Raw genomic sequence first — 97,893 nt, 5'->3', positions numbered from 1 at the left:
GCTCGTCGGGCTCATAACCCGAAGGTCACAGGTTCAAATCCTGTCCCCGCAACCATTTCGAAGCCGTTGATTTCTCGCAAGAGGGTCAGCGGTTTTTTCGTTCTACGGGGCGATTTCTTCTTCCACCCGGCGCGCATACACGACCAGCCGCAGATGGCGGTCCGCATCGATGGTGAGCGAGGTGTGTTCATAGGCGACCTGCTCGCCGTCGATTGTCAGGCGGCGCACGCCGGCACATGGCGCATGCACGTCATGGCGGCGCCACCATAGCTTGAATTCGGGCGAGACTTTTTCCAGTTCCTCCACCAGCGCGTGGATATCGGCTTCCTGCGTGGCGCGCGCGTAGTCGCGGCGAAAGCTCGACAGCATCAGTGGCGCCTGCTCTTCCCACGCCGTGAAGCGTGACCGCAGCAGCGGGTCGGTAAACAAGAGCCACAGCAGATTGCGGCGCGAGGCGGCATGCATGCCAAAGCTGAACAGGGCGTCCGCGCCCGCATTGAACGCCAGCACGTCCCAGCGCAAGTTGAGCACATACGCCGGATGCGCCAGTTCGTGCATCAGGCGGCGCACCGGCGGCGGCACCACGCAAAACGTCTTGCCCTCTTCGGCGGGAGGGCGCGCGTGCGCCAGCAGGAACAGGTGGCGGCGCTCGCCCGCGTCCAGCTTCAGCACTTCGGCCAGCTTGTCGAGAAAGGCGCTCGAGACGCCGATCTCGCGTCCCTGTTCCAGCCAGGTGTACCAGGTCAGTCCCACGCCGGCCAGCGCCGCCACTTCCTCGCGGCGCAAGCCCGGCGTCCTGCGCCGCCCGCCGCCGGGCAAGCCAACGTCTTCCGGCGACAGCCGCGCGCGCCGCGCCTGCAGGTAGGCGGCCAGTTCGTGGCGGGTGCGGGCCAAGGTGCGCATGGTGCTGCCTTTTCTGTGAACCTGTTGCTATGAGTAATAGCATAAACAGTTAAATTGTAATTGTTTATATTGTATTCCAGAATGCCGGCTTTCTTCCCGAAAGCTTGCCCATGTCTGACTATTCTTCTTCCAGTGCCGCAGTGCCTGCCACCACCGCGTTGCCGGCCACCGTCTACCTGATCGCCGTGGGCGCGTTCGCGCTGGGCATGGCGTCGTATGTGACGGCGGGCTTGATGCCGATGATCGCCGGCGCGTTTTCTGTCTCCCTGGCGATGGCCGCGCAACTGGTGACGGCGTTTACGCTGGCCTATGGCCTCGGTTCGCCGCTGGCCGTGGCCTTGCTGCCGGCGCGCGCGCAGCGCTCCGGCCTCTTGAGCGCCCTGGGCGTGTTCGTGCTGGCGAACGGGGCCAGCGCGCTGGCGCCCGGATTTGCCAGTCTGCTCGTATGGCGCGCCATTGCCGGCATCGGGGCCGGCGTGTATCTGGCGCTGGGCATCGCGGCGGCGGCGGGCGTGTCCGCGCCCCAGCAGCGGGGCAAGGCCATCGGCGTGATCATGGGCGGCATGGCGGGCGGCACGGTGCTGGGCGTGCCATTGAGTTTGCTGCTGGCGCAGCAGCTGGACTGGACGGCGGCCCTGTGGCTGGTCGCCATCCTCGGTGCGCTGGCGCTGGCGGGCTTGCTGTGGAAGCTGCCCCCGTTGCCAGCGGTGCCGGCCACGTCGCTTCGCCGCAAGCTGGCCTTGCTGGCCGATGGGCAGGTGCTGGCCATCCTGCTGGTTTCCTTGCTGGCGGCCATCGCCAGTCTGGGCATGTACACCTTCATCGCGCCGCTGCTGGCATGGTCCGCGCAGGGGGCGGCGATTTCCGCCACGCCCTTCCTGTGGGCGTGGGGCGTGGGAGGGATCGTTGGCAGCGTGCTGGTCGGGCCTTGGGCGGACAAGATGGCGGCGCCCGGGCTGACCATGTTCATCTTGCTGCTGCTGGCGCTGGCTTTGTGCGCGCTGCCGCTGGCGGCCGGATGGTCGGCCTGGCTGCTGCTGGCGCCGATCGTGCTGTGGGGGGCGGCTGGCTGGGCCCTGCAAGTGCCGCAAAACCAGCAGCTGCTGGCCGTGCGCGCGCGGCAGGGCGATGGCAACCTGGCCATCGCCCTCAATGAATCGGCGCTGTACCTGGGCAGCGCCGTCGGCGCCGCCGCTGGCGGCTTGCTGCTCTTGCTGCAGTGGCCAGCCTGGAGCCTGGCCCTGGGGGCGGCGGCGGCGGCCGCCATGGCGGCCTTGCTGCAGCTGATGCAGTGGCGCAAGCCCGGCAAGTGAGCCGCGGCGCCCCTGCCAAGCGTCAGCGTGACTCAGTGGGACGTTTCCAGTTGCGCGTACACGGCGTCGGCGATCTTGCCCAGTTCCTGTTTGGGCAGGCTCGCCGAGAGGGCATAACCGAGCCGGCCGTCGATCCAGTAAAACACGCTCAAATCCTTTTCCTGCGCATAGCGGAAAGCCGTTTCCTGCCTGCCGGCCCGTTCCTTGGCCACGTACAGGGTCAGACGCTTGCCACCGCCATCTTCATACATGAATTGCGCCACGGGGCCGTCGCCATCGCCGGGCAGCAGGCGCCCGCCGATCAACTGGTAGCCGAGCGGCGACAGCGCGGGCGGCTGCAATTTCGTGCCCAGGCGTTTCGACAGCCATTGCACCAGGTGCGCTTCCTGTTCTGCGCCTACCTCGACGGGGTGGCGCACTTCGGGCGTGTAGACGGCATGCGCGATGGCGGCGCTGCGCGCCAGGGAGACCGGGCTGGCGCTGGCGGTCCGCATGTCGCCGCTGTCGCCGCCAGCGCCGCGCAGCAGCCAGCCGCCCGCGCCGCCCGCGATGAGCAGCACGATGGCCGCTGCCGCCTGCATGGCGTGGCGCTGCCAGGCGCCGTTCGCCGCCGCTGGCGATGCCGCCTGCAGCAGGTCCGGCGGCACGGTTTCGTCCAGCACGGGGTCGAACAGGGCGCGCAGTTGCCGGTTCTGCTCGCGCCACGCATCCACCCGGGCGGCATCGTCCGGATGCGCGCGCAGGTGGGTCTCGATGACGGCGCGCTGCTCCTCTGGCAGGACGCCGTCGGCCAGGGCGTGCAGTTGCGCTTCGCTGATGGCTTGCGTTGTCATTTCACGACTTTCAGGGTGGGGGCGCCATGGCTGCCGGCAGGGCGGCCGTCGAGCAGTTCGCGCAGCCGGTCGCGCCCGCGCGACAAACGCGACATGACGGTGCCGACGGGGATGCCCAGGGTGGCCGCCACCTGTTCATACGGCATTTGCTCGAGCGCGACGAGCAGGATCACTTCGCGCTGCGCCAAAGGCAAACGGGCCAGTGCCGCATCCATTTCGCCGATGGCGATGGCTTGCCCGGGCGCGTGCTCCGGCGCGGGCAGCACGGCGTCGTCGTCGAGCTCCTGCAGCGCCAGGCCGGGGCGGCGCAATTGATCCACGTGCAGGTTGTGCATGATGGAAAACAGCCAGGGCCGCATCTCGCCGCCCCGTTGCCACTGGTCGAACTTGCGCCAGGCCCGCTCCACGGTGTCCTGCACCAGGTCGTCCGCGTGCACGGCGCCCACCAGCGCGCGCGCGTAGCGGCGCAGGCCGGGCAGGCACGCTTGCAGCTGGCGGCTGTCCTCTGGCGTGGTCATCGTGGCGGCGGGAAGGGGCTTACGGCTTGACGACGTGCCACACGTTCTTGACATTGTCGCCGGCCATGTCGCCCGGTTTCTTGTCTTCCTTGTACAGGTACAGGGGCTTGCCCTTGTAGGTCAGCTGCATGGCGCCGTTGTCTTCGCGCTTGATGCTGCCATACGGGGCGGCGGGCGCCGCTTCGGTGGCGATGACGGCGGGCCAGGCCACCAGGCAGCCGCCGCTGCAGGCGCTCTTGCCGCTGTCGGCGACATCCTTGTCGAACACATACACGGTCATGCCGCTGGCGTTGACCAGCATGCCGTTGGCGGGCATGACGTCGGCGGCGAAGGCCAGCGGGGCGGATAGCAGGGTGGCGAGGGCGGTGGCGGCAAAAGTGGTGAAGCGCATGATGGTCTCCTTGAGGTTTGTGGGGCTTGCAAGGGATAGACGCATGCCGCCCGCCGTTTATTCCCCTGCAGGTAAAATATTCTTTTCCGGCGCGTGCAGGCTGGCCCACAGGTGTGCGGCCGCCATGGTGCGGTGCGGCGCGTACTGGCGCAGCCATTGCTCCGTGCGCGCCATGTCCGGCTTGACCTCTTCGCCGAGCAGCTTTTGCAGGGCGGCGCGGATGGCCACGTCGCCGTGCAGCGAGCAGTCGGCATAGCCGTAGCCGCGCAGCAGCGCGTAGTTGACGGTCCACGGGCCGATGCCTTTCACGGCCAGCAGCACCTGCGAGATGGCCTCCACGTCGCCGGAGGGCGGCAGTTCCAGCGACAGTTCCCCATCATTGACGAGATGCGCCAGGCGCAGCACGGTTTCCGCCTTGGCGCGCGAGAATTTGCGGCTCGTCAAATCCTCGACGGATAGCCGCGCCACGTCGCGCGCCTCCGGGTAGCACCACAGGCCGCTGCCGTGCCGGCGTCCCGCCTGCAAGATGAAGGTGCGGCGCAGGGCGATGGCGAACGGCAGGTTGATCTGCTGGCCGATGATGGCCCACGTCAGCGCCTCGAACGGGCTGGCCGATTGCACGATGCGCAGGCCCGGGTTGGCGCGGACCAAAGGCGCCAGCAGCGGGTCGGCGGCGGCCAGCTGCGCGAATGGCTGCGGGTCGATGCGCAGGCCGAGGATGTTCAGGAGGGCGCCGTGCAGCGGTGTTTCAAGGTCGCCATCGCCATCGATGTCTGCCTGGCAGATGGCGGCATCCGGCGTGAAGGCGACGTCCAGCACGACCGGCACGCCGGCCAGCAGGATGCCCTTGCGCAGGCCTGTCGGCGTGACTTGTTCCGCCACGGCCTCTGTATCGCGGCCGTGGAAGGCGATGACATCGTCGCGGCGGTAGCCGGCGGGCAGGGGCAGGGTCCAGTGCAGCAGGGTCATGGTGGCCAAAAATCAGGGAAGGTAGCAGGGGCGCGCCGCTGGCGCATCTTGTTTCTTGCTTTCAGGCTTCAGCGCACGCAGAGGTCCGGATTGGGCGGCGTCAAGGCCGCCGCGTGCTGGATCTGCAGCGCATCGGGCACGCCATTTTTGACGGCCGTCAGTTCGGCCAGGATGGAAATGGCGATTTCGGCCGGCGTCTTGCTGCCGATGTACAGGCCGATGGGGCCGTGCAGGCGCGCCAGCTGTTCGGCGCTGACGTCGAACTGCAGCAGCCGCTCGCGGCGCCTGGCATTGTTGGCGCGCGAGCCGATGGCGCCCACGTAGAACGCCGGAGATTTCAGCGCTTCCATCAGGGCCAGGTCGTCGAGCTTGGGATCGTGCGTGAGGGCGACGACGGCGCTACGGCTGTCGAGCTTTAATTCCAGCACGAGGTCGTCGGGCATGGCGTGCAGCAGCGGCACGCCCGGCACGTTCCAGCCGCCCCGGTATTCCTCGCGCGGGTCGCAGACGATGACGTGGTAATCCATGGCCGTGGCGATTTGCGCCACGAAGCGCGACAGCTGGCTGGCGCCGATGATCAGCAAGCGCCAGCGCGGGCCATGCTGCGTGGTGAGCGCTCCATTTTCCAGGGCCAGCACGGCGCCCGGCGCGGCGCGCTGCAGGGTGACGGTGCCGCTGCGCAGGTCGAGGCGGCGCTCGACCAGTTCATGGGCTTCCAGGCGCGCCAGCAGTTCGGCCACGCGGCTGCCCGCATGCAGCGGTTCGATGGCCAGTTCGATGGTGCCGCCGCAGGGCAGGCCGAAGCGGTGCGCCTCGTCGGCGCTGATGCCGTAGCTGACGATTTCGGGCAGCGTGCGCACGATGCCGTGCACGCGCACGGTGTCGATCAAATCATCTTCGATGCAGCCGCCGGAGACGGAACCGACCACCGTGCCATCGTCGCAGATGGCCAGGGTGGCGCCCACGGGGCGGGGGCTGGAACCCCAGGTCTTGATGACGGTGACGAGTTCGCAGCGGCGACCGGCGGCAAGCCAGCTAGCGCTGGTTTTCAGAACTTCAAGGTCGATGCTGTCCATGGCGCGCGCGGGTTACATGCCGCATGTTTGCGGCAAAGTATGGAAAAGTATTCAAGATTGTGGATATACTACCTGTTCCACCACCCTGCGGAGAATTTTCATGTCAAATGAAGTCAAGACGCAAGAAGAGGGTATTCCTAAGTTCGGCAAGCTGCTCATTGTCCTGTTTCTGGCCGTGGTGTTCTGCGGCGCCCTGACCTGGGTTATGGGCACCTACTTCCCGAATTTTCCCGGCGCCTGAGCAAACCTGCTGCATCAGGCGCCTTTGGCATCAAGGTTTCAGCGGTTTCTTTGCCGCCTGCTTGGCACGCACGTCCGTCACGGCGCGGTTGATGGCCGCCATGCGCGAGTTGGTGCCCGGATGCAGGGCCGTGTAGCCATTGGCGACCGTTGCCGGCACTTGCGTGGCCAGGCGCTGCCAGAAGCGGGCGGCGTTGTCGACGTTGTAGCCGGCGCGCGCCAGCAGGTAGATGGCCAGGGTGTCGGCTTGCACGTCAAGTTCCTGCGGCATGGCCTTGATGCCGGCGGCGCCCGTCAGCATAGCCATGTCGGGCTGCACGGCGCCCAGGCTGTCGATGATGCTGCCAGCCGTCCCTGCCGTGCGCTGGCTGCGCGCGTGGCCGAGGATGTTGTGCGCCATTTCGCGGGCGATGACGAAGGCGATGCCTTCGTCGTTTTGCGCCGCATCGAGCATGCCGCGCGTGAGCATGATGCGCGCGCCGTCCGAATACGCGTTGATATTGTCCGCATTGCCCAGGGCGACGCGGAAGGCGCAGGCGCGCGTGACGGGAATTTTGAGGTCCTGCTGCTGGCCGTCGCGGGCGATGGTCATGTTCAGGCTCGCGCTTTTCGAGGCCAGCGGGCCGACGATGGCGCCGAACGGGCCTTCCGCTTTCGGGCCGGCCGGCAGCGGCTTGCCTTCGGCGGCCAGCAAGCCGTCGCCCTTGCGCAAGCCGGCGCGCGCGGCGCCGCTGCCCGGCAAGACGCCGGAGACCTGCATCTGCTCGCCGTAGCCGAGCGCCGCCTGGGCCGCATCGGCATAGATGCCGGGGTAGGAATACTTGTTCTGCGCCGTAAAGCCCAGCAGGTTGCGCGCATACGTCTTGCACAGGTCCGCATTGTTGATCAGCAGGGGCGCCGAGACTTTCGACAGGCGGTCCTGCAGCGCCACCATCTTCACCAGCTCTTCCTGTGCCGCCTTTTGCTGCGCCGTCGGGGCGGGCGCATCGGGCGCCGGCACGACGTTGAACGGGCCGCTGACAGTCGTCGCCGGCGTGGTGCAGCCGGCCAGCATGGCCGCGCCGGCCAAGAGAAGCGGAGTGGCCAGATGGCGCAGCGAAGTCGGGGCTGGGATCAGATGGCGGAAACCTGGCATGAGAAAATCCTTCTTGTAACTCCTGACAAAACCTACTGCGCGGCGCGGGTCGCGGCCTCCGATGCTCACTGTGCATTCGCACAGCTCCGCTTCTCAGCCACAACTCACATCCGCTCGCTACGGTTTGTCAGTCGCTGTTAATGTTTGCCGGTGCTGCCGAAACCGCCAACACCGCGTTCGCTGTCGCCGAATTCCTCGACGACGTTAAAGCCCACTTGCAGCACCGGCACGATAATCAGTTGCGCCAGGCGTTCCATGGGGTTGAGCGTGAAAGCGCTCTGGCCCCGGTTCCAGGTCGATACCATCAGCTGGCCCTGGTAATCGGAGTCGATCAAGCCTACCAGATTCCCCAGGACGATGCCGTTTTTGTGGCCCATGCCGCTGCGCGGCAAAATCATGGCCGCATACGACGGGTCGCCGATGTGGATGGCCAGGCCGGTGGGAATGAGCACGGTCTGGCCGGCTTCGATGGTGATCGCTTCGGCTATGCAGGCGCGCAGGTCCAGGCCGGCGCTGCCGGGTGTGGCGTAGGCGGGCAGCAGTTCTTTCATGCGGACGTCGAGAATCTTGATGTCGATATTTTTCATTAATCTAAAACGTAAAGGGTTATTTGAGCAGCGAATTTTTGGCCAGCCGCTTCGAGATTTCCGAAATCAGCTGGCGCGCCAGGTTCAGTTTCGAGGCGCGCGGCAGCACGGTATGGCCTTCCTCGTCGAACAGGATGATGGTGTTGTCGTCCTGGCCAAACGTGTTCTGGCCGATATTGCCGACCAGCAGAGGGATGCCCTTCTTTTCGCGCTTGGTCGAGCCGAATTCCACCAGGTTTTCCGATTCGGCGGCAAAGCCCACGCAGTACGGATAGCCGGCCAGGTTGGTGCGCGCCGCCACAGTGGCCAGGATGTCGGGGTTTTGCGCGAACTGCAGTTCGGGCACAGAGCCGTCGGCCTGTTTTTTCAGCTTCTGCTCGCTGGCGTTGGCCACGCGCCAGTCGGCCACGGCGGCCACGGCGACAAAGACATGCTGGCCGTCGACGTGGGCCAGCACCGCATCATGCATTTGCTGCGCGCTCTGCACGTCGATGCGGCGCACGCCGAAGGGCGCGTCCAGGGCCGTGGGACCGGAAATGAGCAGCACCTCGGCGCCCGCTTCGCGCGCCGCGCGCGCCACCGCATAGCCCATCTTGCCCGAGGACAGATTGGTGATGCCGCGCACGGGGTCGATGGCCTCAAAAGTGGGGCCGGCCGTGACCAGCACGCGCTTGCCCGCCAATACCTTCGGCTGAAAGGCGGCGATCAGTTCCGTCAAGAGCTGTTCCGGCTCCAGCATGCGGCCCAGGCCCACTTCGCCGCACGCCTGTTCGCCGGCAGCCGGGCCAAACAGCTTGATGCCGTCTTCGCGCAGCTGCTGCACATTGCGCTGCGTGGCGGGGTTCTGCCACATTTCCACGTTCATGGCCGGCGCCACCAGCAAAGGCAGCTGGGCCGGGCGGGCCAGGCACAGGGTCGACAGCAGGTCGTCGCACACGCCGTGCGCCAGCTTGCGCAGAAAATCGGCCGAACACGGCGCGATCAGGATGGCGTCGGCATGGCGCGTCAAATCGATATGCGCCATGTTGTTGTCGATGCGGGCATCCCACTGGCTCGTGTGCACGGGTTGGCCGGACAGGGCCTGCATCGTGACGGCCGTGATGAAGTGGCTGGCCGCATCCGTCATCACCACTTGCACCGAGGCGCCGGCGCGGGTCAAGCTGCGGCACAGTTCCGCCGCCTTGTAGCACGCGACGCCGCCCGAAAGTCCCAGGACGATTTTTTTGCCGGACAATTCCATGCCGTTCTCCTGCGTGTTTATTTGTTTACCCGGCGCAGTTCATCGATGATGAACAGGGCCGCGCCGATGCAGATGGCGCTGTCGGCGATATTGAAAGCGGGGAAGTGGCCCCAGCTTTTCCAGTGGAAGTCGAGGAAGTCGACCACGTGGCCGTACATCAGGCGGTCGATGGCGTTGCCCAGCGCGCCGCCAAGGATCAGCGCCAGGGCCCAGCAGAACATGCGCTGGCCGGCGTGCTTTTTCAGCAGATAGATGATGTAGACGGCGGCCGCCAGGGCGATGCCGGTGAAGAAATAGCGCTGCCAGCCGCCCTGGTCGGACAGGAAGCTGAACGCGGCGCCCTTGTTATACGCGAGCACCAGATTGAAATACGAGGTGATGACCATCTCTTGCGCATAGCGGAAGGTCTTCAGGATCGTGATCTTGGTGATCTGGTCGAACAGGATGACGATGGCGGCAATCCCCAGCCAGGGCACGAGCGACGCCGAGGATGACGATTTCGATGAAAAACGGTTTTTAGTGGCCATATTTTTCCAGGGAAGATAAAGCCGCCGCCTGGTGCCAGGCGGCGGTTGGAAGCGGGACGCAGGCAGCGTTCCGGGGTGACAGTCTATGCGAAGCGGCGCGCTTCGCCTTTTCCATACAGGTTGCTGACGCAGCGGCCGCACAGGGTAGCATGCGCGGCGTCCGTGCCCACGTCGCTACGGTAGTGCCAGCAGCGTTCGCACTTTTGCGCCGTCGACGCGGTTACGATCACTTCCTCGGCCGCTTCCTCAGGCACTTCGACAACGCTGGCCTGCGAGGTGATGAAGACGAACTTCAAGTCCTCGCCCAGGGTGGTCAACAGCTTGTACTTCATCGGCGCGGCCTTGATCGTCAGTTCCGCCTGCAGCGACGAACCGATGGCGCCCGAGGTGCGCAAGTCTTCCAGCTGTTTGGTCACGTCCGTGCGCACGGCGCGCAGTGCCGTGTACTTCTCCAGCAGGTCGGCGGCGTCAAGCACTTCCGGCAGCTGCCACCAGGTTTGCGTGAAGATGGTTTCATCGCTGGCGGCATACGCTTCGCTGCCTGCGAAGACGGCCCACGCTTCCTCGGCCGTGAACGACAGGGCAGGGGCCATCAGGCGCAGCAGGCTTTGCGTGATGTGCCACAGGGCCGTCTGCGCCGAACGGCGCGCTTGCGACGTCAGGCCCGAGGTGTACAGGCGGTCCTTCAGGATGTCCAGATAGAAGCCGCCCAGGTCTTCCGAGCAGTACGTCTGCAGCTTCGACACCACCGGGTGGAATTCGTAGCGCGCGTAGTTGTTCTCGATCTGCGTTTGCAGCGAGGCCATGTTGGCCAGCGCATAGCGGTCGATTTCGAACATCTCCGCCACCGGCACGGCGTCCGTGGCCGGATTGAAGTCCGAGGTATTGGCCAGCAGGAAGCGCAGGGTGTTGCGGATGCGGCGATACGATTCCGTCACGCGTTTCAGGATCTCGTCGGAGATCGACAGCTCGCCCGTGTAGTCGGTCGAGGCGATCCACAGGCGCAGGATGTCCGCGCCCAGGGTGTCCGAGATCTTTTGCGGCGCCAAGGTGTTGCCCAGCGACTTAGACATCTTCTTGCCTTCGCCGTCTACCGTGAAACCGTGCGTCAGCAGGGCTTTATACGGCGGACGGCCGTTCAGCATCGACGACACCAGCAGCGACGAGTGGAACCAGCCGCGATGCTGGTCCGAGCCTTCCAGGTACAGGTCGGCCGGGAATTGCAGCTGCGTCGAGTGCGAACCGTGCGCTTGCGGGCCGCCCAGCACCGTCTGGTGCGTGGCGCCGGAATCGAACCACACGTCCAGCGTGTCCTTGTTCTTGGCGTAGATGGCCGCTTCGTCGCCGATCAGGTCAGCCAGGTCCAGCGCCTGCCATGCCTCGATGCCGTCCTTTTCGATCAGCTTGGCCACTTGCTCCAGCAGTTCCGGCGTGCGCGGATGCAGGTCGCCCGTTTCCTTGTGCACGATGAAGGCCATCGGCACGCCCCACTGGCGCTGGCGCGACAAGGTCCAGTCGGGACGGTTGGCGATCATGCCGTGCAGACGCGCCTGGCCCCAGTCCGGGAAGAACTCGGTGTCGGCGATGCCTTGCAAGGCCGTCTCGCGCAGGGTCGCGCCGCCGTCTTTCGGCGTCACGTCCATGCCCGCGAACCACTGCGATGTGGCGCGGTAGATGATCGGCGTCTTGTGGCGCCAGCAATGCATGTAGCTGTGGTCGAACATCTTGACTTCGAACAGCGCACCGGCTTCGCGCAAGGCGTTGCAGATTGGCTTCGACGCTTCCCAGATGGTCATGCCGCCGAACAGGGGCAGGGTGGAGGCGAACTTGCCGTCGCCCATGACGGGCTTGATGATGTCGTCGTCCTTCATGCCGTGCGCCTTGCAGGAGATGAAGTCGTCCAGGCCGTAGGCGGGCGCCGAGTGCACCACGCCCGTGCCGCTTTCCGTGGTCACGTATTCGGCCAGGTACAGGGGCGACAAGCGGTCATAGAACGCGTCGGCCGCATGCAGCGGATGGCGGAAGCAGATGCCGGCCAGGGCCGCGCCGTCGCAGGTGGCAATCGTCGTGCCATCGAGCTTGAAGCGCGCCAGGCTGGCCACGACCAGGTCTTGCGCCAGGATCAGCAGCAATGGCTGGCCATCGCGCTCGGCTTTCACCAGCGCATATTTCACTTCCGGGTGCACGTTCAGCGCCTGGTTCGACGGGATGGTCCACGGCGTGGTGGTCCAGATGACGATGAAACCGTTATCGGTCGGCAGCGATGGCAGGCCGAAGGCGGCCGCCAGTTTTTCCGGCTCGGCGAACTTGAACCCGACGTCGATGGCGGGATCGCGTTTTTCCGCGTATTCCACTTCCGCTTCGGCCAGTGCCGACTGGCAATCAAAACACCAGTTGACGGGCTTCAGGCCGCGGTACACATAGCCTTTTTCCAGCAGCTTGCCCAGCGCGCGCAATTCGTCCGCTTCATTGCCGTGCGCCATGGTCAGGTACGGGTTGTCCCACTCGCCCAGCACGCCCAGGCGGATGAAATCCTTCTTCTGGCGCTCGACCTGCACATTGGCGTAGGCGCGGGCCTTTTCCAGTACTTCAGCCGTCGGCAGGTTCTTGCCGTGCAGTTTTTCGATCTGGATCTCGATCGGCATGCCGTGGCAGTCCCAGCCCGGTACATACGGCGCGTCGAAGCCGGCCAGCGAACGCGACTTGACGACCATGTCCTTCAGGATCTTGTTGACGGCGTGGCCCAGGTGGATGTCGCCATTCGCGTACGGCGGGCCGTCATGCAGGATGAATTTCGGGCGGCCGGCGGCGGCCTTGCGCACGCGCTCGTAGATTTTCTTGTCTTGCCATTGCTGTACCCATTGCGGCTCGCGCTTGGCCATGTCGCCGCGCATCGGGAACGGGGTTTCCGTCATGTTGACCGGGTATTTGCTTTCAGGCTTCTTGTTCTGCTTGGGCGTGGCTGGCTTGTTTTGATCGGACATAATCTTCTTTAATGATATTGAATGGTTTGCGGCGGCAGGGGCCGCCAGGCGGCGGAGTTGGCCGGCGTCAAATTCGGTCGGTGGCGGTAATGGCGCCGCTGCGCTGCTCGAAGTAGGCGCGCGCCTGGTTCGAGTCGCGCTCGATGGCGGCCGTCAGGGTGGGCAAGTCGTCGTACTTTTCTTCGTCGCGCAGCTTTTGCAGGAATTCCACGCGCACCAGCTTGCCGTAGCAGGATTGATTGAAATCAAACAGATGCACTTCCAGCAAGACGCGGCCGCTGTCGTCGACGGTGGGGCGCACGCCCAGGCTGGCCACTGCTGGCAGCGGCACTGGTCCCAGGCCGTGCACTTGCACGATGAAGATGCCGGACAGGGCGGGGCGGTGCGCCACGCGCAGGTTCAGGGTGGGGAAGCCGAGGGTGCGGCCCAGTTTCTGGCCATGGATGACATGGCCGGAAATGGCATACGGATGGCCCAGCAACTGCGTGGCCAGCGGGAAATCACCGGCAGCCAGGGCCAGACGCACGGCCGACGAGGAGATGCGCGTGCTGCCGTTCATCACGGTAGGCAAAGTTTCTACATGGAAACCATATTTGCGGCCCGCTTCCTGCAGCATGGCGACGTCGCCGGCGCGCCGGGCGCCATAGCAGAAGTCGTCGCCGACCATCAGCCATTTCACGTGCAAGCCGTCGACGAGGACTTTTTCCGTGAATTCCTGCGGCGTCAAGGCGGCGAACTGGGCGCTGAAGTGCTCGACGACGACACGGTCGATGCCGGCGTCGTCCAGCGATTGCAGCTTGTCGCGCAAGTTGGCAATGCGCTGCGGCGCTTTGGACAGGTCGCCCGCGCGCTGCGCGAAGAATTCGCGCGGGTGCGGTTCGAACGTCATCACGGCCGCTTCAATGCCGAGTTCGGTCGCCGCGCCGCGCACGCGCGCCAGCAACGCCTGATGGCCGATGTGGACACCGTCAAAATTGCCGATGGTCAGAGCGCAAGGCGCTCGTGCCTGGGCATTGGGAAGTCCGCGGAATACCTTCATAGGAATCTGATGAAAAACTGTGCCAAAAGGGGGATTATACGGACTGTTTCAGGGATGCACACCCGGCAGGGCGGGCGCAGGGCGAATTTCACTGCTGAAATAACAAAAAGCGTTGCCGGCGGGTGTGCTGGCAACGCTTTTGGGTGGCACTCGACTAGCTGCCTGCAACTCCCGGAGGATGTTGTCTTATTTATTCATTAACGTCCAGTAACGGGCCAGGTCAGCCGCGCCATCCGTGCCCTTGACGGCTTTGAGTGCCGTCGCGGCGTTGGACTTCTTGCCGGCGTGAATGTAAGCGATGCCCAGATGCAGCTTGGCTTCTTCCGCATACTTGGCGGTGCCCATTTTCACGGCGTCGTTCATCAAGCCCAGGCCCTTGTCGGCCTGGCCATCGTAGACCAGGGCGAAGCCCAGCTTGCTCAAGCTGTCGGCGTCCTTGTTCTTGACGTATTCCGCTTCCGACTTGGCGGCGTTGGCTTTCAGCTCGGCCTGGGTTTTCAGGGCCAGGTCTTTCAGGCGCTGGTGACGCGGCGCATCGGCACCGGTGCCCAGCACGCCTTTTTTGTAGCCTTGCTCGATGATGGCCAAAGCTTCGCCAGGATTGCCTGCTTGCAGGGCCAGCTGGCTGATTTCCATGTATTCGGACGGCTTGGTGAACAGGCCGTTGGCCAGGCGCAGGCGCTGGACGTCCAGGCCCAGGCGCTGCGAGAAGCCAGGCTTGCCCGAGACGCGGTTCAGCAGGTCAGCCCAGTAGCTGGTCTTCGGATAGCTGCCCGCCAGTTTTTCCAGGGTGGCGACGTAGCCGGCCTTGTCGTTCTGCTTCAACTGGATGTTGGCCAGCATTTGCAGGCTCGCTTCCGAGTTGCCGCCGCGCGCTTGCAGCTCTTTCGCCGCTTCGGCGTAGTTGCCGCTGACGTAGTAGGTCTGGATCAGCAGTTCGCGCATCTGTGGATCTTCGCGGTCTTTCAGCGAGCGTTTGATCCAGGTGATGGTATTTGGCCAGTCCTTGGCGCGGTAGTACATGCCGGCCAGGGCTTGCGTGAATTTGGGGGCTTCGGCGGCGCTCAGGCGGCCGGAATTGATGACAGCTTCAAAAGCCTTGATGGCGGCGCCGTTATCGCCGGCGGCGGCAGCGGCCGAAGCGCGCACGCGCTCGATCTGGTAGCTTTCAAAGGCGGTCTTGCCGCCGACGCTGTCAGCTTCGCGCAGCTTGGCCAGCGCTTCCTTGTTCTTGCCGCTGCCAGCGAGTTTTTGCGCTTCTTGCAATGGCTTGCCCACTTCGGCACGCACGGTGTCCGCGGCGTATGCCAGCGAGCCCAGGCCGATTACGGGAGTTGCTGCGGTAAAACCGATAGCGGCCATGACGAGGCCGAGATGAGCGAGACGAAACTTGGACATGAGAAAGTCTTTCAGTAAAAAGCGAATAGGCAGGAAGTCCTGCCTATTCGGATGTAAAGAGAACCTGATTGCTGCAGCTTACTGGAATTGCTCGTTGCCGACCAGACCGATTTTGGTCACGCCCAGACGCTGCGCCGACGCCATCACACCGGCGACGACTTTGTATTCCACCAGCTTGTTCGGACGCAAATGCACTTCCGGTTGGTCTGCTTGCGCAGCAACGTTGCTCAGCTTGGCTTCCAGCGAAGCGCGGTCAGGAATGACCTGATTGTCCCACAGGATCGTACCGTCAAAATCGACATCGATCGTGACGACCACTGGTTCGGTTGTCGGTGGCGGCGGAGTGCCGACCGGCATGTTCAAGTTCACCGAGTGGTTTTGCTTAGGAATCGTGATGATCAACATGATAATCAGCACCAGCATCACGTCGATGAGGGGCGTCATGTTCAGTTCCATCATTGGTTCCGGATCGGCGCCTGGAGCGCTTCCCGAACCGACATTCATACTCATAGTGTTTCCTTTAAGAAGTCCAACGAAGCACCGGGCGAAACTGCCGCCCGGTCAGCTTCCGGCAGTGGCATCCCCGTGTTGCCGGGACGCCGCTGCCAGTCGCTATCAGCCCTTGTCAGGTGGTTCGGTGATGAAGCCGACCTTCTGGATCCCGGCACGTTGGGTCGTGTAAATAACCCGGCCGATCGATTCGTAGCGTGTTTCTTGGTCGCCACGAACGTGTACTTCCGGCTGCGGTACTTTCACTGCTTCAACTTTAAGATAATCGAACAATTCGTTCGTGTCTCTCAGTCTGGTCTGGCCCAGGTAAATCTCGCCGTCCTTGTTAACAACGATGTTAACGTTTTGCGGCTTGGTTTGAAGGGCTTGGTTGGCCTCGATCGGCAGATCGATTTTCTGCAGCTTGAGGACAACCGGACTGGTGATCAAGAAAATGATCAGCAAAACCAACATGATGTCGACAAGCGGCGTCGTGTTGATTTCTGACATTACCTGATCTTGTTCTCCGCTGTCGGAGCCGACGGACATCGACATGACTTATCCGATCTTTTTAGCGCCGGCAGCACGGCCAGCTTCGCTGGTGGACATTACGCCGGAAACCAGAACCGAGTGCACGTCGGCGCTGAACGAACGGATGTCTTCCATTGCGGTTTTGTTACGACGCACCAACCAGTTGTAACCCAGAACGGCAGGAACGGCGACCAGCAGACCGAAAGCGGTCATGATCAGTGCTTCACCAACTGGACCTGCCACTTTATCGATCGATGCGTTACCGGTCATGCCGATGTTGGTCAGCGCGCCATAAATACCCCACACGGTACCGAACAGACCGATAAACGGTGCGGTCGAACCAACGGTTGCCAGGAACGACAGGCCATCTTGCAGACGCGATTGGACTTTGTCCGAAGCGCGCTGGATCGACATCGTCACCCAGGTCGACAGATCGATTTGTTCCAGCAGGGCGCCGTCATGGTGAGCCGTTGCCTTGGTGCCCGATTCAGCGATGAAGCGGAATGGCGAACCTTCTTCCAGGGTTGCCGAACCAGCAGCGATCGAAGGCGCTTTCCAGAATTTGGCAGCGGCTTCTTTAGCTTGCTTGAAGATCTTCATTTGATCGATCAGCTTGGTGATGATGATGTACCAGGTACCGATCGACATGATGACCATGATGATCAGGGTGGCGCGTGGCACGAAGCCGCCGTCCCACACGGCTTGCAGGCCGAACGGGTTGTGCACTTCTTCGGTTTTTGGAGCGGCTGCGTCAGCGGCTGGAGCTGCTGCGTCTGCTGCTGGAGCGGCTGCATCTGCGGCAACTGGTGCTGGTGCAGCGTCTGCCGCAGGAGCCGTAGCGGCAGCCGGTGCTGGCGCGTCAGCGAATGCCGGAGCTGCTACCAGAGCGGTAGTAGCGGTAACGGACAACAGAACCGCGGCAAAAAATGCGGACAAACGGGTATTCTTAAACATGCTTCCTCCAAAATTAAAAATAACAGATCGCTGAACGTAATGACAACGAAATCATGGTGTGAGACAGGGGATAACTGTCTCGGGTTTTAATCCAGCGACCAAACGTATTGCATTTGCTGCCAGCCTTGTTCCGGCTTGCCGTCAACTGTTGCCGGCTTAAATGTACAGCGGCTGATACCTTGCACCGCGGCTTTGTCCAGGTCTCTGAAGCCGCTGGACTTCACGATCTTCGAATCAGCGACCTTGCCGTCTACACCGATCAGGAACGACAGTGTCACCACACCGGTTTCCTCATTGCGCTGCGACGACTTTGGATAAGCCGGTTTTTCGCAGACACTGAAGTCAACCACGGCCGGCGTACGCACCGATTTGGCTGGTCCAGGAGTTGGCGCAGGCTGTGCAGGCGGTGCTGGCGGTGCCAATACATTCGTGGCTGGCTTCACAGCAGTCGTATTTGCAATCACGTTCTGTTGTGGTGGCGGCTGCTGCACGTTCACCTCGACTGGCGGAATGAATGGCGGCGGTGGCGCTTTCATTTCTGGCGGCGGTGGTGGCGGTGGAAGATCCTTCGGTGGAGGCGGTTTGACTTCCTCGATAATCTTGGTTTCAACCGGTTCCATCATTTTGGTGACCAACCGCTTGCCCAAGCCCGTCACGATCCCGTAAGCCGCGAGAACGTGCAGCAGGACAACGATAGTGATGCCTGTGTAGTTCTTGGGACTTTTCTCGTTCGAAAAATTCATGCCTGCTTTCTCCAAATACCATCTCTTGTCTTGCAACTGAACCCCAAAATGACGACACAAAGCTCCAGCCGTATCCGGGACGTCGCCGAATTATACATACGAATTCTTTATTTTACACAGATTTTTAACGCCTAAAACCGGTTAAATTTTTGGCGCTTTTGCGCCCTGAAAACGTACTTGCTTATGTCATCTTTGCACGCTTTCGGACAGAAAAAAAGGCGGTCTTATCGGTTTTTTACAGCCGTTTTGGGCGACCGCTGCTAAGTTCTCCGATGTGCCTATCTGGCGGAATTATATTTCGTGATATTGAATATGGAAACTGCTAAATTTGGATAAAAATCTTTCCCGTGGGAAATATTTTGACGCGGAACCAGACCACTTAAGCTTCCGCGCGCACCAAACGGGTGCGGAAGACACTTTACCCAGGTCAAAAAAGGCGCTCCCGGAGGCCGTTTCGACGTCGCCAGGCCATACTGAATTCCTATACAGGCATAGGAAACGCTTATATTCTTGCCATTGATTATTATCAACAAATCATTTCATGGCCGGACAGCAGGGTCATCGCGCCGGTTGCGCTTCTCGCGCCGGCAATTCAAGGTGCCCAGAACCACGCCTGCCGGATCGACCGTATCGAGGTGCACATCGAAGCCCCATAGCCGCGCCACATGCTTGAGCACCTCGGCCGCCTGCTGGTTCAGCGGGCGGCGCTGGAATTGCGTGTGGCGCAGGGTCAAGGCGCGGTCGTCGCGCGTATTCACGGACCAGACCTGGATGTTCGGCTCGCGGTTGCCCAGGTTGTACTGCTCTGCCAGCTGCTGGCGCACGTAGCGGTAGCCGGCATCGTCGTGGATGGCGGAAATGGCCAGTTTTTCATTCTTGTCGTCGTCGAGCACGGCAAAAAAGTGGAATTCGCGGATCAGCCGCGGCGACAGGTACTGGGCGATGAAGCTTTCATCCTTGAAATTGCGCATGGCAAAGTCCAGGCTCTTGCGCCAGTCGCTGCCGGCCATGTCGGGAAACCAGGCGCGGTCTTCGTCCGTCGGATGCTCGCAGATGCGGCGGATGTCGCTCATCATGGCGAAACCCAGCGCATACGGGTTGATGCCGCTGTAATACGGGCTGTCGATGGGCGGCTGGTAGACCACGTTGGTATGGCTTTTCAGAAATTCCATCATGAAGCCGTCGCCCACCACGCCTTCGTCATACAGCTGGTTCAATATCGTGTAGTGCCAGAAGGTGGCCCAGCCCTCGTTCATGACCTGGGTTTGCCGCTGCGGGTAGAAATACTGGGAAATCTTGCGCACGATGCGCACCATCTCGCGCTGCCACGGTTCCAGCAGCGGCGCATACTTTTCGATGAAGTACAGCAGGTTTTCCTCGGGTTCGGGCGGAAAGCGGGGGGCGGCCTTGCGCTGGTCTTCCTCGTCTTCGTCTTCGTCGCGCCGGGGCAGGGTACGCCACAGCTGGTTGATCTGCGACTGCACATAGGCTTCGCGTTCTTTCTGGCGCGCATATTCCTTCGCCATCGACAGTTTCGCCGGGCGCTTGTAGCGGTCCACGCCGTAGTTCTGGATGGCGTGGCACGAGTCGAGCAGCAATTCCACCGCATCGACGCCATGGCGCTGTTCGCATTCGGCGATGTAATTCTTGGCAAACACCATATAGTCGATGATGGCGTCCGCATCCGTCCAGGCGCGGAACAGGTAATTGCCCTTGAAGAAGGAGTTATGGCCATATGCCGCATGCGCGATCACCAGCGACTGCATGGTCAGGCTGTTTTCCTCCATTAAATAGGCGATGCACGGGTTCGAGTTGATGACGATCTCGTAGGCCAGGCCCATCTGGCCGCGCTTGTAGCTTTTCTCGGTGGACAGAAAGTGCTTGCCGAACGACCAGTGGTTGTACGAGACCGGCATGCCCACCGAGGTGTAGGCATCCATCATCTGCTCGGCCGTGATGATTTCCAGCTGGTTCGGATAGGTGTCGAGGCCAAACTGTTTCGCCACACGGCGGATTTCCTCGTGGATTTGCTCGATCAGCTCGAACGTCCATTCCGACTGCTCGGGCAGGGCGTTCGGGTGGCGCAGGCGCACGAACGGTTCGCCCGGGGTGTTGCTGGCACGGTCAAAGGCTGCACTCATCATTTCACCTGTTTCTTGAACAGTTCGCGGAAGACCGGGTAGATATCGGCCGGCGTGACGATCTTTTGCATGGCGAAATGGGCGTGATGGTCGAGCACGCCCGCGTATTGCTCCCACAGGTTTTGCTGCGGGCCGTCGGTGATCTCGACATAGGTGTAGTACTGCACCTTGGGCATGATGGTATTAATAAGCAACTGGCGGCACAGCACGGAATCGTTGTCCCAGTTGTCGCCGTCGGACGCCTGCGCCACATAGCTGTTCCATTGCCCGGCGCCATAGCGCTCGTCGATGATGGTGTTGAGCAAGTGCAAGGCGGAGGAGACGACGGTGCCGCCGGACTCGCGCGAATTGAAGAATTCATGCTCGTCCACTTCGGCCGCCGCCGTATGGTGGCGGATGAAGACGACTTCGATCTTGTCGTAGACGCGCTTGAGGAACAGATACAGGAGGATGAAGAAGCGCTTGGCCGTGTCCTTGCGCGACTCGTCCATGGAGCCGGAGACGTCCATGATGCAGAACATGACGGCCTGCGTCATCGGCTTGGGCACCTTGATGCGGTTGCTGTAGCGCAAGTCGAACGGGTCGATGAAGGGAATCGCCAGCAGGCGCGTGTGCAGGTGATGGATCAGGCGGCGCAGCTCCGTGACCAGCGGGTCGCTGTCGGACACGCCTTCGTGCAGCAGTGCCGCCAGTTCTTCCTCGGCCTGCGCCAGCTGCTTGCGGGCGCCGCCGCCAACGGCGATGCGCCGGCCCAGTGCGCCACGCAGGGAACGCAGCACGTGGATGTTCGAGGGCGTGCCCGACATATTGTAGCCGGCGCGCTGGTTCTTGAATTCCGTGGTGGCCGTCAGCTGGGTTTTCACCATGTGCGGCAATTCCAGGTCCTCGAAGAAATAATTCATGAATTCTTCGCGCGACAATTCGAAGATGAAGTCGTCTTCCGTCGTCTCGTCGCTATTGCCTGCCTTGCCCCGCCCGCCGCCACCGCCGCCTTTCGGCCGGGCGATCTGGTCGCCTTTCAGGTATTCCTTGTTGCCGGGATTGACCACTTCCCACACGCCGCCATGCGCGTGGCCGAACGACGGTTCGCCCACGTCCTTGACGGGGATGCTGACCTTCTCGCCATTTTCGACGTCCGTGATCGAGCGCCCCTTGATGGCGCGCCCCACGGCATCCTTGATCTGGCCCTTGTAACGCCGCAGGAAACGCTCGCGGTTGACGGCGGATTTATTCTTGCTTTGCAAGCGCCTGTCGATAAGGTATGTCAAAGGGTGCCTCCTTGCCTCTCGTCTTGCACGCCCCGCCAGCCCTCGGGCGGGAGCGCGCCTTCGCTGTCCGCGCTATGACGACTTGCGTACGCGCAAGTACCATTCGCATAACAGGCGTACCTGCTTGGCCGTATAGCCTTTTTCCACCATGCGGGCCACGAAGTCGGCGTGCTTGTTGGCATCGTCGGCGCTGGCCTTGGCATTGAAGGAAATTACGGGCAGCAATTCCTCCGTATTCGAAAACATTTTCTTTTCAATCACGGTGCGGAACTTTTCATAACTGGTCCAGGCGGGATTCTTGCCGCCGTTGGAGGCCCGCGCGCGCAAGCCGAAGTTCACGATTTCATTGCGGAAATCCTTCGGATTGGAAATGCCCGCCGGCTTCTCGATCTTTTCCAGTTCATTGTTCAGCGATTCGCGGTCGAAACTTTCGCCCGTGTCCGGATCGCGGTATTCCTGGTCCTGTATCCAGAAATCGGCAAACGTCACATAGCGGTCGAAAATGTTCTGGCCGTATTCCGAATAGCTTTCCAGGTAAGCCGTCTGGATCTCCTTGCCGATGAATTCCACATAGCGCTGCGCCAGGTGCTCTTTGATATACGAGAAGTAGCGCTGCTCGAGTTCCGGCGCGAACTGCTCGCGCTCGACCTGCTGTTCCAGTACATATAATAGATGCACGGGATTGGCGGCCACTTCGGAATTGTCAAAGTTGAACACTTTCGACAGGATCTTGAAGGCAAAGCGCGTCGACAGGCCGTTCATGCCTTCGTCCACGCCCGCGTAATCGACGTATTCGTGCATGGACTTGGCTTTCGGGTCCGTATCCTTGAGGTTTTCGCCATCGTAGACGAGCATCTTCGAGAAAATGCTGGAGTTTTCCGGGTCTTTCAGGCGCGACAGGATGGCGAACTGCGCCATCATGCGCAGGGTGCCGGGCGCGCACGGGGCCTTCACCAGCGAGGAATTGGCCACCAGTTTGTCGTAGATCTTGATTTCATCGGACACGCGCAGGCAGTACGGCACCTTGACTATATAGATACGGTCAAGAAACGCCTCGTTGTTGCGGTTGTTTTTAAAGGTCTTCCATTCCGACTCGTTCGAGTGGGCCAGGATGATGCCGTCGAACGGAATTGCGCCGAAGCCTTCCGTGCCCTTGTAGTTGCCTTCCTGTGTGGCCGTCAGCAGCGGGTGCAAGACCTTGATCGGGGCCTTGAACATTTCCACGAATTCCATCAAGCCCTGGTTGGCCAGGCACAGGCCGCCCGAATAGCTGTAGGCGTCCGGATCGTCCTGCGCATAGTCTTCCAGCTTGCGGATGTCGACCTTGCCCACCAGCGAGGAAATGTCCTGGTTGTTTTCGTCGCCCGGTTCCGTTTTCGAGATGGCAATCTGTTTCAGCACGGAAGGATAGCGCTTGACGACGCGGAACTGGTTGATATCGCCATTGTATTCATGCAGGCGTTTCACGGCCCAGGGGCTGGGGATGTTGCGCAGGTAGCGGCGCGGGATACCGTAGTCCTCTTCCAGGATGGTGCCGTCCTCTTGTTCATTGAACAGGCCCAGCGGCGATTCGTTGACGGGCGAGCCTTTCAGGCAATAGAAGGGCACGTGTTCCATCAGCGACTTGAGTTTTTCCGCGATCGACGACTTGCCGCCGCCGACAGGCCCCAGCAAATACAGGATCTGCTTGCGTTCTTCCAGGCCTTGCGCCGCGTGGCGGAAGTACGAGACGACTTGCTCGATGACTTCCTCGGTGCCGTAGAACTCGCGGAAGGCGGGATAGATCTTGATGATCTTGTTGGCGAAGATGCGCGACAAGCGCGTGTCGTTGCGCGTGTCGACCAGCTGCGGCTCGCCGATGGCGGCCAGCATGCGTTCGGGCGCGCTGGCATACGTCAGCTTGTCCTTCTTGCACAGGGCCAGGTATTCGGTGAGCGACATTTCCTCTTCGCGGGTGCGCTCGTAGCGTGCTGCATAGTTATCAAAAATGGTCATGTCAATGTCCTTTAATGTAAACCCGTACTGCCAGTCACCATGGCCGCCCGCCTGGCACTCGCCTGGGCTTGCCGTCTGAACTTTTCCTGTACCCCGTATCGATTTTTATTGTTGTTTCAAGCCCGGCTGTCTTTGCGAGTCCGGATTGCCCGGACCAAAAAACTGGCGCTTGATGCCGTGCGCTGACGTGGCCAGCCGGCTTTTTTTTCACTGTTGATAGCGCTTGTTGCACCTACCTTTACCCCATGAAATTTATTATTGCTCTAAAGGATCAGGAAGTCAAAAGATATGTCGGCATATCCTTAATACTTGTTTGTAAATTGTTGATTTAATTGGATAAATCATCAGATTTTTCATCGATTTCAATGAACCTTTTTGTACCTTTTAAATCATCATACGACAATTCGCCAGCGCGTGCCGGTGCCGGCCATGCCGCTGCTGTCGCCACCGCCATGGCGGCCGTCCGCCGGTGAGGCAGGCCATCTTGCGCTAAGATGCCTGCATGTCTGATGGCCCTGCGCGCCACGCGTGCGCGTGCCAGCATTTTTATCGTCACCCTATAAGGAACACCCATGATGAACCCACAATTGCGCGCGATCGTCCGCGGCATGCCGAAGGCCGAACTGCATATCCATATAGAAGGTTCGCTGGAGCCAGAACTGATTTTCGCACTGGCAGAGCGCAATGGCGTGCCGTTGGGCTATGAATCGGTAGAACACTTGCGCAGCGCCTATGCTTTTACGGATTTACAGTCTTTTCTCGACATTTATTACGCTGGCGCAAGCGTGCTCTTGAAAGAGCAGGATTTCTATGACATGACGCAAGCCTACCTGCGCCGCGCCGAAGCCGATAACGTCTTGCACACGGAAATCTTCTTCGACCCGCAAACCCACACGGCGCGCGGCGTGCCCATTGCCGACGTGATCAATGGCATCTACCGCGCCTGCCAGGACAGCCCCGTCAGCGCGGCCCTGATCCTGTGCTTCCTGCGCCACCTGAGCGAGAAAGAGGCGTTCGAGACCCTGGAAGACGCCTTGCCGCACCGCGACAAATTCATCGGCATCGGCCTCGACTCCTCGGAAGTGGGCAACCCGCCCGAGAAATTCTCGCGCGTGTTTGCCCGTTGCCGCGAGCTGGGCCTGCACCTGGTGGCCCACGCGGGCGAGGAAGGTCCGCCCGCCTACATCCGCACGGCGCTCGACGACTTGCAGGTCGAACGCATCGACCATGGCGTGCGCTGCCTGGAAGACGCGGACCTGACGGCCCGCCTGGCGCGTGAGCAAATCGCCCTGACGGTCTGCCCGCTGTCGAACACCAAGCTGCGCGTGTTTGACCAGATGCATGACCATAATCTGGTGCAATTGCTCGACGCGGGCCTGCTGGTAACGGTGAACTCGGACGACCCTGCGTATTTCGGCGGCTACATGAACGACAATTTCGACGCCATCTTCGACGCCTTGCCGCTGGGCCTGTCCCATGCGCAACGCCTGGCGCGCAACGGTTTCATTGCCGCCTTCCTGCCGCAGGCGCAAAAAGACGCCTTCCTCGCTACCGTCGATGCGTATTTTGCACAGCACGCGGCCGCCCACGGCATAGCTCAATAAATCTTCATAAAGACCCGCCGCCCATGTTCCGCCTCTCCCTGAAAATGACCGGCCGCGACTGGCGCGCCGGGCAACTGCGTTTCCTGCTCGTCGCCCTGATCGTCGCCGTGGCGGCCCTGTCGGCCGTCGGTTTCTTTGTCGACCGCCTGCGCGCGGGCCTGAACCGCGACGCGCACCAGCTGCTGGGGGCCGACCTGGTCATCAGCGCCGACCAGCCCGTCAATGCGGCCTGGCGCGCCGAAGCGCAGCAGCGCGGTTTTATCCTGGCCGACACGGTGACGTTCCCCAGCATGGCGCAGGCGGGCGAGGGCGAGCAGTCGAGCTCGCAGCTGGCGTCCATCAAGGCCGTCTCGCCCGGCTACCCGCAGCGCGGCAAGCTGAAGATCACCACCCAACTGAACGAAGCGCAGGATGCCGTCGGCCAGCCGACCAGCCAGGTGCCGGCGCCCGGCACCGTGTGGGTCGATGCGGCCATCCTGGCCAGCCTGAACGCGAAGCTGGGCGACACCTTGACCCTCGGTGACAAGGCATTTACCGTCACGCAACTGATCGCCAGCGAGCCGGACCGCGGCGCCTCCTTCCTCAACTTCGCGCCGCGCGTGATGCTGCCCTTGAGCGACCTGGCCGCCACGGCGCTGGTGCAGAACGGTTCGCGCGTGTCGTACCGGCTGCTGCTGTCGGCGCCGCCCGCCAAGGCGGCCGAGCTTGCGCAGTATCAAGCCTGGCTGGAAAGCCAGATCAAGACGCAGGCAATCAAAGGCGTGCACATCGAGTCGCTGGAATCGGGCAGCCCGCAGATGCAATCGACCCTGGACCGCGCCGACCGTTTTCTGTCCCTCGTCGGCTTGCTGTCGGCCATGCTGGCGGCCGTCGCCGTGGCCATGGCGGCGCGCCGCTTCATGCTCCGGCACCTCGATGCCTGCGCCATGTTGCGCTGCCTGGGCTTGACGCAAAACCAGGTCACGGCCATGTACGTGATCGAATTTCTCCTGGTCGGCCTGGCCGGCAGCGTCGTTGGCGTAGCCGTCGGCTTCGGCGGCCATTTGGTGCTGCTGGAGCTGTTGGGCAAGCTGGTGCAGAGCGATTTGCCGCCCGTCTCCATGCTGCCCGCCCTGCAGGGCGTGGCCACCGGTATGCTGCTCTTGCTGGGCTTTGCCCTGCCGCCGATTTTGCAGTTGCGCAATGTTCCCCATAACCGCGTGATCCGCCGCGAGCAGGAGCCGCCGCAGGCGCTGGCCGTGGCCACGTACGGCCTGGGCATCGCCGCCTTTGTCGTGCTGCTCTTGTGGCAGGCGGGCGACGTGAAACTGGCGCTGCTGACGGCGGCCGGCTTCCTCGGCGGCTTCGCCCTGTTCGGCCTGGCCGGCTGGCTGGGCATCCGCTCGCTGAAAACCCTGCGCGGCGCCTTCAATCACCAGGGCTGGCGCTTCGCCGTCACGTCATTGCAGCGCCGCCCGGGCGCCACCGTCATCCAGGTGGTGTCGCTGGCGCTGGGGCTGATGGCCTTGCTGCTGCTGACGGTGGTGCGCGGCGACTTGATGGTGGCCTGGCGCAATGCCACGCCGCCGGACGCGCCGAACCGTTTCATGATCAATATCCTGCCGGAACAAAAAGAGCCGATTGCCGCGCGCCTGGCGCAGGCCGGCGTGGCCAACGCGCCTTTGTATCCGATGATACGCGGGCGTCTGGTGGCCGTGAATGGCAACGCCATCACGGAAACCACCTACGAGGACGACCGCGCCAAGGGCCTGGCCGACCGCGAATTCAACCTGTCGACGATGGCCACCATGCAGCAAGAAAACAAGCTGGTCGCCGGCAAATGGTTCGGCAATGCGCCCGGTGCGCCGGCTGAGGCGTCGGTGGAGGAAGGCATCGCCAAGACATTGAAACTGAAACTGGGCGACAAGCTGCGTTTCGACATCGCCGGCCAGCCCGTGGAGGCGGCCATCACGAGTTTGCGCAAGCTGGAATGGGGTTCGATGCGCGTCAATTTCTTTGTCATCATCAATCCGGCCGCCATGGCGGACACGCCGCAGACGTGGATCACGGCGTTTCACTTGCCGCCGGCGCAGGCGGACCTGGGCAATGCCTTGCTGCGCGACTATCCGAACCTGACGGTGGTCGACGTGGGCGGCGTGCTCAAGCAAATCCAGGGCGTGCTGGACCAGGTGGTCACGGCCGTCGAATTCCTCTTCGCCTTCACCCTGGCGTCGGGCTTGCTGGTGCTGTATGCGGCGCTGATGGGCTCGCAGGACGAGCGCACGCGCGAAGCGGGCCTGCTGCGCGCGCTGGGCGCCACGCGGCGCCAGCTGGCGCAGGCGCAGCTGATCGAGTTTTCGCTCGTCGGCGCCCTGGCCGGCTTGCTGGCGGCATCGGGCGCGGCCGCCATGGGCTGGGCATTGGCCACCTACCAGTTCAAGTTCGCCTGGAGCTTCGCGCCCGGCGTGTGGGCCTTTGGTTTACTGGCCGGCGCCCTGTGCGCGATTGCCGGCGGCTGGCTGGGGCTGCGCAACGTACTCAAGCATCCGCCGCTGCAAACCTTGCGCGAAGGCTAGTCCTAAGCGCTGACGCTGTCGCCCGCGCCCGCGCGTAAAAATTGCGCATACGACATGACCGGCTGCCCCAGTTGGTGCACCGGCACGTCGAACAGGGCCCAGAGATACGTCACGCGGCCCAGGCAGATGGTGGGCGCGGCGCAGTAGCGGAACCAGTTTTCGCCGATGTGCGCCGCGTACATGCCGTCGCTGTCGGCATCGGAAAAGTAGGGAATCACGCGCATTTCCAGCAGGGCCTGCAGCAATGACTCGGGCGCATCGCTGTCGCGCGCCATTTCGTATTGCGTGTGCAGGCCGCGTTCCGTCTCGATGATCATCAGCTTGGCGTGGCCGTCGCGCGTGAAGAACAGGATGCCGCTGGGATTGGGGAAAATATAGTATTCGACAAAACCATGGCGCTGGCACAGCTCGTGCACGACGGCGGCCAGCGCTTCGTCTTGCAGGAAACTGTAGTCGTGCAGCAATAGCAAGTCGCGCACGGTGTCCGATTGCTGCAGGAAGAACTCGCGCTGCAGGGCATGGATTTCCTGTTCCAGGATGTCGAGCGCGTCGTCGTCGCTCTTTTTGATGTAGCGGTCGATCAAGCCCCGGTTGAAGGCCGTCACGGCCACTTTTTCATCGGCCGCGCCCGTAAATAGAATCTTCTTGCACGGCAAGTCGCGCACGGCTTGGCAAAATTCCAGGCCATTCATCTGCGGCATCGAATAATCGACCACCAGCACGGAGGGCACGGCAAAGCGCTGCGGCTGGCCGCTGATGCGCCAGATGCGTTCGAGGTCGAGCGCCACGTTGCACTGGTCGGACGGCAGGTTTTGCGTGTCGAAATTGACGTGCAGCGGCGTTTCGCCTGGTTGCGCGCTGTGACGCAGCCAGTGCAGGGCGCTGCTGGTGTCGTGGAAAGTCTTGCGCGCCAGGCCGGGATCGAGCTGGAACGCCAGGCTTTTCAGGAAGGAATCGCTGTCGTCGATCAGTACGGTCAGGGTCGGATGGGTGTAGACGGGCAGTTGCATGCGTCACCTTGGGGGGGAGAGGGTTGGAAGCGGGCAGGCAGGGGGTGTGGAAATTCCAGGATGAAAATCGCATACGCATGCTCGCGCGACACGCAGCGGATGCGCGCCTGCCAGGCATTGATGATCTGCCGGCACAGGGCCAGGCCGATGCCGCTGCCGTTGTGCGCGGGATAGGAATAGAATCGGTCGAAGATCAGCGGCAATCGGCTGGTGGCGATGCCGCAGCCCGTGTCGATGAACAGCAGGCGCGGCACGGGATGGGCGCCATCGACGATGATGCGCACGCGGCCCTTGCCGGCGCGGTGGATGCTTTTCAAGGCATTGCGCAGCAGGTTCAGCAGGATCACCACGCACAGCTCCGACTGGCCGGGAAATGTGAAATCGGCGCGCACGTCCACCTTGACGATGTCGCGCTGCGCCGTGCTGGTAAATGGATAGCGGCGCAGCACGGCCATCACGCTGTCGTGCATGGCCACCGCTTCGTTGGCTTCGAGCTTGCGGTTGACGGCGCTGGCGCTGAGCAGGAACAAATCGATCATGTGGTGCATGTGGCGCACCTCGAACTGGATGCGCGCCAGCGCTTCCCGGCTGGCCGCGTCCGGCGGATCGCCTTGCGCATTGTGTTGCAGCCCGCGCTGCAGCCCGCGCACATTCGCCTCGACGCTGACCAAGGGCGTGCGCAATTCGTGCGCCACGCTGCCCAGCCCGGCCGCCAGCCCGGCCAGTTTCTCTTGCGCGCCCACGTGGCGCCCCACCTTGACCACCGACAGCACGGCAATCGTGAACCAGTGCACGGGCAATTGCTGCAAGACGTCGCGGCTGAGGAAAAATGCGGGATCACCAAACACGGCAAACGCCAGGCAGGCCAGCAGGGTGCCGCTCAGGTAGGCCAGCATGGCGATGCGCGTGTCGAAGTGGAACAGCACGACCAGCGCCACGAGCAGTGAATGCATCCACAGCGGCGAGGCGTGGTTCATCAGGAACATGTACGTGAAGAAAAACGGCAGCTCGAAGGTCAGTCCCAGGAACAGGTACACGCTGAACCAGGTATTGCTGAATCGGTCTGGCCATAGCGCGGGCAGGAACAGCAGTGCCGCCACGGCGCGCAGCAGCGGTGATTCATATTCTTGCGGAAAAAAATAATGCCACAGCGCGTAGTACAGGGGCATGCCCAGCGCACCGATGAGCGCCAGGGTGCGCACTTGGGCGCGCCGTACGGGCGTGTGTTCGATGGCGTCGTGGAAATGCAGGAAAGGCTGGAGCAGCTTGCCTTGCCACTGTTTTCCGGAAGGGAACTGCGCAGGCATCATGGTCAGGGGAGGTGTTCGTTGAGGCGTGTCAATACAATATGATCGGCGGGTTCCCTCTCTATCAGCACGATATCAGCATAACTGTTGAGCTGTATCAAACGCTTGCCGGATGGCTCGCGCATGTTGGACGCGGTAGTTCCCCCCGCAACCAATCAGGAGTTCCTATGTCACACGCCCTTTTTCCCCTGTCATCCCGCGCTGTTCACGCCGAGCAACACATGCCTGCCTTCGTGCGCGCGCGCATGGATGAGCATTACGTCGAGCGTATCGAGAAATTGCTCGGCGGCGAGCACTTGCATGAATGGCAAGCCATGCCGGTCAGTGCCGTCATGCTGGCAGGTAATGATTACCTGAACATCGCCGGCGAGGCGGCGCTGCTGGCAGCCCAGGCGCGCGTCTTGCAGGGCGGCGGCGCCGTGCTGATGTCGTCCGTGTTCCTGCAGGAAGGCAGCCGCCAGCACCGGCTCGAACAAGAATTCGCGGACTATCTCGGCAGCGAAGCCTGCGTGCTGGCGCAGTCGGGCTGGGCCGCCAACGTGGGCTTGCTGCAAAGCCTGGCCGGGCCCGGCGTTTCTGTGTACCTCGACATGCAGGCGCACGCCTCGCTGTGGGAGGGCGTGCAATCGGCCCAAGCCGTGCCCGTCGCTTTCCTGCACAATGATGGCGCGCACCTGCAGCGCCAGCTCGACAAGCATGGCCCCGGCATCATCGTCGTCGATGCGCTGTACAGTACCAACGGCAGCGTGGCGCCACTGCTGGAAATGGTGGAAATTGCCGAGCGCAGCGGCAGCATGCTGATCGTCGACGAGTCGCATTCGCTGGGCACGCACGGCCCGCACGGCGCCGGCCTGGTGGCGGAGCTGGGCCTGGCCGGGCGCGTGCATTTCCGCACGGCGTCACTGGCCAAGGCATTTGCGGGCCGGGCCGGGCTGATTACCTGTTCGGCCCGCTTCAAGGGCTATTTTTTGTCTGCCTCGCGGCCTGCCATCTTCAGCTCCTGCCTGCTGGAACACGAGCTGGCGTGGTTCGATGCGGCGCTCGATTTCATCCGCGCCGCCGATGCCCGCCGCGCCGCCCTGCGCCACCACAGCGTGCAGCTGCGCCAGGGGCTGGCTGAGCTTGGCTACAACGTCAGCGACGGCAGCGAACAGATCATCGCGCTGGAAGCGGGCAGCGAACCTGATACCTTGATATTGCGCAAGGCGCTGCAACGGCATGGCATCTACGGCGCCGTCTTCTGCGCGCCGGCCACACCGAAAAACCGTTCGCTGGTGCGCCTGACCCTGAACGCGGGCTTGCGCGAGGATGAGTGCGCAAGCGTGCTGGCCGCCTGCGCCGCCATCCGCGATGAAACGGGCATGGCGCGCTGGCCATCGACGCGGCGTTTGCGCAAGCTGGCGCTGGTGTAAGGATGATGCGTCAGCCGTTTGCGGGCTAGCTGCCGGCGATGCCAGCCAGCAGCCTGGACAGCGGTGCCAGCTGTTCCGCGCTGGCGCTGCCCAGCAATTCCTGGCCCAGCGCCTGCGCCGTCGCATCGGCGTGGACCAGCAGGGCTTGTCCCGCCTCCGTGATGACGGCATAGCCGACGCGCGCATCGCGGGCATCGGCCTGGCGCGCCACCAGGCCAATCTTTTCCAGCGGCATCAGCGAGCGCGTGATGCCCGAGGCCGTCAGCGCCAGGCGCTCGGCCAGGTCGATGCGGCGCAGGCGGCCACCGGGCGCGCGCTGCAAGTGGTACAGCAATTGATAGTCGCCAAAGCTCAAACCATGCAGATTGCCGAGGATGCTGTCGAAGCGGCGCACGATGAGCGCCTGGGCGCGCGCCAGGCGCAGGCAAAAATTCAGCGCGCCATCGCTGTCCTGCGAGAGGGGAGTGTGATCGTTCATGCCATCCTTTGTATTGACTGCGAAGTGCTTGAGTACGCAAGTGTAATGCACTGCCGCTCAATACAGTGGCTGACCCTGTTCCAGCCAGTGCGCGCGGTGCAGGGCCAGCAGGGCGCCCAGTTCGGCGTCCGCATCGAAGGCGGGGTCATCTAGCAGCTTGACGCTGTCGATGATCTCGCAGGAAAAGGCCGCCGCGCCATCGCGCCGCCAGTCCGCCTGCAGCAGGGCATTGCGGTGCTTGCCCAGGTTCAGTTCGAAGCGGTGCCGGTTCAGCATGCCTGGGGCGTTACGGCTGCATTCGAGCAAGGTCCGTCCGCTGGGCAGGTGCCGCAGGGCGATGATGCCCAGCGGCGGCGGCTGTTGCCGGTAGGCCGCTTTCAGGGCCGCTTGTCGTGTTTTATCCATGCTGTGACTGCCTTAAGGTTAAATGACGTAATCGCTCGTTCCGATGCGGGGAATGTCCGTCCACAGGACGGCGGCCAAGGCGGCGGCCAGCAGCAGGGCGCCGCCGCCGCAGAACAGCTCGCTCACGCTCAGGTGGCGCAGCAGTGCGCCCGTGGCCGCCGCCGACAGGGGCGCCAATCCCAGGAAGATGCCCATGAACAGGGCCATCGCCCGGCCCAGCATGGCGGGCGCCACGCGCCGCTGTATCCACGTAAAGATGGCCACCTGCACATAGCCGCCCAGCATGCCCGTGACGGCCAGCAGGGCCGCGCCTTGCCAGGCCGTGCTGACCTGGCCCAGCGCCATCAGCAGGATGGCGACGATGGCGTCGGCGGCCAGCAAGGTGGCGCCGAAATGGCGGCGCAGCCAGGCGCCGCCCAGGCTGGACGCCAGCATGCCGGCCAGGGTGCCCGCGCCGTGCGCGCCCATCAGCAAACCCAGCGCCGCGGCGCCGTGCAGGCGTTCGCTGGCCAGTACGGGCAAGGCCACCTGCAGCGGCCCCATGACGAAGAACGCCACCACCGCCCAGTACACATAGCAACTGCGCAAGGGCATGTCGCGCCACACCATGGCCAGGCCTGCCGCCATGTCGCGCCACATGCCCTGTGCCGCCGCCACGGCCAGTTGCCGCAAGGTGATTTGCCGCAAGGTCCAGGCGGAGAACAGAAACGTCAGCGCATCGATGGCAAAGGCGGCGGCCAGCGCCGCCATGCTGGTGTGACGGGCACCATCGTGGGCGCCGAGCACGAGCGCCGCCAGCAGGGGGCCGGCCAGCAAGGACAACTGGCGCGCACCCATCTGCAGGCTGTTGGCCGTTTGCAGCGACTGCGGCGGCACGGCTTGCGGCAGGATGGCCGTGCCTGCGGGAATGCCGAAGGCGGAAGCGATGCCGAGCGCCAGCGCGGCCGCATACGCCAGCGCCAGGCTGGCCTGGTCCAGCATCAGCAGCCCGGCCAGCGCCAGCAGGATGGCGGCATTGGCCAATTTGCTCAGCAGCAGCACGCGCCGGGGAGAGTAGCGGTCGGCGACCGTGCCGCCCAGCAAGATGAGCACGGCGCGCGGCGCGCCCATCAGGGCCACGGCGATGCCCAGGCTGAGGCTATCGCCCGTCAGGCTCAGCACCAGCCACGGCAGGGCCAGCATGCTGAACTGGTCGCCCAGCATGGACACCAGGCCGCCGCCCAGCAGCCAGCGGAAGTTGCTATTGCGCATCAAGTGGGATTCTGCGGTGGTCGACATGGTTTAGCCGTTTGTGTGTAAAAGTTGAATAGTAGTTGATATAAGCTTGATCAGTCAAGTATATTGCTCTTTATTCCGGCAGTAGCAGCGGGCGCCGCATGGGCCGCTGGCGCTTGCGCTATCATGGCGGCCATGACTGATACCACTGCCCCCACCCTGTACGAGACCATCGGCGGCGCCCCCGTGCTGCGCGAAATGGTCGACCGTTTTTATGACTTGATGGAACTCGAGCCCGAGTTCGCCGGCATCCGCGTCATGCATCCGCCCTCGACGGACGGTTCGCGCGACAAGCTGTATTTCTTCCTGACGGGCTGGATGGGCGGACCGGATTTGTATATCGAGAAATTCGGCCACCCGCGCCTGCGCGCCCGTCACTTGCCCTACGCCATCGGCACGAGCGAGCGCGACCAGTGGCTGCGCGCCATGGCCTGGGCCATGGAAGACACGGGCATCGAAGAGTCCTTGCGCGTGCGCCTGATGGAATCGTTCTATCAGACGGCCGACTGGATGCGCAACAAACCTGACTGAGACCCATGAGCCCAATCGAGTTTTACAGCCTGCTGGGCGCCGCCATCGTCGCCATCGTCTTGTTGCTATTGATCTTGCTGCGCCCGCGTGGCGCGGCCGGCGATGGCGCCACCACCCTGGCCCTGGTGCAGCAGCACCAGCAGCAAAGCCTGGACCGCATCGACCGGGTCGAGCGCGAAGTGCGGCTGCAATTGCAGGCGTCGGCGCAAGCGGCGCGCCAGGATATGGCCACCGGCCTGGCGCAATTCCAGGCGGCGACCCTGCAACAGCTCGACGGCCTGCGCACGCAGATGCAGGCGCAGGGGAAAGTCGGACGCGAAGAACAGGCGCAAAGCCTGGCGCGCTTTGCCGAGAGTACCAATCAAACCCTGGCGCAGCTGACGGAATCGAATGCGCAGCGCATGCTGGAAGTGCGCGCCACCTTGGAAAACAAGATTCGCGACTTGCAGGCCGACAACGGCGCGCGCCTGGAAGAGATGCGCAAGACGGTCGACGAGAAACTGCACGCCACCCTGGAAACGCGCCTCAGTGCATCGTTCCAGCAAGTGTCGGAGCGGCTGGAAAAAGTTCACCAGGGTCTCGGTGAAATGCAGCAGCTGGCGCTGGGCGTGGGTGACCTGAAGCGGGTGCTCACCAACGTCAAGACGCGCGGCACCTGGGGCGAAGTGCAGCTGGAAATGCTGCTGGAGCAGGTACTCACTGTCGACCAGTACGCGAAGAACGTGGAAACGCTGCCCGGCAGCGGCGCGCGCGTGGAATTCGCGCTGAAGCTGCCGGGCATGCTCGATGGCGGGCCGCCCGTGTGGATGCCGATCGATGCGAAGTTTCCCAAGGAACAGTACGAGCGCCTGGTCGACGCGGCCGAGCGGGCCGATGCCGACGGCGTGGCCCAGGCCGGCCGCGAACTGGAACGGGCCGTGCGGGGCGAGGCGAAAACCATCGCCGAGAAATACCTGGCGCCGCCGCAGACCACCGACTTTGCCATCCTGTTCCTGCCCACGGAAGGCTTGTATGCGGAAGTGCTGCGCCGTCCGGGACTGGCCGACGAATTGCAGCGCGTGCACCGGGTCAGCATCGCCGGACCTTCCACCTTGACGGCCTTGCTCAACAGCCTGCAGATGGGTTTCCGCACCCTGGCGCTGGAAAAGCGCTCGTCGGAAGTGTGGCAGGTGCTGGGCGCCGTCAAGACGGAGTTCGGCAAGTTCGGCGACGTGCTGTCGCAAACCCGGCTGACCCTGGAAAAGGCGGCGAAGAATATCGAAAGCGCGGAAGTGCGCAGCCGGCAGATGGCGCGCAAATTGAAATCCGTGGAAGCCTTGCCGGGCGAGGCGGCCGCCTTGCTGCTGGGAGCGACGGATGCCAGCTTGCCAGGCGACGGCGAGTAGGATTGTCGTTCAGGCCGCTGGCGCTTGCCTGCGGCGCAGCGCGGCATAGGCGACCAGCGCCAGTCCTGCCAGCAGCATGCCCCAGGTTTGCGGTTCCGGTACGGCCGGCAGGACTGTCGGGCCGGTAGGCGGCAGCGTCGGCAGGATCACGGTGGGCGGCACGATGATGCTGCTGCCCTGGTCTGGCGGCAGGCCACCGCCGCCACCACCTCCTCCTCCGCCGCCGCCCATGCCGGCAGGCGGCGCGATGCCGCCAGCGGTACGCACATAATCGAAGGGCAGGAAAGGAATGCTGGCCACCTCGGGCGGCACGGCGCCGCCCGTGAAGGAACCGCCGCGCAAGGCGTCGGGATTGTCGATCAGGGGCACGCCTGCCGCTTCCGGGGCGGCGGGCGCGGCGGCAACGGGCGCGCCGCCGCCGGGAGCGGCACCGCCTGCCGCCGGTGGCGCCGATGCGGGTGCCTGCGTGATGCGGCTGACGTTGCGGCAGATCGTCGGCACGAGGATGCATTGTCCCTGCACGCAATACACGAGTCCCCGTTCCTGCATCTGTTCGCTCCACCCCGCGCGCGTGACATTGCGGCAGACGCGGCCCGGGCCGAAATGCATGTCGCTGATGCGCGCGTTGTAATTGCCCTTGCCGCGGATGGCGTCGCGGCTGATCACGACGATTTCATCATACTGGCGCGCGCGCATGCGCGCCTTCAACTCTTCGCGGACTTGCGGCGCGATGTCCGGATACCGGTCCACGGCCGCCACCACGTCGCCCATGAACGGGTCGACGCCGGGCCGGTTCCAGCTGCAGTGTTCCAGCACGTCGGCCCGTGGTGCCCCTTTGGCATAGGCGGGCAGCGGCGCCAGGGACAGCATGCCAAGCAGGCAAGCCGCTCCCAGCATGCTGGCGCCCGCGATCCATGAACGGTGTCTCATTATTAGTTTCCCCATGAAAACAATATCAAAATTGAACTTTTTGTACGAGTTCGAATGTTATCACCGAAGAAACTTCAATATCAACTAATAAATAAAATTATTACAATTAATGTTGTGTTTATTGATTTATTTTAATGAGAAAAGATTAATATTTTTATCTTGGTTCTGGGAGCGGCTGCCGTACAGGGAATTTGATTGCGAAGGGGCAATGTAAACGGCCCGCGCAGGGCGGGCCGTTGAGGGGGAGGAGGGGGGGGGCTTACATCAATCCATGGAACAGCACGATGTCGACCAGGTCGCCGGCCGCCACGTGGCCTTGCGCCTCGTGCAGCACGATCATGCAATTGGCTTGCGTCATCGAGCGCAGGATGCCCGAGCCTTGCGCACCCGTCACGCGCACGTGCTGGCGTCCGTCCGCGCCGCGCTCGACGATGCCGCGCTGGTATTCCGTGCGGCCCCGTTTCTTGCGCATCGGCGCTTGCGCCGCCACCTGCAGCAGCGGCAGGGGGGACGTGTCCGCATCGGCGCCCATCAGGCGCAGCAGGGTCGGGCGGGCGAGGAAATAGAACGCCGCCATCACGGCCACCGGGTTGCCGGGCAGGCCCAGCAGCAATGCCGTCTCGCCCTCGCTGGCAATCCGGCCAAAGGCCATGGGGCGGCCCGGGCGCATGTTGATTTGCCAGAAGGCCACTTCACCGAGGCGCGCGAGGATGTCGCGCGTAAAATCGGCCGCGCCGCTGGACACGCCGCCCGAGGTGATGATGATGTCAGCCTGCGCGCAGGCGCCGCGCAGGGCCGCTTCCAGCGCTTGCGGATTGTCCTTGACGATGCCCATGTCGAGCACCTCGCAGCCGAGGCGGGTCAGCATGCCCAGCAGGGTGTAGCGGTTGCTGTCGTAGATGCAGCCCGCGTCCAGCGGCTCGCCGATCGAGCGCAATTCGTCGCCGGTGGAAAAGAAGGCCACGCGCAGCCGGCGGCGCAAGGGCACCGTGGCGATGCCCAGCGATGCCAGCAGACCCAGTTCGGCCGGGCCGAGTATCTTGCCCTGCAGCAGCGCAGGTTGGCCTTGCATCAAGTCCTCGCCCTTGAAGCGGCGGTTGTCGCCGGCGCGGATGCAGTCCGGCGCCACGGTGATGCTGTGCTCGCTGGCTTGCCGCACCAGTTCCTGCGGCACCACGCTGTCGCAGCCATCCGGCATGACGGCGCCCGTCATGATGCGCGCGCATTGCCCGCGCCCCACGTTGACCGTGCCGGGGCGGCCGGCCAGGATGGTGTCGACCACAGCCAGGGTCACGGGCGCGTCGCCACCGAGGTCCGCGCCATGCAGCGCGTAACCATCCATGGCGGAATTGTCGTGCGCGGGCACGCTGATGGGCGAGACGATGTCGGCCGCCAGGATGCGCTCGAGCGCTTGCGGCAACGGCAGCTCGTCGATGTCGGCGACGGGGGCGACGGCGTCGGCCAGGATGGCTTGCGCCATCGGCACGCTCAAGCCCTGCGCCTGCAGGGCGGCCAGTTCGTCCGGGGTATTGATGTTGCCGAACGCGCTATTGTTCTCGAACAGCACTTCGGCCAGTTTCAAGGGGCCGTGCCAGGTGCGCATGCGGCGCTCTCCGCTGCGCAGATACGCATCGAGCTGGGGCAGGGCCGATGTTTTCACCAGGCAAAAGACGGGATGTGGGCGGCGCACCGTCTGACCCGTCGCCGCATCGATCTCTTCGGTGACGGCGATGGCCAGGTCGGCATCGCTGTCGCTCAAACCGGCCGCCAGGCGCGTGGCCAGGTCGGGCGGCAGCAGGGGCGAGTCGCACGGTACGGTCAGCAGGTAGGGCGTGCCGGCGTGCTGCATGCCGCTGTGTAAACCTGCCAGCGGACCGAGCTGGCCCGGCAGTGCGTCCGGCCACACGGACAGGCCGAAGCGCGCGTACTCGCCGGCATCCGCGTGGACGCTGATGGCCAGTTGGCCCACTTGCGGCGCCAGGCGCTGCAGCACGTGGCGGGCCAGGGGCTGGCCATGCAGGGGCAGCATGCCCTTGTCGCGCTGGCCCATGCGCGTGCCGAGGCCGCCGGCCAGGATCAGGCCGGTAATGTCGTGTGTGTTGATCATGTCAGGTAGGAAGTGGGTGCATGCGCCATGGTAGCAGCGGCGGGCGTGCGCCGCGCCTGATTCAGCCGCCGATGTACGACATTTCCACTTTCTTTTTACCGTGCTCAAGCGCGCCGCCCGTCAAATCCGTCTGGCTGGTGCGCAATTGCGAATAGCGGTCGCCACGGCCACGCCACAGCTGCGCCACGGCCGATGAAATTTCCGCGTCGCTGTGGCCGCCGCGCAGCAGGCTGCGCAAGTCGTGGCCGCTGCTGGCGAACAGGCACGTGTACAGCTTGCCCTCGGTCGAGAGGCGGGCGCGGCTGCAGTCGGCGCAGAACGCTTGCGTGACGCTGGAAATGAGGCCGATCTCGCCGCCGCCATCCGCATAGCGCCAGCGCGCCGCCGTCTCGCCCGTGTAGTTGGGGTTGATGGGCAGCAAGGGCATGTGTGCACCGATGCGGCGCACCACTTCCGCGGACGGGATGACTTCCTGCAAGTTCCAGCCGTTCGACGCGCCCACGTCCATGTATTCGATGAAGCGCAAGATGTAGGGCGTGCCCTTGAAGTGGCGCGCCATGGGCACGATTTCCTGCTCGTTCATGCCGGCCTTGACGACCATGTTGATCTTGATGGGGCCGAGTCCTGCCTGGTGCGCCGCATCGATGCCCTGCAGCACGTCGGCCACGGCGAAGTCGACGTCGTTCATGCGCTTGAAGGTGGCGTCGTCGAGCGAATCGAGCGACACGGTGACACGGTTCAGGCCCGCATCCTTCAAGGCTTGCGCCTTTCTGGCCAGTAAGGAACCATTGGTCGTCAGGGTCAGGTCCAGCGGCTGGCCCGAGGGCGTGCGCAGCTCGGCCAGCATGGCGATGAGCTTTTCGATATTCTTGCGCAGCAGCGGCTCGCCGCCCGTCAGGCGGATCTTTTCCACGCCGTGCGCGACGAACAGGCGCGCCACGCGCGTGATTTCCTCGAACGACAGCAAGTCCGTGTGCGGCAGATACACGTGGTTCTTGTCGAACACGTCCTTCGGCATGCAATACACGCAACGAAAATTGCAGCGGTCGGTAATCGAGATGCGCAAGTCGTGCAGGGGCCGGCCCAGGCTGTCGGCCACGTTGCCGCTGGGACTTTCCAGCCGCGCGGGGATCGCCAAGGCCCCGTTGCGGGCCTCGGCGAGGTAGATAATCTTGTCAGCCATGAAAGGTGATACCACTTACGTTAAATCGGTCAAGGCAGATACGATAGCACGAGGCCGAAGATGGCACAGGCGAGCAGCAATTTGATGGTGCTCACTTGAAACCTGAGCAGCGCCACGCCGGCCGCCAGCGCGATGAGCATCGCCAGCCAGTCCCAGTGCGGCAGCGGGTTTGCTTGCCAGAAGACATGGCGGCCAAAGAACAGGGCCAGGCTGGCGATGACGCCCACCACGGCCGCCGAGATGGCCGTCAACGGCGCGCTCAGGCGCAAATTGCCGCGCGACGCTTCCACCAGCGGCGCGCCGGCGAGGATGAAGATGAACGAGGGCAGGAAGGTGAACCAGCTGGCGACCAGGGCGCCGCACACGCCTGCCAGCCACAGGTGTTCACCAGCGATGCCTGCGGCATGGCTCCAGCCGCCGACAAAACCGATGAAGGCGACGATCATGATCAGGGGGCCGGGCGTCGTTTCGCCCAGGGCCAGGCCATCCATCATTTGCGCGCTGCTGATCCAGTGGTAGTGGTCGACGGCGCCCTGCACCAGGTAGGGCAGCACGGCATACGCGCCGCCAAACGTGAGCAGGGCGGCCTTGCTGAAAAACACGCCCATCTGCGCCAGCGGCTGGTCCGCGCCACCCGCCAGCGCCAGACCCAGCCAGGCGAGGAAGGCCAGCGCCAGGCCCACGGCGGCCGTGCCGAGCAGGCGCGGCCAGCTGAAGCGCGCATGGTGTGGCGTTGGCGTGTCGTCATCGATCAGGGCGGCGCCGTAGCGGGCCGCGCCGCCGTGTTGCGTGCTGCTGGCATGAAAGTGGGCCGGCAGCCAGCGCCCGCCCGCCATGCCGAGCAGGGCGGCGGCGAGCACGATCAGTGGAAATGGCAGCTGTAGCGCGGCGATGGCGACAAATGCGCCCGCCGCGATGGCGATCAGGCCGGGACTGCGCAAGGTGCGCCGGCCCAGGCGCCAGGCGGCCGCCAGCACGATGGCGACGACGGCCGGTTTGATGCCGTACAGAATGCCGGCGACGGCGCCCACGTGGCCATACGCCATGTAGAGCCAGGACAGGACGATCAGCACCAGCAGCGAGGGCAGCAGGAATAGCAGGCCGGCCACCAGGGCGCCACGCGTGCGGTGCATCAGCCAGCCGATGTAGATGGCCAGCTGGGTCGCTTCCGGTCCCGGCAGCAGCATGCAGTAATTGAGGGCGTGCAGGAAGCGCTGTTCGGAAATCCAGCGCCGCTTTTCCACCAGTTCCGCATGCATCATGGCGATTTGCCCGGCCGGGCCGCCAAAGCTGACGCAGCCCAGCTTGAGCCAGTACCAGAAGGCGCTGCGCAGGCTGACGGGGGCGGGACGGGGAAGGTTGGCGTTGTCGTGCATGGCGGCTGGCTGGCAAGGAAGTGGACGTAAAAAAGGGGAAGCCTGAGCTCCCCCTTTCATCATTGGCGGCTGGGCGAACCCGGCGCGCTTATGGACGTTGCGTGTTGACCTGGATCAACGGCTCATCCGATTGCGGCGGCAATGGCTTGCGTTCGCGCGGCTTGCGCACGGGAGCGACGGCCTTGGCAGCGGCTTCCTGCGCCAGGCGCAGCTTTTCCGGATCGGTGGCAGCCAGGGTCAGGCCGGCCGAACCGAGCACTGCGCTCAAGTCCAGCGGCGCGGCAGGAGCCGGTGCCGGAGCAACGACAGGAGCAGGAGCAGGAACAGGAGCAACCACCTCCGGAGCAGCTTCCACCACGGCAGGCGCCGCTTCAGCCACTGGCGCTGGTGCTTCCTCGATCACGGCGATGGCTTCCACCAGCGGCGCAGCTTCCACGACCGGCACGGCTTCGACGATGATTTCAGCGGGTGCTGGTGCCGCTTTCTCGGCAAAGCTGTACTCGGCAGCTGGTGCAGGTTCGGCAGCGGCTGGTTCAGCTTGCGCTACAGCAACGACGGCCTCCACCGGGGCTGCCGGTACGATCACTTCAGCGGCAGGAGGGGCTTCTTCAACCTTGGCTACGTCGACCACTTCCACTACTTCGAGCACTTCTGCCACGACGGCAGGAGCGGTTTCGACAGCCGCTTCCACTGGCGCAGCGACGGCGACGACAGCGGCGGCAGCCACGACGGCGACCGGGGTAGCCTCAGCGGCAGCTTCCGGCGCCGGAGCGACCGTAAAGCTGATGACTGGCGCTTCCTGGCCTTCGTTCTCGCCATTTGCCGATTCGATCAGCTCGCCCGTTTCGCGGTCGCGGCGGTTGCGGTTGCGGCCACCACGACGACGGCGGCGGCGCGGTTCTTCGCCTTCCACGTCGTTTTCCGTCTCTTCGCCTTCAGGGCCGGCATTCGCCGGCGCTTTCAGCAAGCTCATTGGTGCTGCATCAGCGTCCGGACCGCTTGACGGCACGACGACGTTGACGGCACTGGCGGTAGCGCCAACCAGGGCCAGCTCTTCAGCTTTCACTTCAGCAACAATAGCCTTGTCGGCGCGTGGTTCGCGGCCTTCGCGTGGCTGGCGTGGCGGACGTTCGGCGCGTTCCGGGCGCTCTGCGCGCTCAGGGCGTTCCGCGCGTTCAGGACGCTCGCCGCGTTCGCGTGGTGCTGCCATTGCCTCGCCCGCTTCACGCGGTTCGCGTGGCGGACGCGGTGGGCGTGGCGGACGGGCCGCCTTTTCCAGTGCTTCGGCTTCCTTGGCAGCATCGTCCTGGGCAGGACGGGCCTGGCCTGGTTCGCGTTCTTCGCGGCCAGGCTTGCCGTTGCGGCCACGGCCACGCGGGCCACGGCTGTTGCGGTCGCCGCGGTCGGCGCCGGCCGGTTTGGCTGGAGCAACAGGTGCAGGTGCCGGTGCCACCGGTGCCGGTGCGCCGGTGAAGAAGCTGATGATCTTGGCGATCAGGCCCTGAGGTGCGGCAGGCGCGGCCACCGGAGCCGGTTTCGCTTCGACAGGCTTGCGCTCGACCAGCGGTGCCGGCTGGTCAGGCGTGATCGTCTTGACGACGGCTTCCTGGCGCGGCTTGGCTTCTTCCTTCTGGCGCTTGCTGTAAGCCATGTCGGTTTCAGCGCTTTCGGCCAGGTTGTAGCTGGCCTGGCTGTCTTCCAGACGCGGATCGTCGTGCTTGATGCGTTCCAGCTTGTAGTGCGGCGTTTCCAGATGCTTGTTCGGAATCAGGATCACGGCGATGCGGTGGCGGTTCTCGATCTTCAGCACTTCGCCGCGCTTTTCGTTGAGCAGGAAGGCGCCCACATCGACGGGCACTTGCACGTGGATGGTGGCCGAGTTTTCCTTCATCGCCTCTTCCTGGATGATGCGCAGCACCTGCAGGGCGGACGATTCCGTATCGCGGATGTGGCCGGTGCCGGAGCAGCGCGGGCACGTCACGTGCGAGCCTTCGGACAGCGAAGGGCGCAGGCGCTGGCGCGACAGTTCCATCAGGCCGAAACGCGAAATCTTGCCCATTTGTACACGGGCACGGTCATGGTGCAGCGCATCTTTCAGGCGCTGTTCCACTTCGCGCTGATTTTTTGCCACTTCCATGTCGATGAAGTCGATGACGATCAAGCCACCCAGGTCGCGCAGGCGCAGCTGGCGGGCCACTTCTTCGGCCGCTTCGCAGTTGGTGTTGAAGGCGGTCGTTTCGATGTCCGAGCCGCGCGTGGCGCGGGCCGAGTTGACGTCGACGGACACCAGCGCTTCCGTATGGTCGATCACGATGGCGCCGCCCGATGGCAGCGGCACGGTGCGGCTGTACGCCGTCTCGATCTGGTGTTCGATCTGGAAGCGCGAGAACAGCGGCACGTCGTCGCTGTAGCGTTTTACGCGGTGCACCATGTCGGGCATCACGTGGCTCATGAACTGGTGCGCCTGGTCGTAGATCTCGTCGGTGTCGATCAGGATCTCGCCGATGTCGGGCTGGAAGTAGTCGCGGATGGCGCGGATGACGAGCGACGATTCCTGGTAGATCAGGAAAGCGCCGTTGGCCGATTTGCCTGCGCCTTCGATGGCGCGCCACAGTTGCATCAGGTAATTCAAGTCCCACTGCAGTTCATCGACGTTGCGGCCGATGCCGGCGGTGCGGGCAATAACGGACATGCCAGCGGGCAAGTCCAGTTTATCCATGGTTTCGCGCAATTCCTGGCGCTCTTCGCCTTCCACGCGGCGCGATACGCCACCGCCACGCGGGTTGTTCGGCATCAGGACCAGGTAACGGCCGGCCAGCGAGACGAACGAGGTCAGGGCGGCGCCCTTGTTGCCGCGCTCTTCCTTTTCCACTTGCACCATGATTTCCTGGCCTTCGCGCAGCGCTTCCTTGACGGAAGCGTTACGCACGTCGACGCCTTCGCGGAAATACGTGCGGGCAACTTCCTTGAAAGGCAGGAAGCCGTGGCGGTCTTCGCCATAGCTGACGAAGCACGCTTCGAGCGATGGCTCGATGCGCGTGATCACGCCCTTGTAGATGTTGGATTTGCGCTGTTCGCGCCCGGCTGTCTCGATATCGATGTCGATCAGTTTTTGTCCGTCGACAATCGCTACGCGCAGTTCTTCTTGCTGCGTGGCATTAAACAACATGCGTTTCATTTTTATAACTCCGCGACCCGTAGGCCATCTCAAAGCCGCTTCCGGGGAAGCGGCGAAGTACAGGGATATATGCGAGAACGGGAGTGCTGGCGGGGGAAATGCCCAGGCGTGCGGAGCAACAACGCGTACGAGGTATACGTTACGGCCGCAACAGGCGCGGTGAGGTCGATCGTCATGCCGAGTGCACAGGACACTTGCAACTCATCTGAAACAGCCCGGATGAGAATGAACTGCATCGGGGGCAGAGAATGCAAGTGGTCAGCAAATTCAGAGCCAAAATCGTTAGCCGGCTCATTACAGGGATCGCGATGGCGAGGCTTGGCCTCAGCCTATTCATCGACAACCCTCAGTATTTGGCCACATACGGGGTTTGGCGAAAACGGCAAGCGTTATCAACTTCATCAACCCGCGAGCCCGACTCGATAAGTCGCGCTAACGGGTACTTATCCTTATAATCCCACACTCACTTCAGCATCTCCACGCGTTATCCGATTACAACTACGGTGCAACCTTGATTCGCGCAGCGATGGTGCATATACATTTTTTTCCACCGAATTTGCAATTTGGCGAGGCCGGTGGAGACGCCCCTGTGTAAAATGTGCTTTTATTCTTACACTCGCAGCAGCCAGGGCCGCAGCAAAAACAATTATATATTCAAAATGAAGGACTTAGAGAGATTTCTGGGAAGACATAGTAAATGAAGAGTCAAAATGATGTTGTTCCCCCTTCAACACCCCCGGTTCAGCCGCAAGCCCAATTCGTAACGATCGCCGAGGAAGAAGCAGGCCAGCGCATCGACAACTACTTATTAAGAGTGTGCAAGGGAGTGCCTAAAAGCCACATCTACCGGATCTTGCGATCGGGAGAAGTGCGGGTGAATAAAGGCCGTATCGATCAGCTGTACCGTCTCGCCGCTGGCGACGTGGTGCGCATTCCACCCGTGCGCGTGGCCGAAAAGGCCGCCACGGGCGCGCCGGCCGCCGAGTTCAAGATTATCTTCGAAGATGCGCAGCTGCTCGTCATCGACAAGCCGGCCGGCGTGGCCGTGCATGGCGGCTCGGGCGTCTCGTTCGGCGTGATCGAGCAATTGCGCGCCTCGCGCCCCGACGCCAAGTTCCTCGAACTGGTGCACCGCCTGGACCGCGACACGTCCGGCTTGCTGTTGCTGGCAAAGAAACGCACGGCATTGACGAATTTGCACGAGCAGATGCGCGACGGCGTCACGGACAAGCGCTATCTGGTGCTGGTGGCCGGCGACTGGAAGAATGCGCGCCAGCATATCAAGTTGCCGTTGCATAAATATACGACGGCCGAAGGCGAGCGCCGGGTGGCCGTGCAAGCCGATGGCCTGGCGTCGCACACGGTGTTTTCACTGTTGCATAAATATCACAACTTCGCCTTGCTGGAAGCGGAATTGAAGACGGGACGCACGCACCAGATCCGCGTGCACCTGTCCTCGTCCGGTTTCCCCATCGCCGGCGACGATAAATATGGCGACTTTGCCCTCAACCGTGCCCTGTTGAAAGCCGACAGCACGCGCGGGGCCCTGAAACGCATGTTCCTGCACGCGCACCAGATCACGTTTACACACCCTGAAACGGGCAAGACGATGACACTGAACGCGCCGCTGGCTGCCGAATGCGAGCGTTTCTTGGTAAGCTTGGGCAAACCATTGGCCGTTGCTGCACGATAAGTGTGGCCGGGACTATCCACAAGATAGTGAGGCCATTATTCATTCTCAAGGAGCCGGCGGCTATGCCGTCGGGAAACATGGCAAGAAAGCAATTTGATCTGATCGTCTTCGATTGGGACGGTACGCTGATAGACAGTACCTCGACCATCGTCAAGTGCATCCAGGCATCGGCCAAAGACCTGGGCTTGCCAATTCCCACCGAGTTGCTCGCTTCGCACGTGATCGGCCTGGGCTTGCAGGAAGCCATGCAGCTGGTGATGCCCGACGTGGAGCCGAAATACCATGCGCGCATGGCGGAACGCTACCGCTATCACTATCTGTCGCGCGACCACGAACTGGCGCTGTTTCCAGGCGTCTACGAAATGCTGCAGGAACTCTCGCAGCAAGCGTATTTCCTGGCGGTGGCCACGGGCAAGAGCCGCGTCGGCCTGAACCGTTCGCTGAATGCCGTCAAGCTGCTGTCGCTGTTCGATGCGACGCGCTGCGCCGATGAAACCTTTTCCAAGCCCCATCCGGCCATGCTGCAGGAGCTGACGCGGGAACTGGGGCAGGATATGCGCCGCACCGTGATGATCGGCGACACCAGTCATGATTTGTTGATGGCAAGCAATGCAGGCGCGGCCAGTATTGCCGTAGAGTATGGAGCGCATCCGGTGGAGCAGTTGCAAGCTTGCAATCCCCTGTATTCGGCTGCCACGGTGGCCGAGCTGCACCAATGGCTGAGCGAGCACGCATGATGAACGAGGTTGTCGATGTATTCATTTGCGCCGCCGACGCTGTCGCCGATGGCGGCAAGGGCGTGCGCTTTCCCGTCTCGGCCGGTGGCGAAGCGACCACCGGCTTTGTCGTGCGCCATGGCGGCAAGGCGTATGGCTACCTGAACCGCTGCGCCCACGTGCCGATCGAACTGGACTGGGCAGAGGGCGAGTTCTTCGAGTCCAGCGGCTTGTACCTGATGTGTTCGACGCATGGCGCCATCTATGTGCCGGAAAGCGGCTTGTGCGCGGGCGGTCCCTGCAAGGGCGGGCGCTTGCGTCCGATTGCCGTGGCCGAACGCGATGGCCAGCTGTACTGGCAACCCGACGAGTATGTCCAGCCGCTGCCGGCCTGAAGCCGGGGCAGGCCTTATGTAATTTAAGCAAAGTGAACCATGAGCGATAACACGAATGACAAGCTGGACAGCAGCGCGCCAGCCGCCGGCCACGGCGCCCCTGCGGGACACTGGGAGCGCGACGTGCTGGAAAAGCTGGTATTTGCCACTTTGCAAGAGCAACGCGCGCACCGCCGCTGGAGCATCTTTTTCAAGCTCTTCGGCCTGCTGATCGTGCTGTTCGCCCTGTGGGTGTTTTATGAGTACAACACGGCCGACGACAGCGAGACCCTGGGCCGTCACACGGCCCTGATCGACATCAGCGGTGCCATCGAGTCCGAAGGCAGCGGCTCGGCCGCCGTCGTCATCCCCGCGCTGGACAAGGCATTTTCCGATGCCGGTTCCGTGGCCGTGGTGCTGCATATTAATAGTCCGGGCGGCAGTCCCGTGCAGGCCGGCATGATCGTCGACGAGATGCAGCGCCTGCGCAAGGGCTATCCCGACAAGCCTTTATATGTGGTGGTCGATGAAATGTGCGCCTCGGGCGGCTATTACATCGCCGCCGCCGCCGACCGCATCTACGTCAACAAGGCCAGCGTGGTCGGTTCCATCGGCGTGCTGATGGATGGCTTCGGTTTTACGGGCGTGATGGAAAAGGTCGGCGTCGAGCGCCGGCTGCTGACGGCGGGCGAGAACAAGGGCTTCATGGACCCGTTCAGTCCCCTGACGGAAAAGCACAAGGCGTATGCGCAAGGCATGCTCAATGAAATCCACCAGCAGTTCATCGACGTCGTGCGCACGGGACGGGGCAAGCGCCTGAAGGAAACACCGGATACCTTCTCCGGCCTGTACTGGACGGGCGCGAAAGCCGTGGAAATGGGCCTGGCCGACGATTTCGGCACGGTCGACAGCGTGGCGCGCGACGTCGTCAAAGCGGAAGACATCGTCGACTACACGCAGCATGAAGGCTTGCCGGAACGGGTGCTGAAGAAGTTTGGCGCCGCCATGGGTGCCGGCGCCATGAAGGCGGCCGTGCAGCAGTCACAACCGGCGTTGCGCTGAGGACATCACTCTTGGCTGGCAGGCAAGCCAGTCGAGAATGATTTTCAATAAGGTGGTAAATTGACTTGAAAACAGGGCTGCTTGGGCTATAGTGAAAGCGTAGTTCTTTTCAAGGAGGGGCGATATATCAACTATGTTGTCAGTACTAACTTGATTGGCAGGTCTTGGAACTACTCGCCGCATCGCAGATGTGGTTTTGAGTGAATTTACATTCCTCACTAAAGTCCCGATGGGGCTTGGGAACGGCGGCGCAATGCCGCCGTTCCCTTTTGTGCGTGCTCGATGGGCTGGTGCGAGTCGATATTGTTGCGTTGTCTGGGCGAGCTGGCAAGGCAGGCATGCGAGGGCAGGGCATGGCTGGTTCGATGGCGGCGCGTTCAGGCGGCGCAGCCGTTACAGTGGGCAGGCTGCGGCGGGGTGGCTGCTTGCCGGGCTGGCGCCGTTGCTGTGCTGCCGGTATCGGGCGGCGTGTCCGTCATGGCGGTTGCGCTCACGTTATCGGCTGCCGCATCCGCATCCGCGTGCATGAAACCGCCCTGTTCCAGCCAGCACATGAAATGGCATTGCGCCTCGGCATGCCAGTGCGTCTGGCGGGCTGGCGCTGGCGGCGCATCCGCCTCCCGCGGCGCGGCGGCGTTGCTCCAGCGCGCCACGCCGAGTCTGACCTTGTGCATGGCCGCCTGTTCTGCGGCGATGCGCTGGCGCATGTCGGCGATGCTGCCTTGTAAGGCGATGGTATCGGTATGCTTCATACGATGTCCTTATGAGGGGTGGCGTCTGCCACAATTCCTAAAGTACATTAGGCGGATTCCTAACGAAGTTTCAGTCTATCAAGGCGATATTTCGGGCGCTTGATATTTCTCAAAGGAATCAATCATTTCTCGCCAAATCTCACCTTGTTCTTTTTGGTATTTCTGCATGCGCCATAGTTTGATGCCGCTGGCGCCGCCGCTTCACGCTGCCAGCCGCTTCTGGTAAAGTCACGCCCATGAGTAAATTATCCCTAGACCGCATCCTGCAATCGCAGGGTTTTGGCACCCGTAAATATTGCCGTTCCCTCATCGAGGATGGCGATGTCGTCATCGATGGCGTCACCCAGACCAATTACCGCACCACCGTCGAGACCGAAGGCCTGGTGCTGCACGTGTTCGAAGAAGAGTGGGTGTATCGCGCACATCTGTACCTGGCGCTGAACAAACCCGCCAACTTCGAATGCTCGCGCAAGCCCAGCCATCACCCTGGCGTGCTGACCCTGCTGCCGGAACAGTTCACCTGGCGCGAAGTCCAGCCCGTCGGCCGGCTCGACCATGATACGACCGGTATGCTGCTGATGTCCGACGATGGCCCCTTTATCCATGCACAATCGTCGCCGAAGCGTCACGTTCCCAAGATTTACCAGGCTACCACGCAAGCGCCCGTGACCGATGAACTGGTGGCGCAGCTATTGGCTGGCGTGCAATTGCACGACGAGCCTGCCCCGCTGGCGGCCCTCGTTTGCGTCCAGCGCGGAGAATTCCAGCTCGAAATCGTGCTCGAACAAGGCAAATACCACCAGGTCAAGCGCATGCTGGCCGCCGCCGGCAACCATTGCAGCGCGCTGCACCGTTCCGCCATCGGCAGCCTGACGCTGGAATCGCTGGGCATCGCGGAAGGCGAGTGGTGCTATCTGACGCCAGAGCAGATCGCGCTGCTGGCCTAAATCCTGCCTGACCGCCAAAGCCGGGAATGTCCCGGCTTTTTGGCGTCTCTCGTCCCCACTGCCTGCATTTGACGAAGTTTCCTCCACATGAAATTAGCAACTTTGAAAGACGGCACGCGCGACGGCCAGCTGGCTGTCGTCTCGCGCGACCTGAAAACGGCCCATCTGGCCGATGGCATCGCCCCGACCCTGCAAAAGGCGCTCGACGACTGGAGTTTCATCGCGCCCCAGCTCGATTTGCTGTACCAGACCATCAATAGCGGCCGCGGCCATCGCGCCTTCGAGTTTGATCCCGCCAATTGCATGGCGCCCTTGCCGCGCAGCAGCTTGCGCGTGGCGGGCGCGTCCTATCTGCAGCAGATCGAGCGGGCCTGCAAGGCCGCAGGCGTGGAGGTGCCCGCCAATCTGCGCGAGGCGCCGCGCCTGTACCAGGGCGCCAGCGACGATTTCCTCGGTGCCCACGACGACATCACCCTGGCGCACGAGCAGTGGGGCATCGACTACGAAGCGGGCATCGCCGCCATCACGGATGACGTGGCCATGGGCTCGACGCCCGATCAGGCCCACCTGAACATCAAGCTGTTGATGCTGGTCAACGACATCACCCTGCGCAACCTGGCGCCCGATGAGCAAGCCAGTGGCTACGGCTTCCTGCAAGCGAAACCGGCCATGGCCTGCTCGCCGGTGGCCATCACGCCCGACGAGCTGGGCGACGCCTGGCGCGGCGGCAAGGTGCATTACGCCCTGCGCTGCAGCCTGAACGGCAAGTTGACGGGTCAGCCCCACGCGGGCGCCGACATGGCCTTCAATTACCCGCAATTGCTCGCCCATCTGTGCCAGACGCGCAATGCGCGCGCCGGCAGCGTGGTCAGTGCGGGCGGGATCGCCAACAAGGAAGTCAAGAAGGGATTTTCCAGTATCGTTGAGCGACGTAACCAGGAGATGATCGCCGATGGCGTCGTCGGCACGCCCTATTTGCTGTTCGGCGATGTCGTCCGCCTGGAGATGCTGGGCGATGATGGCAAGTCCCTGTTTGGCGCGATAGAACAAACGGTGAAACAGGCCGAGGCGCGCAAATCGCGTTAAGTTTCTTATAGGCAAAGGGAAATACAGGGGAATTGTGCCCCTGTTCCGCCGATGGCGTCCGCACACTTGAACCGATAATGAGTCATGCCCAGTCCGTATTGCGCCTAGCCAGGCTGCAGGACTTCACCGGAGTTGATTGATGTCGGAAGACAGCGACGCAGAAAAGACCGAAGCCGCGTCACCGAAGCGCCTCGAGCAGGCGCGTGAGGAAGGCGACGTTCCGCGATCGCGTGAAGTGGCGACGTTCACGGTGCTGATGGCGTCCGGCTGCTGCCTGTGGTTTGCCGGCGACACCATCGTGCGGCGGCTGACGGCCGTCATGGTCTCCGGGCTGACTCTGGACCGCGAGCAGATACTCAATCCCGACGCGATGATGCTGCGCATCGGCTACGACGTGGGCTCGGTCTTGCTCACTTGCCTGCCGTACGCGCTGGCCATCATGCTCGTCGCCCTGGCGTCGCCCGTGCTGGTGGGCGGCTGGCTGTTCAGCTCCAAGGCATTTACCCCCAATTTTGGCAAGCTCAACCCGATTCGCGGCCTGGGCAATATGTTTTCGAAGAATGCGCTGGTGGAGCTGCTCAAGGCGATCGCCAAGACCCTCGTCGTCGGCGTCGTCGCCTGGATGGTGATGCAGCATCAAAAGGACGCCGTGCTGGGCCTGTCGGTCGAATCCTTGCGCGCCGGCTCGGCCCATCTGATCAGTCTCTTGATCTCGGCCTTCCTGCTGATCGTCGGCGCGCTGGGCCTGATCGCCGCCATCGACGGTCCGTACCAGATGTGGCACTACGCCAACAAGATGAAAATGTCCTTGCAGGAAGTCAAGCAAGAGTCGAAGGAATCGGACGGCAATCCGCAGATCAAGGCGAAGATACGCCAGATGCAGCATGAAATGTCGCGCCGCCGCATGATGGCCGACGTGCCGACGGCCGACGTGGTGGTGACCAATCCTACCCATTACGCGGTGGCCTTGAAATATGGCGAGAATTCGCGCGGCGCGCCGCAGGTGGTGGCGAAGGGCATCGACGAGGTGGCGGCGAAGATCCGCGAACTGGCCGGCGAACACAAGGTTGCCATCCTGGAAGCGCCAGCCCTGGCGCGCGCGCTGTACAAGCATACGGATATCGGCGACGAGATTCCCGAGGCGCTGTATGGCGCCGTGGCCGAAGTGCTGGCGTATGTGTTCCAGCTGCGCAGCTACGGCAAGGGCCAGGGCGAGCGACCCGACAAGCCGAAGAAACTCGACGTGCCGCCCGAGCTTGACCCGCAGAATCCCGCATCGCAGACCCCGCCCGCAGCCGGCGCGGCAGACAAGAATAGAGGAAGCACATCATGAACGGCCTGAGAATGCCAGCCTGGCTCAGTGGAATGGGTGGCAACGCCAGCAAGGGCATCGCCGCGCCTATCATCATCATCATGCTGCTGGCGATGATGGTGCTGCCGCTGCCCGCCTTCATCCTCGATATTTTCTTCAGTTTCAATATCGCGCTGTCCATCATCGTGCTGCTGACGGCGCTGTACACGGTCAAGCCGCTCGACTTCATGGCATTCCCGACCATCCTGCTCGTGTCGACCATGCTGCGCCTGTCGCTGAACGTGGCGTCCACGCGCGTGGTGCTGACGGAGGGCCATACGGGTGCCGACGCGGCCGGTAAAGTGATTGAAGCGTTCGGTCACTTCCTGATCGGCGGCAACTACACGGTCGGTATCGTGGTCTTCATCATTTTGACGATCATTAACTTTACCGTGGTGACCAAGGGTGCGGGCCGTATCGCCGAGGTGGGCGCCCGCTTCGCGCTGGACGCCATGCCTGGCAAACAGATGGCCATCGATGCCGACCTGAACGCCGGCCTGATCGGCGAAGACGAGGCGCGCCGCCGCCGCACGGAAGTGGCGCAGGAGGCGGAATTCTACGGCGCCATGGACGGTGCCAGCAAATACGTGCGCGGTGACGCCATCGCCGGCATCATGGTCACTGTCATCAACATCGTCGGCGGTTTGCTGGTGGGCTTGCTGCAGCACGACATGGGCTTTGCCGATGCGCTCAAGAACTACACCCTGCTGGCCATCGGTGACGGCCTGGTGGCGCAGATTCCATCGCTGATCATTTCCACGGCCGCCGGTATCGTCGTCTCGCGCGTGGCCAGCGACCAGGATATCGGCACCCAGCTGGTGGGGCAGCTGTTTGCGAAACCGCAAGTACTGTATATTACCGCCGGCATCATCGGCGGCATGGGGCTGATTCCCGGCATGCCGAACATGGTCTTCCTCTTGCTGGCCTCGCTGCTGGCCGGCTCCGCCTATCTGATCACCAAGAAGCGCACGCAGGAAAAAGAAGCGGCCGAAAAGCCGGCCGAAGTGCCGCAAGCGACCGTGGCGCCCGAGCAGGAAGAAGCCAGCTGGCAAGACATCATGCCCGTCGATACCCTGGGCCTGGAAGTGGGCTACCGTTTGATCCCCCTGGTCGACAAGACGCAAGGTGGCGAATTGCTCAAGCGCATCAAGGGCATCCGCAAGAAATTTGCCCAGGAAGTGGGCTTCCTGGCGCCGCCCGTGCATATCCGCGACAACCTGGAACTCAAGCCGTCCGCCTACCGCATCACCCTCAAGGGCGTGGAAGTGGGCGTGGGCGAAGCGTTCAATGGCCAGTTCCTGGCCATCAATCCCGGCATGGCCAGCGGCACCTTGCCGGGCCTGGCCACCAACGACCCCGCCTTCGGCTTGCCCGCCACCTGGATCGACGCCAGTTTGCGCGACCAGGCGCAATCGATGGGCTACACGGTCGTCGATGCCGGTACCGTGGTCGCCACGCACTTGAACCACCTGATCACCTCGCATGCGTCCGAGCTGCTGGGCCGCGCGGAAGTGCAGTCGCTGCTCGACCACCTGGGCAAGGATGCGCCGCGTCTGGTGGAAGACCTGGTGCCGAAGATGCTGTCGCTGTCGACCCTGCAAAAAGTGCTGCAGAACTTGCTGGCCGAGGGCGTGCACATCCGTGACATGCGCAGCATCATCGAAACCCTGGCCGAGCATACGGTCAGCACGCAAGACCCGAACGACCTGACGGCGCTGGTGCGCGTGGCCCTGGGCCGCGCCATCGTGCAGCAACTGTTCCCTGGCGCGGCCGAACTGTCCGTGATGACCCTCGACAGCCGCCTGGAGCGTTTGCTGATGCAAGCGATGGGCAACGGCGGCGATGGCGCCGGCATCGAGCCGGGCCTGGCCGATACCATCGCGCACCAGGCAGGCCTGGCCGCGCAGCAACAGGAAGCGCTGGGCCTGACGCCGGTGCTGCTGGTGCCGGCGCCGCTGCGCGCCTTGCTGTCGCGCTTCCTGCGCCGCGCCTTGCCGCAGCTCAAAGTGCTGTCGCATGCGGAAGTGCCGGAAACCAAGACCATCCGCGTTACCAGCCTGGTGGGCGCGCAATAGTTGACATGGTTAATGCCGGGGTCAGACCCTCAACACCACCAACACGAAGGTCATCGCCAACGTGCGAGGGGGTCTGACCCCAGCCTTCGTTTTTGCTTATTTTTTCATCAATTTCCTGCTGGCAAACTGAATAACGGGTACTTTCCCGTCCTGTTCCTTCGATCATTTCCTGCAAGCATCGCTAATAATGGAAACTGTCCGGGTGATCTGTGTCCATGTGGAAGACAGCACCCAAGCAACAGGAGTCGACGATGGTCACACAGTTCAGCCAATATTGCGCCACCCCCGCCTTGGGAGGCCGGTCATGAATGTGAAGAAATTTACGGGCGCCTCGTCGCGCGATGTGCTGCGCAAGGTGCGCGAAGCGCTGGGCCCCGACGCCGTGATCCTGTCGAACCGCCAGGCCGATGGCGTGGTGGAAATCCTCGCGCTGGCCAATGACGATGCCGCTTCGCTGGCGTCGCCGCCGGCCGCCTCCGAAATGGCCCAGCCCCGTCCCCAGTTGCAGACCCAGTTCGCCACGCCGCAGCGTCAGGCCGCCCCGGCCCAGCGCCCGGCTGCGCCGCGTCCTGCCGCACCGCGCCAGGCTGCCTCCGAGCCAGTGGACATGGCCCGCATGCAGCAGATGATGGCCAGCGCGCTGGCGCACGTCAAAGAGAATGCCGCCGCCGAGATGAGCGGCATGATGAATGAAATCCGCGCCATGCGCGGCATGATGGAAACCCAGCTGGCGGAAATCTCGTGGGGTTCGACGCAGCAGCGCGAGCCGCAAAAAGCCGTCGTGCTGCGCGAAATGCTGGCCGCCGGCTTCTCGGCCAGCCTGGCGCGCTACCTGATCGACAAGCTGCCGGCCGGCCTCGATGGCGCGCAAAGCATGCGCTGGATCAAGACCGTCCTGAGCCGCAACCTGAACACGGTGGCCAATGAAGACGCCATGCTGGAGCAGGGCGGCGTGTTTGCCCTGGTCGGCCCGACGGGTGTCGGCAAGACCACCAGCACGGCCAAGCTGGCGGCCCGCTGCGTGATGCGCCATGGCCCGGAAAAGCTGGCCCTGATCACCACGGATGCCTACCGTATCGGCGCGCATGAACAGCTGCGCATCTACGGCAAGATCCTCGGCGTGATGGTGCATTCGGTGAAGGACGAAGCGGACTTGCGCATCGCCCTGAAGGAGCTCAAGAACAAGCACACGGTGCTGATCGATACGGTGGGCGTGAGCCAGCGCGACCAGATGGTGACGGAACAGGTGGCCATGCTGTCGGGCGCCGGCGCCGACGTGAAACGCCTGCTGTGCCTGAACTCCACGGCGACGCAGGAAACGCTTAACGAAGTGGTGCGCGCCTATCAGGGCAGCGGCCTGGCCGGCTGCATCATGACCAAGCTCGATGAAGCGGCCTCGATCGGCAATGTGCTCGACGTGGTGATCCGCCAGAAACTGAACCTGTTTTATGTGTCGAACGGCCAGCGCGTGCCGGAAGACCTGTACCTGGCAGACCGCGGCTACCTGATCGACCGCGCCTTCAAGCTCAAGCGCGACTCGGCGGCGACGCAGTTTTCCGATGCCGAACTGCCGCTCTTGATGGCGCAGGCTGCCGCCCGCAACAATGAAGCGCGCGGGGTGCGCCTTGGCTAATTTCGATTTCGACCAGGCCGAAGGCCTGCGCCGCATGCTGGCCGGCCCGCAGCCGCGCGTGATGACATTTTTATCGGCCACGCCGCAGGACGACAAGGGCGCCATGCTGGTCAACCTGGGCGCCTCGCTCGTCTACGGCGGCAATGACGTGCTGCTGCTCGACGCCAGCGGCGGCAGCGATGGCGTGGCGGCGCGCCTGGGCCTCGCGCACGGCGCCAGCCTGCGCGACGTGGCGCGCCAGCAGTGCGGCCTGAACCAGGTCATCCACCAGGTGCCGCAAGGCTTCGGCGTGGCCAGCCTGGGCGCGCGCAACCATTTGATGGATAGCATGGACTATGCGGGCGAGGACGAACTGCGCCGCCTGGGCAAGACTTTCGACGTGCTGGCACGCCAGAGCGGCATCGTGCTGGTCGACGGCGTCATGGCGGACGAGGGCGATTGCTTCCCCGTGCCGCTGATGGCTTCTTCCGACATCGTCGTGCAGGTCTCGACCAGCGCCACGTCGATCAAGGCGGCGTATTGCCTGATCAAGCGCCTGAGCCAGCAACTGGGACGCCGTCCGTTCGGCATCCTCGTCACCGGCGCTTCCGAATCCGAAGCAAAAGTGGTATACGATAATATGGCGCAGGCGGCGAGCCGCTACCTGGCCGTGAAGCTGACCTCGATGGGTTCGGTGCCTGCCGACGAGTATCTGCACCGCGCGGCGCGGCTGGGCCGCAGCGTGGTCGATGCGTTTCCGCTGGCGGGAGCTTCGGTGGCGTTTCGCGGACTGGCCGAGCGGCTGGCCCGTTCGGCGGCGCCGGTGCTCGGCGGCACCTTGTACCAGACGGGGAGCCCGCACCAGTTCAGCGCCTGAATCGAACCGTAGCACCAGATAAGATGAGAAAACAATAAGCAGCCTATGTACACGGTCAAAGGGAAATCGAACAAGGACTATTTGCTGACGGAGCACATTCCGCTGGTGAAGCGTCTGGCGCACCATATGAAGGCGAAATTGCCGCCTTCGGTCGAGGTCGATGACCTGATCCAGGCCGGCATGATCGGCCTGCTCGATGCCATCAGCCGCTATGAAGAAACGCATGGTGCGCAATTCGAGACATATGCCGTGCTGCGCATCCGCGGCGCCATGCTCGATGAATTGCGCACCAGCGACTGGCTGCCGCGCAGCATGCGCCAGAACATGCGCAAGATCGAAGAGGCGATGAGCACCTTGCAGCAGCGCCTGGGCCACCCGCCGACGGAATCGGAAGTGGCGAAACTGCTGAAGATGTCGCTGTCCGACTACCAGGAAATGCTGGGCGATGGCGGCGGCCACCAACTGCTGTACTACGAAGACTTTCATGACCCGGACGGCAATGACAGCTTCCTCGACCGCCACTGCGTGGACGAGGACAGCGACCCCTTGCGTTCCCTGCTCGATACCGATTTCCGGCAATCCGTGATCGATGCCATCGACGCGCTGCCGCCACGCGAGAAAATACTCATGGGCCTGTATTACGAAGAAGAGCTGAACCTGAAGGAGATCGGCGCGGTGATGGGCGTGTCCGAATCGCGCGTCTCGCAGCTGCATACCCAGGCCGTCGCGCGCCTGCGCGCAACCTTGAGGGAGCTGGCGTGGACTGGTCCAGCGTAATCGGGCTGGCGCTGGCGCTGGCGGGCCTCTTGGTCGGCCAGGCACTGGAAGGCGGCAAGATGGCCTCCCTGCTGCAGCCGGCCGCCTTTGCCATCGTGGTCATCGGCACCTTCGGCGCCGTGCTGCTGCAAACGCGGCTGCGCACCTTCGTGCGCGGCCTGGAAATGCTGCGCTGGGTCTTCCTGCCGCCGCTTGATACGCGCGCCGCGCTGGCGCGCGACATCGGGCAATGGAGCTTGACGGCGCGCCGCGACGGCACGCTGGCGCTCGAGCGCCTGATGGAAAACACGGCCGACCGCTTCAACGCCAAGGGGCTGAGGATGATCGTCGACGGCATCGCGCCCGACAAACTGCGCCAGCTGCTCGACGTGGAAATCTCCGCCTACGAGCTGGCCGAGCGCCAGGCCGTCAAGGTGTGGGAATCGGCGGCCGGCTATTCGCCCACCATCGGCATTTTGGGCGCCGTGCTGGGCCTGATCCACGTGATGGAAAACCTCACCGATCCGAGTAAATTAGGCAGCGGCATCGCCGTGGCGTTTGTCTCGACCATCTATGGCGTGGGCCTGGCCAATCTGCTGTTCCTGCCGGTGGCCAATAAACTCAAGGCCATCGTCTCGCGCCGCGTGCTGCAATACGAAATCACGGCCGCCGTGCTGTACGACATCGCCACGGGCGACCACACGCGCATCATCGAAGAGCGCGTGGCCAGCCTGCTGCACGAGCATTGACCATGATGCGGCGCGCGCGCAGGAAGTATGACGAGGAACCAGACAACCAGGACCGCTGGCTGATCTCGTATGCCGACTTCATCACCCTGCTGTTCGCCTTCTTCGTCGTGATGTATGCGATTTCGCAAGTCAACGAGGGTAAGTACCGCGTCTTCCAGAATGCCATCGGCCAGGCCTTCAGCCTGGAAAAGGGCGCGCCGCCCATCATCATGGAAGCGCCGCAGGCGATCCCGTTGCCAAACCCCGCCCTGAAACGCCGCGCGGAAGCCATCCGCCGCGAGCGCGAACACATGACGCGCCTGGCGCAGGATCTGACCTCCACCCTGGCGCCGCTGGTGAAGGAAGGCAAAGTGCGGGTCACGCAGACGAGCCGCGGCGTGAGCGTGGAAATCAATGCCAGCGTGCTGTTCGACCCGGGCGCGGCGCGCCTGACGATGGAGTCGGACCAGGCCCTGCGCGCCGTCGCCGTGCTGCTCAAGGACGATACGCACGACGTGCAGGTGGAAGGGCATACGGACGTGCAGCCGATCAGCAACTCGACCTTTGCCTCGAACTGGGAATTGTCCGCCGCGCGCGCCAGCGCCGTGGTGCGCCTGTTCATCGCCAGCGGCGTGCAAGCGTCGCGCCTGACGGCCGTGGGCCACGCCGACAATATCCCCGTGGCGCCCAATGAAACTGCGGAAGGGCGCGCGCGCAACCGCCGCGTCGCCGTGACGATCTTGTCGGGCATCCCTGAAACGGTGACGGAAGTGCCGACGCCGCCTGTCGCGCCTGCGCCTGCGCCGGCCAACTGACGCGCGTCAATTGCGGGCTGCCGCTTGGTACAATCGCGCTTTCTTCCTCTTTATCTCTTCATCATGAAAAGCAGTTCCCTGGGCGGTCTCGTCTACTCCACCGAAACGGGCCGCATGTGTCCTGCCTGCCGCCAGCCGCTGGCGCAATGCGCGTGCAAGACGCAAGCGAAGGCGGCGCCCGCGGGCGACGGCGTGGTGCGCGTGTCGCGCCAGACCAAGGGCCGTGGCGGCAAGAGCGTTACGGTGGTCAAGGGTTTGCCGCTGGACGCCATCGCGCTGGCCCTGCTGGGCAAGCAGTTGCGCACGCAGTGCGGCTCGGGCGGCACCGTCAAGGATGGCGTGATCGAAGTGCAGGGCGACCATGTCGACACCATCCTTGCTGCGCTGACCAGGCTGGGCCATCAGCCGAAAAAGGCGGGCGGCTAGCCGGGTCGCGTGCGTGCGGCGCTGTGCCGCGCGCCTGTGGTAACGTGCATTTCCTTTGATGCGCCACCTCATGATGAATAGCAAACTGACCGCCATCGCCATCGCCATCGCCGCCGCCGCCAGCGCGGCAGTGCTGGCGCTGGTGTACTGGCCCGCACCCGATGGCGGCGCGCCCGCAGCCGTGGCCGCCGCCGGCGCACCGCCGGGACGCAGCCTGGAATCGTACTTGCCTATCGATGCCAGCCCGCTCGCCGCTGCCGCACCCGTTGCCGCGACCCTGGCGCAGCAGCTTGCGCGCCTGGCCGACAGCGGCAAGCCGGAAGACGCGTATGCGGCCTATCACCTGCTCGACGACTGCATCGTCTTCCAGCGCGAAAGCCGCTTGCCGGAGATGGAATTCGAGCTGGGACGCGAGATGACGGCGGAAGAAAAAGCCGCCCAGCAGCAGCTGTGTGCGGGCCTGACGCAGCGCCAGCGCGACGACCGCCTCGGCTACCTGGCCACTGCCGCCAAGGCGGGCGTGCCGGGTGCGGCCACCCTGTTCCTGTCGGAAGGGCCGTTCGGCGACCGCAGCGCGCTGCGCAACCGTCCCGACGATCCGCTGGTGCAGGCGTGGAAGCGGCAAGCCATCGCCCAGCTGACGGCGCAGGCGGACGCGGCGGAACTCTCCAGCGTGTCGACGCTGATGATGGCGTATCTGCGCGATGGCGAGGTGGTGCAGAAAGACGCGCCGCAAGCGTATGGCTACCTGCTGGCGCTGCGCCAGGTCTACGACGAAATCCTGGCGCCCGGCGTGACGAATCCGTATCAGGATGAATACTGGCACTGGCTGCAGGCGGAACTGACGCCGGAGCAGCAAGCGGCCGCCAGCGCCAGGGCGCAGGCCATCGTGGCGAAGTATCGCCAGCACGCGGGGCGTCCCGCGCACGGTTGAACGGGCAAATAAGGGAAATTAGCCGATGACGACGCGCCGGCTGGCCGTGTTCGTCGTCGCCTGGCCGCTGGGGCCGTAGAAATTGCCGCTCTGGGCCGGGGGGCGCATGGCGTTCAGGGCGCCTTGCGTATGTACCATGTGCTTGTTGACGAGCAGGCTGTTCAGCCGGTTCTGTTCCTTCGCTTCGCGCGTCGTCTCGAGCAGGGCTTTCCACAGGGACGCCGCTTCGGCCTCATGGGCGCCGACCAGCCAGTCTTCCATGCCCGCCTCCGCAGCCGTGAAACCGGCTGCCGCCAGCGCCTGGTGGCGTTGCGCCGCCAGCTGGCTCAATTGTCCTACGAGTGCCGTCTTGCGCGCCGTGAGCTCCGTGATTGCATCGATGTCAGCGGCAACCAGATGCCGCTGTTCTTCTTTCATCAATGCCAGCAATGTGGTCATGAGCTGTTGCTCGTCGCGCAGGCTGGAAAACGGAGTCACTGATTGCATGAGGGAACCTATCTATTTCGTGAGTGCAGCAAGTCCTTGACCGTGTCGAGGAGACCGTCCGCCACTTTTTCTGAGTTGACCTGGAACTGGCCGTCGGCGATCGCCAGCTTGATGCGTTCGACTTTTTTTGTGTCGAACACGGCGCCGCTGCCGGCAGTTGCACTGGCCGCTAATGCCTGTCCTTGCGGCGACAGGCGTACATTGTCCGACGTCGTCGGTGTTGCCTGGGCTTTCTCGGCATGCCGGGCGCCGGAGGTGCTGGCGGGCGCCACCGGCAGGCCGGGATTGCTTTTAATGGTGTTGTCGGTAATTTTCACAGCGTGATCCTCGTCTGGTCGAAGTCAAAAAACTCCGGGATATGTGTCATTATCGGCACCTTCTGCCGAAACTTTAGTGCGCCAGACCACAATATCGCTGTCCATCCGTGTTTAAAACGCCACCTCCACCAAGCCGCCTGCGCGCGCCACGCCGCTGATCTGCTGGCCGCTCTGCGTGCGTACCTGCACCGTCTGGCCATCGCCGGCGCTGCCGATGGCGCGTCCTTCTGATGCCACCTGGAAACCATTGCCACTCGAAACGACGCGCACCAGCTGGCCCTGCATCACCACCGGCTTGCGGCGCAGGGTGTCGAGGCGCATCGGCGTGCCGGGTGGCAAGGAAATATTCGTGCTGGCGCCCACCACCTGGGCCATGTCGGTGGCGATGCCTGCCGGCAATGCGGCCAGGTCGCCCTGCATCGTCACGAGCTGGCTGGCGTCGATGGCTTGCCCTTGCGCCAGCGGCACGGCGCTGGCCACGTAGTCGCCGACGACGGCCACGTTCGCTTGCAGATAGATGGTCCAGTTGGAGGGCGCCGTGCAGCGCACGCCGACGGTGGTCTTGCCCCAGGCGCGCGCGCCCGGCGCCATGAACGCTTGCGGCGCGGGGCAGGCAGCCAGGTTCAGGCGCGGATCGACGGCGCCGACGGTGACCGTCACCTTGCCCGGCAAGCCGTTGCTTTGCACTTGCAGGAATTGTTCGACGCTGTTGCGCAGCGCTTCCGGCGTCTGCCTGCCGGCGTTTTGCGCCTGGGCCAGCAGTGGCAGGACGGCAAGAGCGAAGAAGAAAGCAAGCGGTGTTTTCATGGTGATAGGCCTCTGGAATACTGCCATGATAGTGCGCGCGGCCCCGTTCGAAGCGCCGATTAGGGGGTAAAAGTATGGTCTGATCCGGCGATGGTCATGCCGGTGGGCGCCGTACTATGTTTCCTGTCATCACTATACCGCCATCCTTCCGCCATCTCGGGCGCCAGTGGCAGATCTTTCCGGAGCCTGACATGATAGGGAAACTCGACGATTACATGCGCTTCAACGAGACGGCGCTGAGCCTGCGCTCGACGCGCCAGGAATTGCTCGCCTCGAATATCGCCAATGCCGACACGCCCAACTACAAGGCGCGCGACGTCGATTTCGCCGCCGCCCTGAAGGGCGCGATGGCGCGCAAGGATGGCGTGCCGCCGGCCCTGAAGGGCACGGCGCCGCAGCATATGCCGGGCAAGGGCGTGGCCGCAGCTGCGGGCGCAACCGGTGGCGGCAAGGTCGAGACCCTGGCCGACGGCACGCCGCTGCTGTACCGCGCGCCGGCCCAGGGCGCCGTCGATGGCAATACGGTCGATATGGACCTCGAGCGCAACGCGTTTGCCGACAATGCCATCCGCTACGAGGCGGCCGTGACGTTTCTCAACTCGCAGATCAAGGGCATGCTGACGGCCATCCAGGGAGGACAATAATCATGTCGCTATTTAATATCTTCAATGTTTCCGGTTCGGCCATGAGCGCCCAGGCGCAGCGCCTGAACACGGTGGCCAGCAACCTGGCCAATGCCGACAGTGCCACCAGCGCCACGGGCGAAGCCTATCGCGCCAAGCAGGTGGTGTTCGAAGCCGTGCCCATGGCCAATGGCGCCACTGCCGTCAAGGTGCAGAAGGTGATCGAAGACCCGTCGCCGATGAAGCTGGTCTACGACCCGAAGAACCCGCTGGCCGACGAGAAGGGCTACGTCACCATGCCCAACGTGAATACGGTCGACGAGATGGTCAACATGCTGTCGGCCTCGCGCTCGTACCAGACCAACGTGGAAACCATGAACGCGGCCAAGTCGCTGCTCCTGAAAACCCTCACCATCGGCCAATAAGGCTGACTGATCATTATGGCAACCATCGATACCAGCACCTCCAAAGTCACCGACCTGATGGCGACGATGAATCCGAAGAAGACGACGGCCGCTGCAGGCAGTGTCGAGGCGGAAACAAACAAATTCCTCACCCTGCTGGTCACCCAGCTGAAAAACCAGGATCCGATGAATCCGCTGGACAATGCACAGCTGACCAGCCAGCTGGCGCAGCTGTCCACGGTGACGGGGGTCAACAAGCTCAATACCACCGTGGAAAGCTTGAAAGCCAGCTACCAGCAGGCCGAATCCATGCAGGCGGCCAACATCATCGGCCACGGTGTGTTGACGGCGGGCAAGGATATCAACCTGAGCAAGAGCGCCGCGCTGCTGGGCGTGGACCTGGCCACGCCAGCCGACAAGGTCAAGGTCGTCATCTACAAGGATGGCAAGGAAGTCCATTCCATCGACCTGGGCGCACAGGCGGCGGGCACCTTGCCGCTGGGCTGGAACGGTTCCACCGCCGATCTCGACAAGGACGGCAAGCCGGTCGTGCTGGCCGATGGCGCCTATACCTTCACGGTGGAAGCGACGCGCGGAGGTACCAAGCTCAAGGATGCAACGGCGCTGATGTTCGGTTCGGTCGCCAGCGTGTCGACGGGGGCAAATGGCGTGAAATTGAATGTCCCGGGCGTGGGCAGCATCACCATGGCCGACGTGAAACAGATTCTGTAAGCCGCTTCCCCTTAGCGTGACCCTCTACCCCTAATTCCTACCAGGAGAACACAATGTCTTTCCAACAAGGCCTGAGCGGCTTGAATGGCGCCGCCAAATCGCTGGACGTCATCGGCAACAACATCGCCAACTCGTCGACCGTGGGTTTCAAGCAGTCGCAGGCCCAGTTCGCCGACATTTATGCCAACTCGCTGTATGGCGTGGGCGGCAACCAGGCGGGGATCGGCGTGTCGGTCTCGCAAATCGCCCAGCAATTCAATCAGGGTAACCTGGAATCGTCGTCGAATCCCCTCGACATCGCCATCAATGGCGGCGGCTTCTTCCGTACCAGCGTCAACGGCGCCATCCAGTACTCGCGCAATGGCCAGTTCCAGGTCGACAAGAGCGGCTTCATCGTCAACGCCCAGTTGGCGCAATTGACCGGCTATCCCGCCGACGTCAACGGCAAGATCGTGGCTGGCGCCATCGTGCCCCTGCAGATCGACCAGTCGGACATGAAGCCCCAGGCAACGACCAAAGTCAACACGGAAGTCAACCTCAATTCGAATACGGCCATGCCGACCACGGTGCCGTTCAAGACAGGGGAAGACACCTCGTACAGCAAGCAGTTTCCTGTCGAAGTCTTCGATTCGCTGGGCAATTCCCATATCATGTCGAATTTCTACGTCAAGACGGGCACCAACACCTGGGATGTCTATTCGGCCGTTGACGGCACGGAAGTGACCAGCATGAAGGCCGCGGCCGCCCTGCAGACGGACCCTGCTTCGCTGGCCGCGCGCGCCGCTTACCAGGCCGCCGCCACGGCCGTGCCGCTGGTGCCGGCCAATGTGACGACCGCCGCCGTTGCCTATGGCAACGCGGTCGGCGCCGCCGTCTCGGCCGCCGCCGCCGCCGCAGGCGCCACGCCGGCGCAACTGGCCGCCATCGCCGCCACCTACGGCAGCGCCGTGCCGAATGGCGTCAACTCGAGCCGCACGCCCGACCAGATCGACGCGGCCATCCGCGCCGTCACCAATGTGCCAGCCGTCAAGACCGGTTCGCTGGTCTTCAACACGGTCGGCAGCCTGGACCGGGCCGCCATGCTGGCCCTGACGCCGCCGCAGACCTTGCCCGTCACCGTCAACCTGCCGATCTTCCCGGCCACAGGCGCGAATGCGACTCTGTCGGTGCAGGTCGACTTCACCAAGTCGACCCAGCTGGGCAGCCCCACGGCGGAAAAGAAAACGGAAGCGGATGGCTACAAGGCGGGCCAGCTGAGTCAATTCATCGTAGGCGACGACGGCGTCATCCAGGGCCAGTACAACAATGGCAAGACGCGCAGCCTGGGGCAGGTGGTGTTGAGCAACTTTGTCAACCCGAACGGCCTGGAGCCGCTGGGCAACAACGCCTGGGTGGAAAGCTCGGCTTCGGGCAAACCCGTCACGGGTGAACCCAAGACGGGCAACCTGGGCAATTTGCGCGCCTCGTCTGTGGAAGTGTCGAACGTCGACCTGACGGCAGAACTGGTCAACATGATCACGGCCCAGCGCGCCTACCAGGCAAATGCGCAGACCATCAAGACGCAGGATTCCGTTTTACAGACTCTGGTGAACTTGCGCTAATCGTTTGAACCCCTGACGGCGAAAGGCTGGGGTCGGACCTTAAGGACTTGGCGTCCCCGTCCGACCCCGGTTTTTGCCTTGGTTTGAAGGCAACAGGAGAAATAAAAAATGGACCGTCTCATCTACACCGCCGGCTCGGGCGCCAAGCATATCCTCGACAAGCAGGCGACCACCGCGAACAACCTGGCGAACGCGACCAGCACGGGTTTCCGCGCCCAGCTCGACTCGTTCCGCGCCGTGCCCGTGGTGGCCGACGGCATGATGCCGACGCGCGCCTTCGTCGTCGATTCGACGGTCGGATCCGATTTCACGCAAGGTCCCATGCAGCACACGGGCCGCGCGCTCGACGTGGCCGTGGAAAACGGCGGCTGGATCGCGGTGCAGTCGGCCGACGGTTCCGAAGCCTACACGCGCAACGGCGCCTTCAAGCTCAATGAAAACGGCATGCTGCAGACGCAGGGCGGACTGATGGTGCAGGGCGATACGGGGCCCATGGCCATCCCGCCCGGCGTGACGGTGGCCATCGCCAGCGACGGCACGGTGGGCACGATTTCCACCGACGTGCCGCCAGGCCCATCGACGGTGCTGGGGCGCATCAAGCTGGTCAACCCGCCCGAGCAGCAACTGGTGCGCGGCGACGATGGCCTGTTCCGCCTGAAGGATGGCACGGTGGCGCAGGCCGACCAGGCCGTCAAGCTGACCACGGGGGCATTGGAGGGCAGCAATGTCAGCCCCGTCGACTCGATGGTCAGCATGATCGCCCTGGCGCGCCAGTTCGAAACGCAAATGAGCCTGTTGAAGAATGCCGAGAATAACGCGGCGAAAGCCACCCAGATCCTCGCTTTGAATTGATGGGGGCCACCGCATAATGGTCACATAGAAATAGTCTACAGGGCTGGTTAGCGCTGTTATTGGAGAAAAATCATGATTCGTTCCCTTTGGATTGCCAAGACCGGCCTGGAAGCGCAGCAAACGCAGATGGACGTGATCGCCAATAACCTGGCCAACGTCAGCACCACCGGCTTCAAGAAGTCGCGCGCCGTGTTTGAAGACTTGCTCTACCAAAATGTGCGCCAGCCGGGCGCGCAATCGTCGCAGCAGACCCAGCTGCCATCGGGTTTGCAGATCGGCACGGGCGTGCGCACCGTGGCCACCGAACGCATCCATACGCAGGGCAATCCCCAGGCATCGGGCAATTCGCGCGACGTGATGGTCAACGGCACCGGTTTCTTCCAGGTGCTGATGCCGGACGGCGCCACCGCCTACACGCGCGACGGCTCGTTCCAGACGGATGCCAATGGCCAGCTGGTGACGTCCGAAGGTTTTGTGATCCAGCCCGCCATCACCGTGCCGACCAATGCGCTGAGCCTGACCGTGGCGCGCGACGGCACCGTTTCCGTTACCTTGCCCGACACCGTTGCGCCATCGCAAATCGGCTCCCTGCAGCTGACCACCTTCGTCAATCCGGCCGGCCTGGAATCGAAGGGGGAAAACCTGTACATGGAAACGGGTGCCTCCGGCGTGGCGCAGACCAACACCCCGGGCACGAATGGCGCCGGGGTGCTGATGCAGGGCTATATCGAGACGTCGAACGTCAACGTGGCCGAAGAGATGGTCAACATGATCCAGACGCAGCGCGCCTACGAGATCAACAGCAAGGCCATCACCACATCCGATCAAATGCTGCAGAAATTGTCGCAACTTTAATTTTCATAGTCGTCATGCCATCCGCCGCCGGATGGCAGCGGAGGTTCGCCATGCAATACCCCATCATCGCCCTGTTGTCCGCAGTCCTGCTGTCCGGCTGCGCCATCACGCCCACGTCCATCGTGCAATATCCCACCAGCACGCGCGCGCCGATGCCGGAACCGGTGGTCGTCAGCAACGGTTCCATCTACCAGCCGTCGACTTACCGTCCCGCCTTCGAAGACCGCCGCGCGCGCCATGTGGGCGATACGATGACGATCGCCATTACCGAGCGCACGAATGCCGTCAAGGCGGGCGCCAGTTCCGGCAACAAGTCGGGCAGCGTGGGTTTCAGCACGCCGGGCATGCTGCAGGGCCGCCTGGGCGGCAGCGTGGCGGCGAATGGCGCAACGAAATTTGCCGATGGCGACAACCAGTCCGCCAGCAACACCTTTAACGGTACGATCGGCGTGACGGTGATCGAGGTATTGCCAAATGGGAATCTCATCGTCGCCGGTGAAAAACAGATCGCCATGAACAAGGGCACGGAATTCATCCGCTTCTCGGGCATGGTCAATCCGGACACCATCGGCACGGGCAACGTCGTGCCATCGACGCAGGTGGCCGAAGCGCGCGTCGAATATCGCACCAACAGCCAGATCGACCGCGCCGAAATGGCCTCGATGGCGTCGCGCTTCTTCCTCAGCCTGCTGCCATTCTGATCATGGCAACGTTGACCTTTCCCCGCTTTGTCGCCATTTTCGGCCTGGCCATCACTCTGCTGGCGCCCATGGCGCAGGCCGAGCGCATCAAGGACCTGGCCAGCATCGCCGGCGTGCGCCAGAATCAGCTGATGGGCTATGGCCTCGTCGTCGGCCTCGACGGCAGCGGCGACCAGACCACGCAAACCCCATTCACTATCCAGAGCGTGGCGGCGATGTTGCAGCAGCAAGGCATCAACTTGCCGCAAGGCACGAGTTTGCAGCTGAAAAACGTGGCTGCCGTGATGGTGACGACGGCCTTGCCCGCGTTTGCCCAGCCGGGCCAGTTGCTCGACGTGACGGTATCGTCGATGGGCAATGCGAAAAGCTTGCGCGGCGGCACCTTGCTGATGACCCCATTGAAGGGCGCCGATGGCCAGGTGTACGGCATGGCGCAAGGCAACGTGCTGGTGGGCGGCGTGGGCGCGCAGGCGGCCGGCAGCTCCGTCGTCATCAATCACCTGAGCGTGGGACGCATCTCGGGCGGCGCGACCGTCGAGCGCAGCGTGCCTTCGGTGCTGGGCGCCAACAACACCATCCGTCTGGAATTGAATGCCACCGATTTCGCCACCGCCAGCCGCGTGGTCGACGCCATCAACAGCCGCTATGGCGCGGGCACGGCCGCCGCGCTCGATGGCCGCGTGATCGAGGTGCAGTCGCCCAGCGGCAGCGACCAGCGCGTATCCTTCCTGGGCCAGCTGGAAAGCATCGAAGTCAATCCGGCCCGCCTGGCGGCCAAGGTCATCATGAATGCGCGTACCGGTTCCGTCGTGATGAACCAGTCCGTGACGCTGGAAACGTGCGCCATTTCGCACGGCAACCTGTCCGTCACCATCAATGTCGAGCCGCAAGTAAGCCAGCCGGCCCCCCTGTCGGGCGGGCGCACGGTGGTCACGCAGACGGCGCAGATCGATATCAAGAAGGAACCGGGCAAGGTCATGCTGGTCAAGGGCGGCGCCTCGCTGTCCGACGTGGTGAAAGCCTTGAACGCCATCGGCGCCTCGCCGCAAGACTTGCTTGCCATCCTGCAGGCGATGAAAGCGGCCGGTTCGCTGCGCGCCGAACTCGAAATCATTTGATAGGCATGCCATGATCAGCCAAACCGACCTCAGCAATACCGCCGCCTATGACGTCAAGGGCATGGATGGCTTGCGCCAGTCCGCCAGGGCGAAGGACCCCGCCGCCCTGAAAGAGGCGGCCACGCAATTCGAAGCCATGTTCATCAACATGATGATGAAAAGCATGCGCGAAGCCACGCCGCAGGACGGCATCATGGATAGCCAGCAAAGCAAGATGTACACCTCGATGCTGGACCAGCAGACGAGCCAGAACCTGGCCAAGCGGGGCACGGGCCTGGCCGACGTACTGATCCGCCAGCTGTCGTCGTCGAACCAGGCGCTGGCGGCCGATGGGGCCGAAGCGCCGTCGCCCCGGTCTTCCAGCATGGCACAGGCGCTGGCCGCGTTCCGCCAGCAGCAGGGCGCCCTCACCGAGGGTGCCGGCAGCGCCACCGCCAGCGGCAAGACCCTGAGCGAGAAGGCCAATGCCACGCAGGCGCCGCACGTGCGCGCCTTCCAGGAAAAGCTGGGCGTGCATGCGGAAGAAGCCAGCCGCGCCACCGGCATCCCGGCCAAGTTCATGCTGGGCCAGGCGGCGCTGGAAACGGGCTGGGGCAAGCGCGAAATCATCAGCCGAGACGGCAGCAGCAGCCACAATCTGTTCGGCATCAAGGCCACCGGCGACTGGAAGGGCAAGGTCACGGAGGCCGTCACCACGGAATATGTGAATGGCAAGGCGCAGCGCAAGGTGGAAAAATTCCGCGCCTATGACAGCTACGCGGACAGTTTCAAGGATTATGCGCAGTTGATTACCAATAACAAGCGCTATGAAAAAGTGCTGGCCAGCGCGGGCGACGCCAGCACGTTCGCCCAGGGCTTGCAAAAGGCCGGCTACGCGACGGACCCGAATTACGCTGCTAAATTGACAAAAATTATCAAGCATTCGCTGGTCGGTTAAGGCGCGTCCATCCCCTTGTGCAGGCCGCGCGCTTCAAGTTTTCGTCGCGGCTGCCGTAAATACATTTGACGGTAACCAATAAGACACCATGACTTCGAATCTACTCAGCATCGGTAAAAGCGGTTTGCTTGCAGCGCAGGTGGGCCTGTCGACGACCGGGCATAACATCACCAATGCCAACGTGGACGGTTACAACCGCCAGGTGGTGCTGCAGCAGACGGCGCAGTTCAACAATGCCGGCTATGGCTTTGTTGGCAATGGTACCGAGGTATCGCAAGTCAAGCGCCAGTACGACGGTTTCATGGCGGCCCAGGTGAATGGCGCGCAGTCGGCCACCAGTTCGCTCGACGCGTACTACACGCAGATCAGCCAGATCGACAATATGCTGGCCGACCCCACGGCCGGGCTGTCGCCGGCGATGGCCGACTTCTTCAAGGGCGTGCAGGATTTCAGTTCGAATCCCTCGTCCGTCTCGTCGCGCCAGGCACTGTTGTCGAGCGCAAACTCGCTGACCGCGCGCTTCCAGGGCCTCAGCGCGCGCCTGACGGAAATCGGCGACGGCGTCAATTCGCAGATCACCTCGAACGTGAAGGTGATCAATTCCTACGCCAAGCAGATCGCGGAACTCAATACCGCGATTACCAATCTGACCGTGAATGAAAGCAATCAGCCCAACGATTTGCTGGACCAGCGCGACCAGCTGATCACGGAGCTGAACAAATACGTCAAGGCAACGGTTCAGCCTGGCGCCGGCAACTCGATTTCCGTCTCGATCGGCTCGGGCCAGCCGCTGGTGGTGGGCAACAAGAACTTTGAACTGGCCACCACGCCGTCGCCGACGGATCCGAACCGCCTGGATGTGGGCTATGTGACGGGCACGAGCGTCACCAAGCTGTCGGAAAGTTCCCTCAGCGGCGGCGCGCTGGGCGGCTTGCTGGAATTCCGCAGCGGCAGCCTGGACCGCATCCAGAATTCGCTGGGCAAGGTCGCCATCGCGCTCGCTTCCACCTTCAATGAACAGCACAAGCTGGGCCAGGACTTGAATGGCGACATGGGGGGCGACTTCTTCAAGCTGCCCGATCCCGTCATCGGCGCCGACTACCGCAACAATGCGACCAGCACGACCGTGATATCGGCCAAGGTCAGCGATCCGACCAAGCTGACGGCCAGCGATTATGCCGTCAAGTATGACGGCGCCAATTATGTGGTGACGCGCCAGAGCGACGGCGCGAAAACGACCATCAACCCGTTTCCGCAAACCGTGCCGCAAACCATCGACGGCGTGGATTTCTCGATCACGGGCGCGGCTGCCGAAGGCGACAACTTCATGGTCAGGCCGACCGCCCACGGCGCTTCCGACCTGGCCGTGGCGATTACCGACCGTAACAAGCTGGCCGCTGGCGCGCCGATCGCCACGGGCGCGCCCGTCAGCAACACGGGCAGCGGCAAGCTCGGCGCAGGTAGCGTGGACAAGGCCTATTTAACGCCGGGCAATGCCTTGACCGGTAGCGTCACCTTGACGTACGACAAGGCGACCACTTCGCTGTCGGGTTTCCCCGCGGGCCAGGCCGTGACGGTGAAAGGCTTGAACGGCGCGACCACCACGTATCCGGCCGGCACGGCGAACATCCCGTACACGGAAGGCGACAGCTTCAGCTTTGGCGGCATCAATTTCAATATGACGGGGGCGCCCGCGCAGGGCGATAAATTCACCATCGCGCCGAACTCGGGCGGCGTGGGCGACAACCGCAATGCCGCCTTGCTGGCGGGCTTGCAGACGAAAAACATTCTCGATGGCGGCAAGGCCACGTTTCAGGGTTCGTACGCGGAAACCGTCAGCTATGTCGGCAACAAGACGCGCGAAGTACAGGTCAGCGGCCTGGCCAGTCTTGCGTTGTTGCAACAGACCAGCACGCAGCAGCAGGCCGTTTCCGGCGTCAACCTCGATGAAGAGGCGGCCAACCTGCTGCGCTACCAGCAAGCCTACCAGGCTTGCGGCAAGGTCATGCAGATCGCCAGTACCCTGTTCGACGTGGTCATCGGCCTCGGACGTTAATTATTCAAGCGGCGGCGCATAGCGCCCCGCCGCCATCAGGAAGGGCAGCATCATGCGCATCAGTACCAAAATGATCTATGACGCGGGCAGCACGCAGCTGAACAATCTGCAGGGCGCGTTGAACCGCACCCAGATGCAACTGTCGGCGAATCGCCGCAACCTGACGCCGGCCGACGACCCGATCGCTTCGGCGCGCGCGCTGGAAGTGACGCAGTCGCAAACGATCAACACGCAATTCGTGACGAACCGCTCGAACGCCAAGAATTTCCTTTCACAGGAAGAGCTGGCGCTGGCCAGCACCACCTCGCTGATCGCCGACGTGCAAGACCTGGTGCGCAAGGCCGGTAATCCGGCCTTGAAGGATATCGACCGCCAGAGCCTGGCCACGGAGCTGAAGGGCCGCTTGACCGACCTGATGGGTATCGCCAATACTTCCGACAACGCGGGCGGCTATCTGTTTTCCGGCTATAAATCGACGACGCAACCGTTCAGCCAGACGCCGGGCGGCGCCACCTACGTGGGCGACCAGGGCCAGCGCGAGCTGCAAGTGGGCTCGGCGCGCTACCTGGCCACCAGCGATTCGGGTGCGGCCGTGTTCGAGAACAATTTGACGGGCAACGGCAAGTTCACCACGGCGGCCGATCCGGGCAACTTCACGCGCGGCGGCGCCGGCATCATTTCCGGCGGCACCGTCACCGATCCCACCAAGTTGACGGGGCACAAGTACACGATCGACTTCCAGGTGACGGGCACGGGCACGGATGCCAAGACGACCTATACCGTGACGGACGTGACCCTGGGCCAGACCATCCCGAATCCCGCCGTGCCGGTGGCCTACAAATCGGGCGACGCCATCAACTTTGACGGCCAGCAAGTCAATGTCGCGGGCAAGCCGGCCGACCTGGACAAGTTCACCCTGGAGCCGAGCAGCAAGGAATCGATCTTTACCACGATTACCAACCTGATCGGCGCACTGGGTCAGCCGGCTTCGGGCGACGCGGGGCAGGCGCGCCTGACGGCCAGCCTGAACACGGCGCATGACCTGCTCGACACGGCCTACGATAACGTGCTGTCGGTGCGCGCGGAAGTTGGTTCGCGCCTGAAGGAACTCGATACCCTCGACAGCGCCGGCGACGACCTCGACCTGCAATATGCGAGCACCTTGTCGGGCTTGCAGGACCTGGACATGGTGAAAGCGATTTCCCTGTTCAGCCAGCAACAGATCACCCTGCAGGCGGCGCAAAAGTCCTTTACTTCCATCTCGGGCCTGTCGCTGTTCAACTATATCAGCTAAGCGGCCCGCATCGCAGGAAGACCGGCAAGCCGGGGCAGGGAGGACACCTCCCACCCCGGCTTTTTTGCATGCGCATAATGGCCGCCTGACAAGATACGCAGGCAAACTGTGCAGTTTACCTGTGCATATGTTATAGTGGAGTCCGTTGAACCACTGTCGCTCCCAATGCACACACCACAAGAAGACCACGAACAAGTCCTGCAACTGGCCAGCGAGTTGCGCATCCTGGTCGGCAAGTTGCGCCGCCGCCTGCGCGAAGAAGCGCACCTGGGCGATGTCAGCATGTCGCAGGCGTCCGTGCTGAGCCGCCTCGAGCGCGACGGCCCGGCCACGGCCAGCAGCCTGGCGCGCGCCGAAGGCATGCGGCCCCAGTCGATGGCCGCCACCGTGCAAGCCTTGACCGAGGCGCGGATGGTGACGGGGTCGCCCGATCCGGCGGACGGACGGCAAACGATCCTGACCCTGACGGACAGCTGCCGCGCCTGGATCGCGGCCAGCCGCGCCGCGCGCGAGGACTGGCTGGCGCGCACCATTGAAACCCGGCTCACGCCGGACGAAGTCACCGAGCTGAACCATGCGGTGGCCCTACTCAAACGCTTGGCGCAGTGATGCGCTGATTTTTTCACCACGACCCCGGCAAGGAGCCCGCACGCCCAGATGAACAACACATTCCGCTCGCTACGCATTCCCAATTACCGTATCTGGGCCGGTGGCGCCCTCGTGTCGAATGTCGGCACGTGGATGCAGCGCACGGCGCAGGATTGGCTGGTGCTGAGCGAATTGACGCAGCATAATGCCAGCGCCGTCGGCATCGTCATGGCCTTGCAATTCGGCCCGCAACTGCTGTTGCTGCCCCTGACGGGCATGGCGGCCGATTTGCTGGACCGCAGGAAATTGTTGTTGTGTACACAGGCGGCCATGGGCTTGCTGGCGCTGGGCCTGGGCTTGCTGTGCATCAGCGGCCTGGTACAACTGTGGCATGTGTATGTGTTTGCTTTCCTGCTGGGCTGCGTGACGGCCTTCGATGCGCCCGTGCGCCAGACCTTTGTTGCCGAAATCGTCGGCGAGGAAGACTTGACGAACGCCGTGGCGCTCAATTCCACCTCATTCAATGCGGCGCGCATGCTGGGCCCGGCCGTGGCGGGCTTGCTGATCAGCAGCGTCGGCAGCGGCTGGGTCTTCATCATCAACGCCGTCTCGTTTGCCGCCGTGATCGGTTCGCTGTTGCTGCTGCGCGTGGAATTGCTGCGCCGCGCGCCGCGCCTGAAAGCCACGCGCGCCAGCCTGGGCGAGGGTTTCCGCTACGTGCGTCAGCGGCCCGACCTGATGGCTATTTTGCTGATGCTGTTCCTGATCGGCACCTTCGGCCTGAACTTCCCCATCTTCCTGTCGACCATGTCCGTGACGGCTTTCCATGCGGGCGCCAGCCAGTATGGCGTGCTCAGTTCCATCATGGCTTGCGGTTCCGTGGCCGGCGCCTTGCTGGCGGCCGGGCGCGGCCAGCCCACCCTGGCCTTGTTGCTGGGCGCGGCCGCGCTGTTCGGCCTGGCTTGCGCGCTGGCCGCCGTGATGCCCAATTACTGGCTGTTCGGCATGATGCTGGTGGTCATCGGCATCGCCGCGCAAACGTTTACCACCAGCGTCAACAGCAGCGTGCAACTGTCGACGGCGCCCGCCATGCGGGGCCGCGTGATGGCGATACTGCTGGCCATTTCGGCCGGTGGCACACCGCTGGGCGCGCCCATCGTGGGCTGGGTGGCCGACACCTTCGGCCCGCGCTGGGCGCTCGGCATAGCCGCCCTGTCGGGCCTGGCGGCGGCCCTCGTCGGCGTGCGCTACCTGGTCAAGCATCACCAGTTGCGCCTGAACGTCGACGTGCGGCGCCGGCGCCTGGCGCTCAGCAGCGACCAGCCCTGATGCCGGTGGTCAGGGGGCCGGTGCTGGCGCTGCCGGCACTGCCGGGCGCAAGGGATTCGGCGGCGCGGGCGGCGGCGGCCGGTCGCGCGTGGCAAAACCGCGCGGCAGCAAACGCGCCGTTTCTATGCCGCGCAGGAACATGTTCTGGAAGGGCGTGGCCAGGTAGGGCAAGACCATGCCGATCACCAGCAAGCCCACGCCCAGCGTGACGGGAAAACCGATACCGAAGATGTTCAGCTGCGGCGCGGCCCGCGTCAAGATGCCCAGCGCCACGTTGGTCAGCAGCAAGGCGGCGATGATGGGCAGCGAAATCTGCAGGCCGGAACGGAAGATTTCCCCGCCCCAGGCTGCCAATTGCTGGAAGCCGCCGCCGCTGATGGGACTCGACGAAATCGGCAGGCTGACAAAGCTTTCCGCCAGCGCCGCCAGCAAGACCAGGTGGCCGTTGACCGTCAAAAACATCAAGGTGGCCAGCATGACGAGGAACTGGCTGATGGCGGACGACCTGCCCTTGGTTTGCGGGTCGAAGAACGAGGCGAAACCGAGGCCCATCGTCAGACTGCTGAGTTCGCCGGCCATTTCGATGGCGGAAAACACGATGCGGATGGAAAAGCCCATGGCCAGGCCCACCAGCATCTCCTGCGTGAGGATCAATAAACCGGGCAAGGACATCGGGTTGACGGCAGGCAAGGCCGGCACGGTGGGGGCGATGATCATGGCCAGCAGCGCGCCTAAAGTCACCTTGACGGTGGCCGGTACGGACGCGTTGCCGAACAGGGGCGCGGCCGCGATCAGGCCGAGGATGCGGCTAAGCGGCCACAGCAATGCTGCGATCCAGGTATTGAGTTCGATGCTCGACAGGGTCAGCATGGCAATGGCCGCGGCACTAACCCACCAGGTTCGGGATGCCGGTAAATACCTGGCGCATGTAGTCGAGCATGACGGACAGCATCCACGGGCCCGCCACGACGATGGCGACGAAGATGCCGACCAGCTTGGGGATGAAGGACAGGGTCGCCTCGTTGATCTGCGTGGCCGCCTGGAAGATACTGACGATCAAGCCGATGATGAGGGCGACGAGCAGCATGGGCGCGGCCACCATCAGGGTGATTTCCATCGCATGGCGGCCCAGGGTCATGACGCTTTCGGGTGTCATCGTAGTTCCCCTAGTAAAAACTCTGAGACAAGGAGCCCAGCAGCAACTGCCAGCCATCGACCAGCACGAACAGCATCAGCTTGAACGGCAGCGAGATCGTCGCCGGCGACATCATCATCATCCCCATCGACATCAGCACGCTGGCGACCACCATGTCGATGATCAAGAACGGGATGAAGATGGCAAAGCCGATCTGGAACGCCGTCTTCAGTTCGCTGGTGACGAAGGCGGGCACGAGGATGCGTAGCGGCACGTCTTCCGGACCTTGCAGGGCCGGCGAGCGCGACATCTTGGCAAACAGGGCCAGGTCGGCCTGGCGCGTCTGCTTGAGCATGAAGGTTTTCAGGGGATCGACGCCCTTGTCCATCGCCTGCTGCATGGTGATCTTGTTTTCCTGGTAAGGCTGGTAGGCATCCGTATAAATCTTGTCGAACACGGGGCCCATGACGAACAGGGTCAAAAACAGGGCCAGCCCCACCAGCACCTGGTTCGGCGGCGCCGATTGCGTGCCGATGGCCTGGCGCAGCAGGGACAGCACGATGATGATGCGCGTAAAGCAGGTCATCATCAAGAGGGCCGCCGGCAGGAAGGTGAGCGACGTCATCAGGATGAGCGTCTGCACCGGCAACGAGTAATTTTGCCCCCCGCCCGGCGCCGGCGTGCTGTTGAAGGCCGGGATGCCCGGCTGGGCCATGGCCCACAGCGGCAAGGCCAGGGCGGCCGCCGCCAGCAGCCAGGTCAGGGGAGTCTTCAAGGTGGACCACGCCATCTGCTGCTTATTTCCCATTGCGTTTTTCGATGGTCTGTTTCAGCCACTCGGAAAAATTGGCGGCTGCGGGGCCGTTTTGCGCCGTGGCCAGTTGCGGCAACTCGCCTTCCTGGCGCGGCATGGTGGCCAGCGCGTTGATCCTGCCGGGCGAGGCGCCGACGACGATCCACTGGTCGGCCACCTCGACGAGGACGATGCGTTCGCGTCCGCCCAGGTTGAGCGAACTGACGACGCGCATCTTGTTGTTGCCGCCCATGACCTTGGGACCATAGCGCTTCATGAACCAGGCCAGGCCGATCAAGAGGGCCAGCACGAACACGAGCGCGAAGATGGTTTGCAGCAAGCTGCCTGCCGAGCTGGTCGGCGCCATCGTCATCGGTGCGCCGGGTGGCATGGCGGGCAGGGCGGCGGCGGGCGAGGTTGCGGATGCGGCGGCCGGTACCGCTGGGGCGGCTGGTGTCTCGCTTGCCACAGCGACGGAAGCGCTGGCGGCGCTGGCCGCCGGCGCCGATGCGGCTGCCTGTTCGGCGTGCGCAATGCTGCATGCCGCCAGGAGCTGCAGCACGGTGGAAATCAACAGGCCAGGCTTCATTTATTCAATTTTCGGATGCGTTCGGAAGGCGTGATGATGTCGGTCAGGCGGATGCCGAACTTGTCATTCACCACCACCACTTCGCCCTGGGCGATCAGGCAGCCGTTCACCAGCACGTCCATCGGTTCGCCGGCCAGTCCGTCAAGCTCGACCACGGAACCCTGTGCCAGTTGCAGCAGGTTCTTGATGGCGATCTTGGTGCGGCCCAGTTCGACTGTCAGCTGCACGGGGATATCGAGGATGAAATCGATATCGTTGTGCGTTTCCGACTTCGATGCCTGCTTGGAAAAGTCCTTGAACACGGCGGCGCTGGCCGCGCTGGCCGTATTGGCGGCCTGGTTCTGCAGCGCTTCGGCTTCCGCCTTGGCCTGCTCGGCAATGGCCGCGCCCCAATCGTCTTCCGCGCTTTGGTCGTCTTGGTTGTCAGACATGTGTTTCTCCTGTTGTGCAGATGCGGGCCGCAGCGGCCCGGGTATGTATTTAGTGATTGTTCATGTTGTCGGTGTTCGCCAGCAACTTTTCGACTTTGAGCGCATATTGTCCGTTCAACACGCCGTAGGTGCAATCCATCACGGGCACGCCGTCGACGGTGGCGGCGATCAGTTCGGGAATATTCAGCGGGATGATGTCACCCACCTTCATGTTCAGGATTTCGTCGAACGACACGCGCGCCGTGCCCAGCGAGGCCACCAGCTCGACTTCGGCGATCTGGATCTGCTGCGTCATCAGGCGGATCCAGCGCTTGTCCACTTCCAGCGCCTCGCCCTGCAGGCTCGAGGTCAGCGAATCGCGGATCGGCTCGATCATCGAATACGGCATGCAGAAGTGGATTTGTCCGGAAACGGAGCCCAATTCCACCGTGAACGTGGACGCCACCACCACCTCGTTCGGCGTGGCGATGTTGGCGAACTGCGTGTTCATTTCTGAACGGATGTATTCGAACTCGACGGGGAAGACCGGCTCCCACGACTTGGTGTAGGCTTCGAAGACGATGTCGAGGATGCGCAGGATGATGCGCTGCTCCGTCTGCGTAAAGTCGCGTCCTTCGACGCGCGTATGAAAACGTCCGTCGCCGCCGAACAGATTGTCGACCAGCAGGAACACCAGGCCCGGATCGAAGACCATCAGGGCCGTGCCGCGCAGCGGCTTCATGTGCACCAGGTTCAGGTTGGTCGGCACCACCAGGTTACGGATGAATTCGCTGTATTTCGACACGCGCACGGAACCGACGGACACTTCGGCGCTGCGGCGCAGGAAGTTGAACAGGCCCACGCGCAGCAGCCGGGCGAAACGCTCGTTGATAATTTCCAGCGTTGGCATCCGGCCGCGCACGATGCGCTCCTGGGTTGCCAGGTTGTAGGTACGAACTCCCGTGACATCTTCCGGCGCCTGCGCGTCGTCCTGGTCTCCGTTGACGCCCTTCAGAAGGGCATCGACTTCTTCCTGGGAGAGGAAATTATCGGCCATGGCTGCTTATTGAATGATGAATGCGGTAAATAATACGTCCGTCACGTCCTGCTCCGGCCCTTTGTCCTCGAACGGCTGGTTCACCTGATTGATGATTTCGGCCGCCAGTTGCTGCTTGCCTTCCACGGTATTGAGTTCGGATGCCTTCTTGCCGGACAGCAGCAGCAGCAAGCGGCTGCGCACCTTCGGCATGTTCAGCTTGATGCTATCCATTTCTTCCGGGCTGCTGGCTTGCAAGGTAAACGCGATTTGCAGGTATTGCTCGCCATTTTCCGGCTGCAAGTTGACGGTGAAGGAATCGATGGGCACGAAGACGGGGGGGCCTGCCTTGGACGCGGCATGTTTTTTCTTGCTGGGCGCCGCTTCTTCTTTATCGGCCTTGCCATGCAGGAAGTACCAGGCGGCACCGCCACCGATGCCGCCAGCCACCAGCACCGAGGCCAGCACGATGATCAGAAGCTTCTTTTTCGAGGCGCCGGCGGGAGCCAGGCCTGCATCTGCTTTCGGATCTGCTTTCATTTTTGGATTTGCTTTCAACGGTACTCGGGTGCATGGAAGTGGATCACGACGCCATTATGTCATTATCGGCAAATTCTGCGCAGAAGGATGCAGTGAAAAGAGGGCGGAAGCGCCCTCAACTCGCTGTTTTTAGACGAAAAGTTACGCTGTGGGGCGCGCCAGTGGCGTGTGGACGACGAATCGGCCTCAGGCAAAGGTATCCACGGCACTCAGGCTTGGCCGGCTGCGTCCGCCTGCCGCCGGCGCGATGGCGATCTCGCCAGCGGATACGCCGCCACCCTGGCCGTTGCCACGGCGGTCGCCCGGGGTGGCACGTTCGCCATTGTTTTGCTGTTCCGGCGTGCCTGCCGAGACGGTGGCGCTGCCAAAGGCGATGCCCGCTTCGCTCATCATCTCGCGCAGGCGCGGCATGGCCGCTTCCAGCGCCTGGCGCACTTCCGGCTGGGCCGACATGAAGGCGGCATCGGCCTGGTCATTGGTGACCGTCAGTACCACTTGCACGGGGCCCAGGTCGGGCGGGTTCAGGGTCAGGGTGGCGCTCTGGTCGCCGCCGGCCGCCATCCACACGACTTTCTGTCCCAGTTGCTGGTCCCAGGCCGGCGTGCCGACCCGGCCCGCCAGCTTGTCGCTCGGCACGGCCACAGCGGCTGCGGCCTGCTGCAGCGCGCCCGGCTGCAACTGGGCCGCCAGGCGGCTCAGGTCGGCAGGCGTTTCCTTGAGGATCGGTTCGGCCACGGCGGCGCCTGCCTTGGCGGTGGCTGCCAGCTGCGCGTCGATGGCCAGCTTGCCAGATTCGGCTTTGCCGGTTGGCACGCTGGCGCCTGGTGTGGCGGCTGTCTTGCCCTGTGCCTGGCCCAGACTGTCGGCAAAGTCGCCGCTGTCGGCTTGCGCGATGGCGGTGGCGGCGGCCTTGCCGCTGCCCTGGCCGGCTGCCAGCAAGGGGCCCGTTGCCAGGTTCTTTCCCTCGGCCTTGACGCTGGCGCGCGCTGGCAGTTCCGGTAAGGCCTTGGCCGCTGGCGGCTGGATGGCCAGCTGGATGCTGCCCACGAGGGCTAGCATCTCGGCGGCCGGATCGGCTGGCGGCGTGACTGGTTCGGCGGGGACGGCGGGCACGCTGGCCTCGGCCGTGGCGTTGTCGGCGCTGGCGGGTGCAGCTGCCTCGGCAGCTGGCGCCGGCGGCTGTTCGCTGCTGGCCGCCTGTTCGGTGCCCGCTTGCGCCGGCTTCGCCTCGCTCGCTGGCGTGGCGGCCGGGCTGGGGGGACGGGCCGCCGGCGCTGGCGCTGGCGCTTGCGCCATATTGCGGCTGGCCTGGCGTTGTTCGATCTGGCGGTTCAAGGTGCGCTGGAAGTCGCCTTGCGTGCCGCTGGTCGATGGCTGGCTGCGGTTGGCGGCACCTGGCGTGGCGTTCGGCGAGACGATCTGGGAAATCGGAGTTGGCTGGGTTTGCATGATGCTGCCTCAGTGTTGCTTAGCGTTTGTAATAGGCTTGTCGCGCCGCGTGCTCATCCATTGCTTTCTGGTCGCGCTTGTTTTCCAGCTTCAGCGCCTGTTCCTGCGCCCGGTTGTTCAGGGTGGTGTACGACATGCGCTTGCGTTCGGCCAGCTGCCAGCGCATCTTTTCATTGTCGCTGCGCGCTTGCGCATGCTCGACCACTTGCTGCTGGCCCAGGATGGCGCTGTCGAGCTTGACCATGAAGGCCTGGAAGTTGCGGTAAGCCATGGGCGTAATGCCGCTGCTCATGCTCGCCTCGAAGCGCTTGGCATAGTCGTCGCGGTAGCCGGACAGCATGTCGAGCTTCTGGCGGCAATCGTCGAGTGCCTTCAGGGCCGCGCCCAGGCGCTTGGCGCAGTCGTCCGTTTCGCGCTGGGCGAGGTCGATCAGGGTTGCAAGTTGGGAAGGAGAGGCCATGGCTGATTATATTCCCGCTGTGCAAGCCCTCATCACTCGAATAGAGTGGTAAGTTGCCCCAAGCTCTCGTCCATGCTGACCCGCTCCGTGATTTGCTGTTGTAAAAACGCCTCGATCTTTTCATGCAGGGCGATGGCCTGGTCCAGCACGGGGTCGGTGCCGGCGCTGTAGGCGCCCACGCTGATCAGGTCGCGGCTGCGCTCATAGCGCGAATACAGCTGTTTCAGCTTGCGCGCCTGCTGCTGGTGTTCGTGCGTGGTGATCGAGTGGGCGGCGCGCGAAATCGATTGCTCGATGTCGATGGCCGGGTAGTGTCCCGCCTCGGCCAGGCGGCGGTTCAGCACGATGTGGCCATCGAGAATGGCGCGCGCCGAATCGGCGATCGGGTCCTGCTGGTCGTCGCCCTCGGTCAGCACGGTGTAGAAGGCCGTGATCGAACCGCCGCCTTCCTCGCCATTGCCGGCCCGCTCCACCAGCACGGGCAGCTTGGCGAAGACGGACGGCGGATAGCCCTTGGTGGCGGGCGGCTCGCCGATGGCCAGGGCGATTTCGCGCTGCGCCATGGCGTAGCGGGTCAGCGAATCCATGATCAGCAGCACGTTTTGCCCCTGGTCGCGGAAATACTCGGCAATGGCCGTCGCATACGCGGCCCCTTGCAGGCGCATCAGCGGCGGCGTGTCGGCCGGCGCGGCCACGACGACGGAGCGGGCCAGGCCTTCGGCGCCGAGGATCTGTTCGATGAATTCCTTGACTTCGCGTCCCCGTTCGCCGATCAGGCCGACGACGATCACGTCCGCTTCCGTGTAGCGGGCCATCATGCCCAGCAGCACGCTCTTGCCCACGCCGGAACCGGCGAACAGGCCCATGCGCTGGCCACGGCCCACGGTCAGCATGGCATTGATCGAGCGCACGCCCACGTCGAGCGTGTCGACGATGGGGGCGCGGCCCAGGGGATTGGCGGGGCGCACGTTGATGGGGGCGCTGTCGGTCGTGTGCAGCGGACCGAGCTGGTCGAGCGGGCGGCCCGCGCCGTCGAGCACGCGGCCCAGCAGTTGCGGACCGACGGGCAGATGGCGCGCGCGGTCGCTGGGGCGGCGGCGCGGGTGAGCCACGCTGCCGGGGCGGGGGATGGCCGGCTCGACGGAAAACACGCGCGTGCCGGGCACGATGCCTTCGACGTCGCTTTGCGGCATCAAGAACAGGCGTTCGCCTTCAAAACCCACGACTTCCGCCTCGACCCGGCCACCATTCGGCAACGGCACGGTGCAGGCGGCGCCGACGGCCAGGCGCAGGCCCACGGCTTCCATCACCAGACCGGCCACGCGCGTGACCCGTCCTGAAATTTGCATCGGTTCGACAAAGCCGACCACGGCCGAACAGTCGCTCAGGTAGGCGCGCCAGCGCGCCGCATGGGCAGTCGGGCCTTTGACGGGCTCGTTCACGGCGCCAGCCAGTCCAGGTCTTTGCCCAACGCATGCGTCAGGCGGTGCCAGCGGGTGGAAGTTTGCGCGTCGATCTGGTTGCTGGCCGTATCGATCTTGCATCCACCGCGTTCCACGGTCGGGTCTTCTATGACTCTCCAGCCACCCTTGTCGAGCTCATCGCCGATACCGTCGCGTACCACTTGCGCGTCTTCCGGGTTGAGCATCAGCAAGGCCGGTTGTTGCAGCACAGGCAAGTATTCGATGGCTTCGCGCACCATCGGCAGCATCAGTTCGGGGCGCACGGGCAAGGCCGTCTTCAGCATGCCCTTGGCCAGTTGCAGGGCCAGCTCCATCACGTCATGGGCGATCAGTTCGTCGGCCTGCTGCACGGCCGTGCCGAAGTCGACGGCGATGGTTTGCAGATGCGCCAGTTCCACGGCGGACGCCGCCTTGCCTTCCGCATACGATTGGGCGTGGCCATCGGCATGCCCGGCCGCATGGCCTTCCGCATAGCCGGCCGCGCGGCCCTCATCGAAGGCCGTGGCGCGCGCTTCCTCGCGGATGGCGTCGAGTTCTTCCTGCGTCGGGTATTCGAGCGGCGGGGCCGGCTCTTCCTCGTGCAGCTCGGCAAATGGGTCGAACTCGGGTTCGGGCTCCGGTTCGAGCAGCTTGCGCGCCGCCACCACGCTGGGACGCTCGTCGCCAAACGAGGTCATTTCCCAGCGCTGGTAGGCCGTTTGCTGCTCTTTGGGAATCAAATTAGACAAACGAATCCTCGCCTTTTCCGCCTAATACAATCTGCCCCTCGTCCGCCAGGCGGCGCACGATCTGCAGGATCTGTTTCTGCTGCGACTCCACTTCCGACAGGCGCACGGGGCCTTTCGATTCCAGGTCTTCGCGCATCATCTCGCCGGCGCGCTGCGACATGTTCTTGAAGATCTTGTCGCGCAGCTCTTGCGAGGCGCCTTTCAGGGCGATGATCAGCATTTCCGACTGCACTTCGCGCAGCAGCAGCTGGATGCCGCGGTCGTCGATATCGATCACGTTGTCGAACACGAACATTTCGTCCATGATCTTTTGCGCCATGTCGTTGTCGTAGTTCTTGATATTGTCCATGACGGAGCCTTCCTGCTCGCCGCTCATGAAGTTCAGGATCTCGGCCGCCGCGCGCACGCCGCCCAGCGACGATTTCTTGATATTCTCATTGCCCGAAAGTAACTTTGTCAGCACGTCGTTGAGCTCGCGCAAGGCGGCCGGCTGCACGCCGTCCAGGGTGGCGATGCGCAAGACCACGTCGTTGCGCAGGCGGTCCGTGAAATGGCCGAGGATTTCGCACGCCTGGTCGCGTTCCAGGTGGACCAGGATGGTGGCGATGATCTGCGGGTGTTCGTTGCGGATCAGCTCGGACACGGATTGCGAATCCATCCATTTCAGCGATTCGATGCCGGACGCATCCTTGCCGCCCAGGATGCGCGACAGCAGCACGGACGCCTTGTCGTCGCCCAGCGCCTTGGTCAGCACCTGGCGGATGTATTCGTCCGAATCGAGGCCGACGGTGGAGTTGAGTTCCGTCTGCGCGCGGAAGTCGTCGAGCACTTCGACCACCTGCTCGTGCGCGATGCCCTTCATGGTGGCCATGGCGGCGCCCAGTTTCAGCACTTCGCGCGGGCCGAGGAATTTCATGACCTCGGCCGCTTCGCTCTCGCCCAGTGCCAGCATCAGTATCGATGCTTTTTGCAGTCCCGTTGTCTCAGTCATTATTGCCTATCCATGCTTTGATCACGTTGGCCACCACGCGCGGGTCTTCCTGCGCCAGTTTTCTGGCCATCGCCAGGTTTTCGCGATAACCGCGGGCAGTGTCTTCTTCCAGTTCTTCCAGTTCCGCTTCGCTGAGCAGGACTTCGTTTGCTTCGCCGTCCTTGGCCAGTTCCGGCTCGATGACGGGCGGCGGCGCGCCGAAATCGTCGATCTTGCGCATCACGGGGCGCAGCATCGGACGCACGATCTTGATGAAGATATACAGCAGGATCAGGGCCGTGATGAGGAATTTCGCCAGTTCCTTGGCCAGCGGCAAGTTGGCCGGGTCGCGCCACCACTCCAGCTTGCCTTCCGGCGCGCGGTCGATGCCGTCGAAGGGCGAATTGGCCACGCTGAAGCTGTCGCCGCGCTCCTTGTTGTAGCCCATCGCTTCCTTCACCAGATTATTGATCTGGACCATTTCGGCAGGGGAAATCGGCTTGACCGTGACCTTGCCATCCTTGTCGAAGCTGCGGCGGTAGTTGACGACGACGGCTACCGACAGGCGGCGCAAGCCGCCCATGGATTTCTGTTCGTAGCGCACGGTCTTGTCAACTTCATAATTCGTCGTCGACTCCTTCTGGGTCGGTGCCGTCGGCGCGCCGCCCGGTGCGCCAGGCGCCTCGGCCGTCAATGGCGCCGTCGCCACGCCTGGCGGCTGGTTCGACAGCGCACCCGGCACGCCGGACGGGTTGGCATTGCCGGCGCCCGTCGATTCGCTCGTTTGCTGGCTGCGGATGGTGGACGCTTCCGGCGGCGAATTCGGCTTGTAGGTTTCCGCCGCCTGCTCGCTTTGCGAGAAATCCACGTCGGCCGTCGCTTCGGCGCGCACATTGCCTTCGCCGACGATGGGCAGCAGGATCGATTCGACCTGCTTGATCACGCTTTGCTGCAACTGCTGCACGTACTTTAACTGGTTCGGGTCCAGGCTCTTGATGCCGTTGGCGCGGTCCTTGTCCTTTTCCTGGTTCGACAGCAGCGTGCCGGCCTGGTCGACCACGGTGACATTGATCGGCAGCAATTCCGGCACGCTGGACGCCACCAGGTGCACGATGGCGCTCACCTGCAACTGGTCCAGGCCGCGGCCCGGATGCAGGTTCAGCAGCACGGACGCTGTCGGTTTCTGCTGTTCGCGCACGAAGACGGACGGTTTGGGCAGGGCCAGATGGACGCGCGCCGTGTCGACGGCGGACACCGATTCGATCGATTTCGCCAGTTCGCCTTCCAGCGCGCGCTGGAAATTGACCTGTTCCAGGAATTGCGACACGCCCAGCTTCTGGTTTTCCATCAGCTCGAAACCCACGTTGCCGCCCTTCGGCAAGCCTTGCGCCGCCAGTTTCAGGCGCGCGTCGTGGACTTGCTCGGACGGCACGAGAATGGCGCCGCCGCCTTCGGAAAACTTGTGCTTGATGCCCAGCTGGTCCAGCGATGCGGTGATGGCGCCGCCGTCGCGGTCCGTGTAGTTGGAGAACAGGACTTTGTATTCGGGCGGCTGGTTCCACATGTACAGGGCCACGCCGATGGCGATCAGTGCCGCCACGCCCAGGCCGCGCAGGAAATTCTTGCCCATCGGCGTCTTGGCGAAGGCTTGCACGGACTCCACGGGCGAGCGGGCAGGCGCCGGTTCAGGCGGTATGCGGTTTACATCGATTTCTTCGGCTACAGCCATGATTGCCTTCCAGGGCGTGTGGTTTGACGGGTATTCGGTGGTGCGTTGGGGCCGCTTCCTCGGGAGGAGGGGCGATATGCAGAATTATCCGCCACTGTCACGCGCTTCAATCGTCCAAATAGAAGGCGCTTTTGCCGCCTGCTCGGCCGAGCGGCTGGCGTTGGCGCTGGTATTGTGGAACCCTGGCAACATGTGACGGAAGTTATTGTACCCGTCGTTGCCTTGCAAGCCAGGGTTTTGTTCTCTGGGTGCAACAGGCATGGAACAGTGATGAAGCACACCAGAATCGGGAGGCAAAGTGAAAACAGGCGGTATCGATAGCAGCAGGATCGAGGCGATGATCGCGCAACTGAAGTCGGCGGCCACGCGGCCGGAGGCGAAAATACCGGCGATCCAGACCGAGATGCCGGCGGCGAAGGTGAATTTTGCCGATGCCTTCAAGAGCGCGCTCGATTCCGTGAGCGGCGCGCAAAAGGCCTCGTCGGCGCTGGGCCAGCGCTTCACCATGGGCGACGAAAAGGTCAGCCTGTCGGACGTGATGGTGTCGATGCAAAAATCGAGCATCGAATTCCAGGCGACGGTGCAGGTGAGGAATAAATTAGTTTCCGCGTATCACGAGATCATGAATATGCAGGTGTAAAGTTTAATTTACCCCAAAGGCAAAGTCTGGGGTCAGACCCGGCGGGTCTGACCCCAGCTTTCGGCTGGGGTTATCAGCCCAACCCAGCCATGCGCGCATTCCTCTCCCGCTCCAGTCGCGTGATATAGCGCTGCACGTGCGCCAGCATGCTGCGCGGCAGGTCGACGAACTGGCAGCCGAGGCGGCGGTTCAGCTTGTTGTTCAGCAGGGTCATGTCCAGCGAATTACGAATCTGCAAAGTCGCGGTGACGATGCCGACGTCGGGCAAGTCGATGCGGCAGCCGGGATAGTCCCTGCCGATGGTCTCGCCCAGCATCAGTTTATTGTCGAGGATGGCGATGCCGCCGCAGCTGATGTCGGCCAGCGGGAACAAGGTGTCGGCGCCGCCCAGCGATGGCGGCAGGGGAATCGAGACGCGCACGGGATTGCTCACGGGCGTCGTCATGCGGTAATACTCGCGCCGCTGCAAGCGGATCAGTGTTTCTGGAATAGCAATTTTCAAGGCCGGCGTGCCGCCGTAATTGCACTCCTGCACCAGGGCGCTGGCAAACAGGATGCGGATCTTGTCGAGCGAGGTTTCAAACGAGATGCCCTTGGCGGCCACCATGCGCCGGTTCTGGTCGGCGTTCACGGAGCGGTCGAGGATGACGGTGTTATGTTCGGCATCGACTTCCAGGATGGAAGTGACGCACACGTCGGATTCACCGTGAATCAGCATGCGGATCAGCTGGTTCTTTTCGCTGATGCTGCGTAGCAAGGCGATGATTTCCCGCCGCGATTCCACTTCAAAGTCATGCCAGTTTTCGAGGCCGGAATCCAGAATATGTGCTTGCATTGATGCCTGTCTATGTATCGGTGAGGTGGACGCTGGTGTCGGGCGGGGGCGGGATGGGCCCGCCATTCGCAGATTCAATATGATATAACCAGGCCAGCAGTTCCGCAATCGCCCGATACAGGCCGGGCGGAATCTGGCGGTCCAGGTCGACATCCATCAACAGCGCCACCAATTCCTTCGATTCATGCACGAAGACCCCGTGTTCGCGCGCCGTGCTGATGATCTGGTCCGCGATCAGGCCGCTGCCCTTGGCCACCACCTTGGGCGCCGGCGTGCCGCTCTGGTAGGCCAGCGCGACGGCCGTCTGCGGCACCTTGCGCTTGGGCTCGTCAAGCATCGTCTGCTCTTGCCGCCGCTGCCGAAGGCTCCCCGGCGTCCGGCTTGCCGGCGATCGTCAACGACGACAATGGCCATCCCGCCGCGTCGAGCGACGCTTCCAGCCGCGCCGCATGCTGGCGCAAGGTGTCGGCGCTGCCTTCGCTGCCCGCTTGCAGCTGGATGGCCACGCGGCCGCCCTGCAAGACCACGTGCGCGGCCAAGTCGCCCAGCAGGGGAAACTGGAAGCGCACGTTGCTGCGCCAGGCCGTCGCTTCCTCGTCGCCATCGCGTCCTTCGTGCTGCTGTCCTTCCGCCGCGTCGCGGCTGATATCCCACTGCATCTTCTGGCCGGGCCAGGCTTCGCCCTGCCACTGCACGCGCGCCTGTTCGTGCGTATGCAGCTGCAAATTGATCAGTTGCGCCGAGGCCAGGTCGGTACCCGTCCTGGCCATGTCGCCCTGTGCCGCCTTCTGCATTTGCGGCTCCAGCAGCAGCGACGCCAGCGGCCGCTTGCCTTCGGCCCATTCGGCCACATGCGATTCATAGAACAGGCCGCTGCTGCCGACCGCATCGCGCAGGTTCTGGGCGACCTGGGCCGGGGCGGCGCCCGGCGTGGCCATCAGCGGCGTCTTGCCGACCAGCGACAGAGGCGCGCCGGGCACGCTTTCGGCCTGGCCGAGCACTGTGCTGATGGCGCGCGCGGTGGTGCTCAGCTCGGGCGCCGGCGTGTCGCCGGCCAGGGCCGGCAGCAGATTGGCGGGCGTCAGCGGTGCGCGGCTGAGCAGGGTGGCGGCCGTGCTGCTGGCGCGCGTGCCAGCCTGGGCGGCGCCGGCCTGGGGGCCGCGCAGGTCGGCTGCTTCGGGCTCGGCATCCGCGTCCGCATACGTCAGCAGGGGGCTGGCGGCCTGGTCGCGGTGAGTGCCGATTTGAAAAGAGGGGCGGGGATTGATGCCGATCAAGGTCAGCGGGATTTCCGTACCCGGCTGGGCGCCGGCGGGCAGCTGCATGCGGGCCGGCGTGCCAGCCACGCGCACGAGGAAGCTGCCGTCGCCCATGCGGGCCAGCACCTGTCCCTGCATGGATTTGCCGATCAGTCCCTGCAGCGAGCGCTGGAACTCGGCCTGGCGCGGGTCGGCGACGGCATCGGCCGCCCGCGTGGCCTTGACCGGGGTCAGGGGCGTCATGCCGATCGCATCCATCTTCGGCAACATGATAGCTGACCTTGCCCCGTGGGCGCTTAGACGCCGTAGGCGTTGGCCAGGCGCCGCTCGGCGCCGGTGCTGTTGATCAGCTTGGACAATTGCGCCATCCACGGCATGGTGAGGTCACGGATCTTGCGGTCGTCTTCCAGGATCTGCTTGATCAGGGCGACCTTGCGCTGGCGGCCGGCGCTTTCCAGCACGACTTTTGCCTCGTTCGCCTTCAGCGCTTCCACGTGCGCGCTGATGCGCTGCTCCAGCGCTTCCAGTTCGTCCCAGTCGGCGTTGGTGGCGGCGGTCACCATCTGGCCCGTCAGGGTCTGCATGGCTTCGTAGGTGGTCAGGACTTCTTGATTGGTCATCATGGGTCAGGCGCTCGCAAGGCTGGGCATACGTTTCAGATCGGCGCCAGGCATGGCGGCGGGGGTGGCGCCGATGGCGTTCCAGGTTTCGCGCAGGTCGGTGAGCAGGCGCTGCACTTCTTCCAGCAGGGTAATATCGTTGTGCAGGTTGGCCATCAGCAGGCGCGCACTCATGTATTCATACAGGGCGTCGAGGCCTTCGGCGATCTGGCCGCCCGCTTCCTTGTCCAGGCTGGCACGCAGGCCATTGTCGATGATCTGGATGGCTTTCGAGATCGACTTGCCTTTTTCCGGAACATTGCCTGATTTCATGTGCACTTGTGCGCTGAGCACGGCCACCAGGGCGCCGTCGTACAGCATCACGATCAGCTTGTGCGGCGAGGCCGAGACGATGCCTGTTTCCAAGCCGACCTTGGCATAAGCGTTGACGCCGCGTTGTTGGGTTCCAAACATGTAGTTCTCCTGATGATTGGGCTTAACGGTTGGCGGCGATGGCGGCCAGCTGCTGGGTCAAATAGGTTTGCGTGCCCTGCAATTTGTTCAGGGACACGTCCAGGCGCGAGTACTGGGCGCGGTAGCGCGCTTCGATAACAGTCAGTTTCTCGCTGAACTTGTCGCGCTGCGCCGCCACCGACTTCAGGGTTTCATTGATGCCGCTCGTGCGTCCGGTGATCATGCCGTTTGTGCCGAGGAAGGACGTGGCCAGGTTGTTCAACTGGTAGGCATAGCCTTGCGAGAAACTGACCGTGCCGCGCGAACCTGTGACTCCGCCGGTCACTTCAATTTTCAAGCCTTCCGCTGGCGAACCGGGGGCGCCAGTCAGGGTCTGGCCCGAGCCGACGACCGGTTGCCCGCCCAAGGTTCCGGCCACGTCGGCGCCCTTGACGGGCTTGGCCGCGCCAAACAGATTCGCTATGCCAGTCCCCGTGCCGTTGCTCAGTGCCAGGTTCGATACGGAGCCATAGCGGCTCGACACCAGGACCAGTTTGCCGGTGCCATCGATCGATGCGGACACCGTCGCGCCATTGTCTGAAAAAGCCTTCACGCCGTTGATCGACGATTGCATCAGCGATGCCATCTGTGCCGGCGTATAGGTGCCAGCCGGTATCGTCACCTGGGCCGTATTCTTGGCCGCCGATGGTTCGGTATCGTTGAGGGTGATATTCCAGGTGGTGTCGCTGGCGATCGTGGTACTGGCGGCCAGCACGCCATCGGACGTGAGCGAACCCTGGCTGGCCATGGTGGTGATGGTCAGGTCATAGGTGCCTGGCTTGGTGGCGGCCGTCGAGCTGGTGAAGGCGACGTTGCTGTCGCTGGCCTTGCCGATTGCTGAAAACAGGCCGGCGATATCGCCGAAGTTGGCGCTGATCGCCTTGTCGAGTTTGCTTGAATCCAGTGTCAGGCTGCCATCTTTTTGGAAGGAAATACCCACCTGGCTCAAGGTGTTCATACCACTGCTCAAGCCGGTAATCGGCGCGCCCAGCTGCCGGCGCAACTGGCTCTGGATCGATTGAACGGTCGAGTCACCCAGCAAGACGCCGCCCTTCTTGGTTTCGGGATTGTAAGCCGTCATCTTGCCGATCGATGTGTTCAGATCGTTGTAGGCCTTGACGAAGGCGGTGATGCTGGTCTTGACCGTTGTTGTATCTTTGCTTACCGATAAGCTGGAATTGCCTGCCTTTGTAATGCTCAGCGTGACGCCCTCGATGGCCGAATCGACGCTGTTCGAGCTGCTGGTGATGGCAATGCCGTTGACGCTGAAATTGGTGTTTTGCGCGGCGCTGTTCTGCTTCAGGTTTTGCGTGCCGGAAGCGTCGTAGGACAGCAGATCGTTCAAGGCGCTGTCGGCCGGCTGGCCATCGCTGCCGCTGAGCGAAATTTTCATGGCCGAATTGGCGCCCGTCTTGGATGAGCTGAGCACGAGGTGATACGGTTTGTCCGTGCCGTCCGATACGATGCTGGCGGTGACGCCGAGGCCCGCGTTATTGATGGCGTCGCGTATGCCTTGCAAGCTGTTGTTGGTGGCGTCGATCACCACCGAACCGGTGGCCTGCGTGCCATCCTGGGTGAAGCTCGTATTCATGTAAGCGCCGCCCGTGCCCGCCACCAGGCCGGCTGCAGCCGGATTGCTGCCGGCCACGGTGATGGGGCTGGCATTGCCCGAGGCCAGGGTGAGCGAGCTGGCAAGCGTGACATTCGAGCCATCATTGACCGAGTTCGAGGCATGGCCGATACCCCCCATGACGCTGCCTGTGACCACTTCTTCGATGTTGAGATTGGAGCCATCGGCACGCGTGAATTGCAAGGTGCCGTCGGCCGCCTTGCCGGTGACGGTGATGTTGGCCGCGGCCAGTGCATTCGAGACGGCATTCGGACCAGCCAGCGTCGTATCGAGCGAGGCTGCCGTGATGCCGCCGCCTGCGGCGACGCCGTTACCCTGGGTTACGATCTCGATGCCGCCCACCGACAAGGAATAGGTGCCGTCCGCGCCGGTGGCAATACTGCCGAAACCATTGAACATGGTGGCGTTGCTGGCCGTCGGCTGGGCCGTGGCCGTCACGCCTGTGGTGCTGCTCTTGGCGTTGATGGCCTCCGCCAGCGCACGCGCGCTCTTGGTGCTGGCATCCGTCGGTATGGCGGTGCCATTGATGATCACCGACCCGTTGCTCACACCCGTGAGCAGAGTGCTGCCGCCCAGTGCCGTGCCCGTTACGCCAAAGGTGCCGCCGGCGAGCGAGCCCAGCTGGAAGGATACCGTGGTCTTGGCGCCGCTGCCGATGGTCGACAGCTTGCTGGCCATGCCGCCCGACGTCAGCGTCTGGGCCTGGGCCAGCTGGGAAACGTTGATGTTATAGCTGCCGGCGACGGCTTTGGCACCGGCGCTGGCCGATAACACCAGCGGGTCGGACGGCGTGGCGCTGACGGCGCGGAAGTTGTTTGAATTGGTCAGAGCCGACAGCGAGCCCTGGAAGGTACTGACGGCGCCGCTCAGCGTGCCCAGCGCGCTGAGCTTGGCCTGGTAGGAAGCCGTTTTTTTGTCAAAGGTATCCAGGGGCGCCGCTTCCGCCGTCATCAGCTTGTCGATGATGGCGCCCACGTCCAGGCCGCTGGCGCCGGCGCCGATGCCAACGGATGATAGTGTAGGTGTGATGGCCACTGAATGCTCCTAGGAAAACGCTAATATAAGCTGTTATCGGCAGAATCAATCAAGACTTGAGAGGGGGATTTACCGCGCTGTTTTCAGCGGGGGCGAAAAATCGCGGATGGGAGGCAATGTTATTGCTTCTGAAGCAATGAAAAACGGGGCCCGATAGCCAGGCTACCGAACCCCGTGGTCATGCCGATGCGTATTGCCACGATGCCGTACGTCCGTGGGCCATGCCATCATCATGCGCTTTGACTGATCAGCGAACCTTTGGCCGAGTCGAAGGTCTTGGCCAATTCCAGGGCTTCCCTGGTGGGAATCTGGCGCAGTACTTCCTTGGTTTCCTGGTCGATGACCTTGACCACCGTGCGCTGGCTGTCTTCGTCAATGGAAAATTCCAGGCCTTGCGTCTTCATCTGCGACGATTGGTTCAACTCCGATACCGCCTTGTTCAACTGATCGCGGCTGGGTTCTTTGCTGGCTTGCTGTGGTGCAACCGTGTCGGTTTCCGTGGCGGCGCGTGGCGCTGCCGGGCGCGCCGGTGACGTGTCCGCAGACACATAATTCTTGTCTATCCTGGCCGCGGAGGCGGCCGCTATCGTGTCGATAGTCATGGTGCTCTCCTAGTGAAAATTCCCCGGCCGAAAAAATCCGGCAGGGGAATCAGAGTCCTACGCTGTTGCCTTGCTAATCGGAGATTAGCCGCGCAGCAGGCTCAGGACGCCGTTTGGCAGCGAGTTCGCTTGCGCCAGCATGGCCGTACCAGCTTGTTGCAGGATCTGGCCGCGGGTCATGTTGGCCGTTTCTGCAGCGAAGTCGGTATCGACGATGCGGCTGCGCGATGCGGACAGGTTTTCCGTGGTCGATTGCAAGTTGGAGATGGCCGAGCTGAAGCGCGATTGCAAAGCACCGTACTGGGCGCGTTGGCTGTTCACCGAAGCGAGCGCAGCGTCGGCGATTTTCAGGGCCAGTTGCGCGCCGTCGAAGGTTGTCACATCCAGCGAAGCGACGTCTTTCAACACGGATGCACCCTTGGTGCCACCTGTACCTGCAGGCAACAGGCCCGACGTGGTGTCCGTGACTTGGTAGCTTTTTTCCGAGTCGAACGTCAGGCGGCCGTTTGCGACTGCCGTGGCGGCAGCCACGTTCAGTCCTGTGAACGAGGTCGTCAGCGCGTCTTTCACTGTTGGCGTGTCGACTTTATAGGTCGATGCGGTGAATACCGTGTTGTTCGTAGCTTTTGTATTGACCAGATTGATATCATTGCCAGAGGCATTGGTCAATTTGATGCCGCTATTCGTGGCGTCATACTGTGCCGTAACACCCGTTTTGGACGTCTGGGCATTGATCGCATTGATGCCCGATGCATAATCGCTAGCCGTGGTGCCGGCGCCCATGGAGAAGGAAACGGTGGTGGCGTTTGCTGCCGTATTGTCCGAGGCGATCGTGAACGAGTACGACTCCGAGGCACCCAACTTGAGCGACAAATCGGTTCTTGCCGATGCCGTCACGCCGGTGGTCGCCGTTGCCTTGTTGACGTTGGCGGCGATCGATTTCGCCGTGTCGGTGGTCGCCGTGGTAATGGTCGCGCTACCCAGCGAACCGTCCACCTTGACCGAGCCGGCAGTCACGTTTGACGTAGCGATAACGGCTACAGCATCGTTTTCTACGCGGTTGTTGCCATAGGTGTTGGTCAGGAAGTTGGCGCCGCTGGCCGAAATCAGCTGGTTGGCGTTCGCACCCACCTGGAAGTTGGCCGTGCCCATGGTGCCGTCGAGCAGATTCTGACCATTGAACTGGGTGGTTTGGGCGACGCGGTTCAGTTCCGAACCCAGCTGGCCGACCTCTGTTTGCAAGGCTTGGCGGTCGCTGGCGGTGTTGGTCGAGTTCGACGATTGCACGGCCAGTTCGCGGATGCGTTGCAGGATGTCGCCCGAGGTGGACAACGCGCCCTCGGCCGTCTGGGCCAGCGAGACGCCGTCGTTGGCGTTGCGGGTCGCTTGGGTCATGCCGCGGATTTGCGACGTCATACGGTCGGAAATTGCCAGACCAGCGGCGTCATCCTTGGCGCTGTTGATGCGCATGCCGGAGGACAGGCGTTGCAGCGAGGTGCTCAGGGCCGACTGCGAGGTCGACAGGTTGCGTTGCGAATTCAGGGACGAGATGTTGGTATTAATTACTGCAGCCATGATAATTCTCCAAACAGGTACTTCATTGCGCTATGTGCTAGTCACTTTGGCCTGCCCCGCTGTTCCGGGACAATCAAGCCGCTGTTGTTTAGGGTAACGGTTGCTCTGCGGGAAAATTTATGGCGAAAAGTGCTTTAAATTTTAATTTTTAGCCCTTCAGTTTGCCGTCGGCCGCGCGCTAGACGACATGATTTAAAGAAACTTGAGGGTAAAAATAGATTTATTTTTATATCAGGCGGATGCGGGCGGAAGGCGGGAAGGGGATGGTTGTTGTGGTTTTTGCCATGAAAAATGCCGTCCGGCTGGGCAGCGGGACGGCATGTCGTGAAGCGAGCCGGGCTCAGTCCGCCACCACGACCCGGTTCTTGCCCGTCTGCTTGGCCTGGTACATGGCGCGGTCGGCGCGCTTGACGAGCTCGGCCTGGTCTTCATTGGGCAGGCGCAGGGCCACGCCGGCGGAAAAGGTGATCAAGACTTTTTCGTTGTCGTGCAGGAAGAAATGCCGGGTCAGCTCGCGCTGCAGTCGCGTCATCGTCGAGGCGGCCGCCTCGACCGTCGTTTCCGGCAGCAGGATGAGGAATTCCTCGCCGCCGAAGCGGGCGATGACGTCCATCGAGCGCAGGGTTTCCTTGACGATCTTCACCAGGTGTTTCAGCGCCGCATCGCCGGCCAGGTGGCCGTAGGTGTCGTTCAGGCGCTTGAAATCGTCCAGGTCCAGCATGGCGATGCACAGCGGCGTGCCGCGGCGGTCGGAACGGGCCGTCTCGCGTTCGAACACGTCGTCCAGGCCACGGCGGTTCAGGCTGCCCGTCAGCTGGTCTTCCCGCACCAGTTCGCTCATATGCTGGAGCTTCGCTTCCAGGGTATGGATGCGCTGTTCCGCATCCTGCACTTCCTGGCGCGCCAGCACCATCTTGTCGCGCGCGCGCAAGGCTTCGTTCTGCACCATGCGCGTTTCGCGCAAGACTTCGTCGAGCACGCTGTTCAGTTCGCTGATATTTTCCGCCTGGCTGATCTTTTCCGAATAGCCGCCGATCTTTTCATGGAAGTCGCCCGTGCTGGCCGCCACCTGCCCCAGGCGGTCGATGAAGGTCATCATCATGTTCTTGACCGTCAGCTTGACGTCGGACAGGCTGTGCTTGAGCTGGCCTTGCTTGTAGATGACTTCCTTCAGGCTGCGCGTGGCGTCTTCCAGCGCGCGCTGGTCGAGCGGGCCGGCGATCAGGTTTTGCACGGCATCGACCTGGCCGCGCAGCCAGCTGTCGTCGTCGAGCAACTGGCTGACGTTGTCCAGCAGTAACTTGAACAGGCGCAGCAGCAATTCCTGCTGCTCGGCCGTATCGCCGCTTTTCAATTCGATCTGGTAGCACAGCTGCTTCAGGCGCAGGGCCGCTTCGTTCAGCGCTTCTTCCGTGTGGGCCAGCTTGATGGCCGCGCCCAGCGATTCGGCCTCTTCCACCAGCGCGGGCGTGCCCGTCAGCAAGGTGGCGACGGCAAAGCCCAGGGTGCGGCTGAGCAATTCGCGCAGGGTGCGCGTCTGTTCGCCGTCCGGCAGGGGCGGCAGTTCGATGCCGCCGCCTTTCTTGACCTGTTTTTCCGCCAGTTGCGCCAGGGTGCGCGCATAGCTGTCCCAGTCGCGTGCTTTCAGGGCGCGCTGGAAACGCCGGCCAAAGTCGCCCAGTTCGCCCGCCGATTCGCTCATCTTGGCGGCAAACTGCGTCAGGACGTTTTCCGCGCCACTCTCCGTGGGTGCGCTGGCGGCCAGCACGGCTCCCGGCGCGGCAGGGCTGTCCGCCGGTTCGCTGATGCCGGCGATTTCATTGTAGATATCGCGGTAGGCGCTCGGTGTCGGGGCGATGCGGCGCGTCGCCAGGCGGCGAAACGCTTCGCGGGCGATATCGGCCGGATTCATCGCCGCACCGGCGGCGGTCGTCGTGGCGCCAGCGGGCGCGCTTGCAGGTGAGGATGGCAATTTACTGGACATGTAGGCACAGCCTTTTCAGATATTTCTCATTATCCTCATGATATGCGAGTTGGCAAAGAACTTATTGTGCGAGAAGCAAGGAGAAGTCCTGTCAATTCGCCCGATGCCAGCGGGCATGCCGCTTTGCCGTCAATCGACCAGCTGGTTGCGGATGGCGTAATGCGTCAGTTCGGCGCTGTTCTTGAGTTTCATCTTGACCAGCAGGCGGGCGCGGTATTCGCTGACGGTTTTCACGGACAATTTGAGTTCTTCGGCGATGGCGCCGACCGCTTTGCCCGAAGCGATCATGACCAGGGTCTGGTATTCGCGGTCCGACAAGGTGTCGTGCAAGGCCGTTTCGTGGTCTTCGCCCACCGTATTGGCCAGTTCCTGCGCCAGCGAGGCGCTGATGTATTTTAATCCCTGCGCCACCTGGCGGATGGCCGTGACCAGTTCGCGCGGCGCGCTCTGTTTCGTCAGGTAGCCGGCCGCGCCCGCCTTGAGCGAGCGGATGGCATACTGGTCCTCGCGGTGCATGGAGAGCATCAGTACGGCCAGTTCCGGCTTTTCCTTCTTGATCTGCTTGAGCACCTCGATGCCGCTGCGGTCGGGCAGGGAGATGTCGAGCAGCAACACCTGGCATTTCGAGCCGCGGAACAGTTTGATGGCGTCGTGGCCATTTTCAGCCTCGCCGGCCACGATGATGTCCTTCGTATCGGCGAGGATTTGCTTCAAGCCTTCGCGCACGATCGCGTGATCGTCGGCGATGAATACCCGGATGGTGGCTTTTTCTTTCATGACTGCGTTGTTTCCTATCTAATTCACCCACTAGGCCGTGTCTGGCGGCGGCCCGCTGTGCGCGGGCGCGCTGGCTGCAGCCGCTATTATCGCCTCTCGCGGCGTGGTCAGCCGGATTTTTATGCTCAGGATGGTGCCGCCATCCGGCCCATCCATCAGGCTCAGGGTGCCGCCCAGCGCGCTAGCGCGTTCGGCCATGCCGCGGATGCCGAACGATTGCGGCTTGGC

Annotated in this window: 96 protein-coding genes (1 of these 96 cut by a window edge); 36 read left to right on the top strand and 60 right to left on the bottom strand. The window is 63.1% G+C overall.

Going from position 1 to position 97,893, the window contains the following annotated elements; genetic code table 11:
* Positions 1 to 102 precede the first annotated feature (102 nt).
* On the bottom strand, positions 103 to 903 hold the full coding sequence (locus AC54AF_RS09615; protein ID WP_496636357.1) for a helix-turn-helix transcriptional regulator: 801 nt from the start codon (positions 901 to 903) through the stop codon (positions 103 to 105).
* Between the two features lie 110 nt (positions 904 to 1,013).
* Here AC54AF_RS09615 and AC54AF_RS09610 point away from each other — a divergent pair, with 110 nt between their 5' ends.
* Entirely contained in the window at positions 1,014 to 2,216 is a 1,203-nt protein-coding gene (locus AC54AF_RS09610) for an MFS transporter (protein WP_496636356.1), read from the top strand.
* 32 nt (positions 2,217 to 2,248) lie between these two features.
* On the opposite strand, the gene AC54AF_RS09605 is transcribed toward AC54AF_RS09610, so the two are convergent.
* The 5 genes from AC54AF_RS09605 to AC54AF_RS09585 form a co-directional block, all read right to left on the bottom strand.
* Positions 2,249 to 3,049, bottom strand: coding sequence for an anti-sigma factor family protein (locus AC54AF_RS09605; protein WP_496636355.1), 801 nt, complete (start codon positions 3,047 to 3,049; stop codon positions 2,249 to 2,251).
* Complete coding sequence (locus AC54AF_RS09600; RefSeq protein WP_496636354.1) at positions 3,046 to 3,567, bottom strand: RNA polymerase sigma factor; 522 nt, start codon at positions 3,565 to 3,567, stop codon at positions 3,046 to 3,048. Before AC54AF_RS09600 ends, AC54AF_RS09605 begins: the two co-directional genes overlap by 4 nt.
* A 19-nt stretch (positions 3,568 to 3,586) precedes the next feature.
* Positions 3,587 to 3,958 (bottom strand): COG4315 family predicted lipoprotein, encoded by a 372-nt coding sequence (locus AC54AF_RS09595; protein ID WP_496636353.1) that lies wholly within the window; start codon positions 3,956 to 3,958, stop codon positions 3,587 to 3,589.
* A 57-nt stretch (positions 3,959 to 4,015) separates the two neighbouring features.
* On the bottom strand, positions 4,016 to 4,927 hold the full coding sequence (locus tag AC54AF_RS09590; protein ID WP_496636352.1) for a DNA-3-methyladenine glycosylase family protein: 912 nt from the start codon (positions 4,925 to 4,927) through the stop codon (positions 4,016 to 4,018).
* Positions 4,928 to 4,995: 68 nt separating this feature from the next.
* Entirely contained in the window at positions 4,996 to 6,003 is a 1,008-nt protein-coding gene (locus tag AC54AF_RS09585; RefSeq protein WP_496636351.1) for an XdhC family protein, read from the bottom strand.
* A 100-nt stretch (positions 6,004 to 6,103) separates the two neighbouring features.
* On the opposite strand from AC54AF_RS09585, the gene AC54AF_RS09580 reads away from it, so the two are divergent.
* Positions 6,104 to 6,244: a hypothetical protein gene (locus tag AC54AF_RS09580; protein ID WP_496636350.1), complete on the top strand. Its 141-nt coding sequence runs from the start codon at positions 6,104 to 6,106 to the stop codon at positions 6,242 to 6,244.
* Positions 6,245 to 6,274: 30 nt separating this feature from the next.
* Here the strand turns inward: AC54AF_RS09580 and AC54AF_RS09575 are convergent, their stop codons facing one another.
* From AC54AF_RS09575 to AC54AF_RS09505, 15 genes are all read right to left on the bottom strand, one after another.
* Positions 6,275 to 7,378 carry a M48 family metalloprotease gene (locus AC54AF_RS09575; protein WP_496636349.1) on the bottom strand — a complete coding sequence of 368 codons (1,104 nt, stop codon included), beginning with the start codon at positions 7,376 to 7,378 and terminating at the stop codon, positions 6,275 to 6,277.
* A 137-nt stretch (positions 7,379 to 7,515) separates the two neighbouring features.
* Entirely contained in the window at positions 7,516 to 7,965 is a 450-nt protein-coding gene (dut, locus tag AC54AF_RS09570) for a dUTP diphosphatase (protein WP_496636348.1), read from the bottom strand.
* A 19-nt stretch (positions 7,966 to 7,984) separates the two neighbouring features.
* Entirely contained in the window at positions 7,985 to 9,205 is a 1,221-nt protein-coding gene (gene coaBC / locus AC54AF_RS09565) for a bifunctional phosphopantothenoylcysteine decarboxylase/phosphopantothenate--cysteine ligase CoaBC (protein WP_496636347.1), read from the bottom strand.
* A gap of 17 nt (positions 9,206 to 9,222) precedes the next feature.
* Positions 9,223 to 9,732, bottom strand: a complete 510-nt coding sequence (gene lspA / locus AC54AF_RS09560) for a signal peptidase II (RefSeq protein ID WP_099402962.1) — start codon at positions 9,730 to 9,732, stop codon at positions 9,223 to 9,225.
* Positions 9,733 to 9,815: 83 nt separating this feature from the next.
* Positions 9,816 to 12,716 carry an isoleucine--tRNA ligase gene (gene ileS / locus AC54AF_RS09555; RefSeq protein WP_496636346.1) on the bottom strand — a complete coding sequence of 967 codons (2,901 nt, stop codon included), beginning with the start codon at positions 12,714 to 12,716 and terminating at the stop codon, positions 9,816 to 9,818.
* 67 nt (positions 12,717 to 12,783) lie between these two features.
* The gene (locus AC54AF_RS09550) at positions 12,784 to 13,755 is read right to left on the bottom strand and encodes a bifunctional riboflavin kinase/FAD synthetase (protein WP_131687709.1); all 972 of its coding nucleotides are present in this window, start codon (positions 13,753 to 13,755) and stop codon (positions 12,784 to 12,786) included.
* A 186-nt stretch (positions 13,756 to 13,941) separates the two neighbouring features.
* Positions 13,942 to 15,153: a tetratricopeptide repeat protein gene (locus AC54AF_RS09545; protein WP_496636345.1), complete on the bottom strand. Its 1,212-nt coding sequence runs from the start codon at positions 15,151 to 15,153 to the stop codon at positions 13,942 to 13,944.
* 78 nt (positions 15,154 to 15,231) lie between these two features.
* Complete coding sequence (locus AC54AF_RS09540) at positions 15,232 to 15,663, bottom strand: ExbD/TolR family protein (RefSeq protein WP_496636344.1); 432 nt, start codon at positions 15,661 to 15,663, stop codon at positions 15,232 to 15,234.
* A gap of 105 nt (positions 15,664 to 15,768) precedes the next feature.
* On the bottom strand, positions 15,769 to 16,197 hold the full coding sequence (locus AC54AF_RS09535) for an ExbD/TolR family protein (RefSeq protein WP_230539717.1): 429 nt from the start codon (positions 16,195 to 16,197) through the stop codon (positions 15,769 to 15,771).
* A gap of 3 nt (positions 16,198 to 16,200) precedes the next feature.
* Positions 16,201 to 17,127, bottom strand: coding sequence for a MotA/TolQ/ExbB proton channel family protein (locus AC54AF_RS09530; protein ID WP_496636343.1), 927 nt, complete (start codon positions 17,125 to 17,127; stop codon positions 16,201 to 16,203).
* A gap of 86 nt (positions 17,128 to 17,213) precedes the next feature.
* The gene (locus AC54AF_RS09525; RefSeq protein WP_034754161.1) at positions 17,214 to 17,870 is read right to left on the bottom strand and encodes an energy transducer TonB; all 657 of its coding nucleotides are present in this window, start codon (positions 17,868 to 17,870) and stop codon (positions 17,214 to 17,216) included.
* 539 nt (positions 17,871 to 18,409) lie between these two features.
* Positions 18,410 to 20,011 carry a SpoVR family protein gene (locus tag AC54AF_RS09520; protein ID WP_131687799.1) on the bottom strand — a complete coding sequence of 534 codons (1,602 nt, stop codon included), beginning with the start codon at positions 20,009 to 20,011 and terminating at the stop codon, positions 18,410 to 18,412.
* Entirely contained in the window at positions 20,011 to 21,279 is a 1,269-nt protein-coding gene (locus AC54AF_RS09515; protein ID WP_496636342.1) for a YeaH/YhbH family protein, read from the bottom strand. Before AC54AF_RS09515 ends, AC54AF_RS09520 begins: the two co-directional genes overlap by 1 nt.
* Before the next feature lie 72 nt (positions 21,280 to 21,351).
* Complete coding sequence (locus AC54AF_RS09510; protein WP_131687712.1) at positions 21,352 to 23,274, bottom strand: PrkA family serine protein kinase; 1,923 nt, start codon at positions 23,272 to 23,274, stop codon at positions 21,352 to 21,354.
* 328 nt (positions 23,275 to 23,602) lie between these two features.
* Positions 23,603 to 23,848, bottom strand: a complete 246-nt coding sequence (locus tag AC54AF_RS09505) for a hypothetical protein (RefSeq protein ID WP_496636341.1) — start codon at positions 23,846 to 23,848, stop codon at positions 23,603 to 23,605.
* Between AC54AF_RS09505 and AC54AF_RS09500 the strand changes: the two genes are divergently transcribed.
* Together AC54AF_RS09500 and AC54AF_RS09495 are read left to right on the top strand one after the other, a co-directional pair.
* Complete coding sequence (locus AC54AF_RS09500; protein WP_131687714.1) at positions 23,847 to 24,878, top strand: adenosine deaminase; 1,032 nt, start codon at positions 23,847 to 23,849, stop codon at positions 24,876 to 24,878. The genes AC54AF_RS09505 and AC54AF_RS09500 overlap by 2 nt on opposite strands.
* Positions 24,879 to 24,901: 23 nt before the next feature.
* On the top strand, positions 24,902 to 27,433 hold the full coding sequence (locus AC54AF_RS09495) for an ABC transporter permease (RefSeq protein WP_496636340.1): 2,532 nt from the start codon (positions 24,902 to 24,904) through the stop codon (positions 27,431 to 27,433).
* A gap of 2 nt (positions 27,434 to 27,435) precedes the next feature.
* On the opposite strand, the gene AC54AF_RS09490 is transcribed toward AC54AF_RS09495, so the two are convergent.
* Together AC54AF_RS09490 and AC54AF_RS09485 are read right to left on the bottom strand one after the other, a co-directional pair.
* A complete protein-coding gene (locus AC54AF_RS09490) occupies positions 27,436 to 28,443 on the bottom strand; it encodes a response regulator (RefSeq protein WP_496636339.1) in 1,008 nt (335 codons plus the stop codon).
* Positions 28,410 to 29,753: a sensor histidine kinase gene (locus tag AC54AF_RS09485; protein ID WP_496636338.1), complete on the bottom strand. Its 1,344-nt coding sequence runs from the start codon at positions 29,751 to 29,753 to the stop codon at positions 28,410 to 28,412. The genes AC54AF_RS09490 and AC54AF_RS09485 overlap by 34 nt, the downstream gene beginning before the upstream one ends.
* A 164-nt stretch (positions 29,754 to 29,917) precedes the next feature.
* On the opposite strand from AC54AF_RS09485, the gene cqsA reads away from it, so the two are divergent.
* The gene (gene cqsA, locus AC54AF_RS09480) at positions 29,918 to 31,162 is read left to right on the top strand and encodes an alpha-hydroxyketone-type quorum-sensing autoinducer synthase (protein ID WP_496636337.1); all 1,245 of its coding nucleotides are present in this window, start codon (positions 29,918 to 29,920) and stop codon (positions 31,160 to 31,162) included.
* Between the two features lie 25 nt (positions 31,163 to 31,187).
* Here cqsA and AC54AF_RS09475 read toward each other — a convergent pair whose 3' ends face one another.
* From AC54AF_RS09475 to AC54AF_RS09465, 3 genes are read right to left on the bottom strand one after another with little or no spacing between them, the layout of a single operon-like run.
* Positions 31,188 to 31,640, bottom strand: a complete 453-nt coding sequence (locus AC54AF_RS09475) for a MarR family transcriptional regulator (protein WP_131687718.1) — start codon at positions 31,638 to 31,640, stop codon at positions 31,188 to 31,190.
* A gap of 57 nt (positions 31,641 to 31,697) precedes the next feature.
* Positions 31,698 to 32,045 (bottom strand): GIY-YIG nuclease family protein, encoded by a 348-nt coding sequence (locus AC54AF_RS09470; RefSeq protein ID WP_131687719.1) that lies wholly within the window; start codon positions 32,043 to 32,045, stop codon positions 31,698 to 31,700.
* 18 nt (positions 32,046 to 32,063) lie between these two features.
* Positions 32,064 to 33,323, bottom strand: coding sequence for an MFS transporter (locus AC54AF_RS09465; protein ID WP_496636336.1), 1,260 nt, complete (start codon positions 33,321 to 33,323; stop codon positions 32,064 to 32,066).
* 132 nt (positions 33,324 to 33,455) lie between these two features.
* Between AC54AF_RS09465 and AC54AF_RS09460 the strand changes: the two genes are divergently transcribed.
* Positions 33,456 to 33,851 (top strand): group II truncated hemoglobin, encoded by a 396-nt coding sequence (locus AC54AF_RS09460; RefSeq protein ID WP_034754244.1) that lies wholly within the window; start codon positions 33,456 to 33,458, stop codon positions 33,849 to 33,851.
* 5 nt (positions 33,852 to 33,856) lie between these two features.
* A complete protein-coding gene (locus AC54AF_RS09455) occupies positions 33,857 to 35,236 on the top strand; it encodes a DNA recombination protein RmuC (RefSeq protein WP_496636335.1) in 1,380 nt (459 codons plus the stop codon).
* Between the two features lie 9 nt (positions 35,237 to 35,245).
* Here the strand turns inward: AC54AF_RS09455 and AC54AF_RS09450 are convergent, their stop codons facing one another.
* The 5 genes from AC54AF_RS09450 to AC54AF_RS09430 all read right to left on the bottom strand — a co-directional run bounded on the left by AC54AF_RS09450 (position 35,246) and on the right by AC54AF_RS09430 (position 44,010).
* A complete protein-coding gene (locus tag AC54AF_RS09450; protein WP_496636334.1) occupies positions 35,246 to 36,166 on the bottom strand; it encodes an MHFG family PEP-CTERM protein in 921 nt (306 codons plus the stop codon).
* Positions 36,167 to 36,425: 259 nt separating this feature from the next.
* Positions 36,426 to 38,273, bottom strand: coding sequence for a molybdopterin molybdotransferase MoeA (gene moeA, locus AC54AF_RS09445; RefSeq protein ID WP_496636333.1), 1,848 nt, complete (start codon positions 38,271 to 38,273; stop codon positions 36,426 to 36,428).
* A 61-nt stretch (positions 38,274 to 38,334) separates the two neighbouring features.
* The gene (gene moaA, locus AC54AF_RS09440; RefSeq protein WP_496636332.1) at positions 38,335 to 39,456 is read right to left on the bottom strand and encodes a GTP 3',8-cyclase MoaA; all 1,122 of its coding nucleotides are present in this window, start codon (positions 39,454 to 39,456) and stop codon (positions 38,335 to 38,337) included.
* A 29-nt stretch (positions 39,457 to 39,485) separates the two neighbouring features.
* A complete protein-coding gene (gene chrA, locus AC54AF_RS09435) occupies positions 39,486 to 40,832 on the bottom strand; it encodes a chromate efflux transporter (protein ID WP_496636331.1) in 1,347 nt (448 codons plus the stop codon).
* Positions 40,833 to 40,920: 88 nt separating this feature from the next.
* A complete protein-coding gene (locus AC54AF_RS09430) occupies positions 40,921 to 44,010 on the bottom strand; it encodes an Rne/Rng family ribonuclease (protein WP_496636330.1) in 3,090 nt (1,029 codons plus the stop codon).
* Between the two features lie 697 nt (positions 44,011 to 44,707).
* Between AC54AF_RS09430 and AC54AF_RS09425 the strand changes: the two genes are divergently transcribed.
* The 4 genes from AC54AF_RS09425 to AC54AF_RS09410 all read left to right on the top strand — a co-directional run bounded on the left by AC54AF_RS09425 (position 44,708) and on the right by AC54AF_RS09410 (position 47,855).
* On the top strand, positions 44,708 to 45,703 hold the full coding sequence (locus tag AC54AF_RS09425) for an RluA family pseudouridine synthase (protein WP_436480226.1): 996 nt from the start codon (positions 44,708 to 44,710) through the stop codon (positions 45,701 to 45,703).
* A gap of 77 nt (positions 45,704 to 45,780) precedes the next feature.
* Positions 45,781 to 46,440, top strand: a complete 660-nt coding sequence (locus AC54AF_RS09420; RefSeq protein ID WP_219307574.1) for an HAD-IIIA family hydrolase — start codon at positions 45,781 to 45,783, stop codon at positions 46,438 to 46,440.
* A complete protein-coding gene (locus AC54AF_RS09415) occupies positions 46,437 to 46,814 on the top strand; it encodes a Rieske (2Fe-2S) protein (RefSeq protein ID WP_496636329.1) in 378 nt (125 codons plus the stop codon). The genes AC54AF_RS09420 and AC54AF_RS09415 overlap by 4 nt, the downstream gene beginning before the upstream one ends.
* A gap of 39 nt (positions 46,815 to 46,853) precedes the next feature.
* Positions 46,854 to 47,855, top strand: coding sequence for a S49 family peptidase (locus AC54AF_RS09410; protein WP_496636328.1), 1,002 nt, complete (start codon positions 46,854 to 46,856; stop codon positions 47,853 to 47,855).
* 377 nt (positions 47,856 to 48,232) lie between these two features.
* On the opposite strand, the gene AC54AF_RS09405 is transcribed toward AC54AF_RS09410, so the two are convergent.
* Positions 48,233 to 48,607, bottom strand: coding sequence for a hypothetical protein (locus AC54AF_RS09405; protein ID WP_496636327.1), 375 nt, complete (start codon positions 48,605 to 48,607; stop codon positions 48,233 to 48,235).
* 236 nt (positions 48,608 to 48,843) lie between these two features.
* Here AC54AF_RS09405 and AC54AF_RS09400 point away from each other — a divergent pair, with 236 nt between their 5' ends.
* The 11 genes from AC54AF_RS09400 to AC54AF_RS09350 all read left to right on the top strand — a co-directional run bounded on the left by AC54AF_RS09400 (position 48,844) and on the right by AC54AF_RS09350 (position 60,214).
* Positions 48,844 to 49,554: a pseudouridine synthase gene (locus AC54AF_RS09400; protein ID WP_131687732.1), complete on the top strand. Its 711-nt coding sequence runs from the start codon at positions 48,844 to 48,846 to the stop codon at positions 49,552 to 49,554.
* Positions 49,555 to 49,641: 87 nt separating this feature from the next.
* Positions 49,642 to 50,640 (top strand): fumarylacetoacetate hydrolase family protein, encoded by a 999-nt coding sequence (locus AC54AF_RS09395; protein WP_496636326.1) that lies wholly within the window; start codon positions 49,642 to 49,644, stop codon positions 50,638 to 50,640.
* 139 nt (positions 50,641 to 50,779) lie between these two features.
* Positions 50,780 to 51,973, top strand: a complete 1,194-nt coding sequence (flhB, locus tag AC54AF_RS09390; RefSeq protein WP_496636325.1) for a flagellar biosynthesis protein FlhB — start codon at positions 50,780 to 50,782, stop codon at positions 51,971 to 51,973.
* A complete protein-coding gene (flhA, locus tag AC54AF_RS09385) occupies positions 51,970 to 54,066 on the top strand; it encodes a flagellar biosynthesis protein FlhA (protein ID WP_496636324.1) in 2,097 nt (698 codons plus the stop codon). Before flhB ends, flhA begins: the two co-directional genes overlap by 4 nt.
* Before the next feature lie 304 nt (positions 54,067 to 54,370).
* Positions 54,371 to 55,699, top strand: a complete 1,329-nt coding sequence (flhF, locus tag AC54AF_RS09380) for a flagellar biosynthesis GTPase FlhF (protein WP_496636323.1) — start codon at positions 54,371 to 54,373, stop codon at positions 55,697 to 55,699.
* Positions 55,692 to 56,555 carry a MinD/ParA family ATP-binding protein gene (locus tag AC54AF_RS09375; protein ID WP_496636322.1) on the top strand — a complete coding sequence of 288 codons (864 nt, stop codon included), beginning with the start codon at positions 55,692 to 55,694 and terminating at the stop codon, positions 56,553 to 56,555. Before flhF ends, AC54AF_RS09375 begins: the two co-directional genes overlap by 8 nt.
* 45 nt (positions 56,556 to 56,600) lie before the next feature.
* A complete protein-coding gene (locus AC54AF_RS09370) occupies positions 56,601 to 57,332 on the top strand; it encodes an RNA polymerase sigma factor FliA (RefSeq protein WP_131687738.1) in 732 nt (243 codons plus the stop codon).
* Positions 57,314 to 58,060: a flagellar motor protein gene (locus tag AC54AF_RS09365; protein WP_496636321.1), complete on the top strand. Its 747-nt coding sequence runs from the start codon at positions 57,314 to 57,316 to the stop codon at positions 58,058 to 58,060. Before AC54AF_RS09370 ends, AC54AF_RS09365 begins: the two co-directional genes overlap by 19 nt.
* 5 nt (positions 58,061 to 58,065) lie before the next feature.
* Entirely contained in the window at positions 58,066 to 58,854 is a 789-nt protein-coding gene (gene motD / locus AC54AF_RS09360; RefSeq protein WP_496636361.1) for a flagellar motor protein MotD, read from the top strand.
* A gap of 63 nt (positions 58,855 to 58,917) precedes the next feature.
* On the top strand, positions 58,918 to 59,280 hold the full coding sequence (locus tag AC54AF_RS09355; RefSeq protein ID WP_496636320.1) for a translation initiation factor Sui1: 363 nt from the start codon (positions 58,918 to 58,920) through the stop codon (positions 59,278 to 59,280).
* Positions 59,281 to 59,350: 70 nt separating this feature from the next.
* Positions 59,351 to 60,214 (top strand): hypothetical protein, encoded by an 864-nt coding sequence (locus AC54AF_RS09350; protein WP_496636319.1) that lies wholly within the window; start codon positions 59,351 to 59,353, stop codon positions 60,212 to 60,214.
* An 18-nt stretch (positions 60,215 to 60,232) separates the two neighbouring features.
* Here AC54AF_RS09350 and AC54AF_RS09345 read toward each other — a convergent pair whose 3' ends face one another.
* The 3 genes from AC54AF_RS09345 to flgA form a co-directional block, all read right to left on the bottom strand.
* A complete protein-coding gene (locus AC54AF_RS09345) occupies positions 60,233 to 60,700 on the bottom strand; it encodes a flagellar export chaperone FlgN (RefSeq protein ID WP_131687742.1) in 468 nt (155 codons plus the stop codon).
* An 8-nt stretch (positions 60,701 to 60,708) separates the two neighbouring features.
* A complete protein-coding gene (gene flgM / locus AC54AF_RS09340; protein WP_131687743.1) occupies positions 60,709 to 61,017 on the bottom strand; it encodes a flagellar biosynthesis anti-sigma factor FlgM in 309 nt (102 codons plus the stop codon).
* A 111-nt stretch (positions 61,018 to 61,128) separates the two neighbouring features.
* Positions 61,129 to 61,824, bottom strand: a complete 696-nt coding sequence (flgA, locus tag AC54AF_RS09335; RefSeq protein WP_496636318.1) for a flagellar basal body P-ring formation chaperone FlgA — start codon at positions 61,822 to 61,824, stop codon at positions 61,129 to 61,131.
* 191 nt (positions 61,825 to 62,015) lie between these two features.
* On the opposite strand from flgA, the gene flgB reads away from it, so the two are divergent.
* From flgB to AC54AF_RS09270, 13 genes are all read left to right on the top strand, one after another.
* Positions 62,016 to 62,468, top strand: a complete 453-nt coding sequence (gene flgB / locus AC54AF_RS09330; protein WP_131687745.1) for a flagellar basal body rod protein FlgB — start codon at positions 62,016 to 62,018, stop codon at positions 62,466 to 62,468.
* A gap of 2 nt (positions 62,469 to 62,470) precedes the next feature.
* Positions 62,471 to 62,872, top strand: coding sequence for a flagellar basal body rod protein FlgC (flgC, locus tag AC54AF_RS09325; RefSeq protein ID WP_034754081.1), 402 nt, complete (start codon positions 62,471 to 62,473; stop codon positions 62,870 to 62,872).
* 15 nt (positions 62,873 to 62,887) lie between these two features.
* A complete protein-coding gene (locus tag AC54AF_RS09320) occupies positions 62,888 to 63,583 on the top strand; it encodes a flagellar hook assembly protein FlgD (RefSeq protein ID WP_496636317.1) in 696 nt (231 codons plus the stop codon).
* A gap of 53 nt (positions 63,584 to 63,636) precedes the next feature.
* Positions 63,637 to 65,184, top strand: a complete 1,548-nt coding sequence (locus AC54AF_RS09315; RefSeq protein WP_496636316.1) for a flagellar hook protein FlgE — start codon at positions 63,637 to 63,639, stop codon at positions 65,182 to 65,184.
* 108 nt (positions 65,185 to 65,292) lie between these two features.
* The gene (locus AC54AF_RS09310; RefSeq protein ID WP_131687748.1) at positions 65,293 to 66,036 is read left to right on the top strand and encodes a flagellar basal body rod protein FlgF; all 744 of its coding nucleotides are present in this window, start codon (positions 65,293 to 65,295) and stop codon (positions 66,034 to 66,036) included.
* 72 nt (positions 66,037 to 66,108) lie between these two features.
* Positions 66,109 to 66,891, top strand: a complete 783-nt coding sequence (gene flgG, locus AC54AF_RS09305) for a flagellar basal-body rod protein FlgG (RefSeq protein ID WP_034754070.1) — start codon at positions 66,109 to 66,111, stop codon at positions 66,889 to 66,891.
* A 50-nt stretch (positions 66,892 to 66,941) separates the two neighbouring features.
* Entirely contained in the window at positions 66,942 to 67,592 is a 651-nt protein-coding gene (locus tag AC54AF_RS09300) for a flagellar basal body L-ring protein FlgH (protein ID WP_496636315.1), read from the top strand.
* A 2-nt stretch (positions 67,593 to 67,594) separates the two neighbouring features.
* A complete protein-coding gene (locus AC54AF_RS09295) occupies positions 67,595 to 68,710 on the top strand; it encodes a flagellar basal body P-ring protein FlgI (RefSeq protein WP_496636314.1) in 1,116 nt (371 codons plus the stop codon).
* 10 nt (positions 68,711 to 68,720) lie between these two features.
* Positions 68,721 to 69,647 carry a flagellar assembly peptidoglycan hydrolase FlgJ gene (flgJ, locus tag AC54AF_RS09290; RefSeq protein ID WP_131687751.1) on the top strand — a complete coding sequence of 309 codons (927 nt, stop codon included), beginning with the start codon at positions 68,721 to 68,723 and terminating at the stop codon, positions 69,645 to 69,647.
* Between the two features lie 88 nt (positions 69,648 to 69,735).
* Positions 69,736 to 71,703, top strand: a complete 1,968-nt coding sequence (gene flgK, locus AC54AF_RS09285) for a flagellar hook-associated protein FlgK (RefSeq protein ID WP_496636313.1) — start codon at positions 69,736 to 69,738, stop codon at positions 71,701 to 71,703.
* A 52-nt stretch (positions 71,704 to 71,755) separates the two neighbouring features.
* Positions 71,756 to 72,997 (top strand): flagellar hook-associated protein FlgL, encoded by a 1,242-nt coding sequence (gene flgL, locus AC54AF_RS09280; RefSeq protein WP_496636312.1) that lies wholly within the window; start codon positions 71,756 to 71,758, stop codon positions 72,995 to 72,997.
* A 165-nt stretch (positions 72,998 to 73,162) separates the two neighbouring features.
* On the top strand, positions 73,163 to 73,606 hold the full coding sequence (locus AC54AF_RS09275) for a MarR family winged helix-turn-helix transcriptional regulator (RefSeq protein WP_496636311.1): 444 nt from the start codon (positions 73,163 to 73,165) through the stop codon (positions 73,604 to 73,606).
* A gap of 48 nt (positions 73,607 to 73,654) precedes the next feature.
* On the top strand, positions 73,655 to 74,914 hold the full coding sequence (locus tag AC54AF_RS09270) for an MFS transporter (protein WP_496636310.1): 1,260 nt from the start codon (positions 73,655 to 73,657) through the stop codon (positions 74,912 to 74,914).
* Positions 74,915 to 74,923: 9 nt separating this feature from the next.
* Here AC54AF_RS09270 and fliR read toward each other — a convergent pair whose 3' ends face one another.
* The 14 genes from fliR to AC54AF_RS09200 form a co-directional block, all read right to left on the bottom strand.
* On the bottom strand, positions 74,924 to 75,784 hold the full coding sequence (gene fliR / locus AC54AF_RS09265; protein WP_496636309.1) for a flagellar biosynthetic protein FliR: 861 nt from the start codon (positions 75,782 to 75,784) through the stop codon (positions 74,924 to 74,926).
* A 16-nt stretch (positions 75,785 to 75,800) separates the two neighbouring features.
* Complete coding sequence (fliQ, locus tag AC54AF_RS09260) at positions 75,801 to 76,070, bottom strand: flagellar biosynthesis protein FliQ (protein ID WP_034754044.1); 270 nt, start codon at positions 76,068 to 76,070, stop codon at positions 75,801 to 75,803.
* A gap of 10 nt (positions 76,071 to 76,080) precedes the next feature.
* Complete coding sequence (gene fliP, locus AC54AF_RS09255) at positions 76,081 to 76,857, bottom strand: flagellar type III secretion system pore protein FliP (protein WP_034787135.1); 777 nt, start codon at positions 76,855 to 76,857, stop codon at positions 76,081 to 76,083.
* Positions 76,847 to 77,431 carry a flagellar biosynthetic protein FliO gene (gene fliO / locus AC54AF_RS09250; RefSeq protein ID WP_496636308.1) on the bottom strand — a complete coding sequence of 195 codons (585 nt, stop codon included), beginning with the start codon at positions 77,429 to 77,431 and terminating at the stop codon, positions 76,847 to 76,849. The genes fliP and fliO overlap by 11 nt, the downstream gene beginning before the upstream one ends.
* Positions 77,428 to 77,862: a flagellar motor switch protein FliN gene (fliN, locus tag AC54AF_RS09245; RefSeq protein WP_034754038.1), complete on the bottom strand. Its 435-nt coding sequence runs from the start codon at positions 77,860 to 77,862 to the stop codon at positions 77,428 to 77,430. The genes fliO and fliN overlap by 4 nt, the downstream gene beginning before the upstream one ends.
* A gap of 49 nt (positions 77,863 to 77,911) precedes the next feature.
* Complete coding sequence (gene fliM, locus AC54AF_RS09240; protein ID WP_101482396.1) at positions 77,912 to 78,898, bottom strand: flagellar motor switch protein FliM; 987 nt, start codon at positions 78,896 to 78,898, stop codon at positions 77,912 to 77,914.
* A gap of 6 nt (positions 78,899 to 78,904) precedes the next feature.
* Positions 78,905 to 79,417, bottom strand: coding sequence for a flagellar basal body-associated protein FliL (gene fliL / locus AC54AF_RS09235; RefSeq protein WP_131687757.1), 513 nt, complete (start codon positions 79,415 to 79,417; stop codon positions 78,905 to 78,907).
* A 186-nt stretch (positions 79,418 to 79,603) separates the two neighbouring features.
* Positions 79,604 to 80,866, bottom strand: coding sequence for a flagellar hook-length control protein FliK (locus tag AC54AF_RS09230; RefSeq protein ID WP_496636307.1), 1,263 nt, complete (start codon positions 80,864 to 80,866; stop codon positions 79,604 to 79,606).
* 19 nt (positions 80,867 to 80,885) lie between these two features.
* On the bottom strand, positions 80,886 to 81,326 hold the full coding sequence (gene fliJ, locus AC54AF_RS09225) for a flagellar export protein FliJ (RefSeq protein WP_035821358.1): 441 nt from the start codon (positions 81,324 to 81,326) through the stop codon (positions 80,886 to 80,888).
* A 32-nt stretch (positions 81,327 to 81,358) separates the two neighbouring features.
* Positions 81,359 to 82,870, bottom strand: coding sequence for a flagellar protein export ATPase FliI (gene fliI / locus AC54AF_RS09220; RefSeq protein ID WP_496636306.1), 1,512 nt, complete (start codon positions 82,868 to 82,870; stop codon positions 81,359 to 81,361).
* Positions 82,765 to 83,466, bottom strand: coding sequence for a flagellar assembly protein FliH (locus tag AC54AF_RS09215; RefSeq protein ID WP_496636360.1), 702 nt, complete (start codon positions 83,464 to 83,466; stop codon positions 82,765 to 82,767). The genes fliI and AC54AF_RS09215 overlap by 106 nt, the downstream gene beginning before the upstream one ends.
* Before the next feature lie 43 nt (positions 83,467 to 83,509).
* Positions 83,510 to 84,508 (bottom strand): flagellar motor switch protein FliG, encoded by a 999-nt coding sequence (fliG, locus tag AC54AF_RS09210; RefSeq protein ID WP_034787109.1) that lies wholly within the window; start codon positions 84,506 to 84,508, stop codon positions 83,510 to 83,512.
* Entirely contained in the window at positions 84,501 to 86,216 is a 1,716-nt protein-coding gene (fliF, locus tag AC54AF_RS09205) for a flagellar basal-body MS-ring/collar protein FliF (RefSeq protein WP_215409968.1), read from the bottom strand. The genes fliG and fliF overlap by 8 nt, the downstream gene beginning before the upstream one ends.
* An 84-nt stretch (positions 86,217 to 86,300) precedes the next feature.
* On the bottom strand, positions 86,301 to 86,657 hold the full coding sequence (locus tag AC54AF_RS09200) for a hypothetical protein (protein ID WP_496636362.1): 357 nt from the start codon (positions 86,655 to 86,657) through the stop codon (positions 86,301 to 86,303).
* Between AC54AF_RS09200 and fliE the strand changes: the two genes are divergently transcribed.
* The gene (fliE, locus tag AC54AF_RS09195; protein WP_230539976.1) at positions 86,554 to 86,856 is read left to right on the top strand and encodes a flagellar hook-basal body complex protein FliE; all 303 of its coding nucleotides are present in this window, start codon (positions 86,554 to 86,556) and stop codon (positions 86,854 to 86,856) included. The two genes, AC54AF_RS09200 and fliE, sit on opposite strands and share 104 nt — an antisense overlap.
* Before the next feature lie 73 nt (positions 86,857 to 86,929).
* Here the strand turns inward: fliE and AC54AF_RS09190 are convergent, their stop codons facing one another.
* From AC54AF_RS09190 to AC54AF_RS09140, 11 genes are all read right to left on the bottom strand, one after another.
* Entirely contained in the window at positions 86,930 to 87,691 is a 762-nt protein-coding gene (locus AC54AF_RS09190) for a flagellar regulator YcgR PilZN domain-containing protein (RefSeq protein WP_131687761.1), read from the bottom strand.
* A gap of 10 nt (positions 87,692 to 87,701) precedes the next feature.
* Positions 87,702 to 88,028, bottom strand: a complete 327-nt coding sequence (locus AC54AF_RS09185) for an EscU/YscU/HrcU family type III secretion system export apparatus switch protein (RefSeq protein WP_496636305.1) — start codon at positions 88,026 to 88,028, stop codon at positions 87,702 to 87,704.
* Positions 88,021 to 89,220 carry a flagellar hook-length control protein FliK gene (fliK, locus tag AC54AF_RS09180; RefSeq protein WP_496636304.1) on the bottom strand — a complete coding sequence of 400 codons (1,200 nt, stop codon included), beginning with the start codon at positions 89,218 to 89,220 and terminating at the stop codon, positions 88,021 to 88,023. The genes AC54AF_RS09185 and fliK overlap by 8 nt, the downstream gene beginning before the upstream one ends.
* A 26-nt stretch (positions 89,221 to 89,246) precedes the next feature.
* A complete protein-coding gene (locus AC54AF_RS09175) occupies positions 89,247 to 89,573 on the bottom strand; it encodes a flagellar protein FliT (RefSeq protein WP_496636303.1) in 327 nt (108 codons plus the stop codon).
* Between the two features lie 3 nt (positions 89,574 to 89,576).
* Entirely contained in the window at positions 89,577 to 90,023 is a 447-nt protein-coding gene (gene fliS / locus AC54AF_RS09170; RefSeq protein WP_496636302.1) for a flagellar export chaperone FliS, read from the bottom strand.
* A gap of 22 nt (positions 90,024 to 90,045) precedes the next feature.
* The gene (gene fliD, locus AC54AF_RS09165; protein ID WP_496636301.1) at positions 90,046 to 92,727 is read right to left on the bottom strand and encodes a flagellar filament capping protein FliD; all 2,682 of its coding nucleotides are present in this window, start codon (positions 92,725 to 92,727) and stop codon (positions 90,046 to 90,048) included.
* Positions 92,728 to 92,957: 230 nt separating this feature from the next.
* Positions 92,958 to 93,329, bottom strand: a complete 372-nt coding sequence (locus tag AC54AF_RS09160; protein WP_496636300.1) for a flagellar protein FlaG — start codon at positions 93,327 to 93,329, stop codon at positions 92,958 to 92,960.
* An 84-nt stretch (positions 93,330 to 93,413) separates the two neighbouring features.
* The gene (locus tag AC54AF_RS09155; RefSeq protein WP_496636299.1) at positions 93,414 to 94,904 is read right to left on the bottom strand and encodes a flagellin N-terminal helical domain-containing protein; all 1,491 of its coding nucleotides are present in this window, start codon (positions 94,902 to 94,904) and stop codon (positions 93,414 to 93,416) included.
* A 340-nt stretch (positions 94,905 to 95,244) separates the two neighbouring features.
* On the bottom strand, positions 95,245 to 96,816 hold the full coding sequence (locus AC54AF_RS09150; RefSeq protein WP_496636359.1) for a diguanylate cyclase: 1,572 nt from the start codon (positions 96,814 to 96,816) through the stop codon (positions 95,245 to 95,247).
* Positions 96,817 to 97,017: 201 nt separating this feature from the next.
* Complete coding sequence (locus AC54AF_RS09145) at positions 97,018 to 97,665, bottom strand: response regulator (RefSeq protein WP_034753998.1); 648 nt, start codon at positions 97,663 to 97,665, stop codon at positions 97,018 to 97,020.
* Positions 97,666 to 97,695: 30 nt separating this feature from the next.
* On the bottom strand, positions 97,696 to 97,893 hold the end of the coding sequence (locus AC54AF_RS09140; RefSeq protein WP_496636298.1) for a sensor histidine kinase. 1,305 nt of this gene lie beyond the right edge of the window; only the last 198 of its 1,503 coding nucleotides appear in the window; the start codon falls outside the window, past its right edge; its stop codon occupies positions 97,696 to 97,698.

The organism is Janthinobacterium sp. JF4 (assembly GCF_059617925.1).
The sequence above is the reverse complement of the archived record's forward strand: the minus strand, read 5'-3'. Positions and strand labels throughout refer to the sequence as shown.

Excerpts from the sequence above, each read along its gene's own strand:
- AC54AF_RS09615 (WP_496636357.1), bottom strand. The coding sequence starts at position 903 with ATGCGCACCTTGGCCCGCACCCGCCACGAACTGGCCGCCTACCTGCAG.
- AC54AF_RS09610 (WP_496636356.1), top strand. The coding sequence starts at position 1,014 with ATGTCTGACTATTCTTCTTCCAGTGCCGCAGTGCCTGCCACCACCGCG.
- AC54AF_RS09605 (WP_496636355.1), bottom strand. The coding sequence starts at position 3,049 with ATGACAACGCAAGCCATCAGCGAAGCGCAACTGCACGCCCTGGCCGAC.
- AC54AF_RS09600 (WP_496636354.1), bottom strand. The coding sequence starts at position 3,567 with ATGACCACGCCAGAGGACAGCCGCCAGCTGCAAGCGTGCCTGCCCGGC.
- AC54AF_RS09595 (WP_496636353.1), bottom strand. The coding sequence starts at position 3,958 with ATGCGCTTCACCACTTTTGCCGCCACCGCCCTCGCCACCCTGCTATCC.
- AC54AF_RS09590 (WP_496636352.1), bottom strand. The coding sequence starts at position 4,927 with ATGACCCTGCTGCACTGGACCCTGCCCCTGCCCGCCGGCTACCGCCGC.
- AC54AF_RS09585 (WP_496636351.1), bottom strand. The coding sequence starts at position 6,003 with ATGGACAGCATCGACCTTGAAGTTCTGAAAACCAGCGCTAGCTGGCTT.
- AC54AF_RS09580 (WP_496636350.1), top strand. The coding sequence starts at position 6,104 with ATGTCAAATGAAGTCAAGACGCAAGAAGAGGGTATTCCTAAGTTCGGC.
- AC54AF_RS09575 (WP_496636349.1), bottom strand. The coding sequence starts at position 7,378 with ATGCCAGGTTTCCGCCATCTGATCCCAGCCCCGACTTCGCTGCGCCAT.
- dut (WP_496636348.1), bottom strand. The coding sequence starts at position 7,965 with ATGAAAAATATCGACATCAAGATTCTCGACGTCCGCATGAAAGAACTG.
- coaBC (WP_496636347.1), bottom strand. The coding sequence starts at position 9,205 with ATGGAATTGTCCGGCAAAAAAATCGTCCTGGGACTTTCGGGCGGCGTC.
- lspA (WP_099402962.1), bottom strand. The coding sequence starts at position 9,732 with ATGGCCACTAAAAACCGTTTTTCATCGAAATCGTCATCCTCGGCGTCG.
- ileS (WP_496636346.1), bottom strand. The coding sequence starts at position 12,716 with ATGTCCGATCAAAACAAGCCAGCCACGCCCAAGCAGAACAAGAAGCCT.
- AC54AF_RS09550 (WP_131687709.1), bottom strand. The coding sequence starts at position 13,755 with ATGAAGGTATTCCGCGGACTTCCCAATGCCCAGGCACGAGCGCCTTGC.
- AC54AF_RS09545 (WP_496636345.1), bottom strand. The coding sequence starts at position 15,153 with ATGTCCAAGTTTCGTCTCGCTCATCTCGGCCTCGTCATGGCCGCTATC.
- AC54AF_RS09540 (WP_496636344.1), bottom strand. The coding sequence starts at position 15,663 with ATGAGTATGAATGTCGGTTCGGGAAGCGCTCCAGGCGCCGATCCGGAA.
- AC54AF_RS09535 (WP_230539717.1), bottom strand. The coding sequence starts at position 16,197 with ATGTCGATGTCCGTCGGCTCCGACAGCGGAGAACAAGATCAGGTAATG.
- AC54AF_RS09530 (WP_496636343.1), bottom strand. The coding sequence starts at position 17,127 with ATGTTTAAGAATACCCGTTTGTCCGCATTTTTTGCCGCGGTTCTGTTG.
- AC54AF_RS09525 (WP_034754161.1), bottom strand. The coding sequence starts at position 17,870 with ATGAATTTTTCGAACGAGAAAAGTCCCAAGAACTACACAGGCATCACT.
- AC54AF_RS09520 (WP_131687799.1), bottom strand. The coding sequence starts at position 20,011 with ATGAGTGCAGCCTTTGACCGTGCCAGCAACACCCCGGGCGAACCGTTC.
- AC54AF_RS09510 (WP_131687712.1), bottom strand. The coding sequence starts at position 23,274 with ATGACCATTTTTGATAACTATGCAGCACGCTACGAGCGCACCCGCGAA.
- AC54AF_RS09500 (WP_131687714.1), top strand. The coding sequence starts at position 23,847 with ATGATGAACCCACAATTGCGCGCGATCGTCCGCGGCATGCCGAAGGCC.
- AC54AF_RS09505 (WP_496636341.1), bottom strand. The coding sequence starts at position 23,848 with ATGGGTGTTCCTTATAGGGTGACGATAAAAATGCTGGCACGCGCACGC.
- AC54AF_RS09495 (WP_496636340.1), top strand. The coding sequence starts at position 24,902 with ATGTTCCGCCTCTCCCTGAAAATGACCGGCCGCGACTGGCGCGCCGGG.
- AC54AF_RS09490 (WP_496636339.1), bottom strand. The coding sequence starts at position 28,443 with ATGCAACTGCCCGTCTACACCCATCCGACCCTGACCGTACTGATCGAC.
- AC54AF_RS09485 (WP_496636338.1), bottom strand. The coding sequence starts at position 29,753 with ATGATGCCTGCGCAGTTCCCTTCCGGAAAACAGTGGCAAGGCAAGCTG.
- cqsA (WP_496636337.1), top strand. The coding sequence starts at position 29,918 with ATGTCACACGCCCTTTTTCCCCTGTCATCCCGCGCTGTTCACGCCGAG.
- AC54AF_RS09475 (WP_131687718.1), bottom strand. The coding sequence starts at position 31,640 with ATGAACGATCACACTCCCCTCTCGCAGGACAGCGATGGCGCGCTGAAT.
- AC54AF_RS09470 (WP_131687719.1), bottom strand. The coding sequence starts at position 32,045 with ATGGATAAAACACGACAAGCGGCCCTGAAAGCGGCCTACCGGCAACAG.
- AC54AF_RS09465 (WP_496636336.1), bottom strand. The coding sequence starts at position 33,323 with ATGTCGACCACCGCAGAATCCCACTTGATGCGCAATAGCAACTTCCGC.
- AC54AF_RS09460 (WP_034754244.1), top strand. The coding sequence starts at position 33,456 with ATGACTGATACCACTGCCCCCACCCTGTACGAGACCATCGGCGGCGCC.
- AC54AF_RS09455 (WP_496636335.1), top strand. The coding sequence starts at position 33,857 with ATGAGCCCAATCGAGTTTTACAGCCTGCTGGGCGCCGCCATCGTCGCC.
- AC54AF_RS09450 (WP_496636334.1), bottom strand. The coding sequence starts at position 36,166 with ATGAGACACCGTTCATGGATCGCGGGCGCCAGCATGCTGGGAGCGGCT.
- moeA (WP_496636333.1), bottom strand. The coding sequence starts at position 38,273 with ATGATCAACACACACGACATTACCGGCCTGATCCTGGCCGGCGGCCTC.
- moaA (WP_496636332.1), bottom strand. The coding sequence starts at position 39,456 with ATGGCTGACAAGATTATCTACCTCGCCGAGGCCCGCAACGGGGCCTTG.
- chrA (WP_496636331.1), bottom strand. The coding sequence starts at position 40,832 with ATGCACGACAACGCCAACCTTCCCCGTCCCGCCCCCGTCAGCCTGCGC.
- AC54AF_RS09430 (WP_496636330.1), bottom strand. The coding sequence starts at position 44,010 with ATGAAACGCATGTTGTTTAATGCCACGCAGCAAGAAGAACTGCGCGTA.
- AC54AF_RS09425 (WP_436480226.1), top strand. The coding sequence starts at position 44,708 with ATGAAGAGTCAAAATGATGTTGTTCCCCCTTCAACACCCCCGGTTCAG.
- AC54AF_RS09420 (WP_219307574.1), top strand. The coding sequence starts at position 45,781 with ATGGCAAGAAAGCAATTTGATCTGATCGTCTTCGATTGGGACGGTACG.
- AC54AF_RS09415 (WP_496636329.1), top strand. The coding sequence starts at position 46,437 with ATGATGAACGAGGTTGTCGATGTATTCATTTGCGCCGCCGACGCTGTC.
- AC54AF_RS09410 (WP_496636328.1), top strand. The coding sequence starts at position 46,854 with ATGAGCGATAACACGAATGACAAGCTGGACAGCAGCGCGCCAGCCGCC.
- AC54AF_RS09405 (WP_496636327.1), bottom strand. The coding sequence starts at position 48,607 with ATGAAGCATACCGATACCATCGCCTTACAAGGCAGCATCGCCGACATG.
- AC54AF_RS09400 (WP_131687732.1), top strand. The coding sequence starts at position 48,844 with ATGAGTAAATTATCCCTAGACCGCATCCTGCAATCGCAGGGTTTTGGC.
- AC54AF_RS09395 (WP_496636326.1), top strand. The coding sequence starts at position 49,642 with ATGAAATTAGCAACTTTGAAAGACGGCACGCGCGACGGCCAGCTGGCT.
- flhB (WP_496636325.1), top strand. The coding sequence starts at position 50,780 with ATGTCGGAAGACAGCGACGCAGAAAAGACCGAAGCCGCGTCACCGAAG.
- flhA (WP_496636324.1), top strand. The coding sequence starts at position 51,970 with ATGAACGGCCTGAGAATGCCAGCCTGGCTCAGTGGAATGGGTGGCAAC.
- flhF (WP_496636323.1), top strand. The coding sequence starts at position 54,371 with ATGAATGTGAAGAAATTTACGGGCGCCTCGTCGCGCGATGTGCTGCGC.
- AC54AF_RS09370 (WP_131687738.1), top strand. The coding sequence starts at position 56,601 with ATGTACACGGTCAAAGGGAAATCGAACAAGGACTATTTGCTGACGGAG.
- motD (WP_496636361.1), top strand. The coding sequence starts at position 58,066 with ATGCGGCGCGCGCGCAGGAAGTATGACGAGGAACCAGACAACCAGGAC.
- AC54AF_RS09355 (WP_496636320.1), top strand. The coding sequence starts at position 58,918 with ATGAAAAGCAGTTCCCTGGGCGGTCTCGTCTACTCCACCGAAACGGGC.
- AC54AF_RS09350 (WP_496636319.1), top strand. The coding sequence starts at position 59,351 with ATGATGAATAGCAAACTGACCGCCATCGCCATCGCCATCGCCGCCGCC.
- AC54AF_RS09345 (WP_131687742.1), bottom strand. The coding sequence starts at position 60,700 with ATGCAATCAGTGACTCCGTTTTCCAGCCTGCGCGACGAGCAACAGCTC.
- flgA (WP_496636318.1), bottom strand. The coding sequence starts at position 61,824 with ATGAAAACACCGCTTGCTTTCTTCTTCGCTCTTGCCGTCCTGCCACTG.
- flgB (WP_131687745.1), top strand. The coding sequence starts at position 62,016 with ATGATAGGGAAACTCGACGATTACATGCGCTTCAACGAGACGGCGCTG.
- flgC (WP_034754081.1), top strand. The coding sequence starts at position 62,471 with ATGTCGCTATTTAATATCTTCAATGTTTCCGGTTCGGCCATGAGCGCC.
- AC54AF_RS09320 (WP_496636317.1), top strand. The coding sequence starts at position 62,888 with ATGGCAACCATCGATACCAGCACCTCCAAAGTCACCGACCTGATGGCG.
- AC54AF_RS09315 (WP_496636316.1), top strand. The coding sequence starts at position 63,637 with ATGTCTTTCCAACAAGGCCTGAGCGGCTTGAATGGCGCCGCCAAATCG.
- AC54AF_RS09310 (WP_131687748.1), top strand. The coding sequence starts at position 65,293 with ATGGACCGTCTCATCTACACCGCCGGCTCGGGCGCCAAGCATATCCTC.
- flgG (WP_034754070.1), top strand. The coding sequence starts at position 66,109 with ATGATTCGTTCCCTTTGGATTGCCAAGACCGGCCTGGAAGCGCAGCAA.
- AC54AF_RS09300 (WP_496636315.1), top strand. The coding sequence starts at position 66,942 with ATGCAATACCCCATCATCGCCCTGTTGTCCGCAGTCCTGCTGTCCGGC.
- AC54AF_RS09295 (WP_496636314.1), top strand. The coding sequence starts at position 67,595 with ATGGCAACGTTGACCTTTCCCCGCTTTGTCGCCATTTTCGGCCTGGCC.
- flgJ (WP_131687751.1), top strand. The coding sequence starts at position 68,721 with ATGATCAGCCAAACCGACCTCAGCAATACCGCCGCCTATGACGTCAAG.
- flgK (WP_496636313.1), top strand. The coding sequence starts at position 69,736 with ATGACTTCGAATCTACTCAGCATCGGTAAAAGCGGTTTGCTTGCAGCG.
- flgL (WP_496636312.1), top strand. The coding sequence starts at position 71,756 with ATGCGCATCAGTACCAAAATGATCTATGACGCGGGCAGCACGCAGCTG.
- AC54AF_RS09275 (WP_496636311.1), top strand. The coding sequence starts at position 73,163 with ATGCACACACCACAAGAAGACCACGAACAAGTCCTGCAACTGGCCAGC.
- AC54AF_RS09270 (WP_496636310.1), top strand. The coding sequence starts at position 73,655 with ATGAACAACACATTCCGCTCGCTACGCATTCCCAATTACCGTATCTGG.
- fliR (WP_496636309.1), bottom strand. The coding sequence starts at position 75,784 with ATGCTGACCCTGTCGAGCATCGAACTCAATACCTGGATCGCAGCATTG.
- fliQ (WP_034754044.1), bottom strand. The coding sequence starts at position 76,070 with ATGACACCCGAAAGCGTCATGACCCTGGGCCGCCATGCGATGGAAATC.
- fliP (WP_034787135.1), bottom strand. The coding sequence starts at position 76,857 with ATGGGAAATAAGCAGCAGATGGCGTGGTCCACCTTGAAGACTCCCCTG.
- fliO (WP_496636308.1), bottom strand. The coding sequence starts at position 77,431 with ATGAAGCCTGGCCTGTTGATTTCCACCGTGCTGCAGCTCCTGGCGGCA.
- fliN (WP_034754038.1), bottom strand. The coding sequence starts at position 77,862 with ATGTCTGACAACCAAGACGACCAAAGCGCGGAAGACGATTGGGGCGCG.
- fliM (WP_101482396.1), bottom strand. The coding sequence starts at position 78,898 with ATGGCCGATAATTTCCTCTCCCAGGAAGAAGTCGATGCCCTTCTGAAG.
- fliL (WP_131687757.1), bottom strand. The coding sequence starts at position 79,417 with ATGAAAGCAGATCCGAAAGCAGATGCAGGCCTGGCTCCCGCCGGCGCC.
- AC54AF_RS09230 (WP_496636307.1), bottom strand. The coding sequence starts at position 80,866 with ATGCAAACCCAGCCAACTCCGATTTCCCAGATCGTCTCGCCGAACGCC.
- fliJ (WP_035821358.1), bottom strand. The coding sequence starts at position 81,326 with ATGGCCTCTCCTTCCCAACTTGCAACCCTGATCGACCTCGCCCAGCGC.
- fliI (WP_496636306.1), bottom strand. The coding sequence starts at position 82,870 with ATGCAAGATCGATACGGCCAGCAACCAGATCGACGCGCAAACTTCCAC.
- AC54AF_RS09215 (WP_496636360.1), bottom strand. The coding sequence starts at position 83,466 with ATGACCTCGTTTGGCGACGAGCGTCCCAGCGTGGTGGCGGCGCGCAAG.
- fliG (WP_034787109.1), bottom strand. The coding sequence starts at position 84,508 with ATGACTGAGACAACGGGACTGCAAAAAGCATCGATACTGATGCTGGCA.
- fliF (WP_215409968.1), bottom strand. The coding sequence starts at position 86,216 with ATGGCTGTAGCCGAAGAAATCGATGTAAACCGCATACCGCCTGAACCG.
- fliE (WP_230539976.1), top strand. The coding sequence starts at position 86,554 with ATGATCGCGCAACTGAAGTCGGCGGCCACGCGGCCGGAGGCGAAAATA.
- AC54AF_RS09190 (WP_131687761.1), bottom strand. The coding sequence starts at position 87,691 with ATGCAAGCACATATTCTGGATTCCGGCCTCGAAAACTGGCATGACTTT.
- AC54AF_RS09185 (WP_496636305.1), bottom strand. The coding sequence starts at position 88,028 with ATGCTTGACGAGCCCAAGCGCAAGGTGCCGCAGACGGCCGTCGCGCTG.
- fliK (WP_496636304.1), bottom strand. The coding sequence starts at position 89,220 with ATGTTGCCGAAGATGGATGCGATCGGCATGACGCCCCTGACCCCGGTC.
- AC54AF_RS09175 (WP_496636303.1), bottom strand. The coding sequence starts at position 89,573 with ATGATGACCAATCAAGAAGTCCTGACCACCTACGAAGCCATGCAGACC.
- fliS (WP_496636302.1), bottom strand. The coding sequence starts at position 90,023 with ATGTTTGGAACCCAACAACGCGGCGTCAACGCTTATGCCAAGGTCGGC.
- AC54AF_RS09160 (WP_496636300.1), bottom strand. The coding sequence starts at position 93,329 with ATGACTATCGACACGATAGCGGCCGCCTCCGCGGCCAGGATAGACAAG.
- AC54AF_RS09155 (WP_496636299.1), bottom strand. The coding sequence starts at position 94,904 with ATGGCTGCAGTAATTAATACCAACATCTCGTCCCTGAATTCGCAACGC.
- AC54AF_RS09150 (WP_496636359.1), bottom strand. The coding sequence starts at position 96,816 with ATGAATCCGGCCGATATCGCCCGCGAAGCGTTTCGCCGCCTGGCGACG.
- AC54AF_RS09145 (WP_034753998.1), bottom strand. The coding sequence starts at position 97,665 with ATGAAAGAAAAAGCCACCATCCGGGTATTCATCGCCGACGATCACGCG.